Source organism: Nocardioides sp. cx-173, from assembly GCF_021117365.1.
GTDB lineage: Bacteria > Actinomycetota > Actinomycetes > Propionibacteriales > Nocardioidaceae > Nocardioides.
On sequence record NZ_CP088262.1, the window covers coordinates 2792501 to 2902414 of the forward strand.

The following is a 109914-nucleotide window of genomic DNA, read 5'->3' on the forward strand; positions in this document are numbered from 1 at the left end:
TACTCACCCGTTCGCCGCTCGTGTACCCCCGAAAGGGCCTTACCGCTCGACTTGCATGTGTTAAGCACGCCGCCAGCGTTCGTCCTGAGCCAGGATCAAACTCTCCGTAGAAAATTCAAACCCGACAAAAAACAAACCCTGACAAATAATTGCCAGAATCATTGATTGCCGAAAAAACAACCCAACACCCAAAAGATGAGGGGCATACAAACTAATTCATCGACTATGACACACTGTTGAGTTCTCAAGTATCAGACGCACACCTGACACGACCCGGTGAGGGCTAGCCTGGGGCTGCTGGTCATACTGTCTCCGCACACATCTGCTGCCGGGATCCGACTGCGACCTGAGCCGCACTCGTTCCACCCGTGAGAGTGTCCAGAGGATGGTCACCGGGGCCGGAAGCCCGACCTCTCGGTCTTGCTTCCCGCCGCACCTGGCGACATCCAGAACATTAGAGGACTCCTGCCGGGTTGCACAAATCGGGTGGGGGTGACCCGGGCCACAGATGGCGTTTCCGCAGGTCAGAGGGGGTGTGAGGGCTCTGGCGCGGTCAGGTCGCGGGTGTCGGCGACCGTTCGGCACCCGGCCAGCCGCATCGCCTCGAGCGTCTGGTCCCGCAACACAGCGTTCATCCGGACGACATCCGGCCGCCCGCCCACGAGCGCATAGAGCGGCAGCCGCCCGAGGAAGACCCCGTCGGCGCCCAGGGCCAGGGCGGTGACGACGTCCGCGCCAGAGCGCACTCCCCCGTCGACGTACACCTGTGCCCGGTGCCCGACGGCCGCGCGGACGCCGGCCAGCGCCGCGGCCGTGTCGGCGGCACGGTCGAGCTGGCGCCCGCCGTGGTTGGACACCCAGATCCCCTGGGCCCCCGCGTCCACACAGCGCTGGGCGTCGTCCCCGCGGAGCACGCCCTTGACCACGACCGGGAGACCAGTGCGCCGCGCGAGCCAGTCCAGGTCGTCGGGTCCGAGGTCCATCGCCTTCTCGGAGCCGGGCCTAGCGTCGTAGCCCGCGCCGAAGTTGACCCGGACCAGAGCCGGATCGACCACGTCCCAGACCGAGCGGTCCGCGATGTGCTTCGTCGCGACGACGGGGGTGTCCACCGTGAGCACGACCGCGGCGGCACCGGCCGCCACTGCACTGTCGAGCAGCGGTCCGGCCAGGGCCCGGTCGGCCGGCACGTAGGCCTGCAGCCACCACGTCACCCCGGTCGCGCCGATGTCGGCGAAGGGAGTGCCCGCGTTGCTGGAGACCACCATCAGGCCCCCCACCGCGGCCGTGGCTCGCGCGACGGCCAGCTCGCCGTCGGGGTGGACCGCGCGCTGCAGGGTCGTCGGGGCGACGCCCCAGGGCACGTCGAGCGGCGTGCCAAGCAGCTCGACCCCCAGTCGTACGTCGGTCACGTCGCGCAGGACGTGCGGGTACAGCGGGACCTCCGCCCACGAGCCGACGGCGCGGGCGGCGCTCCGCCCCTCACGCGCCCCCTGGGCGACGTACTCGAACACCGGCGGCGGCAGCCGCTCACTGGCCCGCCCCTCGAGAGAGGCCAGCCAGCGTGCGTCGTCGGCCGCCCGGGTCACCGCACCTCGACGCCGGCGAACTTCTTCTTGCCGCGCCGCAGGACCAGCCAGCCCTCGACCAGGTCCGCGGTGGTGGGCCGCGCCTCCGGGTCCTCGACCCGCTGGTTGTTGAGGTAGGCGCCGCCCTCGGTGATCGTGCGGCGCGCCTCGCCCTTGCTCTTCGCGAGCCCGGTCTCGACCAGCAGGTCGACGACCGACGGGAGCTCGCCACCGGCCGGCACCTCGATCGCGCCGGCCTCGCGCAGCGCCGCCCCGAGCGTGGCGCCGCTGAGCCCGGTCAGCTCACCGCCGCCGAAGAGCGCGGCCGCTGCCGCCTTGGCCTGCTCGGTCTCCTGGGCGCCGTGCACCAGCGTGGTGACCTCGTCGGCCAGCACGCGCTGGCCCTCACGCAGGAACGGCTTCTCGGCGTGCCGCGCCTCGAGCGCCTCGATCTCCTCGCGCGGCAGGAAGGTGAACACCCGCAGCAGCTCGCCGATCTTGGCGTCATCGGCGTTGAGCCAGAACTGGTGGAAGGCGTAGGGCGAGAGCATCTCCGGGTCCAGCCACAGCGCACCGCCGTCGGTCTTGCCGTACTTGGTCCCGTCGGCCTTCGTCATCAGCGGGGTCGCGATGGCGTGCACCTTCGTGCCCAGCGTGCGGCGGATGAGCTCCACGCCCGCGGTGAGGTTGCCCCACTGGTCGGACCCGCCGAACTGCAGCGTGACCCCGTGCTGGCGGTGCAGCTCGAGGTAGTCCATCGACTGCAGCAGCACGTAGCTGAACTCGGTGTAGCTGATGCCCGACTCCAGGCGGCTTCTCACCACGTCGCGCGCCAGCATCCGGTTGACCGGGAAGTGCTTGCCGATGTCGCGCAGGAAGTCGATCGTCGACAGCCCGGCGGTCCAGTCCAGGTTGTTGACCATCGTGGCGGCGTTCGCGCCCTCGAACGACAGGAACGGCTCGATCTGACCCCGCACGCGGCCCACCCAGTCCTGGACGGTCTCCGCGGTGTTCATGACCCTCTCCCCCGCCTCCTTGGGATCCCCGATCATCCCGGTGGCGCCGCCCACGAGGGCGTACGGCGTGTGCCCGGCCGCCTGCAGCCGCTTGGCCGTGAGGATCTGTACGAGATGACCCATGTGCAGGCTCGGCGCGGTGGGGTCGAAGCCGACGTAGAACCGCACGCTCCCCGCGCCGAGGGCCTCGCGCAGCGCGTCGAGGTCCGTCGAGTGGGCGATGAGGCCGCGCCACTCGAGGTCGTCGAGGAGGGTGGGGTCGAGGGTCACGATCGGCCTTTCGTCGTCGGGAGGGCCTCGGGGGCCTTTCCCCCAGCCTGCCGCATCGCCTTCCGCACCGCCCAGCGGGTTACTGACTACCCTTGCGGTCGGGAGGAGGACGTGTGATCGCAGGAAGGTACTCACTCGACCGCGAAATCGGGCGAGGCGGCATGGGCGCGGTGTGGCTCGGACGCGATGAGGTCCTCGGTCGACCCGTCGCGCTCAAACGCATCGGGATGATGCCCGGCGGCAGCAGCCCCGACCTCCTTCGCGCCGAGCGGGAGGCCAGGCTGGCGGCCCGGCTCAACCACCCGCACGTGGTCGCGGTGTTCGACCTCGTGGACGAGGGCGACGCCCAATGGCTGGTGATGGAGTACGTCGAGGGGCGCACCCTCGCCGAGCTCGTCCGCGCCGAGGGCCCCCTTCCCGTCGACCGGGCCGCGCAGATCGTGGTGCAGGCCGCGGAGGCGCTGGCCGCCGCCCACACCGCGGGGATCGTCCACCGCGACGTCAAGCCGTCCAACATCCTGGTGACACCCGAGGGGCAGGTGAAGCTGTCCGACTTCGGCATCGCCCGCGCCGAGGCCGACGCGTCGCTCACCCAGACCGGGCTGGTCACCGGCTCGCCCGCCTACATCTCCCCCGAGGTCGCGTCCGGGCGGCAGGCCACCGACCTCAGCGACGTGTGGTCGCTGGGCGCCACGCTCTACCACGCCCTCGCGGGGCGACCGCCGTACGACATCGGCGACAACGTGATCGGCGGCCTCTACCGGATCGTCCACGAGGACCCGCCGCGCCTGAGCAACGCCGGCTGGCTCACCCCGCTGCTGGAGTCGAGCATGACCGTGGATCCGCAGGGGCGCTGGTCGATGCAGCAGGTCGTGGAGTTCCTGCGCGCGGGACCGACCGCGACCGCGCCCCGGCCGGTCGGCCGGCGTCGCGCCCTCGCTACCGACGGCCCACCGGACGTGGCGCCGTCGACCCAGGTCATGTCGGCCGTCCTCCCCCGCCCGACCGACGACGCCGGGACCCGACCGGCACGCCGCCAGCGCCGGATGCTGCCGGCCGTGGCCGCAGTGGCGGTGCTGGTCCTGGCGACGGTCATCGCGCTCCTGGCCGGGCTCAACCGCGGTGACGACCCGCCCGCCGACCGGGGCACCGCCGGCGATACCCCGTCGACCACGAGCGAGCCGCCCCAGAAGCAGGTCACCGCCGCAGGGATGGAGGAGTTCGGCCGCAGCTATCCGGCCATCGCGAGCTCCGACCCGGGGGCCGGCTTCGAGCTGCTCACGCCCGACTACCAGGCCAGGAGCGACCAGTACGAGGAGGTCTGGAGCGGGATCCAGGATCCCCAGGTCGACGACGTCCGCGCCGACCCGAAGCAGATGACGGTCACCTACACCTACCGCTACGAGCGCAACGGGAACCCGATCACCGAGGAGGTGACGCTCACCTTGGTGGGCACCGACGGCGAGTACAAGATCGCCGACGCCACCTCGCGGAGGCTCTGAGTGGACCCCGAGCTCTACCGCGACATCGTCGAGACCTCCCCCGACGGCATCTGGGTGTTCGACCTGGACGGGCGCACGATCTACGCCAACGCCGCGCTGGCCACGCTGTACGGCGTCACGCGCCGGGAGTTCATGCAGATGAGCGTGGCCGACACGCTGGACGACGAGGGTCGCCGGCACTTCGCCGACCACCTCGCGGCACTGCGGCGCGGAGAGCTCAACGACGGACCGGTCGAGGGCCGGTTCCTCGCCAAGGACGGCTCGCGCCCCTGGATCGAGGTGCTGGAGAGCGGGCTCTACGGCCCTGGCGGCGAGCTGACCGCCGTACTGCACCGGGTCTCGGACGTGAGCGAGCGCCGGCACGCGCTCGAGGAGCTCAGGTCGAGCCGCGTCCGGCTCGACGAGGCACACCGCATCGCCCGGATCGGCAGCTGGGAGTGGGACTACGACCGCTCCCAGATCACCGGGTCGACCGGCCTGGAGGAGATCTACGGGTGGACGCCCGAGGAGGAGCCGCGTGACTTCGAGGAGTTCCTCGAGCGGGTGCACGAGGAGGACCGGCCCCAGGTGATGGAGGCCGTCGCCTCGGCGGGCGACACCGACAGCTTCGTCTGGGTGGCGAGGGTCCAGGGGCCCGACCGGTGGGTGTGGACCCGTGGCCGCGGGCTCGTCCGCCGCGACGCCGACGGCAAGGCCATCGGCCTGTCCGGCACGCACCAGGACATCACCGAGGTCAAGGAGGCGGAGCTGGCGCTCGTCGACCAGGTGAACCAGAACGCCCTGATGCAGGCCGTCGCCAGCGCCGCGAACGAGGCGCACACGCTGCACGACGTGCTGGTCCAGGCCAAGGACCTGGTGCTGCTGCACGACGACTGGCGTCGCGGGCGGGCCTTCCGGGTCATCGACGACGGGGCCGGGATCGAGCCGATCCACCTCAGCGAGGCCGACCGTCTGGAGGACCTGGAGACCCCCGAGGACACCGCCCTGGAGCTCGCGCTCGCCACCGAGGCGATGCACCGCCGCGCGACCGTGTGGAGCGAGGACCGGCTGACGATCGCGTTCACCGTCGCGCACGCCGGCACCCTGCACGCGGTCCTGACGATCATGTCCGACCCGCCGCTCTACCGCCACGACATGATCCAGCAGATGGTGGAGGCGGTCGCCGTCCAGATCGCCCGCGTGTCCGAGCGGGAGGAGGCCCAGCGCGTGGTCGCCGACGCACGGGACGCGGCGATGGCGGCTTCTCGTCAGAAGTCGGAGTTCCTGGCCACGATGAGCCACGAGATCCGCACCCCCCTCAACGGCGTCATCGGGCTCAGCGACCTGCTGCGGCGTACCCGCCTGGACGAGGAGCAGCAGCGCCTGGCGGCCGGTGTGCACGTGGCCAGCCGCGCCCTGCTGAGCGTGATCAACGACGTGCTCGACTTCTCCAAGATCGAGGCCGGCCGGCTGGAGCTCGAGCAGGTCGACTTCGAGGTGCGCCCGCTGCTGGAGCAGGTGGAGAGCGTGCTCGGCGACTCCGCCGCCAGCAAGGGGATCCTGGTCGACGTCCGGTGCGATCCCTCGGTGCCGCTCTCGCTGTGCGGCGACCCGACCCGGCTGGCCCAGGTGCTCGCGAACCTGCTCTCCAACGCGGTGAAGTTCACCGACGCCGGCTCGGTCACGGCGCTCGCCACCGCCCGCATCCAAGGCGACCGCACGGAGCTGTGCGTCGAGGTGCGCGACACCGGCATCGGCGTCGCCCCGGCGACGGTGCCCGCCCTGTTCGCGCCGTTCACCCAGGCCGACTCCTCGACGACGCGGCTCTACGGCGGCACCGGTCTCGGCCTGGCGATCTCGAAGGAGATCGTCGAGGCCTTCGGCGGCCACATCTCCTACGCTCCCAACCTGCCGCGGGGCAGTGTCTTCACCTTCACGGCCTGGCTCAGCAACGTGCTCCGGGGCACGCCGGAGACGAGCACGCCGGTGGGCGAGCCGGCGCCGGCCGTCGCCAGCCCCCATGGCCGGCGGATCCTGGTGGTCGAGGACAACCTGGTCAACCAGATGGTCGCGGCCGGCCTGCTGGAGGCATTGGGCTATGCGGTCGAGGTCGCCGGGGACGGCGTCGCGGCGCTCGAGGTGCTCGCCGATCAGGACTTCGACGCGGTGCTGATGGACGTGCAGATGCCGAAGCTGGACGGGTACGCCGCCACGCGGGCCCTGCGCGCCCGCGAGGGCGAGCGCCGTACTCCCGTCATCGCGATGACCGCCGCCGCGATCGACGGCGAGCGCGAGCGCTGCCTGGAGGCCGGCATGGACGACTTCCTCACCAAGCCGGTCGACCCGGCCGCTCTCGGCCGGACCCTGACGCGCTGGACGGGCGCGCTGCCACCGGGCGGCCGCGCCGTGGGTGATGATGAGCCTGTGCTGCCTCCCACCTCTCCCATCGACGGGCTCGACGTCGAACGGCTCGACATGCTGCGCGACCTCGACGTCGGCAACACCGACTACCTGGACCGAGCGATCAGCAACTTCACCGCCAGGTCGGCCGCCGCGGTCGAGACCATCCGCGGCCACATCCTCGAGGGCGACGCCGACCTCATGCGGCAAGCGGCGCACAAGCTGGCCGGCAGCGCGCTGAACCTCGGCGTAGAGCGCTCGGCGGCCGCCGCGCGGCAGCTCGAGTGGCTGGGTGACTCGGGCACCACCGACGGCGCGCTCGACCTCGTGCCCGCCCTCGAGCGAGCGCTCGAGGAGGGCCGGGCCCTGCTGCGCGCCTACCAGGACAGCTACGGCGGTCCCGGCGCTCATCCGGTCTAGGGTGTCCGCAGCCGGCCCGCACCGGGGGCTCGGGACACGAGGCTCAGGAGATCGTCATGAAGGGCTTGATCGGCATCATCGTCATCGTCTGGCTGGTCATCGGCGCGGCCGCCGCGTTCCAGCGCGGCTACTTCGGCGACGACCGCGACGTCAACTGCAAGACGTTCGGGGACACCGCCCTCACCGTGGTCGCGGGCCCGCTCAACTACATGGGCGTCAACCCGAAGGTCGACTGCAAGACCCCGCAGCCCTCGAAGTAGGGCTCAGGATCCGGCCGGTGGGCCCGGGCGCAGAGGCACTGCCTCGCCCCGTCGCACCGGCCGGATCTGAGTCGGCAGGCCGCGGGTCCGGCAGGCGTCGAGGAAGTCCGGGAGCGGCGAGCGGAAGACCGTGTAGTCGTCGTGGTGGACGGGGACCGTCACCGCGGGCGCGAGCAGCTCGACCAGGTCGGCGCCCTGCTCGCCGTCCATCGTGACCAGGAGCCCCAGCACCCGGGTGCCACCGAGGTGCACGACGGCGGCATCGATCGGACCGGTGCGGTCGGTGACGTCCCTCAGCCACGGGCGGAAGAGCGTGTCCCCCGTGATGTAGACGCGAAACGGCGGGCCGCCGCCCTGGTCGAGCTCGAGCACCGTCCCCATGACCGGGGGCAGGATCCGGCTGGCGACGGCCGGCGCATGCGTGCCCGGGACCGAGGTCACGCGGAGCCGCCACCCGACCTCCTGGAGCTCGACGGTCTCCCAGGTGCTCATCCCGTGCGCGCCCGCGAAGCCCCACGTGCCCAGGCGGCGGCCGGCCTCGGGCGTCGTGAGGATCGGCAGGTCCCGGTCGAGCTCGCGGCGCGCGATGCGGTCGAAGTGGTCGCCGTGCAGGTGTGAGAGCAGGACCGCGTCCAGGTGGGGCAGCTGGGCCGGCTGCAGCGACGGCTCGGTGAGCCGCTTGGAGAACAGGCCCTTGCCGAGGTAGGCCCGCTGTCCTCGATGCAGGAAGTTCGGGTCGGTCAGCAGCGTGAACGGACCCAGCCGCAGCACGGTCGTGGCCGTCCCGACGAACTCCAACGAGAGCGGCGTCTCGTCCGACATGGTGGCTCCTCCTCGGCAGGGGCTGCTGGGTGCCCCTCCCGCGGCACCGGCAAACCCGGCATGGGGCGCCGGAGCCCGGGTACAGGACGGACATGGCGGGTCGAGTGCGGGTCGGCATCTCCGGTTGGACCTACCCCGGCTGGCGCGGCGACTTCTACCCGCGTGGCCTGGTGCAGCGCCGGGAGCTGGAGTACGCCGCCGCGCAGATGAGCTCCATCGAGATCAACGGGTCGTTCTACTCGCTGCAGCGCCCGACGTCGTACGCCGCCTGGCGCGACCAGACGCCGGACGACTTCGTGTTCGCCGTCAAGGGCGGGCGCTACATCACGCACATGAAGAAGCTGCGCGACGTCGAGGCGCCCCTCGCCAACTTCTTCGCCTCCGGCGTGCTCGCGCTGGGGCCCAAGCTCGGCCCGCTGCTGTGGCAACTGCCGGAGAACCTGCCGTTCGACGCCGAGCGACTCGCGGGGTTCTTCGCGCAGCTCCCGAGGACCACGATTGAGGCGGCGGCGCTGGCCGCGGCCCACGACGACAAGGTGCCCGAGGACCGCGCGCTGACGACGGTCGACGCCGACCGGCCGCTGCGCCACGCGCTGGAGTTCCGCAGCGCGACGTACTGCACCCCCGAGGCGTTCGCGCTGATGCGCGAGCACGACGTGGCCTGCGTGGTCGCGGACACCGCCGGCCGCTGGCCGCACGCCGAGGAGCGCACCAGCGACCACCGCTACGTCCGCCTGCACGGCGACACCGAGCTCTACGCCAGCGGCTACAGCGACGAGGCCCTCGACGCCTGGGCCGCGAAGTGCCGTCGCTGGGCGGGCGAGGGCGAGGACGTGTACGTCTACTTCGACAACGACGCGAAGGGACACGCCCCGCACGACGCGGTGCGCCTGATCGAGCGGGTGACGTAGGTCAGAGCGCGCGCAGCCACTCCAGCACCAGGCGGCGCGTGCGCGGGGCCGACCGCTCGAGCGGCAGGGCACTGCCCGCGCCGGGAAGGACGCGGGTGGTCACCTTCTCGCTCGAGGTGAACCTCGCCGCCGCCTGCGCGGCCTGGTTGCGCACCCGGGCGTCGCGGCTGCCCGACAGCAGCAGCACCGGCGCCTCGACGCGGCCCGCGGTGAGCGCCGAGGAGAGCACCACGGAGGCCAGGCTCGTGACGTCGCCGCACGGCGTCGGGTTCCGCCGGCGTACGGCGGTCTGCTGCACGGCGGCGGGGGCGCTGGTGAACAGCAGCGCGCGGTACTGCGCCGCTGTGGCGCCGTACGGCGCGTAGCCGCTCCCCTGCAGGCACGCCGCCCTCTGCTGCTCGGCCTGGCGCAGCGCGAGGTCGGAGAGGTTGGTGCCGGACCACGACATCAGGACCAGCCCGTCGGTGTCGTCGAAGCGCGCGGCCTCCAGCTGGGCGATCGCGCCGCCGACACCGTGCGCCTGGACGACCACGTGGCTCGCGTGCGGGCTGGTGACGCGGCCCTGGGTGAACTCGTAGCGACCCGAGCGCAGGTGCTGCACCACCTGATGGAGCATGTGGGCCTGGGCGTCCAGGCACGTGGCCCTGCCGTTGGGCAGCGGGCTGCCGTCGTACCCGAGCCGGTCGAGCACCAGGGAGGTCTCCCCCTGGCGGGCCAGCTGCGTCGCGTAGTCGTAGCGGGGGTGGCGGCGCAGGTTCCAGAACCAGCCGCCGGTGCCGGCGTCGTGCACCAGCACGTTGACCCGCAGCGGGCCGCCGCGGCCGAGCACGTCGCGCTCCGGACCGACGAGGCGACCGCGCACCCGGTACATCTCCTGGTCGCTCGGGCAGCGCAGCAGCGCCTCGCTGGTGTTCGCCACCTCGAACACGACCTCGCGCGCGATCACCCGCGGCGCCCGCTCCGCCGTCGCCGAGGCCGGCTCCGCGGACGCCGGCACGGCGAGAGCGGCCCCGACCAACGCCAGCAGAGCTACGGACAGGACTGCGGGCAGGAGCCGGTGACCGAGACGCATCTGTTGAACGTACGTCAACAAGGCGCCAGCGTGACAGACCGTCGGTATGTGACACACCCCTCGCCGAGGAGTGCCCGTGCCGCGTTGACTCCCGGCGCCGGCGAGGAAACAGTGTCGGCGATGACGTGGACATGGGGCATCGCCACGGCGGCCGAGCGCGCCGCCGTCTTCGACTTCCCCCAGGTCCTGCTGCTGGTGGCGGGCGCGGTCGGCTCGCTGATCTTCCTCGTCCTGTGGTGGCGCGCCCAGGACGACGAGCCCGACGACCGGTGACCTCGCGGGCGGCGATCGCCTCTTTACGGCCCGCACAACCTGATGGAGACTCGCCTGACCGGCCTCACCGGGGGGACGGTGGTCCTCGGAAGCGAGACAGACATGCAACGACGACTCGGGTCGCTCCTGGCCCTGCTGATCACCCTGAGCGGGCTCACCGCCGTCACGATCATCGCAGCCGCGCCGGCGCACGCGATCTGCGACCACGACCGCACCTACTTCACGACGCCCGACAAGGGCCGCCGGGTCTGGATCCCCACCAACGACTTCTCCGTCTGGAAGAAGGGCGGCTCCATCACCCGCTCGGAGTCGGGGACCAAGTCGACGGCCAGGACCAAGGGCAGGAGCCACAGCATCAGCGTCTCCGGCGAGGTCGGGGCGCAGGTGGGTCCGCTCAGCGCCGGCGTCACGACCACGTACGACGAGACCCACTCGACCTCGACGACCAACGAGTCGAGCATCACCAAGGGCTGGGACTACCACTTCAAGATCCCCGGTGACGGCCTCTACCGCGCCCGCCTCTACAAGCTCGGGTGGATCTACAAGTACAAGCGGGTCGACACCTACCTGGGCGGCTGCAAGCCGAAGAAGACCCGCCTGTACGGAGCCGCCCCGGTCAAGAAGAACACCAACAGCGTCTACTACTGGGCGCGCGAGAAGAAGGCCAACGCGGGCAAGTACCGCTACGACAGCCTCTGAGTGCCCGGCGACGGACACGCATGGTAGGGCGGGTGGGGCTCGAACCCACGACCCAAGGATTATGAGAGAACGCGCCAGGTCCGGATGGGTCCGCGAGGGTCCACCCCGGATCACGCCGTGATGAGCGGCTCCGGCCTACCGTTGAGCGGGATTCGCTCAATTCGCCTCCGACCAGGGCGTACGCGCTCGACCGGTCCTGATCGGAGGCAAGTAGCGCGGGCGTAGCGCGGTCGCCCCGAATCGACTGCCGTGATCGAACCGTGATCGTTGACGGACTGCGTTGGCCCGTCGAGTGTCGTATCGTCGTTCTCGACCGCGAGCCTTCTGGCTCACACGTCGACGCAAGGGATCAAGGAAGCGTCGGCGAGGTTTCCAACCAGGTGGCTGAGCCCGCCCGTTGTCGTCAGTGGTTGCTGGCGGTCCTAGGACAACGAGCGCAAGGCACTCATCCGACAAATGTCGGGCGGGTGCCTTCTCGTCATTTCGGCACTCCCCCGGCGCGACCGAGGGGAGAGCCCTATGACCACCAAAAAGTCACCCACCACACCTCACCGGCTGCTGTACAGCCGCGCAGAGACCGCCGAACTGCTCGGAGTTCCGGTGCGACTCCTGAAGCGCTGGCAGCTCGCCGGGAAGCTCCGCGCTACAAAGCCCGGAGGCGTCAAGGGCCAAGTGTTCTTCACCCGCGCCGAGATCGAACGCTTCCTCAAGGACTTCACGTCCTGACTTCTGCATCAATGGCCCGCGCTCTCTTCGCAGAGTCGTCCTGGCAGTGACTGGCGTTTCGTAGTTACCGAAGCGAGGCCGGAAAGGGGCCTCGCTAACCGATGGGAGTCGAGATGGCACGTCCACAGATCGGAGTGGCTCGCAAGTTCGTCCTGCCAATGGACCTGCTGGTCGAGCTGAGGCTGCTCGCCGCGTACCGGGGTGAGCCGATGGCCGAAACCGTCCGAGTCGCGCTCGCTGAGTTCGTGGCTCGTAGCAAGAAGGCGAGGCGAGCCGCGTGACCCGTGCTCGCTTCGTCAGCAATCAAGACCTCGCCCGGATGCAGGCGAGCTACGCCCACCTTCAAGGAGCAGAAGTGAGTCAGCAGCCGAACACCGGCGTCGGGATCAACCGGCGCGTACGTGACAACAGTGGGGCGAAGTCGCGCGCCGCAGGCCTTCGCGAAAAGGTCAATGAAGCCATTGACCTTGCTGAACAGGCGATCCGCCGCGAGCAGCAACTAGCAGACGGCCAGCGAGCTGCCCGCAATCAGGATGTGCGCCGCGCTAGTGCACTCACCAACCCGAGGGCGGTGCGGTGATGAAGCCGGATTCTCTGGGGGCGGCGCTCACCCCAACTCTGGCCGATTTCGTCAGATGGCTCGAGAACCAGCCAGGGCTCAGCGACAACCAACGCCGTGCCGCCGAGCGGACGCGCGACGCCTACCGTCGCAGCCTGATCGACAAGATGAGGAGGGTCTACGAGGACGGCGCCTCGCACAACGAGCGCGAGCAAGAGACCGCTGATCGAGTCCTCGACAAGCTGTCTGACCTCATGGACGACGCCATCGAGCGCAACAGGCGGGGCGAGATCGATGGCAACGAGCTGCTCGCGATCACAGCCGAAGTCGAACGGGACGCGCGTCGCGCCGAGGCCATGAGCGAGGCCGCCCAAGCGGTCGAGGCCCGCGGCTGGGATGAGGTCTCACTGTCCCCTGAGCAGTGGCAGCTCCAGGCGCTGAACAGGTTCCCCGCCCTCAAGCAGCGGCTGCCTCGCATCACCGATGCAGTACTCGAAGGCCGCGAGAACCCGAAGTTCTGACGTGCTGCGGGGCCGGTGGAACGTGCCGACCGGCCCCGCCTGAGTTCAGAGGAGGAACTCAATGAACCCGATTCTAGATCGACCCCAGGGCGGGCCGCTGGCGCCAAGGCTCGACATCATCCGCTGGGTCGAGCCGCTGCCCGACAGCCTCGGTGAGCCGCCCCTGTCGTCATGGCTGGTGGACGTCGCTCTCGGCGGCAAGCGCCGCAAGCCCGTCCACGTCGTGCGTCGTCTGCTGCGGCAGCAAGCGCCCACCTTCGACGCAGACCCAGACCGTGCACTAGCCGAAGCCATTATGCGCCCCTGGGCGGTGCACGGACTCGAGATACGTCCGCCCGCAGCAATGACGCGCCGGTGGTCGAAGTCGAGCGAACCGGACTCATATGTCTGGTTCCGCGACCAGTGGCACTTCCGCTACGGCCACACCGTCGTTGAGTCCGGTCTGCACGGAGACCGTCGGCTCCCCCAGAGGCCGAAGGGTTTCCGCTGATGGCCGGCCGCAAAGTGCGTCAGTACGTCTACACAGATCTCGCCGGGAAGCCCAAGCTACGCAAGCTCCGCATGGCGCCCAAGGCGTTCTGCATGGAGTCGTGGGTCGCGGGGGAACACGAGTTCTGGGCTCGGGGCATCCGACCGGAACAAGAGGCATTCGCGGACAAGGCGATGTACCACCTACCTGAGTTGGTGTGGGCGCTCCGCGCTGATGAACTGGTCTGGTGGTCTGAAGGCGAGAAGGACGCCGACGCCCTCCGTGGGGTAGGGGCGGTAGCGACGACCCACTGGCAAGGTGCGCTCCATGCAACCCGCGATCAGGCTAGGTGGTTCGTTCAGGGGCATGGGCCGATCCGGCTAGCAGTCGACGTCGACAAGTCGGGTGCGGGCGCCGCGTGCGCTATCGAGCGCAAACGCCTCCTGCTGTATGTCGGCGTAGAGCGCTCTCGCATCCAGATCGTCGCCCCTCCCCGCCCCCACAAGGATGCCGCTGAGGCAGTCGAGGCGGGTCGCCCGCTGACGGCATTCCGTAAGCCGAACGAGAGCGCGATGACCAAACTCGCAGCCGACTACACGACCACTCGCCGCAAGCATCGCGAGTCCAGCGACTGGCTCGCCTCATGAGCACGCCGAAGCGAAAGCCCAGGCCCAGCGGTGCGGTACTCGATGATGTCGAGGCGGCGCTGAGGATGTATGTGATCCTGCCGAACGAGAACGCATACGTGACCGTCGTCCTGTGGATCGCAGCCACCCATGGCATCCGTTCGTGGGAGTACGCGCCACGTCTCTGCGTCATCTCCCCGGAGAAGCGCTGCGGCAAGACACGGCTACTCGACGTGATCGAGCACCTGTGCCACAAGCCGATGGCGACCGTGAATGCGAGCGTCGCCGCCGTCACTCGGTCACTCGATATGAAGGCACCGCCGACTCTGCTGGTGGACGAGGCAGACAGCATCTTCGGGACCAAGCGAGCCGCAGAGAACCACGAGGACCTGCGTGGCATCCTCAACGCCGGTCACCAGCGCGGCAAGTACGTCATGCGCTGGGACGTCACGACGCACTCGCTAGAGAAGCTCTCATCGTTTGCGATGGTGGCGCTCGCCTCGATCAAGGACCTCCCCGACACGATCATGGACCGGGGCCCGGTGATCCGGATGCGGCGTCGGGCGAACGGCGAGGCCGTGGCTCCGTTCCGCGGCCGCCGCGACGGCACATACGTTCTGCTGCCGCTCGCTAAGCGCCTGTCGACGTGGGTCGCCGCGCAGAAGTTCCCGGACGAGGTGCCAGGGATGCCGGTGGAGGACCGAGCCGCAGACAACTGGGAGCCCCTGATCGCTGTGGCCGACGCCGCTGGGGGCGACTGGCCAGAGCGCGCTCGTCTCGCGGCGAAGGTCATGACGGAGACGGAGGCCGGTGTGGCTCAGGAGTCGTTCGGCCTAGAGCTGCTGCGGGATATCGAGAAGGTCTGGCCGACGAAGGCGAAGGCAACCCACACGACCGACCTCCTGTCTGCGCTGCATGGCCTCGATGAAAGCCCCTGGGGCAACTACCACGGCTCCCCGCTCACGGCCCACGAACTGGGCCGCCTGCTGAAGCCGTACGGGGTGAAGTCGTTCGACGTGAAGCTGGCAGGCACTAACAAGAAGGGCTATCGACTGGTCGGGCGACCGGATCCGAAGTCGAAGGTGCTGGAGGGCGGACTGGCTGACGCGTGGAAGCGCTACCTCCCGGACGCCGAAGGTAGCGGAGGGGTAGCGGACGAATGAGCGGCGTCCGCTACCTCCCGAGACCGCCTCCGACCAGGGGAAACAGCGTCGAGGTAGCGGAGGTAGCCCCGGTAGCGCTTAGGGCGCGTAGAGGTGGTCTTCCCCTTCCTCTATCGAGCTTTCCTCGAAGCACATATCTGACATTGCAGAGAGGTAGGGGTTCGGGCGACCAGCGCACGCGCCTAGTCCGCTACCTCCGCTACCAGCGCTACCTCGGGGCTGTAACGCCTGGTCAGACGGCCTATTCGCGGGTAGCGCTCGGCCTCAGAGCCTCCGCTACCCAAGCGCTACCTCAACGAGAGAAGGAGAGTTCGTTATGCCCAAGAAGGTGAAGACACAGACCGAGACCGCAGCCGAAGTAGCGGTGTCGAAGAAGCAGGCGAAGGGACGAGCAAGGACCAACAGACCCAAGGACGCCGACAAGAGCAAGGCCGGGAAGGCGTCTGCCGCTGCACGTAAGGCGAAACGGGAGAAGGGCGAGCCGATCGCGAGGCCGTGTAGTGCGCGCCGCACGAACGGAGAACCATGCAAGAACTCCGCGATTCGTGGCGGAACCGTGTGCGCTCGACACGGCGGCTCAGCTCCACAGGTCCGTGCCGCTGCCAACCGCAGGCTCGTGGAGATGGTGCTGCCTGCGATGAAGGAGCTCCACATCATCCTCACCAAGCCGGACACCGCCGACGCCGACAAACTCAAGGCCATCAGCATGGTGCTGAATCGAAGTGGATACTCCGAGCGGCAGCAGATCGACATCGGCCTGCGCGAGCCGACGCCCTGGGACGACCTGGAGACCTCCGCCTTTACGACGATCCTGCGCGGTCGCGAGAACGTCATCGACGAGTCCCCCACCCCACAACTCAGCGATGCCCAGCGGGAGGCCCTGGCTTCTGGGGGTGGGGATGAGGAGGACGAGGAAGCACTCGCAGCCTTCCTCGCGCACCGCGAGCGAACAAAGGCCCGCGAGGCTGAGACGCGGCTCACGAACGACGGGCACGACGTCGTCACCGGTGAGGTAGTCGACGGCCCACCACCGGACTCCGACCTGTTCGGCTACCCGAAGACTCGCGCCCAGCGGCTAGCGGAGTCCGGTCAGCCGACCGAGCACGACCCAGACGGCCACCGCTCCGACGAGGAGTGGTTCGAGGACTACGAACGCCGGGTCCGCGAGGCCGTCGAGGACCGGGACTAGGCGCGATGCACGCCCCATGCACGGCCCTCTCGCGTGCCGGGAGCCCGTCGCCGGGGCTAGGACGCCTCCGAGGCTGCGTACGGGCTGCAGATCGGCGCTCGATCCGGAGGGTTACGGCGGCTACTGACCGTCTCCCGCCGTAACCCGCCGACTGGCGTAGCGTCACGTCGTGTAGTTGAGCAATCAACTACCTGACCGAGGAGCCGAAATAAACGAGAGCTACCCCCTGGGATCAACGATGAAGTTCACGCCGGATGAGGGAGCGGAAGTTGCCTTCTCCCCCGCCCCCATCAGCAAGGCCGACGCTCGACAGATCGGCCTCGCGTTCTGCGAGGCGAGCGAGCCCGAGCGTGAGGCGCTGCTGGCGGACCTCGGACCGCTGATGGTCCGGCGCAGCCTGCTCGTGTTCAGCAACCTGGCTGCTCGGATGGGCGAGCCCGACGCAGCCGCGTACGCACGGGACCTCCGCAGCGGCATCACGGCGCTCCGCGTCTACAAGACCGAGGCCGCGTCGTGAAGGTCGTCGGCTACGTGCGGCTGTCGAAGGGCTCGGCTAACGGCCACTCTCTCGACGGCCAGCGCGAGAGCATCCAGCAGTGGGCCAAGGCGAACGGCCACGACCTCGTGACGGTGGTGGCCGAGGTCGCGAGCGCCAAGACCCCTCACAAACTCGCTGGTCGGCGCCTCGCTATCGCCGCGATCAAAGCGGGCATGGCTGAGGGTCTGGTCGTGCGGGACCTCGACCGGGTGACGCGCTCGATCATTGACGGCGCAGACCTCCTGGAGGACGCCAAGCTGAATGGCTGGCGGCTGCTCGGTGCTGTCGATGGTCTCGACACCGGAGACCCGGAGCAGGAGTTCAGCACCAACATCAAGATCGCCGTCGCTCAGGAGGAGCGCCGGAAGATTGCACGACGCACTCGCGACGGACTCGCTACCGCTCGCCGCAACGGTCAGCGGCTCGGCAAGCCCAAGCAGATCGACCCGGACCTAGAGGCCCGCATCGTGCGTCTGGCTCGGAAGGGCAGCAGCGGCTACAAGATCGCCCAGAGGCTCACGGCAGAAGGCGTCCCGACACCCCAGGGCAAGACGACGTGGAGCCCTTCGGTCGTGCGGGACGTGATCGCCCGCAACACGAAGGTCGCCTCATGAAGACGGGGAACAACCCTGGGTCACCAGCGGAGTACGTGATTCTTGCGGGGAGTTCCAAGGACGGCCAACCGCACGGCGGCAGCGACGACCGACCGCCCGAGATGGCGAACCGCCGCGTCCAGATCGCCAAGACCAACCACCCGGCCACGGACCGCTGGCTCGTCCTGACGACCGTCCGCATCGCGCCCTCCCCTCTGTATCGGGTGGGGGTCGTGGACGGGCTCAACCGCCCCGTCAGCCCAGCCAGCGACTACCCGACTCTGCGGCGCGCTCACAACGCCGCCAACAAGCTCCACGAACAACTCACCAAGGAGAACTGATGAGCACGCAGCCCCGCGCCTGGGTCCGCGAGAACCACCGCAGCAAGACCGAGAAGCGCCACCCCAGCAAGAAGCGGTGGGAGGTCGTGTACCTCGACCCGACCACACGCAAGCGCAGGACCAAGGGCGGGTTCCGTACCAAGCAGGCAGCGCAGGAGTGGGCAGACGAGTTCACGTCAACAGCGCGCCACGGGCAATGGGTGGACCCGGACCTCGGAGGGGTGACGTTCGCAAAGCTCGCTGGCGAATGGCTAGCAGCGCAGCACTTCGACCGGCGCCACACCGCGAACGGCTACCGACGCATCATCACGGGGAACAACGACCTGACGCGGACGTTCGGGGACGCGCCCATCTCGTCGATCACGCACGAATCCGTGAGCCGCTTCATCAAGGAGACCGCGCTCACCAAGGCACCGCAGACGGTCCGCCACCAGTTCTACGTGCTGCGGATGGTGCTGGACTTCGCCGTGTACAACCGACGCCTCACCCTCAACCCGGCTCGGACAATCGACCCGAAGCGACTCCCACGCAACAAGAAGATGCACGTTCACGAGGAACAGCGCTACCCGCTCACGCTCGCGGAGACCGAGCGCATCATCGAGGAGAGTCCCGGGGAGTGGTGGGGTTTGAGGGCTGGCGGCGAGGCGTGAAGACGTAGACGGCCATCGGCGGGATCTTCGGTGTGTATCGACCAAGAGACACATTGAAGGAGAGCCACCGATGGCCTTGCCACAGTCTGCCCTGTCCGAACTCCTCGAGGCGTTCCGTGCCGGTGATGGCGCCGATCTGGTCCGCGACTCGGTCCGGGTCGCGCTTCAGGAGTTGATTGAGCTCGAAGCCGCCGAACGGATCGGTGCCGCACCGTATGAGCGCACCGATGGCCGCGTCACTGAGCGCAACGGCCACCGGCCGCGGATGCTGACCACCAAGGCCGGCGACGTCGAGCTGCGGATCCCGAAGCTGCGCAAGGGGTCGTTCTTCCCGATCATCCTCGAGCCCCGCCGCCGCATCGACCAAGCGTTGTACGCGGTGGTGATGGAGGCCTACGTCCACGGCATCAGCACCCGCAGCGTCGACGACCTGGTCGAAGCGATGGGCGGGGCCGGGATCAGCAAGTCCGAGGTCTCGCGGATCTGCGCCGGCCTGGACGAGACCGTCGGCGCGTTCCGCACCCGGACTCTGGATCACGTCGAGTTCCCCTACATCTACCTGGATGCGACCTACCTCCACGTCCGCAACGCCCCGGGCAAGGGCGGCCAGGTCGTGTCGATGGCCGTCATCGTCGCCACTGGCGTCACCGCGACCGGCGAGCGAGAGATCCTCGGCCTGGACGTCGGTGACAGCGAGGACGAGATCTTCTGGCGCAGCTTCCTGCTCAGCCTCAAGCAACGCGGCCTGGCCGGGGTGCGGCTGGTGATCAGCGACCAGCACTCCGGCCTGGTCAAGGCGTTGAAGCGGGCCTTCCAGGGTGTCGCGCACCAGAGGTGTCGGGTCCACTTCGCCCGCAACCTGCTCGCGCACGTGCCCAAGGGCCAGGCCGAGCTGGTGGCGACTGCGTTCCGGATGATCTTTGCCCAACCCACCGCCGAGGACGTCCACGCGGCGTGGGACAAGACCCGCGACGAGCTCGCCGCCCGGTTTCCCAAGCTCGGGCCCCTGATGGACGACGCGAAGGCCGAGGTGCTCGCGTTCACTGCGTTCCCGCGCGAGCACTGGCGCAAGATCTGGTCCACCAACCCCCTCGAGCGGGTCAACAAGGAGATCAAGCGCCGCTCCCGGGTCGTGGGCATCTTCCCCAACGCCGCCGCGGTCATCCGCCTTGTCGGGGCGGTGCTGATCGACATGCACGACGAGTGGATCGCCGGCGACCGCCGCTACCTGTCCGAGGGGTCTATGGCCAAGCTCTACGACACCAGCGATACTGACTCCGTCGCCGCCATCGAGAGCAGCGACGTGTAGGCACTGAGGATCACCTCAAAGCCCACCACCCCGCGGGGCTCTGTCCATCATCGCGGCGATGCCTGAGCCGTACGACATGTTCACGAGGCTCGTCGCCTACACCGGCATGCGCCCCGAGGAAGCGACTGGCCTGACGCTCGCGGACGTCGACACGGACGAAGGCACCATCCACGTCCGCGCGGTCATGGTCGAGACGGGCGAGGGCCTGTTCCGGGAGGAGTTCACGAAGTCGGACAAGAGTCGACGCCTGATTGACCTCGACAGCACGACCCTGGCTTACCTGACCCGCTACCTCGCCGCTCACCGCAAGCGCGCCCTCGCGTGGTTCGCGGAGCACCCCGAGCATGTTCATCCGGGTGACGCGCTGCCCCTCTTCGTCGGGTGTGGGGTGGGAGGACGGACACACCTTCCGCCCGTGGAGCGTCTCGAGTTCTCCAAGCCGATGCGGTACTCAGCGTTCAACAAGCGCCACTGGTCGAAGGCCCTTAAATCGGCTGCTGTCCCGCGCATCCGGTTCTACGACCTGAGGCACGCGGACGTGAGTCGTCAAGTTGACCGCATCGGCCAGGACGGCGCTTTCACACTCAAAGAGATTCAGGAGCGCTACGGCCACAGCAGCGCCGTCATGACGCTCGACCGCTACGCCCATAGCGGCAAGCCCGACCGCGCTGCTCGTCGCAGGGCTCTGGACGCAATGTTCGTCCCCAAGGGCACCAACGTCACCCCGATCGCTAGCAAGCGCAGAAGTTAGCCGCACCCGAGGAGGAATCTCTTCCATCCTTCAAGCGCGTTTGGCGTGAGCACGCTGAGCGATCTTCCGTGCGCCGGTCGCGTTCATTCGCCAGCTCGCGAACTGCACACTGATCCCGAACCGGCGCGCAACCTCTTCGTCGCCCACCTTGTTGTAGGCGAGCCGCCGGGCAGCTTCTGTCGGTAGGAGCAGCTCGCCGCTCAACTCGGCGGCTTCGTCCTCGTGCTCCTTGTTCATCACGCGACACTTGCCCGAGTCAGTGAGGGTCGCCGAGAACGGATGCTCCAGCACCACGTGCGAAATCTCGTGGCTTGCGGTGGAGACACGTCGCTCAGGCAAGTGTGTGTCGTTCTCAACGATGACCGTGCTTCCGTCACTGCAGGGAATCAACGCTCCCGAGAAGACCTCAGGGCGATCGACGGTGAAGTGGTGCATGGCGTCGGCATCGCATGCCAACTCCGACAAGGGGATGACATCTATCCCGTATAACTCGGCTAGTTCATAGGGGTCGAAACGCTCGTGCGGCGAGACATCGACCTCCCGGCGAAGCTCCGCTGCGAGCCTCTTGAGCTGCGACTTGTTCACTCACGCTCTCCTCGCTTGGCGGACGCGCGGCGAAGTGTCGCCTGGATGACCTCGTTTAGGTACTCGATGTCGTCCTCATCGAGGTCTTTCCGCGCACGGAGCAGGGGCGCCAGCTCCGCCATGAGTTCCGGCTTGTTCTGTGGATCCTCGTCTACAAGGAACCTCTCAGCCGGCATGCCGAGCCAAGTCACCAACGTCATGAAGCCCTCCGCGTCCGGCTTGTACCCATTTCGCAAACGGGACAGCAGGGATGGCGTTACGCCAATCTCGGTGGCGAGCTGTCGCCACGACAGCCCTCTCTTGATCCGTGTCTGGTCGAGCGCGTCTCTCAGCGCGCGCTCGTCGATCTTCGTCTTCGCCATAGGTCGCTCCGGGCAGTCGAGGGGTGGGCAGACTCGCCGAGTGTGTCACTTTCGGACCAGTGGTTGCATGTCGACGCGCAGGTTTGATACTTTCGACACAGTGATCCGATATCGGCTCACCCAACTGAAGGAGATGACATGTCGACTGCGCTCGGCACCACGGCCCGCACGGGTCAGACCTGCCCGGAGAGCGGCGTATGGGAGGTCGTAGGTACCCCCTCGACCACCGCACCGATCGCCAAGGGCAACACCATGCCGCCGTACAACGGCAAGGCCGTCACCTGGAAGCTCATCCAGAAGGCCTGACGCAACGGCAGCCCGATCGCGATCATCATGCAGAGAGGAGGTGATGGCGATGCCAAAGAAGAGCAGTAGCAGTAGCGGCAAGCGCGGCCGCAGTGCAGCCACAGGGCGGTTCGTGAAGCAGTCCACGGTCAAGAGCAGCCCGAAGACGACGGTCAACGAGAGCACCAAGAAGGGTCGCTGACGAGCGACAAGCATCGAGCCCCGCTCGTTCCGAAGTGGTTGTAACACCTCGGCAGGAGTGGGGCTCATTGCTATCTAAGCACTTTCAGGAAGCTGAGTCACTAGCCGGGCGCGTCACGAGGTGAAGTGAGTTCTGGATAGGCTCGCCTGCCGAGGGGCGGTAGCTCAGTTGGTTAGAGCAGACGACTCATAATCGTCCAGGCGCGGGTTCAAGTCCCGCCCGCCCCACCAGAAAACCGAGTGAATGGCTGACTCTCCTGGCAGGATGACTGCATGACTCAGGATGAGGACCCGTGGGCGGCGCCGCCTCAGAAGCACCAGGTCTTCTTCATCTCGCCCATCGGTGAGGACGGTTCTGAGGCACGCAAGGCGGCGGATCAAACATTGCGCCACCTGGTGCGCAAGGCTCTCCCTGAGGCGCAGTACACGGTGGAGCGTGCAGACGAAGACAAGCATCCTGGAGCCATCACCCCTCGCATCCTGGGCAAGATCATTGACGCCGACGTGGTCTTGGCAGACCTCAGCGGCTTCAATCCGAACGTGTTCTACGAGCTTGCGGTTGCTCACGGACACCACAAGCCTGTGGTCCACATGCAGCGATCCGATGAACGGCCAGCCTTCGACGTCAAGGACATGCGGATTGTCCGCTACCAGCTATCAGACCCCGACAAGCTAGAAGCAGCAGTCACGGAACTTCGTGGACAGACCTCGCTGGCACTGAGCAGCAGCGACGTGATCGAAACGCCGCTCACCGCGACCGGGAAGTTTCAAGCTCTTGATCAGAGCGCCGACCCACAGGCAGAAGTTGCCGAACGGCTGGCAGCGATCGAACAGCGCTTGACTCCCCAGCGTTCTGCCCCGGCCTCTCGGGTTCGCTCGGTCGACGACACGTTTGCCGTGGCGCGGTGGGTAGAGGCCCAACTGAAGGAGAAGGCCTTCACCCGAGAAGACATCGCAACCTTGAAGTCTGCGGACACGAGCGCGTGGTTCGACGACTGGGTGGATGGCTTGGTGGAGCGTTTCGCGACCGAGGAAAGCGATCCTTGGAAATCGCCGGCCCCGAGTGCTGGCGCTCCTGCTGGGACCGACCCGTGGGACGCTCCCGGCGTGGGAACCGAAGAACCGCCCTTCTAGAGCTGGAAGAGGGCGGGAATAGACGATCTCGCCACGAAGGGCCGTCAACAAGCGGGAGGTCCGGTTCCGGGCCATGCACGGGCGCGGAGCGGGGTCCCGAGGGTCCCCCGAGAGCGCCCGGCCCGGTCGCGGTGCGTTCGACCTCCACGAGTCGGCAGACGTCGTCGTGACCCGCTCGTGAACCGAGGTGAACCGAGGTGGGCCTCGCCGATTGGAGTAGCGCGGGAGTAGCGCGCTAGGCCCGAAGCCTGCCGATCTACGCCTGCAAACGGGTCAGGGAGCGACGATTATGAGTCCTCTGCTCTAACCGACTGAGCTACCGCCCCTCGGTGGGCGAGCCTAGCGGCGTCCCCGCGGCACCGGACGCTCAGCCGCCTTGCACCAGCCGGTCCCCCAGCTCGGAGCGCAGGTAGAGCACCGCTCGACCGTGTCGCGCCGAGGTGAGGAGGCCCGCGGCGCGCAGGGCGCGCAGGTGCTGGTTGACCGCGCTCGTGGTGACGCCGAGCCGCACCCCCAGTTCGGTGGAGGAGACCGGGGAGTCCAGCACCATGAGCAGCTGCGTGCGAGCGGTTCCGAGCACCTCGGCGAGCGCCGGCGGTCCCGCCACACGGGCATCGGGCAGCCAGAGGGTGCCGACGCCGCGGGCGGCGTACATGACCTGGGGCGGCTGCTCGGCCGTGATCGGCGTGGACCCGCCTCGCGAGAAGATGGAGGGCACCAGCGTGAGCCCCGCGCCCGTCCGGCGGTAGCCGCCTGGCCCGCTCGTCGAGACCTGGACCACGTTGTCGACCAGACGCACCCGCGCGCTGAGGTCGTCGAACATCGCCGCCAGCCCACGCTGCGCGATGACCCGTCCCCGATGGGCGACGTCCCCCTCGAGGACGGTCCTCATCCGCGGCCACCAGGGCTCGAAGCAGCTGTCCCAGAAGTCCCGCACCGCTCGCACCACGCGGGCAAGCACGCGGTCGATCCGTCCGGCCAGGACCGGAGGCAACGGGTCGTGGACCTCGAGCAGCTTGGCGCGCACCAGCCGACCGGGAAGCGCGGAGACCCTGGCCAGCTCGTCGTCGAAGCGGGTGAGCGGGGAGCTGGGCAGCGGGTGCAGGAAGTCCGGCGTCCACAGCCGATCGTTGGTCAGGGCGGTCAGCACCTCGGTGTCGAGTCCGCTCCGGACCGACTCGGTCATCCGCAGCCATGGCAGGTGCTGCGGATAGCGCCCCGGGTCCCGGAAGACCCTCAGTCCCAGCCCGAGCTCGTTGAGCGGTGAGATCGCGAAGCGGACGGCGCCGAGGTCCAGGCCCTCCAACTCGTACTCGATCATGTAGCCATACGCTACATCGGTGGCGCCGCACCTCGCCGACGTGGGACAACAGGGCACGTGCTGAAGCGGACCCTCCTGCCCGATGACTCGGTCGCCCGCGCCCTGTCCCTGGCGACGATGGCAGCCTCCCTCTCCACGGGGCTCTTCTACAGCGTCAGCGCGCTCTACTTCACCACCGTCATCGGGCTCTCGGCCACCACCGTGGGGGCTGGCCTGACGATCGCGGGGGCCGCCGGGGTGGCGGGGTCGTACGGCGGGGGCCGGCTCGCCGACCGGTTCGGTCCCGATCGGGTGCAGCAGGTCGCGACCGTCGTGCAGGCCCTGGCCATCCTCGCCTACGCCGCAGCCGACAGCGCCCTCTCGTTCGTGCTCGTCGCCTGCGCGGCCGTCGCGTCCCGCGCGGTGCAGGGCACGGCGAAGCAGACCTTGCTCGCGCGCTGGTTCACAGGTCCCGACCGGGTCCAGGTCCGCGCCCGGCTCCGGGTCGTGACCAACGTCTTCATCGGCCTCGGCACCGCGCTCGCCGCGGTCGCGCTGCTGGTCGGCACCGCCACGGCGTACCGCACCACCCTGGTCGTGGTGGGCGCGGGCACGCTGCTCGCGGCCGTGCCGCTCGGCGGTCTGCGGGGCCGGGTGGCCGGGCTCGCCGCAGCGCTGCGCCCGGTCCGGGGTCGGCACGCCGCCCCGGACCTTCCACGCGGCCGCTCCCCGCTCAGGGACCGCACCTACCTCGCGACGACCGCGCTCACCTCGGTGATGGCGATGCAGTTCGGCCTCCAGAACGTCGGCGTCCCGCTCTGGGTCGCCCACCACACCGAGGCGCCGGACGTCATGGTCTCGGTGCTGCTCCTGCTCAACACCGTGCTGGTGGCGCTGCTGCAGGTGCGTGCCTCGCGCGGCACGCACGAGGTCGCCACCGCCGGACGCGCCGTACGCCGCGCAGGGCTCCTCCTGGCGCTGGCCTGCCTGCTACTGGCCGCCTCCGGCACGGTCGGGGTCGTGGCGGCCGTCGTCCTGCTGCTCGTCGCCGAGGTGACCAGCACGATGGCCGAGATCCTCTCCGAGGCAGGCACCTGGGGATTGGCCTTCGAGCTGGCCGACCCGCTCAGCGCCGGCGCCTACCAGGGGGTGAGCCAGATGGGCTACTCGGTGGCTGGCATGGTCGCACCGCTGGTCATCACCGTCACCGCGATCGACCGCGGCACGCCGGGGTGGCTGTTCCTCGGGTCGGTGTTCGTCACCGCCGGCGTGCTCGTCGCCCTGGTCGCGGCGCGCGCGTCCCGAGCGACGTTCGTCGCGCCCCCCGCGGGGGCGACCGCCGGGGCCTCAGCGCTCAGGTGAGGACGACGATCTTTCCTCCGGCGGTGTCGGACTCCATGACCCGATGCGCCTCCTGGATGTCGTCGATGCCGAAGACCCGCCCGATCGGGACGGCGACCTCACCGGCCGCGACGGCGTCCAGGAAGTCCTGCAGCACGGCCTCGGGGAGGTCGGTGGCGTCGCCGGTGTAGCCGGTCAGGCGCACGCCGCTCGGGATGTCCCCGGTCGGGTAGAAGTCGTGCAGGAGCCACTGGTTCGAGAGCATCCCCGACACACACACGGTGCCGTGCACGCGGGTGGCGCGCAGGCAGTCGAGGACGGTGGGCGTGCCGACGAGGTCGAGGGCGGCGTCCACGCCGCCCGGGACGATCGCCCGCACCTCCTCGGCCAGCGGTCCCTCGTCGACCAGCACGTGGTCGGCCCCGAGCTCGCGCAGCCGCTCGGCGCTCGCCGGGTTGCGGGTCGTCGACACGACCGAGAGCCCCCACCGCTTGGCGAGCACGGTCGCCGCCATGCCGACGCTCGAGGTGCCGCCGCGCACCAACAGCGTCTGCCCGGGCTGCACGTCGAGGCCCACGGTCAGGGACCCGTACGCCGTCTGCAGCATCTCGGGCACGGCACCGAGGGTCGACCACGGCAGGTCGCTCGCGAACGGGACCGCCTGACGCACCGGCACGCAGGTGTACTCGGCGTAGCCGCCGTCGTACTGCCGGCCCATCCCGCCCATCATCACGGCCACCTGCCGGCCCTCCGCCAGCTCGCCACCGGGGCAGCTCACGACCTCGCCGGTCGCCTCGATGCCCAGGACCCGGGGGAAGGTGACACCTTCGGCCAAGCCCAGGCGGGTGTGCAGCTCGGATCGGTTGAGGCCGAACGCGCGCACGCGCACCAGCACCCAGCCGGGCGCCGGCACGGGCACCGGCAGCTCATGCAGCCGCAGCCCCTCGACCGGGCCCGGCGCGTCCAGCACGACCGCCTTCATGCGCCGACCTCCTCGGACTGGAGGGCGCGCAGGATCCGGTCGAGCTCGGCCAGATCCGCCGCCGGCAACCGCGCGCCCAGGCGCCGGCCCAGCTCGGCGCCGAGATCCGGGACCACGTCGCCGAGGAGCCGCCGTCCGGCCGCGGTCACCTCCAGGAGCGACGAGCGCCGGTCCTGCGGGTCGACGGTGCGCACCACGTGACCGGCTGCGACCAGCCGGTCCACCGCCTTGCTCGCTCCCCCGACGCTGATGTGCAGGGCGGACACGATGTCCTGCACCCGGCAGCCGTCGGTCTCCGCCACCACCTGCAGCACCGTCACGTGCGTGAGAGCGACGCCATGTCGCCGACGCACCCGCTGGTCCACCCCGTTCCACAGCTGCGTCTGCACCCGCACCAGCCGGGTGAACGTCGCGTACAGCCTCAGGTCGTCGCTCTCGCTCATGACGACCTCAAGCGTCGGCACCCGAGATACATTCCCTGGAATCTAAATCGCCGGCTGCCTGTTCGCCCGCGGGAGCGCCGGCCCCTCGGTGGTCGAGGTGCGAGGAGCGCCAGCGACGAGCCTCGAGACCCCCTGGTCGGCAACCATCCACGCGTGGTCGGGTTTCGAGGCTCGCTGCGCTCGCACCTCAACCACCGAAGCCGGCCGCTGCGCTCGGACCTCAGCCGCCGGAGCTGGCGCTGACGGTCTCGTCCTCGGGGTGGTAGGCGCAGGCGTCCTCGGTGTCCTCGTCCGGCTTGTCGGCCTTCGGCGGCGTGGGCCCGCCGGGCTTGGGCTTCGGGTGCAGCGCGCGCTGGACGGTCTCGTGCAGGTAGTCGTAGTCGGGGTCGCCGGAGAAGAACTTCTCCGAGCTCTTGAACACCACCGACTTCACCTTCGCCTCCTTGACCTCGAGCGCGAGCTCAACGAACGCGGGCGCGATGTCCAGCGGGATGTCGGTGTAGACGACCTCCTTGCCGGCCTTCGCGAGGTCGAGGTAGCGGGTGAGCAGGGTGACGGGGTCGGCCGCCTCGACGATCGCGTCGACCATGCAGCGCTGCCGCTCCATCCGCTCGTAGTCGTCGGAGCCCCAGCGCCCGCGGGCGAACCACAGCGCGTGGTACCCGTCGAGGTGCTGGTCCGGGCCGGGCTCGAGGTAGCCGATGGGCGGGATCCCGGCGTCGGTGTTGCCCTCGATCGCGACCGGCTCGTTGATGTTGACCGTCACCCCGCCCATGGCGTCGACGACCTGCTTGAAGCCGGACAGGTTGGCGAGCAGGTAGTAGTCCACCCGCACGCCGAGGCTCCCCGCGACCGCCTGCTTGATCGCGTCGGCGCCCTCGTTGTCGCTCTTGCCGAGGACGCCTGGGTGACGCTCAGGGATCTGCCCGTAGACGGCGTTGAGCATATAGAAGCCCGCCTCGGACTCCGCGGTCCCGACGCCGTAGCCGTCCGGGTAGAGGTCGTGCAGGGGGCTGGACTCGGGGAACTGCGCGTACATCATGTTGCGCGGCAGGCTGAACATCACCGTCTTGCCGGTGCGGGTGTCCATGCTGACGAGGATCACGGTGTCGGTGCGGACGCCGGTGCGGCCCTCGCCGGCGTCGCCGCCCAGGAGCAGCACGTTGACCCGGCGGCGACCACCCCACGGGTCCTTCTCGCTGACGCCGCCAGGGCGCGTCGCGCTGGCGTTGCCGTCGAAGACCGTCTTGACCAGGTCCGCCTGCGCCAAGGCGTAGCGCGACGCCATCGCGCCCGGGACCAGCACCGCGAGGCAGAGCAGCCCTACGGCGGTGTTGCCGACCGCGGTGTGCCAGCGCGGCCGCGTGCGCGGGCGCACCAGCCGGTAGGACGTCAGCACCACGAAGACCCACACCAGGACGCCTGCGGCCAGCAGGGCCGCGGCCAGCTTCAGCCGGGTCGGGTCGAACGCGAGGTCGATGGAGGTGCGGACGTCGCGGCCGAAGTACCACGCGACGCCGCCCAGCAGCGCGAGCCAGATGCCCAGCACGACGGCGCCCAGCGCCCTCCGGCCGGCGTAGAGGTAGCCAGAGCCTGGGAAGACGGCGCCCAGCAGCGTGAGCCCCAGGGTCCCCGGCAGCCCCGCCGTACGCCGCCGGCGCGGCCGCAGTGCCCGCGACCCGCCCTCGCGACGGCGGCGTCGCCACAGCGGCGGCCGGGCCGCGCGCTTGGCGCGTCGGACCCCACGGCGAGCGCCGGTGGCGGCCTGGTCAGACATGTCGACCCCGTCGAGGAAGTGGTGTGAGGCGGCGCTCGCCACGAGCCGAGCGCACCGAAAATACCATCGCGAGGTGCCCCGCACGGGTCTACACGGGCGCTCGCCGCTGGCATGCTCGACCTATGAGCACTCCCCCGCCGCCCCTGGAGCCCGTCGACGAGACGTGGGACCGCGCGCTGTGCGTGGTTGCCCACCCCGACGACCTGGAGTTCGGGAGTGCCGCCGCCGTCGCTCGCTGGACCGGCCAGGGCAAGACGGTCGGCTACTGCATGGTCACCAGCGGCGAGGCCGGGATCGACGGCCTCGAGCCCCGTGAGTGTCGCCGGGTCCGCGAGGCCGAGCAGATCTCCTCTGCGGCGCTCGTCGGCGTGCCCGAGGTGACCTTCCTCGGGCTGCCCGACGGCGTCCTCGAGTACGGCGTGGGCCTGCGGGAGGCCATCGCCCTGGAGGTCCGGCGCTTCCGCCCCGACATCGTCGTCACCGGCAACTTCCGCGAGACCTGGGGTGGGCGCAACCTCAACCAGGCCGACCACATCGCCGTCGGACGGGCGGTGGTGGACGCCGTGCGCGACGCCGGCAACCGCTGGGTCTTCCCCGACCAGCTGACCGCTGGGCTCGAGCCCTGGGGCGGGGTGCGCGAGGTCTGGGCCGCCGGCTCGCCACAGAGCACGCACGGCGTCGACACCACCGACACCTTCGACGCCGGTGTCGCGTCGCTGGAGGCGCACGCCGCCTACATCGACGGGCTCGGCTGGGAGCACTTCGACCCCCGCGAGTTCCTGGAGGGCTTCGCCCGCCAGGCCGGTCAGCGGATGGGCGTGGCCCTCGCGGCGTCGTTCGAGGTGTTCCCGATGGGGTTCGGCGAGTAGCGGTCAGCCGAGCCGCCCGGTGAGCAGGGCGTGCCGGTCGGCGCTGGCCTCGTCGAGGCCCACGATGCGCGCGGTCTTGCCCTTGCGCTCGTACTTGGTCGTGATCGCGTCCAGCGTGGCGACGGTGGAGGCGTCCCAGATGTGGGCGCCGCTCAGGTCGATCACCACGTCCTCGGGGTCCTCGGCGTACTCGAACTGTGTGTAGAGGTCGTTGCTGGACGCGAAGAACAGGGCCCCGGTGACCCGGTAGACCGCGCGGGTGGTGCCGTCCGCCAGGACCCCCAGCTCGCGGTGGGTCTCGGTCACGTGGGCCACCCGGCGCGCGAAGAGCGTCATCGCGACCAGCACGCCGGCGATCACCCCGATCGCGAGGTTCTGCGTGACGACCACGACCACCACGGTGGCCACCATGACCGTCGTCTCCGAGCGCGGCATCCGGCGCAGCGTCGAGGGACGGACGCTGTGCCAGTCGAAGGTCCCGACCGAGACCATGATCATCACCGCGACCAGGGCGCCCATGGGGATGATCGCCACCACGTCGCCGAAGCCGACCACGAGGACGAGCAGGAAGACGCCCGCGAGGAAGGTGGAGATCCGGGTGCGGGCCCCCGAGACCTTCACGTTGATCATCGTCTGGCCGATCATCGCGCAGCCGCCCATGCCGCCGAAGCAGCCGGTGACGAGGTTGGCCACGCCCTGCCCCCACGCCTCGCGGGTCTTGTCCGAGTGGGTGTCGGTGACGTCGTCGACCAGCTTAGCCGTCAGCAGCGACTCCAGCAGCCCGACCAGCGCCATGCCCACGGCGTACGGCGCGATGATGCGCACGGTGTCCAGCGTGAGGGGGACGTCGGGAAGGAACAGGGCCGGCAGGCTGTCCGGCAGCTCCCCCTCGTCCCCGACGTCGGGCACCGACACGGCGGCCAGCACCGTGAAGCCGGTGAGGACCACGATCGCCACGAGCGGGGCGGGGACCACGGCGGTGACGCGCGGCAGCCCCACGATGATCGCCAGACCCACGGCGATCATCGGGTAGACCAGGAGCGGCACGTCGACCACGTGCGGCACCTGCGCGAGGAGGACCAGGATCGCCAGGGAGTTGACGAAGCCGACCATCACCGAGCGCGGGATGAACCGCATCAGCCTCGCGACCCCGGCGAGGCCGAGCGCGACCTGGATCGCGCCGCCGAGCAGCACGGTGGCGATGAGGTAGTCGTAGCCGTGGTCACGCATCACCGGCGCCACCACCAGCGCGACCGCGCCCGTGGCGGCCGAGATCATTGCGGGGCGGCCGCCGAGGAAGGCGATCGTCACGGCCATCGTGAACGAGGCGAACAGCCCGACCCGCGGGTCGACCCCCGCGATGATCGAGAACGAGATCGCCTCGGGGATGAGCGCCAGTGCGACCACCAGCCCGGCGAGGACCTCGGTGCGCAGCAGCCGCGGCGACCGGAGGGCGCTGCGGACGGTGACGGGTGTGCTCACGGGTGCCTTCGACGGTCGGTACGACGCGAAGCGGCCCGGCCGGCGAGCGCTGCTCGCGGGCCGGGCCGTCTCTCTGCGCTCCCCCGGTTGGACTCGAACCAACGACATCCTGATTAACAGTCAAGCGCTCTGCCAGCTGAGCTACAGGGGATCGCGCCGTCCGGCGATGGACAGCGCGGCAACTTTAGCAAGGGCGGCGACGGGGTCGAAATCGGGATCGGCACAGCGCCCTGCGGCGGCGATCAGCCGAGGTGGACCTCGTCCGCGGCATCGGCCAGCGCTCGCTCGGACACCTCGCGGACCAGGGGGTCGTCGGGGTCGATACCGGCGTCGTACTCCAGGAGCCACGCGATCTCGCCACGGGAGTGCGGCGCCCGGCGCGCGATGACGCGCACGCCCTTGCGTCCGCGCACGGCGACGTGGCGCTGGAGCACGATGCTGGCTGTGACCCGCTCGCGCACGAGCTCCAGCAGGCGCCCCGGCTCGTCGAGGACGACCCGGTGGGTGGGCCGCTCCTGGCCCCAGGTCCCCACCTCGCTCACCCGAAGCACCGAGGTGTCGCGGTCCCACTCGGCGGCCTCGACGTCCTCCCACGGGATGCGGCGCTCCCCCAGGTAGAGCGCTTGACGGGTGCCGCCGACGGTCTGGCCGTCGGCGCCGACGGCCCAGGCGAGGAGCCGCTCCCCCGGCTCGACCGCCAGGTCGGGGGGCGATCCCCGCAGCCTCGATAGCCGCAGCCTCATTCGGTCCCCGCCATCCGGTCGCGCAGGTGGCGCCGGTGCTGCTCGAGGGCGGCGAGCTCGCCGAACATCTTGTTGTACTCGGCCGGGTGCTCCACCGGGTTGGTGCGCTGCAGGCGCGACTTGACCGCCGCGATGCGCCGCTGCGCGGTGAGCTCGAGCAGCTTGAAGACGTAGGAGCCGACGTAGGCCGCGTCCGGCTCGCGCATCAGCGGCTCCACGCCCAACGCGCTGATCGCCGACGAGACCGCCGGGTCCTGAGCCGAGTCGCGCAGCTTGGTCGACCAGCCGGGGTCGGCGGAGCCGGCGGCGAGACCCCCGGCCGCCTCGACCAGCTCCCACACCCCGCGGTAGGTCGGGTGGGTGAAGTCGTTGGGCCCGATGTCGGCGGTGGAGCGCCCGATCGCCATCGGGTGTTGAATCACCAGCTTGAGCGTCTCCCGCTCGATCGAGAAGCGCGGGTCGCGCAGATCGGGTACGGCGGGCCGGCTCGGCGCCTCGGGGGCGGGCTCGGCCTGGCCCCCGCGCGACACCGGGGCCGGCCGCTCGTCGCGCCGGGCGGGGCGGTTGGCCGCGCGGCGTACCTCGGTGCGGGCCTCGTCGACGTCGATGCCGATCATCCCGGCGATCTCGCGGGCGAACGCGTCGACCTTGGACTTGTCGCGGATGGCGGAGACCAGACGGGCGCTCTCGCGCAGCGCGTCGACGCGGCCGTCGGCGCGGTCGAGGTCGTACTTGCTCACGACGTTGCTGAGCACGAAGCGGTACAGCGGCACCCGGCGGGCGACCAGCTCGCGCACCGCCGCGTCGCCCTTCTTGATCCGCAGGTCGCAGGGGTCGAGACCATCCGGCTCGACGGCGACGTAGGTCTGGGAGACGAAGTTCTGGTCGCCGGCGAAGGTCTTGAGGGCGGCGTTCTGGCCGGCCTGGTCGCCGTCGAAGGTGAAGATCACCTCGCCGCGGAACTCCTCGTGGTCGTGCAGGAAGCGCCGCAGCACCCGGGTGTGCTCCTCCCCGAAGGCGGTGCCGCAGGAGGCGACCGCCGTGCCGACGCCGGCGAGGTGGCAGGCCATCACGTCGGTGTAGCCCTCGACCACGACCGCCTGCGAGGACCGCGCGATCTCGCGGCGCGCGAGGTCGATGCCGTAGAGGACCTGGCTCTTCTTGTAGAGCGGGGTCTCGGGGGTGTTGAGGTACTTGGCGTCGATCTTGTCGTCGTCGAGGATGCGGCGCGCGCCGAAGCCGATGGTGTCGCCGGTGGCGTCGCGGATCGGCCACAGCAGCCGCCCGCGGAACCGGTCGTACGCCGACCGCCCGATCGCCACCAGGCCGACCAGCGTCATCTCCTCCTGGCTGAAGCCGCGCCCGCGCAGGTGCCGCAGCAGCGCCTCGCCGTCGCTCGGCGCCCAGCCCATGCCGAACCGCTCCGCGACCTCCTGGTCGAACCCGCGCTCCACCAGGAACTGTCGCCCCGGCGCCGCGTCGGGAAGCGCGAGCTGCTCGGCGTAGAACTCCTGGGCGACCTTGTTGGCCTCGACCAGCCGCGCTCGCGGCGGGCCCTTCGGCCGCTGGTCGCGCTCGTCGCCGTCCTCGCGGCGCAGCTGGACGCCGACCTTGTCGGCCAGCCGCTCCACCGCCTCCCCGAACGAGAGGCCGTCGATCTTCATCAGGAAGGTGATGACGTCACCGCCCTCCTGGCAGCCGAAGCAGTGGAAGAACCCCCGCGACGGCGTGACGTGGAAGGACGGGGACTTCTCGTCGTGGAAGGGGCACAGGCCCTTCATCGAGCCGCCGCCGGCGTTGCGCAGGGTGACGTAGGAGGAGACCACGTCGTCGATGCGAGCCTTCTCGCGCACCTCTGCGATGTCGTCCTCGCGGATCCGGCCTGCCACGTGGTGATCCTAGTCGGGAGTCAGTACGAGCCGGACATGACGTTGCACAGGTCCTCGCCGGCGGCGAAGCGGCGCAGCTGGTCGCGGACCAGGCGGTGGACTCGCGGGTGCATGGCGCTGGTGACCCCGCCCACGTGGGGCGAGACGAGCAGGCCGGGGGCGTCCCACAGGGGGCTCTCGGCGGGCAGGGGCTCGGTGTCGACGACGTCCAGGGCGGCGGTGATCCGTCCGGTGTGGAGGGCGGCGACGAGGTCGTCGGTGCGGACGACGGCGCCGCGGGCCACGTTGACCAGCAGGGCGCCGTCCTTCAGGCGAGCCAGGAAGTCGGCGTCGACCAGGCCGCGGGTCTCCTCGGTGAGCGGCACGATGAGGATCACGACGTCGGCGTCCGGCAGCAGCGTGGGCAGGTCCGCGAGCGCGTGCACGCCCTCGCGGGCGGTGCGCGCCACCCGCGACACGGTGACCTCGAACGGCAGCAGTCGCCTCTCGATCGCCTGGCCGATAGCGCCGTGGCCGACCAGGAGGACGTGCTTGTCCGCGAGCGAGGGGCGCCACCCAGTCGTCCACTCGTGCCGGTCCTGGCTCCGTACGAAGTCGGGGATGCCGCGCAGCGACGCCAGGACCAGCGCCAAGGTGAGCTCGGCGGTCGAGGCGTCGTGGATGCCCCGACCGCTGCACAGGGTGACGCCGGCGGGGACCCTCGCGCGGACGTGGTCGACGCCGGCCGAGAGGGTCTGGATCACCCGCAGCGAGGTCATCTGCTCCAGGACGTCGGTCACCGAGGAGTCCATGCGGTACGGCGTGACGTAGAACGACACGTCGCCGACGGAGTCCGGCACCGAGACGGTCGGATCCACCACCTCGTAGCGCAGCCCCGCGGGCGGGTCGCCGAGCAGCTCGGGCTCGAACGGCAGCCACACGAGAGGGTCTGTCATGGGCGTCTCCTGAGTCGGGCGTGCCAGGCCACGGCGCTGGCGTCGGTGAGCGAGGCGACCTGGTCGACGACCACCCGCAGGCGAGCGGCGTCGTCGGGCGCGGCGGCCCAGTCGTCGGCGAACGGCCGGTCCAGCTCGCCGGGGGCGCGGTGGGCGAGGATGGCCACCAGCTCCATCATCAGCTCCCGCTCCAGCGCCATCGCGGCCAGCCGGTCGGGGGCACTCATGACGTAGTGGGCGGCGACGCCCTTGAGCACCGCCATCTCCAGCCTGGTCTCCTCGGGGACGACCAGCGAGCCCTCGTAGCGCACCAGCGGGCCGTCCCCGGCCGCGAGCGTCGCGTGCTGCACCGCGCCGCAGAAGCGGCCGATGAGGTCGCTGGTGAGGTTCTTCAGCGCCGCCAGGCTGCGCCGGCTGCCGTCGTACGGCGTCGTGGGCCAGCTGCCCTGCGTGCGCAGCCCGGCCAGCACCTGGTCGAGGGTGGCGTCGTCGGCGGCCGGGAGGTACCACGCGCGGACGGTGTCCCACACGGCCGGCAGCTCCATCGCCGTGAGGTCGATGCGCCCCGCGACGATGCCGTCCTCGACGTCGTGGACGGAGTAGGCGACGTCGTCGGCCAGATCCATCACCTGCGCCTCGACGCAGCGGCCCTCGCCGGCCCCCGCGCGCAGCCAGGCGAACACCTCCGCGTCGTCGGCGTAGACCCCGAACTTCGCCGGGTCCGGCCCGCCGCCGCGGGGCCAGGGGTACTTGGTGCAGGCGTCGAGGGTCGCCCGCGTCAGGTTGAGCCCGACCGAGCGGCCCTCGGCGTCGAAGGTCTTGGACTCCAGTCGGGTCAGGATGCGCAGGGTCTGCGCGTTGCCCTCGAAGCCGCCGCAGGCGGCGCTCAGGTCGTCGAGCACCCGCTCGCCGTTGTGGCCGAACGGCGGGTGCCCGAGGTCGTGGGCCAGCGCCGCCGTCTCGGCGAGGTCCGGCGCGCTGCCCAGCGCCCGGGACAGGTCGCGGGCGACCTGGGCCACCTCGAGGCTGTGGGTGAGCCGGTTGCGGGTGAAGTCGTCGCTCTGCGGCCCGACCACCTGCGTCTTGGCCGCCAGGCGCCGCGAGGCGGCGGCGTGGACCACGCGCGCCCGGTCCCGCTCGAACGGCGTGCGCACGGGCGCGTCCACCCGCTTGGGCGGCTCCTCGACGACCCGCTCGCGGGCGCGGTCGTCGTACAGGTCGAGGGCATCCATCGCCGCGACCCTAGTCCGCCGCGCCGACGCAGCGGCGCGCGGGCTCAGGCGCTGCTGCCCGGCTCCAGGCGGCTGCCGGCGTCGAGCGTCACGCCCGCGCCGACGGTGGAGCCGCGACCGACCAGGGTCACCACGTCGGAGTCCTCGGTGCCGGCCACGTCCGGCTCCCCCACGCGTGCGTCCGGCCCGATCTCGCAGAAGGTGTCGACGATCGACCAGTGCACCCGGGCTCCGCGGCGCACGACGGTGTCGCGGAAGACGACGCTGTCGTGGACCTCGGCTCCCGCCTCCACGACGACTCCGGGCCCGAGCACGCTGCGGCGTACGACGCCGGCGACCTCGGCGCCCGGGCTGACCAGGCTGTCCGCCACGTCGGCGCCCTGGAGGAAGCGGGCCGGGGCCCGCTGCGGCTGCCGGGTCAGGATCGGCCAGTCCGCGTGGCCCAGGACGTCGCGGTCGTCGGTCAGGAAGTCCTGGTGGGCCCGCAGGTAGAGGTGGGGCTGTCCGAGGTCGCGCCAGTACCCGTCCAGCGGGTGCGCGTAGGTGCGGCCGCGCTCGACCAGGCGGGGCAGCAGGTGGTCGCCGAAGTCCTCCAGGCCGGTGTCACCCGCCTCGCTCTCCCCGCCCAGCTCGCGGTGCAGCTCCTCGAGCACCTCGACCAGGACGGCCGGGTCGTAGACGAACACCTCCGTCGCGATGGTGCCGGTCGTCGGCTCCTCCGGCTTGTAGTCGAAGCCGGTCACCAGACCGTCGCCATCGGTCTCGACGGTCGCGTGGTTGCCGGCCTCCTCGACCGGGACCTCGGTCGTCACGACGGTGCACTCCGCGCCCGAGCTCCGGTGCGCTTCGATGGCGTCGGTGTAGTCCAGCCGGTAGACGTGGTCGGCGCTCATCACCAGGAGCGCGTCCGGCGCGTACGACGCGATCTGGTCGCGGATGCGGAACAGCTCGTCGGCGTTGCCCTTGGCGAAGCCCTCCTCGTCGAGGCTGCCGGTGCCCTCCTCGGGCATCAGCAGCCGCAGCCCGCCGCGGGAGCGGTCCAGGTCCCACGGCCGTCCGTTGGCCACCTGTTCCTCCAGCGTCCCGCCCTGGAACTGCACCGAGAGCCACACCTCGTCGACCCCGCTGTGGGTGAGGTTCGACAACGGCAGGTCGACGAGCTGGAAGACGCCCAGGAACGGCAGCGCGGGCTTGGCCCGCTCGCGGGTGAGGACGTCCATCCGGCCGCCGGCGCCGCCGGCCTGGATGATGGCGAGCACGCGGTCACGAGGCATGCCGCAGTCTGGCACGGGGGTGGTGGCGGGGTGTGGTCGGCGGCAGGGTTATCAGCAGATGCTGATAAACCTGACGTTCTGGGCACGAATAACGACCCAGAACGTCAGGGAAAGCCCCAGAAGCTCTGGCCGACGCGACCCAAACCGACCGCGGCAGGCTCAGTACTTGCCGAAGTTCTGCGTGTAGTACGGGCGGCCGTCGGCGTCCCAGGCCACGCCGATGCCCAGGTGGGTGTAGTCGCCGAGCAGGTTCTCGCGGTGCCCGGGACTGGCGATCCAGGCGTCGACGACCTCGCCGAGCGGGTAGCCGTAGGCGATGTTCTCGCCGGCCCGGGTCCAGCCGGACGGGTACTGCCCGGCGTAGTCGGGGTTGTGCTCGAACACGCCGGTGCGCGCCATACGCGCCGACCACCGCTGGGCCACGTCGTGCAGCGCGGCCATGGCCTTCAGGGCGGGCTTGCCCTGCGAGGCCCGGAACGCGTTGGTGTCGCGCAGAACGATGGCGCGGACCTCGCGGACCTGCGCCGTGGCGGCGGGCCGGGCGCCCCGGACCAGGACGACCCGGGAGGTCGCCGGCCGCAGCCGAGGAGTCTTCAGGACCCGCACCCGGAAGCGGTTGGCCCCGAGCCGCACCTGGGGAGCGAACGCGTAGGTGCGGTTGGGCCGGACCCGGCTCCGCTTGACCAGCACCCATCGCTCGCCCGCCTTGCGCTGCAGCACCACCGCCGCCCGAGCGGACGCGCCGCTCACCCGGCCGCTGAGGCGGACGCTCTTCGAGACCGGCACCTGCGCGGCCGCGGCGCGCAGCGTGACGGTGGTCGGCCCTGGCGCGGCCGAGGCCGGTGAGGCGACCAGAGCCGGTCCCAGTCCCACCCCGACGAGCAGGAGCAGCGTGAGGAGCGGGCGGGCGAGCAGGTGGTCACGAGGCATGCCGCAGTCTGGCACGGGTCGGGGGTGGGGTGCGGGTGGGCGGCAGGGTTATCAGCAGATGCTGAAAAACCTGTCGTTCTGGGCACGAACAACGGCCCAGAACGTCAGGAGAACACCCAGAACCTCCGGCCCAAAGCCGACGGCGGAGGCGGCCGCGGGAACCTCGGTCGGGTGCTGGCGCGTCTGACGAGCACAGGGCAGTGGCAGTACCCGAGGCGAGGGCGGTGGCGTGGATCAGGACGGCAGGGACGCCGAGTTCAGCGAGTACGTCGCCGCCCGCTGGGGCCGCCTCGTGCGGGCCGCCGTACTCCTCGGCTGCTCCCCCACCGAGGCCGAGGACGTCGTCCAGACGACCCTGACCAAGTGCCTGGTGAGCTGGGCGAAGGTGCGCAGGGCCGACGACCGCGACGCCTACGTCCATCGGGTGCTCATCAACACCTTCACCTCCGGGCGTCGGCGCCGTTGGACACGGGAGCGGCCCGTGGCCACGCTGCCCGAGGCGGACCACACCGACCACACCGGCGCCGCCGACGACACCACGACGTACGACGACGCCGACGCGATCGCGCGCTCCCTCGAGCGGCTGACGCCGGAGCAGCGGACGGCGGTCGTGCTCCGCTACTACTCCCATCTCACCGAGCGGCAGATGGCCGCGGCGCTCGGCATCGCCCCCGGGACCGTGAAGTCCCGACTGTCACGGGCGCTGAAGATCCTGGCCGCCGACCCCACCCTCTCCGACCTGCGAGGTGCCCGATGACCGACCAGGACCTGTCCGAGCTGCTGGAGCGCGCTGCGCAGCGCGTCGCCGTGGGCGGCGCCCCGTTGCCCCAGATGCTGGTTGACGGCGGACGGCTGCGCAGGCGGCGCGCGATGCTGCGCTCCCTCGTGGCCGCGGTGGCGGTCGTGGCCGTGGCCGGCGGCACCGCGCTGGCGAGCGCCGGCGACCCGGCGCCGTCCAAGGGCACCGACCCACTGCCGGCGGCCGATGTGCCGGCCGGGACCCGGCTCGTCGGCGTCGGTCATGCCGCCATCGCGGTGCCGGAGACGTGGTCGGTCAACGCGACCCGGTGCGGGGTGGCGACCGAGCCCACCGTGGTCATCGACGTCACGGTCGTCGAGACCTGTGCCTGGCTCGGCCCGCGGGTGTTCGACAACGTCTCGGTGGACCACGCGGGGACGCGGAGCCTGAGCGAGCCGCTCCAGGAGGCGGAGGTCGACGGCGTCGCGGTCCAGCGCGGTACGACGACCTGCGAGCCCACCGGCAACGGACTGCGCCGGTGCGTCGGTGGGGTCTTCGTGCCCTCGTCGAACGCGTTCTTCGAGGCGGAGGCCGCCTCGCGGGAGCGCGTCGACGAGATCCTCTCCTGGGTCCGCGTCGTCCCTGACCTGGTGGCGGTGCCGGGCTTCGAGTCCGTCAACCTGGACCACCAGGACGACGACTCGGCGGCGCACTACCGCGCCGACCTGGAGCGGGCCGGGCTCGAGGTGGAGGTCGTCACCCAGCGCCAGCCCGGCGGCAAGCCCGGGTACGTGCTCGGGGTGCGCCCCGCGCCCGGCGCGATGCTCGAGCCGGGCGGAGTCGTCACCGTGACCGAGGTCGCCGAGCCGCGCGGTCCGGCCGACGAGGTGCGCGTGGAGGTCAACTCGGTCGGTCCGGGCGACCGCATGGACTACCGCGGCCGCACCGACGCGCAGATCCGCGCCGGCACGACCATCCGCCTGCCCGTGGGGGCGAGGATCTGGGCCTACGGCGACGGCCGGCGGATCGGCACGCTCGCGGGCGCGGTGACGGGCTCTGCGCTGGCGCTGGACGACTGGCAGGAAGGGCCGAACTACGGCCGCTCGTGGAAGGCGGTCGCCCCGGGCCGCAGCACGCTCACCCTCACCATCACCGCCGACGGTCGATCGGTCACCATCGGCACCGTCACCGTGCAGGTCGGCTGAGCCGCGTCGCGGTCAGTACGTCGTGACGTGCACGTGGTCGTAGTGGTTGGCCGTGCTCGAGCCGCGGTCGGACATCGCCCGCCAGCCCTCGCCGGAGCGCTCCACGGACCAGATCCGCTGCGAGTAGATCAGGTAGCTGACGCCGAGCTCGGCGTAGTGCTCGCGCACGAACTCCGCGACCTGGTAGCCGAGGTCCCCGGACACCATGATGTCGACGGCGATGCCCTGGCCGTGCTCCCCGTCGCTGCGGAAGGTCCCGTAGGTCGTGATCGAGGGGAACGCCGCGCACACGGCGGCGTGCACCTGCTTGACGTTCTCACTGACGCCGCTGGGCACCGAGGTGCCGTTGGTGCAGTCGCCGCCGAGGGCGAAGGGCTCCTCGTTCGTGAGGTAGCCGGTGGTCACCCAGCGCGACTTGCCCGCGACGACGATCTCGTCGCGGCCGTAGAGCGTGCGCCCCGTCACGAGCACCTTCTCCCCAGCCTCGATCTCGCCGACCTGACGCGCCTTCGCGGTGGGGTCGGTCCACAGGTTCAGGGTGCTGGCGATCCACAGACGGTCGTCCGCCTCGGCAATGGCGCGGCGGGTCGACTCCGAGGACATCGTGACCTCGCTCTTCGACATCATGCTGGTGAGCTCGCCGCGGCCGGCACCACGGCTCACCGTCTTCTCCCGCTTGGCGGGGGCGGAGGCCGACGCGGAGGCCGGCGTGGACGTGGAGGGGGAGGCGGAGGCGGACGCGGCGGCGGTGAGGTCGTCGGTGCTACTCGGCTCGCCGGTGAGGACCCCGAGGGTCACCGCGCTGGCGGTCGCCAGGACGGCGAGCGGGCCGGCGATGACGGCGGCGCGGGGCATACGGCGGGCATGGGTCTCCCGCTTGTGGCGATGATCTGCCACAGCGCTGAATCCTTCGCTGTTGCTGACAGGGACTGTGCCCTGCCGCACGAGGCGGCCGGGCACGAGTCCCGACTAAAGCACAGTGCGCGGGGCCTGTCCCAATTCCGTGCCAGTTTTCCGCAGGTGTTCCGAGTCACCCGCCGGTGGTCTCGGAGGCGTCCTCGCGCAGCAGGCAGTCGGTGCCGTCGGCGTCGTCGAGCCAGCCCTCGGGCAATGCGACCCGGCTGCGGGGCGATCCCTGGCGCCCGCGCGGGGTGCCGAGGGCGTCGCGCGGGAACGGCTCGTGCGGGTCGAGTACGGCGAGCAGCCGGTCGAGGTCGTCGAGCGTCTCCACCATCGCCAGCGAGCGGCGCAGGTCCCCGCCGGCCGCGAAGCCCTTGAGGTACCAGGAGACGTGCTTGCGGAACTCCTTGCAGCCACGCTCCTCGCCCATGTGCCGGGACAGCAGGTCCGCATGGCGGCGCATCATCGCGGCGACCTCGCCGAGGGTGGGCAGGGTGGCGACGCTCTCGCCGGCGAAGGCGGCCGCGAGGTCGCGAAACAGCCAGGGCCGGCCCAGGCAGCCGCGCCCGACCACGACGCCCGCGACGCCGGTCTCCTCCACCATGCGCACCGCGTCGGCGGCCTCCCAGATGTCGCCGTTGCCGAGCACCGGGATGTCGACGTGCTCGACGAGCCGCGCGATGGCCTCCCAGTCGGCCTGCCCGGAGTAGGACTGCGCCACCGTCCGTCCGTGCAGGGCGATCGCGGCCACCCCGGACTCCTGTGCGATCCGGCCGGCGTCGAGGTAGGTCAGGTGGTCGTCGTCGATGCCCTTGCGGGTCTTCATGGTGACCGGGACGCCGTACGGCGAGGCGGCGGCCACCGCGTGCTCCAGGATCTGGCCGAGCAGCCCGCGCTTCCACGGTAGGGCCCCGCCGCCGCCCTTGCGGGTCACCTTGGGGACGGGGCAGCCGAAGTTGAGGTCGATGTGCGCGACGCCGTACTCGCCGCACAGGATCTCGGCGGCCTTGCCGACGTAGACCGGGTCGGTGCCGTAGAGCTGGACCGAGCGGGTGGTCTCGAGCTCGTCGAACACCAGCATCTTCAGCGTCGTCTCGTCGCGCTCGACCAGCCCCCGCGAGGTGATCATCTCGCAGACGAACAGGCCGGGGGCCCCCTGCGCGCGCATCTGGTCCAGGCACAGGCGGCGGTAGGCCGCGTTGGTGATGCCCGCCATCGGCGCGAGCACCACGGGCGTCTCGACGTGAAGCGACCCGAGGGTCAGCGAGGACGGCAGAGCGGTCATGGCGCCATTGTCCCGTCCGGTCGCACCGCGGCCCAAACCCACCTGCTCAGGCGCCGCCCTTGCCCTTGCCCTTCTTGGGCTTGGGCTTGGGCTTGGTGATCTTGTTGATCTTGCCGGTCCAGGTGATCGGGTTGAACTCCTGCGAGGGCCGGAACGCCACCGCCTTGAGCCTGGTCTTCGCCGGCGCCAGGAACACCAGGCACGCCTGGTGGGTGGCGCCGGGGCGGAACCGGCGCGGGAACGGCAGGCTCGGGCAGGGCTTGAAGCTGCCCTCGAACGTCGAGGCCTCGATCAGCCGGTTGCCCGAGTCGACGCCGTAGAGCGGGACCGCGCGGCCCCCGAGGTCGGACGCCCCGACGTTGGTCACCGTGGCGTAGACGAAGTAGGGGGTGGTCGAGCCGACCTGGTCGGAGAGCCGCCAGCCGGAGAACGACTCCTGGAACGTGGTCCTGACGATCCGCCTGACGGTCACGTCGAGCGCGCCCACGATGCCCTGGCGCGGGCGGTAGGCGACGACGGCCTGCTCCCCCAGCCTGAGCCTGCTGCCCGGCTCGGTCAGCTCGACGCCGTCGGGCACCGACAGGTACGGCTCCTCGGTGGGTGTCGGCGTGGGCGACGCCGCCTGGCTGGTGCTCTCCCCCGACCCGTCCGGGTCGTCGCCGGAGTCGCCCGAATCCTCCGAGCAGCCCACGAGGACGGCGCACATCAGCACCAGACTGCTGATCAGGACTACGGGGCGCACCATCCCTTCATTGTGCACCCCTGCGACTCAGCAGCCGAGGAAGCGCTCCGCGAAGTAGCCCGAGATGCGGTCGAGGCCGATGCGCTCCTGCTCCATGGTGTCGCGCGAGCGCACCGTGACCGCATCGTCCTCGAGGGTGTCGAAGTCGACGGTCACGCAGTACGGCGTACCGATCTCGTCCTGGCGGCGGTAGCGCTTGCCGATCGCGCCGGCGTCGTCGAAGTCGACGTTCCAGAAGCGCCGCAGCTCGGCGGCCAGGTCACGCGCCTTGGGCGAGAGGTCGGCGTTGCGGCTCAACGGGAGCACCGCCACCTTGACCGGGGCCAGGCGGGGGTCGAGGCGCAGCACGGCCCGGGTGTCGACGCCGCCCTTGGTGTTGGGCGCCTCGTCGACGTCGTAGGCGTCGATCAGGAACGCCATCAGCGAGCGGGTCAGGCCGGCGGCCGGCTCGATGACGTACGGCACGTAGCGCTCGCCGCTGGCCTGGTCGAAGTACGACAGGTCCTTGCCGGAGAACTTGCTGTGCTGGGTCAGGTCGTAGTCGGTGCGGTTGGCGATGCCCTCGAGCTCCTCGAAGCCGCGCTGGGAGAAGCCGAAGTTGTACTCGATGTCGACGGTCCGCTTGGCGTAGTGACTGAGCTTCTCCTTCGGGTGCTCGAAGTGGCGCAGGTTGTCGGGGTCGATGCCGAGGTCGATGTACCAGGCGGTGCGCTGGTCGATCCAGTACTGGTGCAGCTCCTCGTCCTCACCGGGCTTGACGAAGTACTCCATCTCCATCTGCTCGAACTCGCGGGTGCGGAAGATGAAGTTGCCCGGGGTGATCTCGTTGCGGAAGGACTTGCCGATCTGGGCGATCCCGAACGGCGGCTTCTGCCGGCTCGTGGTCACCACGTTGGCGAAGTTGAGGAAGATGCCCTGCGCGGTCTCGGGACGCAGGTAGTGCAGCCCGGACTCGTCCTCGATCACGCCGAGGTAGGTCTTGAGCATCATGTTGAAGGGCCGGGGCTCGGTCCACGCGCCGCGGGTGCCGCAGTTGGGGCAGGCCAGCTCCTTGAGGTCGACGGAGTCCGGGTCGTCGATGCCCTTCTTGGCGGCGTAGTCCTCCTGCATGTGGTCGGCGCGGAAGCGCTTGTGGCAGGACTGGCACTCGGTCAGCGGGTCGCTGAAGGTGCCGATGTGGCCCGAGGCCTCCCAGGTGCGGGTCGGCAGGATCACGCTGGAGTCGAGGCCCACCACGTCCTGGCGGGCGGTCACCATCGCCTTCCACCACTGGCGCTTGATGTTCTCCTTCAGCTCCACGCCGAGCGGGCCGTAGTCCCAGGCGGACTTGGTGCCGCCGTAGATGTCCCCGCACGGGTAGACGAACCCGCGCCGCTTGCAAAGGGAGACGACCTGGTCGAGTGCGGTTGCCGGCTTCTGTGCCACGTAGGTGCTCCTGCTCGATGGGCCGACTGGCTGCCGGTCCCGGAACGGCTCAGCCTAACGACCGGGTGGACTCGACATTGAGCACGGTCCCCGGCTCGACCACCTCGTAGGCGCTGGGCTCGTCCACCGCCCTGCTCAGCAGCGGCACGGCGCCGAGCTTCACGTCGTAGGACGACAGCGCCCGGCGATAGGCGCCCACGTGCTCCCAGCGCGTGGTCAGCACCCACAGCGTGGGGTCGTCGAGGTTGCGGCCGATCGTGCCGCCGACATACCCCGGCCGCTGCGCGAGCAGCCCGTGCGCGGCCTCCAGCTCGGCCCGGAACGCGTCGCGCTCCCCCGCGTCCACCCGGAACCTGCTCACCACCAGCATGCGCCGAGCCTAGCCCAGAGTTGACAACCGTTCTCACCCGGTCTGAGAATGATTCTCATGCGTAGGCGTCTCCTCCTTCCCCTCGTCTGCCTTCCGCTCGTGCTGACCGGATGCTCCGCCCTGGCCGACGACACCCAAGGCGTGCAGGTGGCGACGGCGTTCTACCCGCTGCAGTACGTCGCTGAGCGGGTCGCCGGCGAGCACGCGAGCGTCGAGAACCTCACCCAGGTAGGCAAGGAGCCGCACGACCTGGAGCTCACGATCCAGGAGACCGCACTGATCGCGCAGGCCGACCTGGTGGTCCACCAGGGCGGGTTCCAGCCGTCGGTCGACGACGGGGTCGCTCAGAACGCCACCGGGGAGGTGCTCGACGTCACCGACGTGGTCGAGCTGGTGCCGTTCGACGACGGGCACCACGAGGCGCACGAGGATGAGCACGGACACGAGGGTCACGACCACGGCGACCTCGACCCGCACTTCTGGCTGGACCCGCTGCGCCTGGCGGACGTGGGCGACGCGGTCGCGGACGAGCTCGCGGGCATCGACCCCGAGCACGCCGACGACTACCGCTCGCGCGCGCGGGAGCTCCGCGCCGATCTGGAGGCGCTCGACCGGGAGTACGCCGAGGCGCTGGCGAGCTGCGCGCGTGACACCATCGTGGTCTCGCACGACGCCTTCGGCTACCTGGGCAAGTACGGGCTGCACCTGGAGCCGGTCGCCGGTCTCTCCCCCGAGGCCGAGCCGACGGTGGCCGACCTGGCTGAGCTGCAAGAGCTGATCGAGGAGGAGGGGATCACGACCGTGTTCTCCGAGACCCTCGCCAGCCCTCGCTTCACGGGCCCACTCGCCGAGGACCTCGGCATCACCACGGCCGTGCTCGACCCGCTCGAGGGTCTCACCAGCGAGAGCGCGGACGACGACTACCTGTCGATCATGCGGGACAACCTCGCCGCCCTCGAGGAGGCCAACGAATGTCGATGACAGCGCCCGTACCCCCGATCGAGCTCACCGACGGCGCCGTGGCGATCGGCGGCCGGCCGATCCTGCGCGGCATCGACCTCCGGGTCGAGGCCGGGCAGTTCCTGGCCCTGCTCGGCGCCAACGGCTCCGGCAAGTCCACGCTGGTGCGCGCGCTGACCGGCCTGAGCCCGCTCGCCCACGGCCGGCTGCGCCTGTTCGGCACCGACCTCCACGACTTCCACGAGTGGCGCCGCGTCGGCTTCGTCCCGCAGCGCGCGGGCGCGACGTCCGGCGTGCCCGCCTCGGTCTGGGAGGTGGTCGCCTCCGGCCGCCTCAACCACCGCCGCCTGCTGCGCCCGCTCTCGCGCGCCGACCGTGCGGCGATCGACGACGCCCTCGAGGTGGTGGGGCTCAGCGACCGGCGGCGCGACGGTGTCGGCCAGCTCTCGGGCGGGCAGCAGCAGCGCACGCTGATCGCGCGGGCGCTGGCCAGCGAGCCGGAGCTGATCTTCCTCGACGAGCCGACGGCCGGCGTCGACGTCCCCAACCAGCTGGCCCTGGCGGAGGCCCTGGGTGAGCTCAAGGCTCGCGGCGCCACCATCGTGCTGGTCACCCACGAGCTGGGCCCCCTGGCGCCACTGGTCGACCGGGCCGTGGTGATGCGCGACGGCCGCATCGCCTATGACGGCGCGCCGCTCACCGACCACGAGGTGCACGACCCCTGGCTCGCCGAGCCGCACACCGACCACCATCACCACCACGCGCACGCGGAGCGCCACGACCACACGCCCCACGTCGCCTCTCCCCTGGAGGGCACGCCATGAGCCCGGCCGAGCTGTTCTCGCTCCCGTTCATGCAGCGCGCGCTGCTCGCGGCGGTGTTCACGGGGCTCGCGGCCCCGGCGGTCGGCACCTACCTGGTCCAGCGCCGCCTCGCGCTCATGGGCGACGGGATCGGCCACGTCGCCGTCACCGGCGTCGCGATCGGGCTGCTGACCGGCACCTCCCCGACGTGGACCGCGGTCGTGGTGGCGGTCCTGGGCGCCATCCTGATCGAGGTGATCCGCGAGCGGGGCCACACCAACGGCGACGTCGCGCTCGCCCTCCTCTTCTACGGCGGTCTGGCCGGCGGAGTGCTGGTGACCGGACTCGCCGGCCAGTCGGCCGCGGGGCTGCAGCAGTACCTGTTCGGCTCGATCACCACGATCTCGCCGGGCGACGTGCTGGTCACGATCGGGTTGGCCGCCCTGGTGGTGGTCGTCTGCGTCGGGCTGGCTCCGCAGCTGTTCGCGGTGTCGCAGGACCAGGAGTTCGCGCGCGTCGCCGGGCTCAACGTCCGGCTCTACAACGTGATGGTGGCGGTGCTGGCCGCCGTCAGCGTGACCGTGGCCATGCGCACCGTCGGCCTGCTGCTGGTCTCGGCACTGATGGTGATCCCCGTGGCGACCTCCCAGCAGCTGACCCGCTCCTTTCGCACCACGCTCGGCACGGCGATGCTCCTGGGGACGCTGGCCTCGGTCGGCGGGCTGGTCATCGCGGCCTTCGCCTCCTACCGCGCCACGGTCGCGCCCGGCCCCACGATCGTGCTGCTCTCGCTCGCCGGCTTCGTCGTCACCTGGCCGATCGGCCTGTGGCTGCGCCGCCGGGCGCGCCTCAAGGAGCCGTTCCCGGGCCTGGACCCGATCGAGCACGAGGTCACCGACGAGCACCCGCACGACCACGGCCCCGACTGCGGCCACGCCGCCGTCCCCCACGGCGATCACGTCGACTACGTCCACGACGGCCACCGGCACGCACCCCACGGAAGGCACTATGACGAGCACTGACCCGGCGCCGACCTTGCGGCCCACCAAGCAGCGGCTCGCGGTCGCCGCGGCGATGGCCTCGTTCGAGGATTTCCGCTCCGCCCAGGAGATCCACGAGCTGCTCGGACGTCGGGGCGAGCCGGTCGGCCTGGCCACCGTCTACCGCACGCTGCAGCGGATGGTGGAGGCCGGCGAGGTCGACCTGCTCCGCACCGAGGACGGCGAGGCGATCTACCGCCGGTGCTCCGATGCACACCACCACCACCTGGTCTGCCGCGGCTGCGGGGCCACCGTCGAGGTCGAGGGACCGGCGGTGGAGCGCTGGACCCGAGCGATCGCCGACGAGCACGGCTTCGCCGACGTCAGCCACACCCTGGAGATCTTCGGCACCTGCGCGTCGTGCCGCTAGCCGCCCACTAGGCGAGGGGCAGCCGCACCCGGAAGGTGCTGCCGCGGCCGATCTCGCTGTCGACGTCGATGCGGCCACCGTGGCCCTCGACGATGCTGCGGGCGATGCTGAGCCCCAGTCCCACGCCCTGGATCGACTGCTCCTCGGCGTGCTGCGACCGGAAGAAGCGCGTGAAGAGGCGATCCCGGTCGGCGGCGTCGATGCCGACGCCGGTGTCGGTGACGGCGATCTCGACCCGGTTGACGTCGGTGCCGAGGTCGACGGTGACCCGGCCTCCCGGCTCGGTGTACTTGATCGCGTTGGACAGCAGGTTGTCGAGGACCTGGGCGATCCGCTGCGGGTCCACTCTGAGCAGCAGCCGCTGCGGTGTCCGCAGGCCGAGGGTGACGCCGCGGTCGCGGGCGTGGGGCTCGGCGGCCTGGACGGCCTGCCGGACGATCTGCACCAGGTCGCACTCGACCCGCCGGAAGTACACCGCTTCGTCGTCGATCTGGCCGGTGTGCAGCAGGTCCTCGACGAGGCGCTGCAGCCGCTCGGTGTTGCGGACCACGACCTCGAGCTGGGAGCGGACCTGCGGGTCGAGGTCGGCACGCTCGAGCAGCAGCATCGCGTACCCGTGGATGGAGGTGAGCGGCGTGCGCAACTCGTGCGAGACCGAGCTGAGGAACTCGTCCTTGACCGCCAGCGCGCGCATGAGCTCCGTGACGTCGGTGTAGGCGAGCGCCGCACCCGCGAGGTCGCCCGACGCGTCGCGGACCGCCCGCGCCGAGACCGACAGCGCTCTGCGCGACACCGGGTCGTCGCCCACCCAGATCCGGACGTCGTCGAACTCCTCCCCCATGGCGGCGAGCGTCGAGGGCATGTCCTGGGTGGCGACGTCCGTGCTCCCGTCGGCGTCGTAGACGAGGCCGAGCTGCCCGGCCATCCCGGCGTGCCCCTCGGGGTAGGCCAGCCGCATGAAGTCTCCGTGCCTGCGGTTGTAGGCCTGGTAGGTGCCCGCCGCGTCCAACAGCACCAACCCCACGTCGACGCTGTCGAGGATGGCCGCGGAGATCCGCCGTTCGTGCTGCAGCCGGCTGACCGCCACGGCCATCGCCATCGCGGCCACGACCGCGACCAGGAGCGAGAGGACCATGCGGGAGACGTTGGGACCGTCGAGGCCGAAGTAGAGGAAGTTCGGGACCCCGACGAGCAGGACTGCCGCCACCGCCGTGACCACGACGCCGCGGCGCCCGTAGTAGCGGCCGAGGTAGAGCCCCGGCAGCACCATGAGCACGGCCGAGCCGCCGCCCTGCGCGTCGAGCCGGAACAGCCCGATGACCAGCAGGTCGGCGACCGCCAGGACCGCAGGGCTCGCCGCGGGCAGCCGGTCCCACGGCAGCACGAACGCCGCCAGCGTCACCACCACCAGCAGGCCGGCGCCGACCCGGGGCCAGGGGCCGCTGTCGATGTCTCCGAGGAAGCGCAGTGCCAGGTCGACGGCGAACAGCAGGGCGCACAGCGATTGGAACACCGCCGGTCGGGCGACGGGGTCGGGTGCTGTGGACGGGCTCGTCAGGTCCCCCCGACCCGTCCCGATCTCGCGCACTGCCATGCGCGGCTCCCTCCGCTCGGCCTCTGGCACACCCTGGCAGAGAGTCGCCACCACCAGCCAGCACGACGTGCGCGCGCCGGGCCGAGCCCGACGGGCTAGGAGGTGAAGTTCGGCTCGGCGCCGCCGTAGCGGCGGTCCCGCCCGGCGTAGATCTCGATCGCCTGCCACAGGGAGCGGCGGTCGACGTCGGGCCAGAGGATGTCGGTGAAGACCAGCTCGCTGTAGGCCGCCTGCCACAGCATGAAGTTGGACAGCCGCTGCTCCCCCGACGTGCGCCAGACCAGGTCGGCGTCGGACTGCTCGGGCACGTAGAGGTGGCGAGCAAAGGTCCGCTCGTCGACCTTGTCGGCGTTGAGCCGCCCGGCCGCCACCTCCTGGGCGATCCGGCGGGCGGTGTCGGCGAGCTCCGCACGGCCGCCGTAGTTGACGCACATCGTGAGCGTCAGCACGTCGTTGTCCTTCGTGAGCTCCTCGGCGACCTGCAGCTCGCGGATCACCGACTTCCACAGCCGCGGCGCCCGGCCGGCCCACCGCACACGGACGCCGAGCTCGTGCATCTCGTCGCGCCGCCGCCGGATCACGTCGCGGTTGAAGCCCATGAGGAACTTGACCTCGTCGGGCGAGCGCGACCAGTTCTCGGTCGAGAAGGCGTAGGCCGAGACCGCCTTCACGCCGATCTCGATCGCCCCCTCGACCACGTCGAAGAGCGAGCTCTCGCCCTGCTCGTGGCCCTTCGTGCGCGGCAGCCCGCGCTCCTTGGCCCACCGGCCGTTGCCGTCCATGACGATCGCCACATGTGCCGGGATCAGGTCCTTGGGGATCGCGGGTGGCCGCGCGCCCGACGGGTGCGGGGTCGGCTTGCGGACGGCTCGCTTCACGGGGCGACGCTATCGCTCGACGTGCTCCAGCGAGCGCAGGCCTCGTTCGAGGTGCCACTGCAAGAACGCCGACACCAGGCCGCTGGCCTCGCGAAGCTGCCGGGCGTCCGCCGCCTCGACGACCGGCCAGTCCCCGGTGAGCAGGGCGCTCATCGTCGCGATCACCTGGGGCGAGGGGTTGGCCGAGCCCGGCAGCCGGCAGGTCGTGCACAGCATCCCGCCCATCGACGGGTTGAACCACTTGTGCGGGCCCTCGAGCCCGCAGTGGGCGCACGCGTCGAACGACGGCGCGTAGCCGGCCACCGCGAGCGAGCGGAGCAGGTAGGAGTCGAGGATCTGTCCCGGCCGGTGCTCGCCGGCCGCCATCGCCCGCAGGCCGCCCACCAGCAGCAGGAACTGCTGCAGCGAGGGCTGCTTCTCCTCCGAGACCAGCCGCTCGGCGGTCTCGAGCATGGCGGTGCCCGCGGTGTAGCGCTCGTAGTCGGCGCCTAGACCCGAGGAGAACGCGGACTTGGTCTCGGCCTGGGTGATCGTGTCGAGGTTGCGCCCCTCGGCGAGCTGCAGGTCGACGTGGGTGAACGGCTCCAGCCGGGAGCCGAACCGCGACGTCGTGCGGCGTACCCCCTTGGCGACGGCGCGCACGCGCCCGTTGCTGCGGGTCAGCAGGGTGATGATGCGGTCGGCCTCCCCCAGCTTGTGGGTGCGCAGGACGATCGCCTCGTCGCGGTAGAGAGGCACCCGCCCATTCTGCCTGCTAGGTGGCCGTGCGGCGGCCGCGACGCGGCGCCTTCCAGCAGCGGAGTGCGAACGTCGCCGCCTCGGCGTTGAGCCGCTCCGGCCGCAGCCGCCACTCCAGGATGCTCTCGGCCCGGACGAACGTGGCCTCCGGCAGCTCCTCGGCCAGCATCGCGGCGTCGGCCGCGGGGTGGATCGGGTCGGCCGGATGCCCCACCACCAGGGCCGGCACCCGGATCCCGCGCCGCTGCCGCGACGGCGGGGCGATCCGCCCGAAGAACAGCCCGTGCACCACCGCCGCCAGGGCGTCGGCCCGCTGGTCCAGGGTGTCCAGGACGATGCCGGCCCAGAACGGCACGATCCCCCGCGGGACCGGCCGGGTCAGCCGCCGTACGGCGGTAATCGTGAACGGCAGGAACCGCGCGGAGAACAGCACCGGCCCGAACGCCAGGATCCCGGCCTCGAGCGCGTTGTCCAGGACGGGCATCTCGCAGATCAGGCCGCGCACGCGGTCGGGGGCGATCACCGCGACCTCGAGCGAGACGTTGGCGCCCAGCGAGGTCCCGCCGATGACGGCCTGCGGCGCCCCGAGGTGGTCGAGCAGCGCCACGACCTGCTCGGCGAAGGCGGTCGTCGAGTAGACGAGCGGGTCGGCCGGGCGGTCGGAGCGGCCGTGGCCGAGCAGGTCGAGGGTGACCACGTGCAGGCCCTCGGCGGCCAGCGCCCGGGCCAGCGGCTGCTGCATGCGGCGCGGCATCAGCTGGCCGTGCAGCAGCACCACCCAGGCGTCGCCGGCGCCGTACTCGGTGTACTCCAGCCGGTCCCGGCCCTGGTCACCGTCGATGAAGAGCTGGCCGATGCGTTCGGAGACGAGCATGCCCGCAGGCTAAGGCATGTCCGGGCCGCGGCCCGGGTACCGCGAAGCATGAGCACTCACGGACAGGATCGACCGATCGATCTCGGCGGCACGCCCGCCGGCGAGAACCTCAACCCGGCCGACGTCGAGGAGCGCCTCGACGTCTCCCCGGAGGAGCAGGTCAACCGCGCGGAGCGGCGCGGCGAGGACGACCTGGACCTGCGCGACGAGGAGTAGCGCTAGGCGTACCCGGCTAGGACGGGGTGAGCTTCTCGGGCAGCAGCTTGTGGGTCCCGTCGCACCACGGCTTGCGCGCGGACTTATCGCACCGGCACAGCGCGGTCACCCGGCGCGTGGTCTCGTGCAGCTCGCCCGTGGAGTCCTGGATGACGTGCTTGCCCCGCAGCAGCATCGGGCCGCCGGGGCAGAGCACGACGTCGGCGTGCTCGTAGCTCGGCACGTCGCTCACGTCACGACCCCCCACCGGGTGAGCAGGAGCTCGGCGAGCCGGTCCTCCAGGTCCAGGCAGGCGAACGCGCCGAAGTAGACGTCGTCGCGCAGCTCCGGCTCGACGGCCAGGAGCTCGCCGCAGATGGCGCGCACCGCGAGCTGCTCGTGCACCGCGTCGGCCTCGACGTGCTCGTCGTAGTAGTCGATCATCTCGCGGGTCAAGCCCAGCCGGTCGAGCCCCTGGGCCATCTGGCGCGAGGGCAGCGAGCTGGTCGCCTCGAAGGCCGCGAGGTGCCCCAGCGCGGCGCCGCGCAGGCGGCGGTGCAGGCCGAGCAGCGACATCGCGTTGTTCTGCTCGAGGACCTCCACCGGCACGTCGTCGACGTAGGCGCCGTACTCGGAGCGCAGGCCGATGGCCTCCATCCCGCGCACGAACAGGTGCGAGTGCAGGCGGTTGGGGTCGCCGGAGCCGTACTCGTCGTACTGCAGCTCCATCAGCGCCGCCTTGGGTGCGGTCGGCAGCCGGGGCACGACGAAGGCCGTGGGGTCGGCCTCCTTGAGGTGGTAGACCGAGCGCAGGCGGAAGAGGTCCAGGACCTGCTGCTCGTCGGCCTCGGTCTGCACGAAGCGTGCGAGCGAGCGGCCGTCGTGCCCGCCGATGAAGGCGAAGAAGTCGTCGGCGAAGTCGTCGCGAGGCTCGTGCGGGCTCGTGTAGGACTCCCAGCGCGACCGCAGCCGGGCCTCGAGGTCCACCTCGAGCCCACGCCGTACGGCGAGCAGGTCGGGGTCCCACTCCGCGGTCTCGTCGACGTCGTCGAAGCCGCGGTAGGCGAGCTCGTACAGGGCCCACAGCGTGATGGCGGCGTCCTCGGGCCCGTCGGCCTCCGGGTGCGTCCGGGCCACGGGCTCGGCGGGGATGGCGCGCATCGACTCGAACACCGCCGCGCTCAGCGGACCGCGCGGCTTGGGAAGCATCATGCCCGCTCAGTACCCGCCCGGGAGGGGCCCGAAAACCCACGAACACATGGCGTCCGCCACCCCTCGGGGTGATTTCACCCAAGCACCCCTTGGGGTGGACGAGGGCTCGGCGCAGCCGACCTAGCGTCGCAAGGGATGAGGAACGAGCCTCATCTCGGGAAGGAGGCGCCTGATGCCAGCTGCACCCACCACCCGGCGCGGACCCCGGCGCCTCGACGGCGACCGTGGGCTCACCAGGGCCGAGCGCAGCGAGCGCACCGCGGCGCTGCTGGCGGCCGCCGCCGAGTCCACCGACCCCGTCGAGACCCGTGCTCTGCTCGACGAGGTGATCGTGATCAACCGCGGGGTCGCTGAGTCCGTGGCCTCGCGCTACTACGACCGCGGTGTCGACCGGGAGGACCTGCGGCAGGTCGCCTATGAGGGGCTGACCAAGGCCGTACGCCGCTTCGACCCCCACACCCGCAACGACCTGCTCACCTTCGCGGTCCCCACCATCCGCGGCGAGCTGCTGCGCTACTTCCGCGACCGGGGCTGGACCGTCCGACCGCCACGGCGCGTCCAGGAGCTCCAGTGGCGCGTCAACCAGGCCATCGAGTCGCTCGAGGGCGAGCTCGGCCGCACGCCGACGTCCCGCGAGATCGTGGAGCGGCTCGACATCACCGAGGAGGAGTACCGCGAGGCGCTCGAGGCCTTCGGCTCCTTCCAGCCCGCCTCGCTGGACCAGCCCGTCACCGCCGACTCCGCGACCAGCATCGGCGACCTGCTGCCGGCCACCGACCGCGAGATCAGCGCGAGCGAGGCCCGCCTCACCCTGGCGCCCGTCGTACGCCGACTGTCCGAGCGCGACCGGCGCGTCCTGCACCTGCGCTTCTTCGACGACCTCACCCAGGAGGAGATCGGCCGGGACCTCGGCGTGACCCAGATGCAGGTCTCCCGCCTGCTCAGCCGGATCCTCGGCACCCTGCGTCACGAGATCGGAGACGAGCTCTCCCCGCCCGCACGCCGCGCGAGCGCCTGAGCCGGCCGGGGTGGCCTGCATGACGGCCACCGACCTGGGCACCGGAGCGCCATGACCGACCTGCGCGCGCTCGTGCTGTCCTGCACGCTCAAGCCGTCGCCCACCGAGTCCAGCGCCACGCTGCTCGGCACCCAGGTCCTCGACGCGCTCGACTCGTTCGGGGTCACCGGCGAGGTGGTCCGGGTCGTCGACCACCGGGTCCGGTTCGGGGTCACGACCGACGAGGGCGAGGGCGACGAGTGGCCGGCCCTGCGGCAGAAGATGCTCGACGCCGACATCCTCGTGATGGCCACGCCGATCTGGCTGGGCCAGCCGTCGTCGGTCTGCAAGATGGTCCTCGAGCGGCTCGACGCCGAGCTGGGCGAGACCGACGAGCTCGGCCGGATGCTGACCTTCGGCAAGGTCGCCTTGGTCGCCGTGGTCGGCAACGAGGACGGCGCCCATCACGTGGTCGCCGAGCTGCTGCAGGCGCTCAACGACACCGGGTTCAGCATCCCGGCCAACGGCAGCACCTACTGGGTCGGCGAGGCCATGCAGGCCACGGACTACCAGGACCTGGACCCCAGCCCGGAGAAGACCCGCACGACGACCAAGACCGCCGCCGCCAACGCCACCCACCTGGCTCGGCTGCTGAAGAGCGAGGAGTACCCCGCGACATGAAGATCGGCTACTTCCTCTCCTGCGAGGAGTACACCCCCGCCGAGCTGGTCGAGCAGGCGGTCGCCGCCGAACGCGCCGGCTTTGAGGCCCTGTGGATCAGCGACCACTTCCACCCCTGGAACGACGAGCAGGGCCAGAGTCCGTTCGTCTGGAGCGTCATCGGCGCCCTGTCGCAGGCGTGCTCGCTGCCCGTCACGACCGCGGTCACCTGCCCTACCGTGCGCCTCCACCCCGCGGTGATCGCCCAGGCCGCGGCCACCGCGTCGGTGATGCTCGACGGGCGGTTCGTGCTCGGCGTCGGCACCGGCGAGGCCCTCAACGAGCACGTGCTCGGCGACGCCTGGCCGTCGTACGACGTGCGCATGGAGATGCTCGAGGAGGCGGTGGGGCTCATCCGGCGCCTGTGGGAGGGGGACTTCGTGACCACGCGCGGCACCCACTACGAGGTCAGCAACGCGCGGATCTACACGCGCCCCGCCAGCCCTCCGCCCATCTACGTCAGCGGCTTCGGCCCCAAGGCGGTCGACGACCTGTCCCGGTTCGCCGACGGCTTCATGTCCACCACGCCCGACGCGGAGATGGTGCGCCGCTTCAAGGACGCGACCGGCGGCAAGCCGGCGCAGGCCGGCTGCAAGGTCGCCTGGGCCGAGACCGAGGACGAGGGCATCGACCACGCCCACCGCCTGTGGGCCAACTCCGGACTGCCCGGCGAGCTCTCCCAGGTGCTGCCCTCGGTGCGCCACTTCGAGCAGGCGTCCACTCTGGTCACCCGAGAGGCGACGGCCGAGAGCGTGGTCGCCGGTCCCGACCTGGAGCCGCACCTCGCCCAGCTGCGCGAGTATCGCGACGCCGGCTTCGACGAGGTCTACGTCGCCAACATGGGACCCCACTTCCGCGACATGATCGAGGCCTACGGCCGCGACGTCCTTCCCACCCTGAGGAGCGATGGATGAGCACCAACGAGCGCACGGTCCACGCCACGCCGGAGCAGGTCTGGGAGGTCCTCAGCGACGGCTGGCTGTACCCGCTGTGGGTCGTGGGGGCCTCGCGCATGCGCGACGTCGACGACACCTGGCCCGAGGTGGGGGCGCGACTGCACCACTCGGTCGGCGCGTGGCCCGCGCTCATCGACGACGACACCGAGGTCGAGGAGTGCCGGCCGCTGCGGATGCTGCGTCTGCGCGCCCGCGCCTGGCCCACCGGCGAGGCCGACGTGACGCTGCACCTCGAGCCCGTCGGCGCCGAGACCCGCATCGTGATGGAGGAGAACGCCGTCAGCGGGCCCGCCATGCTCATCCCCAAGCCCCTGCAGGACCCGCTGCTGGCCTGGCGCAACGTCGAGTCGCTGCGCCGCCTCGCCTACCTGTGCGAGCGCCGGGCCGCCCGATGAGGCGACCGTGAGCCGGCACGACGCGGTCGTCGTCGGCGCCGGGCCCAACGGGCTGGTCGCCGCCAACCGGCTGATCGACGCCGGCTGGTCGGTGCTGGTCCTCGAGGCACAGCCGACCGTCGGCGGCGCCGTCCGCAGCGACCGCGAGCTCGACTCCGACTTCGTGCACGACACCTTCAGCGCCTTCTACCCGCTGGCGGCCGCATCGAGCGGCATCAAATCGTTCCGGCTGGAGGAGCACGGCCTGCGATGGCGGCACGCTCCGGCCGTCCTCGGCCACCCGACCCCCGACGGGCAGTGGGCGGTGCTGCACCGCGATCGCCAGGTGACGGCTGCGCTCATGGACGAGCAGCACGCAGGGGACGGCCGGCTGTGGCTGGACCTCTGCGAGAGCTGGGACCGCATCGGCGGCCCGCTCATCGACGGACTGCTCACGCCGTTCCCCCCGGTGCGGGCCGGGGTCTCGATGCTGACCCGGCTGCGGGCGGCCGGTGGTCTGGAGCTGGTCCGGACCCTGCTCACCCCCGCGGCCGACCTGCGCCACCGCTTCGGTGGCGCCGCTCCCGGGCTGCTGCTCGCGGGCAACGCCGGCCACGCGGACCTGCCCCTGGACGGCTCAGGCTCCGGGGTCTTCGGGATCCTGATGACGATGCTCGGCCAGACCGTGGGCTTCCCGGTGCCCGAGGGTGGCGCCGGGCGGCTCACCGAGGCACTCGCGCGTCGGCTCGAGTCCAAGGGCGGCGAGATCCGGTGCGATGCGGAGGTGGAGCGGGTCGTCGTCGAGCACGGTCGCGCGGTCGCGGCGCTCACCACCGACGGGCGCCGTCACGACGCCGGGCGCGCGGTGGTCGCCGACGTGATCGCGTCGCGCCTGTTCGGCGGCCTGGTGCCCGAGGTCGACCTCCCCGAGCGGGTGAGCCGCGGGATGCGCAACTTCCAGCTGGACCCGGGCACGGTCAAGGTCGACTGGGCGCTCGACGGGCCGGTCCCGTGGGCTAGCGCCCCGCCGTACGCGCCCGGCACCTTCCACGTGGGCGACTCGGTCCCGCAGATGAACGAGGCCACCGGCCAGGTCGCGGCGGGCGTGCTGCCGGCGGCACCCTTCCTGCTGGCGGGCCAGATGACCACCGCGGACCCCACCCGCTCCCCCGTCGGCACCGAGTCGATGTGGGCCTACACGCACGTGCCCCAGCCGGGCCGCATGGTGCGCGACGCCGGCGAGGAGGTGCGTGGCGCGTGGGACGCCTCGGACCTGGAGCGCTTCGCGGACCGGATCCAGGCCCGCATCGAGCGGCTCGCCCCCGGCTTCGGGGTGCGGATCCGCGCCCGACGGGTGTTGGGGCCGCACGAGCTGGAGCGCCGCAACGCCAACCTGGTGGGCGGCGCCATCAACGGCGGCACCTCGCAGCTGCACCAGGAGCTCTTCCTACGTCCCGTGCCCGGCCTGCGTGGACGACCCGAGACCGGCATCGCCGGGCTCTACCTCGGCTCGGCCTCCGCCCACCCCGGCGGCGGCGTGCACGGCGCCCCCGGCATGAACGCCGCCCGCGCCGCCCTCCTTCACCACCGCCTGCGCCGCCTGCGCCGCTGACCCCCGCGGTGGTTGAGGTGTGAGCGAAGCGAGCCTCGAAACCCCCGCAGCGGCGGCGCTGCATCATTTGGGCTGGCCCGGGGACCGGAGCCCATGGCACTCGTCTCCCTGTGGCAGGACCGGCACCCCGCGCACGACCTCGAGCAGCAGCCCGTGGAGGGGCACGCGGACGTGGTGGTGGTCGGCGGGGGCATCACCGGTCTCACGACGGCCCTGCTGCTGGGGCGTGCCGGACGGTCGGTGACGCTCCTCGAGGCGGAGTACGTCGGGCACGGCACCACCGGCCGCTCGACCGCCAAGGTCAGCCTCCTCCAGGGGACCCAGCTCTCGCAGATCGCCCAGCGGCACGCCGCCGACGTCGTGCGCGACTACGTCGTCGCCAACACCGAGGCGCAGGCGTGGGTGGCCCGCTTCTGCGACGACCACCAGGTCGACGTACAGCGCCGCCCGGCCTACACCTACGCCCACGGCAGCCGCGGCCGGACCGCCGCAATGCGTGAGCTCACCCTGGCCCGGCGAGCAGGCCTCGACGCCACCTGGCAGGACGAGCTCGACCTCCCCTTCCCCACCGCCGGGGCAGTGCGCCTGGACGACCAGCTGCAGCTGGACCCGATGGAGCTGCTGCACGCCCTGGCCGAGCAGGCGACGGCACACGGGGTCCGGATCGTGGAGGGTGCGCGGGTGCTCAAGGTCCGCTCGGAGGACCGGGTCCGGGTCGAGACCGAGTCCGGCACGATGGTCGCCGACCGCCTCGTCGTGGCGACCAACATGCCGATCCTGGACCGCGGCGGGTTCTTCGCGCGCGCCCACCCGGCGCGCTCCTACGGCATCGCGTTCGCCACCGACCAGCCGCGCGTCGACGGCATGTACCTCTCCGCGGACGCGCCGTCGCGCTCGCTGCGCGACGTCCCCACCGCGGAGGGCTCGCTGCTGCTCGTCGGCGGCGCGGGGCACACCACCGGCCGGGGTGCCCCCGAGTCCACCCGCTTGGACTCGCTGCGCCGGTGGACCGCCGAGCACTATCCCGGCGCCCGGGAGACCCACGCCTGGTCGGCGCAGGACTACGTGCCGGCGCACGCGCTGCCCTACGTCGGCCCGCTGGTCCCCCGTCAGGAGCGCATCCTGGTCGCCGGCGGCTACTCCAAGTGGGGCATGACCAACGGCGTCGCGGCCGCGCTGGCCCTCGCCGCCGAGATCCTCGGCGGGCACATGGAGTGGGCGCGGGTGATGCGCACGTGGAGCCGCCACGAGGTCTCCGGGGCGCCGGAGCACCTGCGGATCAACGGCGAGGTCGGCTTCGAGATGGCCCGGGGCTGGCTGCGCCCGCTGCGCCCGGCGAGCGAGACCCCCGAGGAGGGCACGGGCCGGGTCCGCTACGACCACCTAGGCGTCCCCACCGCCGAGGCGACCGTGGACGGTCGCCCGGCCCGGCTGTCGGCGGTCTGCACCCACCTGGGCGGCATCGTGCGCTTCAACGACGCCGAGCGCAGCTGGGACTGCCCCCTGCACGGCTCCCGCTTCGGCCCGGACGGCGAGGTCGTCGAGGGACCCGCGGTCTGCGGGCTCCGTCGGGCCTAGCTGCTGCGGACCCCCACCCCGCTGACCCGTCAGAAAGTTTCTGACGGGTCAGCGGTCAGAGGGTGGTGGCGCCGCGGTTGACCGCGCTCACGACCGCCTTCAGCGAGGCGGTCACGATGTTGGCGTCCACACCGACGCCCCAGAGGATCTGGTCGCCGACCGCGCACTCGACGTACGCCGCCGCCATGGCGTCGCCGCCCGAGGAGAGCGCATGCTCGTGGTAGTCGAGCACCCGGACGTCGAAGCCGCCGCCGAGCCCGGTGCGGGGCAGCTCGTTGATCGCGTTGACGAACGCCGCGATCGGTCCGTTGCCGGACCCCTCCAGGGTGCGGACCTCGCCGTCGACGTAGACGTTGACGCTCAGCGCGTCCTTCTCGCCCTCGGCGGAGCTGGTGTGCACCGAGTTGAGCCGCAGCGGCGCCTCGCGGTCGAGGTACTCGCTGCGGAACACGCCCCAGATCTCGTCGGGAGACACCTCGCCGCCCTCGGCGTCGGTGCGCTGCTGGATCACCCGGCTGAACTCGATCTGGGCACGTCGCGGCAGGTCGAGCTTGTGCTCGGCCTTGAGGATGTAGGCCACCCCGCCCTTGCCGGACTGGCTGTTGACCCGGATGACCGCCTCGTAGCTGCGGCCCACGTCCTTGGGGTCGATCGGCAGGTACGGCACGGCCCACGGCTGCTCGTCGACGCCCACGCCCGCGGCGGCCGCGTCGCGCTCCATGGCCTCGAAGCCCTTCTTGATGGCGTCCTGGTGGGATCCGGAGAAGGCGGTGTAGACCAGGTCGCCGCCGTAGGGGTGGCGCTCGGCGACCGGCAGCTGGTTGCAGTACTCCACGGTGCGGCGGATCTCGTCGATGTCGGAGAAGTCGATCTGCGGGTCGACGCCCTGGCTGAACAGGTTGAGCCCGAGCGTGACCAGGCACACATTGCCGGTGCGCTCGCCGTTGCCGAACAGGCAGCCCTCGATGCGGTCGGCGCCGGCGAGGTAGCCCAGCTCCGCCGCGGCGACGGCCGTGCCGCGGTCGTTGTGCGGGTGCAGGGACAGGACGACGTGCTCGCGGTGGGCGAGGTGGCGGTTCATCCACTCGATGGAGTCGGCGTAGACATTGGGCGTGGCCATCTCGACGGTCGCCGGCAGGTTGATGATCACCGGCTTGTCGGCCGTGGGCTCGAAGACCTCCAGCACCTCGTTGCAGACGCGTACGGCGAACTCCAGCTCGGTGCCCGTGTAGGACTCGGGGCTGTACTCGTAGAAGACCTGCGTCTCCGGGATCGTCTCCTCGTATTTCCGGCACAGCCGGGCGCCCTGGACGGCGATGTCGGTGATGCCGTCCATGTCCAGCCCGAACACCACGCGCCGCTGCAGCGTGGAGGTGGAGTTGTAGAGGTGGACGATGGCCTGCTTCGCCCCGGCGATGGCCTCGTAGGTGCGCCCGATGAGCTCCTCGCGCGCCTGGGTGAGGACCTGGATCACGACGTCGTCGGGGATCAGGTCCTCTTCGATGAGCTGGCGGACGAAGTCGAAGTCGGTCTGGCTCGCGCTGGGGAAGCCGACCTCGATCTCCTTGTAGCCCATGGCCACCAGGAGCTCGAACATCGTCTTCTTGCGCGCCGGCGACATCGGGTCGATCAGCGCCTGGTTGCCGTCTCGCAGGTCGACCGCGCACCAGCGCGGCGCCTGGGTGATGGCCCGGTCCGGCCAGGTGCGGTCGGCGACCGCGACGGGGGTGAACGGCTCGTAGCGCCCGAACGGCATGGGGCTGGGCTGCTGGGGGTTGCGGTGCTGGGTGTCGGTCATGGTTCCTCGCGGGTCTGGTGCCGATGTCGGCCGGTCGCACGCCTCACTCCGCAGCGAGGGGGTCCGGCTCTGGCTCAGACCTCGCTGCGGCAGCGAAGGAGAAGCTGGCGCATCGTCATGACGCGAGGACTGTACCGCAACCGCTGCCTCCCCCGATCGGGTGGAAGCGATAAGAGGGTGGTTTGACGGCGTCGCAGCGCGGGCAGGAAGGGAGCACCTACATCTTGGGAGGATGCACGTGACCCCACTCGACTGGCCCCTCGTCCTGACCCTCGCCGTCGCCGTCGCCGTTCTGGTCGGGGTCGTCGGCGGCTACCTGTCGGCGCGTCTCGCCGTCATCGGCTCGGAGCGGCGGCTCAACCGGACGGCGATGAGCCTGCCGGCCGCGGTCGCGACGGACGTCCCGGCCGATGTCTGACGGCGACTGGATGGTGGCGGCGGTCCTCCTGGTCGGCGTACCGCTCGCCGTGTGGGCAGGCGTCTCGATGCTGCGCCGCCGTCCCTGAGATGGCGACGGAGCAGTTGGCGGGCCGCTGCATGCCTGCTGGGCCTTGGGGCACCGGCCGGTCATGACGGGGCGGCAGCGTATGGACTTCAGCCAACTCACGATCGAGTACGACGATCGTGTGCTGACCCCGCGACCCTGGACGGCGATGCAGTCGCAGTGGGCGGCCGAGCTGATCCCCGACGCCCCCGTGGGTCGGGTACTCGAGCTGTGCGCCGGCGCCGGTCACATCGGGCTCCTGGCCGTGTGGCTGGCCAACCGCCCGCTCGTCTGTGTGGACCTCAACCCGGCGGCCTGCGAGCTGACCCAGGTCAACGCCTCCATGGCCGGCCTGGCCGACGATGTCGAGGTGCACTGCGGCGACCTCGCCGAGGTCGTGCCGTCAGAGCAGTTCGGCGTCGTGATCGCCGACCCGCCCTGGGTGCCCGCGGCCGAGACCCAGCGCTTCCCCGAGGACCCGCTCCTGGCCATCGATGGTGGCGAGGACGGCCTGAGCGTGGCTCGGCTCTGCCTCGCGGTCGCGGCCGAGCGGGTCGCCGACGGAGGGCACGTGCTGATCCAGCTCGGCTCCTCGGACCAGGCGCAGCGCCTGTCCGCGGAGGGATGCGCTGACAGCCTGCGGCTGGTCGAGATCCGCGACGGAGAGCGAGGAGTCGTCGCCAGGTTCGACCGCGTCGCCTAGACCGACCACCGCCCTCACCCCTGTGGGTGGGCCCCTCAGGGAGCCCTCACCCTCGGGGGTGTGTCGGGCAGCAAGCACACGGGGTCACTCTCGTAAAGACACGACATCGAGGGAGTTCATGACGATCACGGCATTGGGGCGCACGGTCCCGAGAGAGTTCCGAAGCCAGGAGACGGCTCGGCTCTTCGCGACCTTCCCTGACCTCGACGAGCGGGAGCGGGAGGCGGTGATCGAGCAGATCGTCGTCCTCAACATCCAGGTGGCGCACGCCATCGCGCGGCGCTACCAGAACCGCGGCGTGCCGGTCGAGGACCTCGAGCAGGTCGCCTGCCTGGCCCTGGTGCGGGCCGCCCAGCGCTTCGACCACACGATGGACCGGGACTTCCTCTCCTACGCCGTGCCGACCATGACCGGCGAGGTGAAGCGCTACTTCCGCGACCACGGCTGGACCATCCGTCCGCCGCGCCGAATCCAGGAGATCCAGTCGCGGGTGATCGCCGAGCACAAGCAGGGCACCGTCGACGGCCGGCCGCCGACGCCCCGTGAGATCGCGGAGCGTCTCGACCTCGACATCGACGACGTCACCGAGGCGCTGAGTGCGGCCGTCTGCTTCCAGCCGATCTCGATCGACCAGGCGGTCGAGGCCGACAGCATGGAGTCGCTCTCGGACTTCCTGACGGTCGACGACTCGGGCGCGCAGGACGCAGCCGAGGCGCGCGCGCTCCTCGCGCCAGTCCTCAAGCACCTCTCGCGCGACGAGGTGCGGCTGCTCGCGATGACCTACGCGCAGGGCATGACCCAGCAGCAGATCGGTGAGGCCATCGGCGTCACGCAGATGACGATCTCGCGCCGGCTGACCCGGCTCATCGCCCGGCTACGCACCGAGCTCGGCGTCGACCTGCAAGCCGTGGCCTGACCGGCTACGGCGGTTGCTGCCCGGCCAGCCCGGGACCCTCGGCCCCGCGGCGCCGGTCGATCCGGGCCAGGACCGGCTTGGCGGTGACGCCGTGCACGAGCACCGACAGCACGATGGTGAAGCCCACCGTCGACCACAGCCAGCGCAGCTCGTCGAACTCCGCCTCCCCCGCGGCGTAGGCCAGATAGTACAGCGAGCCGACCCCGCGTACCCCGAAGAACGCGACCGCCACCCGGTCGCCCCTGTCCAGGCCACCGGGGCGGTCCTTCGAGCGCAGCCGCAGCGAGAGCGACGCCAGCCCCGCGAGCGGACGGATCACGAAGATCACCGCCACCCCCACAAGCACCCCGGCCCAGGTGAGCTCGCTGAGCAGCCCTCGGGTCGTCGCGATCCCGAGGAACAGCAGCACGGCGAGCGTGAACAGGCGCTCGAGCCGCTCCACGACCTCGTGCATGGCGCGGTGGTAGTCGTGGTGGCGCTCGGAGGCGCGCATGGCCATCGCGCAGGTGAAGACCGCGAGGAAGCCGTAGCCGCCGACCAGCTCCGCGGCGCCGTACGACGCCAGCAGCGCCGCGAGCGCCAGCAGCGGCTCCCCCTGCTCGGCGAGCCGGAGTGAGGGACGAGACGAGCGGAAGGCCACCTTGCCGAGCAGCCAGCCGGCGCCCACGCCGACCGCCACGCCGAGGGTGACCTTGCCGACGAGGTACCAGCCGACCCACTCTCCGAACTCCGCCAGGCCGAAGCCACCGGCCGCGAGCAGGATCGCCAGGTAGACGAACGGGAACGCCAGCCCGTCGTTGAGCCCCGCCTCCGACGTCAGCGCGAAGCGGACCTCGTCCAGGCGCTCCACCGTGTCGCTGTCCTCCTCGGCCAGGCCCTGCTCGAGCTCCTCGAGGTCGTCGGCCAGCATCGGTCCGCCCACCTGCACGTCCGAGGCCAGCACCGGGTCGGTCGGCGCCAGCGCCGCCCCGAGGAGCAGCGCCGCGGCTGGAGCAAGACCGGCTGCCCACCAGCCGAGCACCGCGATGGCGCCGATCGTGATCGGCATGGCGATCGCGAGCAGGCGCCAGGTCGGGGACCAGTGGCCCCAGGTGCGCAGCTCACGCGGGCGCAGTGGCCGGTCCAGGGCAAGCCCGACGCCCATCAGCGCCACCAGGACGGTGAGCTCGGTGACGTGCAGGATGACCAGCTCGTCGTCCACCGGATCCAGGGCGAACTCGCCGGAGAGCGGGAAGAGCCCGATCACCAGCCCAATGCCCACCAGGACCATCGGAGCGGAGATGGCGAGCGAGCGCAGCGCCTGCGGGAGAACGACGGCCAGCAGCAGGCACAGGCCCGCGACGAGGTAGGTCAGGGCGTCCGTCATCGGGGGCTCACCCTACGGACTCTCCCACTCAGTCGTCGTCGGCCGGGACCTCCGGTGCGAAGCCGTGCTGCATCGCCCACACCACCGCGTGCGACCTCCGCGTCACGCCCATCTTGCGGTAGGCGGTGCGGATGTAGGTCTTGACGGAGTTGATGCTCAGGAAGACGGTCTCGGCGATCTCCTGGTTGGAGAGGCCCTGGACGATCAGGGCGACGATCTCGGACTCTCGTGCGGACAGGTCGGTCGTGGACGTCGAGGGAACCTCCGTGCCCTCCGGCGCCGGGCCGCTCTCGGTGCTGCTCACACTCCAACCCTGTCAGCACCGGGCCGGTCCTCGATAGCAGGTGGGCTCACCCGTTCGGGTGGAAATGGCCTCCGCCTCAGGCGATCACCGCGTCGATCGTCTTCTTGAGCGCGCTCGGCTGCGTCGGGGAGCGGGGCGCCTTCTTCTTCGCCTCGATCATGTCCGCGCCCATCTCCTGCAGCACCTTGCGTCCGAGGCCCTCGCGGACCTTCGGGAACCACTCGTCCTCCTCCTCCTCGATGTGGTGGCGCACGTTCTCGATGAGGACGGTGGTCTTGGCGGTGAACCGCTCGGCGTCCGGCTTCATCGCGGCGAGCTCCATCACCAGCACGTCGGCGACGTGGTGCTCCTCGTAGGACTCCAGGACGTCGTCCTCGACCTCGGGCAGGAGCTCACGGACGCGCGGGTACATGATCTCGTTCTCGATGTAGGTGTGCACGGTGAGCAGCTCGATCATCTTCTGGACGAGTCGGCCCTTCTCGGCGTGAGCCTGCTCCCCCGCCTTCTCGAAGGCGGCGAAGGTCCGCAGGATCTCCTTGTGGTCGTTCTTGAGCAGGACGATGGCGTCGGTCGACATGGCGGTTCCTCACGGAGTCGGGCGGGTGGCGCCCCCAGGTACCCGGGGACGGACGGGGTCATGCCGCCGCGGCGGGGCAGCCCGGGGCGCAGGCAATGGCACAGTGGGCCCATGAAGACGCGACTGTCGTGCCCGTGCGGCACCACCATCACCGGCGCCGACGAGGACGAGCTCGTCGAGCGGACCCAGGCCCACCTCGCCGAGGCGCACCCGGGCCGCGAGTACGAGCGCGACATGATCCTGTTCATGGCGACCTGACGGCGCCATGGCGCGACTGCTGGTCGTCCACCACTCCCCGACGGACACGGTCCGGTCGCTGACCGACGCCGTGCTCGCCGGCGCCCACGACGACGCGATCGAGGGCGTCGAGGTCGTGGTCCGCGGGGCTCTCGAGGCGCGCGCCGACGACGTGCTCGCGGCCGACGGGTACCTGCTGGGAACGCCGGCCAACTTCGGGTACATGTCGGGCGCGCTCAAGCACTTCTTCGACCGCATCTTCCTCGAGGCCGGTGGGGCGCTCGGCGACCACGGGTCGGCCGCGTCGGCCGGCGGCGGGCGGCGGCCCTACGGGCTCTGGGTGCACGGGCGCTACGACACGACCGGCGCCGTGCGCTCGGTGACCTCGATCGTCGGGGCCCTGCCCTGGGTCAGGTCCGCGGAGGTGCTGGAGGTGATCGGCGAGGTCGGCGAGGCGGAGCGCGCGGCGGCGTACGAGCTCGGCGGGACGCTTGCGGCGCTGATCGCCACCTGATGCGCGGCGCCCCGCAGGTAGGATCGGAGGTCCGCCGCCGTCGTCCGGGAAGGGGCCCCGCGTTGTCGTACCGTCCGCGTCGCCTCGCGCCCCTAGCGACGCTGGGGGTGCTCGTCGCGCTGCTGCTGAGCGCCTGCGGCGAGGCCGCTCAGGGCGGTGACACCGACCCCGACCAGGTCGACTCCGTCGAGGTGCCCGAGCTCGGCGCCTGCCGGGTGCTGAGCCCCGAGGACGTGGCGCAGGCCAGCAACGCGACCCGGACCGTCGACTGCACCGAGCGCCACACCGCCCAGACCTACGCCGTCGGTGAGCTGCCGGAGGAGTTCGAGGACGTGGCGCGCGATGACCCGTCGCTCGGCGAGTTCGCCTACCGCACGTGTTCGGCGAAGTTCCTGAAGTTCCTGGGCGCCGACGAGAGCATGGTGATGCGCACGGTCGTCAACTGGGCCTGGTTCCGGCCCTCGGAGAAGGCGTGGGAGGACGGCGCGCGGTGGTACCGCTGCGACGTGGTGGGCGGCGGCGAGCAGAGCGATCGCTTCGTCACCCTGCCCACGACCGCCGAGGGACTGCTTCTCGGGCGGCCCCAGGACCGCTGGATGGTCTGTGTCGCCGGGCAGTCCGTCACCGGCTCCCCGCGGACCCCGTGCAACGAGCCGCACGACTGGCGCGCGGTGAGCGCGATCAAGCTCGGCGAGCCCGAGGAGCCCTACCCCGGCGACCGGGTGGTTGAGGTGAAGACCCGCGACTTCTGCTCCACCGCCGTCGGCGCCTGGCTCAACTACCCCGTGAACTACGACTTCGCCTACACCTGGTTCCACGAGGCCGAGTGGGAGGCGGGCAACCGACGCTCGGTCTGCTGGGCGAAGACCCCCGACTGATGCGCCGTGCCCTGAGCTCCGCCGTCGTCGCCCTGCTGCTCGCGCTGAGCGCGGGGTGCAGCGGCGACGAGACCGATCCCGGCGCCGACCCGACGCCGACCCCCAAGGCGACGGCGACCGCCGTACCCGGTCCGGCCCAGGGTGCCTGCTACCAGATGACGTTCGAGGCGGCCCTGGCCGCGACCAGCCAGGCCCAGAAGGTCGCGTGCTCCGAGGAGCACACCGCGATGACCTACCTCGTCGGCCGTCTGGACACGCTCGTCGACGGCCACCTGCTCGCCGTCGACTCCGACCGGGTGCTGGCCGACATCGCCGCGACCTGCCAGCGCCGCCTGGGCGGGCTGGTGGGCGGCACCCGCGACGACGTACGGCTCAGCATGCTGCGCCCCGTGTGGTTCACCCCCACGCTGGCCCAGGCCGACGCTGGCGCTTCCTGGTACCGCTGCGACGTGATCGCCGTCGCCGGGCAGGACCGGCTCGCGCCGCTGACGGGCCGGCTCGCGGGGGTGCTGGACACCCCGCAGGGCCGCAACCGGTGGGGCATGTGCGGCACCGCGCAGCCCGACTCCCCCGACTTCGAGCGGGTGCTGTGCTCGGCCCCGCACTCCTGGCGCGCGATCCGCATCGTCGACCTCGGCTCCGGCCGCTACCCGGGCGCGGCGGTCGTGCGCGAGCGTGGCCAGGCTCCGTGCGAGGACGCCGGACGCGAGGTCGCCGACGACGCGCTCAACTACCAGTGGGGCTACGAGTGGCCCACCCGCGAGCAGTGGCAGGCCGGCCAGACCTACGGCCGCTGCTGGGCTCCGGACTGAACCTGCCGGCATGGCCGTGGTGCCCGCGGGTACCGGAACGGCATGGATCGCCGCCGAATTCTTGTCATCTGGGGTGTCGTCGTCTTCATCGTGGTGGGTGCCATCCTGCTGTTCATCGGGCTGCGCGAGGGTGAGGACACCGACTACGGCGACCAGCCCGGCGGCATCTCCCAGATAGGCGTCGTGCCATGACCGACCGGGACCCGACCGCGTCCGCCGAGGCCGATCCGGACGACGGGAAGGTCGACTCCCCCACGGACATCAGCAAGCACTCGTGGCTCTACGTGGTGCGCAAGACCGTGCGTGAGTTCACCGACGACGAGTGCACCGACCTCGCGGCGGCGCTGACCTACTACTCCGTGCTGGCGCTGTTCCCGGCCGTCGTCGCCCTCACCTCGGTGCTGGGCCTGGTCGACCAGGGACCCAAGGCCGTCCAGACCGTGCTCGACATCGTCGGCGACCTGGGTGGGGCCTCCGTGGTTGACAGCGTGCGGGACCCGCTGCTCGAGCTGAGCCGGTCGCAGGGCGCCGGACTGGCGCTCGTCCTCGGCCTCGCCGGCGCCCTGTGGTCGGCCAGCGGGTACGTCGTCGCCTTCGGGCGCGCCATGAACCGGATCTACGAGATGCCCGAGGGCCGCCCGGTGTGGAAGCTGCGTCCGGCGATGCTGCTGCTCACCGTCGTCCTGGTGATCCTGGTCGCCCTCGTGCTGTTGGCCCTCATCATGACCGGTCCGGTCGCCCAGGCCGTCGGCGACGCGATCGGGCTGGGCTCCACCGTCGTGACGATCTGGAACATCGCCAAGTGGCCCGTCCTGCTCGTGGTCGTCGTACTGATCGTGGCGCTGCTCTACTACGCCACGCCCAACGTCAAGCAGCCGAAGTTCCGCTGGGTCAGCGTGGGCGCCGTGCTCGCGATCGTCACCTGGATCATCCTGTCGGCCGCCTTCGGCTTCTACGTCGCCAACTTCTCGTCCTACGACAAGACCTACGGCACGCTGGGCGGCGTCATCGCGTTCCTGCTGTGGCTGTGGCTGACCAACCTGGCGCTGCTGTTCGGCGCCGAGCTCGACGCCGAGCTGGAGCGCGGCCGCGAGCTGCAGTCGGGCATCGCCGCCGAGGAGGAGATCCAGCTGCCGCCGCGCGACACCCGCAACATCGAGAAGTCCCGCAAGAAGGAGCTCGAGGACATCCGCCGCGGGCGCGCACTGCGGGTCCGGCACGGACGGCGCCACGGGGACCACTGAGTCGCCGCGGCGCCGCCCGCACCGCCAGTCGGTGGCCGTCAGTTGTTGGCGGGCGCCTTGGAGATCGCCTCGACCAGCTGGGCGGTCTGGTCGTCGGAGAGGTTCTTCGCGATGTCGGCCTGGCTGAGCACCCCGACCAGGTCGTGACCGTCGATGACCGGCAGACGGCGTACGCCGTGCTCGGTCATCGTGCGCAGCGCCTCCTCGACCGAGTCGTCGGCCCCGATCGTGACCGGCTTCTCCCCGCCGTACCCCTGCACGGAGATGGCGCTGGGGTCGGCGCCGTCGGCCACGCAGCGGACGACGATGTCACGGTCGGTGATCATCCCCTGCAGCCGGTCGTCGTCGCCGCAGATCGGCAGCGCCCCGACGTCGAGGTCGCGCATCTTCCTCGCGGCGTCGACGAGGGTGTCGCTGGTGCGGGCGCAGTCGGCGCTGCCCGACATGATGTCGCGTGCGGTGGTCATGGGTTCTCCTTTCCTCCGCCGGGCACCGTTGCCCGGGTGGCGCCGCCGGTACCCCGTGCCGGGAGCCGTATGCCGGCGCATGGGGCCGCGGGCCCGGGGCACCGGTCGCCATGCGCATCGTCATCACCGGCGCCTCCGGGAACATCGGCTCCGCACTGCTCCGCGCCCTCTCCGGGCAAGGCCACGACCTCGTCGGCGTCGTACGGCGTCCCGTCGGCCGACCCGCCGGCACGGACCCGGTCACGTGGGTGCGGGCGGACCTCACCGAGGACTGCGCTCCTCTGCTGAGGCAGACCTTCCGCGGCGCCGACGCGGTCGTCCACCTGGCCTGGGGCTTCCAGCCCTCGCACGACCTCGACTACCTCGAGCGGCTCGGAGTCGGCGGCACCCGTCAGGTCGCCGAGGCCGCCGCGGCGGCCGGCGTCCCGCATCTCGTGCACCTGTCGTCGGTCGGCGCCTACTCCCCGCGCAGCGGCCCGGACCCGGTGCGGGAGAGCTACCCGACCGAGGGGATCCCCGGCTCGCCGTACAGCGCGCACAAGGTCGCGGCCGAGCGCCTGCTGGACCGCGTCGAGGCCGAGCACCCCGACCTCGTCGTGGCGCGGATGCGGCCCGGCATCGTGGGGCAGCGCAGCGCGGGCAGCGCGCTGCTGCGCTACGGGCTGCCGGCCCTCGTGCCGTCGTTCGCGCTGCGCGCCGTGCCGGTCCTCCCGCTCGACCGCGCGCTGTCGATCCCCATGGTGCACGCCGACGACGTGGCCGACGCCCTGGTGCGCGTGCTGTCGTCGACGGCAGGCGGCGCGTTCAACCTGGCGGCGCCCACCGCGATCACGGTGGAGCACCTCTGCCGCGCGCTGGGCGCGCGTCACGTGCAGGTGCCGGCCTCCGTCGTACGGCGCGCGGCCGCACTGTCGTGGCACGCCCGGCTGCAGCCGGTCGACCCGGGCTGGATCGACCTGGCCTACCACGTCCCCCTGCTGGACCCGACCCGCGCGCGCGACGTCCTCGGCTGGGAGCCGCGGACCGACGCGCCCGCGGTGCTCGAGGAGGTCATCGCCGGGATGCGCGAGCGCGCCTCCGACACGACTGCGCCGCTGCGTCCGCGCACGGTGGCGCGGTCGCTGCGGCGCAGCCTGCGGGTCGGTCCGGTCGCGCGCCGCCCCGAGCCGTGACCGGTCAGGGCGTGAAGACCACCTTGATCATCCCGTCCTCCTTGGCCCTGAACTTGGCGTAGGCCTCCGGTGCGTCGCTCAGCGGCAGTCGGTGCGTCGCGAAGCTCTCGGTGCCGAGCGGGTCGCTGTCGTCGACGAGCAGCGGCATGATGTCGTCGGTCCAGCGCCGGACGTTGGCCTGTCCCATGCGCAGCTGGAGCTGCTTGTCGAACATCTGGAACAGCGGCATCGGGTCGGCCGCGCCGCCGTAGACGCCGGACAGCGAGACCGTCCCGCCACGCCGCACGGCGTCGATCGCGCTGTGCAGGGCGGCCAGCCGGTCGAACCCGGCCTTCAGCATGAGCGGCTCAGCGAGCTTGTCGGGCAGCAGGCCGACGGCCTTGATCAGCTTCTCCGCCACCGGGTTGCCGTGGGCCTCCATGCCGACGGCGTCGATCACCGAGTCGGCTCCTCGCCCGTCGGTCCGGTCGCGTACCTCGGTCCCCAGGTCGTCGACCGCGTCGATGTCGATCGTCTCCGCCCCCAGCGCCGCCACGCGAGCCAGCCGCTCGGGGACGCGGTCGGCCACGATGACCCGCTTGCCCTCGCGCAGCGCGATGCGCGTCGCCATGTCGCCGATGGGGCCCGCGCCCAGCACCAGCAGCGTGCCGCCGTCGGGCACGTCGGCGTACCGCACGCCCTGCCAGGCGGTGGGCAGCACGTCGGAGAGGTAGACGAAGCGGTCGTCCGAGGGACCCTCCGGCACCTTCACCGGCAGGAAGTCGGCGAACTGCACCCGGAGGAACTCCGCCTGGCCGCCCGGCACCTGGCCGTAGAGCTTGCTGTAGCCGAGCAGGCTCGCACCCGTGCCGTGCTCGCGGTTCTGCGTGGTCTCGCACTGGCTGTGCAGCCCCCGCGAGCAGGTCCAGCACGAGCCGCAGCTGACGTTGAAGGGCACCACGACCCGGTCGCCGACCTTGAGGTCGCGCACGTCCGGTCCTACCTCCTCGACGATGCCCATGGGCTCGTGCCCCACGACGTCGCCCGGCGTCATGAACGGCGCCAGCGGCTCGTAGAGGTGCAGGTCGGACCCGCACAGGCCGGTCGTGGTCACGCGAATCACCGCGTCGGTCGGGTCGACGATCTGCGGGTCGGGAACGTCCTCTACCCGCATGTCCCTCGGGCCCTGCCACGTCACTGCCTTCATCAACTTCTCCTCGTTCGGTGTTTGCGGACGGGTCCTGCCGGTACCCGACAGACGGCCCTCCATGCCCACGACCGGGGTCCGGACACGCCTTCGGCCCCGCGGGTGGCGGGGTGTGGGGCGGTCAGGTTCGCCGGTGTCCGGGCGGTGGCGGGAGTGGTTCGGTGCCGGTGTGGTCGCGGCGGTAGGCGTGTCCGTGGGGTGAGTGCCACAGGTAGCTGCCACGGTCCAGGACGTCATAGGTCCAGCGGCCGTGGGTCTTCAGGCGGTGGTGCCCGCGACACAGTGGTGCGGAGTTGTAGGAGCAGGTCGGTCCGCCCTTGTTGTAGGGGGTGACGTGGTCGTGGTCGCAGCGTTCGGCGGGTCGGGTGCACCAGGGGAACACGCAGTGGTGATCGACGAGGTCGTCCTGCTCGACGAGGCGGTCGGGGTGCTCGTAGCCGGCGACGTGAATGTGCTCGGCGAGGTTCCGCACGGGCTTGACGTTGATGACTGTGGTGCCGGGTGCCCCACACCACTCGCGGATGGTCTCGAGCAGCACCGGCTTGCGCCCTGCCCGCCCGACGAGCGCGTTCGGGTCCCCGAACACCCCAGCCTCATGCACGTGCAGGTCGATGACCCGGGTGATCTTGATGCTCTTCTCGGTGGTTGAGGTGCGAGCGAAGCGCTCGTCCTGAGGTGCGAGCTCGCGAGCCTCGAAGGGAGCCTCGAAACCACCCTCACCGTCCTGATCACCCAAGGACAGCGTGTCCTGCCCGCGCGCGAGGTCACCGGCGGCCTGGGCGCGTCGCACATCCAGTGACTCGGTGGAGCCGGCGGCCTTGCGGTCTGCGGCGAGCCGGCTGATCGCGGCATCGAGGTCGAGGGCGTCCTGCGCATCCAAAGTCCCGGATACCTCGATGGTGCCCTCGAGGGACATGTCGTCCTTGTGCACGTCGAGCTTGCGCCCGTCCGCGGCTTGGCGGCGTAGCTTCTCGGCCTGCTCGGGGTCGAACCGTGCGATCGCGGTGGTGATCTGTCGTTCGACCTCGGCGTAGGAGACCTTGTGCGCGCAGTAGCCCACCCGGGCGTCGACGAACGCCGCGCCGGCCAGGGGTAGGCACCTGGTGTGCTCGGCGATCCACCGGGCTTTCCAGAACCCGAGCTGACCGGCCTCGACGCGGGCCCAGATCCGTGGGAGGCGGTACTTGATCTCGAGGGCGGCGCCGACGTACCGCTTGGCGGAGTCGGTCGACATGCCCAGGGCGGCGCCGAGCTCCATGACCGCGAACTCGCTGACCATGGGTGCCCCGGGCCCGGCCAGCGGGATGCCGTGGTCACCGAACGCGGCGTCGTCCTCGTCGTCGGTGGCGTGGATCTCGCACCAGTCCAGCGCCGCGTGCAGCCGCTCCAGCTCGACCGCGACCGCGGTCGCGGTGGTGGCGCGCATGACCTGCAGGAGGTCGGCGGGGGTGCTGGGCATAGGACTACTCAAGCACCCGCCACCGACAGTCGAGGGCCCGAGAATCCCCTTTGCCCACAGGGCTCTGAGAACTTTCTCAACCCGTCGGTGGTCGAGGTGTGAAGGCGTGCAAAGCCCCTTCGGTGGTCGAGGTGCGAAGGCGTGCAACGCCTGAGCCTCGAGACCCCCGCCACCGACGCCGTACCCCCGGGCTGCTTCCCGACTCACCGGGTCTCGAGGCTCGTCCCTTCGAGGCTCGCTGCGCTCGCACCTCAGGACAAGCGCTGACGCTCCTCACACCTCGACCACCGAAAGGCCTCGGTGGTCGAGGTATGAAGGCGCCCTGGCGCCTGAGCCTCGAGACCCCCGCGGCCCGACCGCCGTACCCCGGGCTGCTTCCCGGCCCACTCGGTCTCGAGGCTCGTCCCTTCGAGGCTCGCTGCGCTCGCACCTCAGGACAAGCGCTGACGCTCCTCGCACCTCGACCACCGAGCTGGCGCCGGTCAGGTGGGGAGGAGGTAGGAGCGGGCCTCGGGGACCTCGCGGAGGTAGAGGTCGGCGGTGGCGGCGCGGTGCAGGAGGTCGGGGACGGGTGAGTGCCCGATCAGGTCCTCGTCGAAGCCGTGGAGGTGGGCCCAGGCCTTGCGGTGGAGGGCGAGCGAGAACCGCGGCCACAGCCGCGGGTCCCCCTCGCCGGTTCCCTCGCCCGCTCCCTCGACGTGGTCGTCGAGGCGGCAGAGGTCGTAGCCGGCGTCGGGGGGCGGCCCCAGACGGGACGCCGGACCGGTCCACAGATGGGCCGGGTCCTGGCACGCGGCGCGCTCGTAGGCCGCCACCAGCTCCTCACCGGGAACGCAGGCCAGGTCGAGGAACACCAGCACATCCGCACCGGCGGCCAGCGCGACACCCCCGCCCGCGTTCATCGCGGCGGCGTACGGGACGCCCTCGGGGGCCGGCGACAGCGGGACGACGCGCGAGGCGACGCCGCGCGGCGGTTGCCAGCTGATCAGGTCGGCGGCGTCGACCGCGACGACGACGTGCTGGTCGGGGGGCCTTCTGCAGATGCTCAGCGCCTTGTGGTGCAGCTCCAGGCCGGGATGATCCCCGGCCGCCACCGTCACCACCGCCACGTTCCCGGACATGACCGCCTCCTTCGTCACTCTTCTCTAGGAGTGATGTACCCACCCCAAGGGGTGGCTTAGACCACCCCCAGGGGTGGTTGCCCCCGCTCACCGCCGGGCGCCGTGTGCAAGCGAGGGCCCTGGTGCAATACGTTGGCCATGAGGTTGACGCCGCACCTCGGGGGTCAGGGGCTCGCTGCTCCTGGACAATCGACTAACCCCAGAGATCTGTGCAATGACCGTGGGACCTGGTCCCGTGCGGGTCGCGCTCGTCAACGACTACGAGCTGGTCCTGCTTGGGCTGCAGTCGATGCTGACGCCGTACGCCGGCCGCGTGGTGCTGGTCGACACCTTCGCCCGCGCGGAGGGGCCGGACCTCGACCCCGGCGCACTGCACCTCCACACCGGAGCCAAGGTCGTGCTCTACAGCTGGCACACCAGCCCGCACCTCGTGGAGGCCGCGCTCGCCCAAGGAGTCGACGGGTACGTCTCCAAGGGGGCACCGGCCGAGGAGCTGGTCACGGCCCTCGAGCGGATCGCGGCCGGGGAACAGGTGGTTCCCGCTCCCGGGCCGCACCTCGGGGCCGACGGCAGCGGCACCTGGCCGGGGCAGGAGGAGCTGACGGCTCGCGAGGCCGAGGTCGTCGCGCTCATCGCGCAGGGCCTCGCCAACCGCGAGATCGCCGGACGGGTCTTCCTGAGCATCAACTCGATCAAGAGCCACATCCGCTCGGCCTACCGCAAGATGGGCGTGTCCCGCCGCTCCCAGGCGGTCGTGTGGGCGCTGCAGCACGGGTTCGCACCCGCGCCGAGGCGACCGGTCAGCGCCGACCAAGAATGACCAACGCCTCCGCGAGCTGGGTGGGGCTGATGCCGGCACCGCGCGCCGCGGTGCGGATCCGGTCGCGCGCCGTCGTGGCGTCGACGCGCTGCAGTGCGGCGACCACCGAGGCCGACTGATTGAGCAGCGACTCGGCCTCCAGCAGCTGCGGTGCCGCCTCGGCCAGCTGCCGGGTGCTGAAGGAGAGGTCGGCGTTGGTCACGAGTCGGTGTGCCGAGGTCTCGAACACCGCGGCCAGGCGCTCGTGGCGCCCGTCGAAGGCGTCCGCCGTCGAGCCGTACAGGTTGACCGTGCCCTCGATGGCCCCGGACCGCACCAGCGGCAGGGTCAACGTGGAGGCGATGCCGGTGGCCGCGGCGGCGCGTGCGAACAGCGCCCAGCTCTGCTCGTCGATCGCGCCCTCGACCCGGTAGCCCACGACCGCCCCCAGCTCGACGGACTGCACGCACGGCCCGCCGTCCAGGAACTGCACGGCGTCGAGGAACGCCACCTGCAGGGCGGAGGCCACGAAGGTGAAGGTCACGCCGTACTCGCGGGAGGAGACGCTCATCCCCACGCAGCGCGGGGCGACCGCCTCCACCTGGCGGCTCAGGTTGCCCAGGACCTCCAGCATCTCGCCCTGGGCGACGAAGGGCCCGAGCTCCTCGATCGCCCTGACGGTCTCGGGAATGGGTTCCACCGGCACAGCTCCCACGCGCGAACAGACTGACAGTGAGCCGAAGGTACCCCCGGGCTGCCGCCCTCATGCAGCCCGATGCGGCCCCAGGTGCTCTCCTACGGCGTGCGTGGGCAGAGTTCAGAACCCGAGCTTGCGCAGCTGGCGCGGGTCGCGCTGCCAGTCCTTGGCGATCTTGATGTGCAGATCGAGGTAGACCGGGGTGCCGAAGAGCGCCTCGATCTGCAGCCGCGCCGCCTTGCCGACGTCGCGCAGCCGGGCGCCCTTGTGGCCGATCATGATCCCCTTCTGGGAGTCCCGCTCGACGTAGAGGTTGGCATGGATGTCCAGCAGCGGCTTGTCGGCGTCGCGTCCCTCGCGCAGCCCCATCTCCTCGACGACGACGGCGATGGAGTGCGGCAGCTCGTCGCGCACGCCCTCGAGGGCGGCCTCGCGGATCAGCTCGGCGACGATCGCCTCCTCGGGGGCGTCGCTGAGGTCGCCGTCGGGATAGAGCTGCGGGCCCACCGGGAGCAGCCCGACCAGCAGGTCGGCAAGCAGGCCGACCTGGTCGCCGGCCTGGGCGGAGACCGGGACGATCTCGGCCCACTCGACGCCGGTCTCCGCGCCGAGCCGCTGGATGTCGAGCAGGTGCTCGCCGATCTGTTCGGCGGTGGCCAGGTCGGTCTTGGTGGCGATGGCGACCTTGATGGTGCGCTTGACCTTGGCCATCTCCCGGACGATGAACCGGTCACCGGGCCCGATCTTCTCGTTGGCGGGCAGACAGACCGCGACCACGTCGACCTCGCCGAGCGTGGTCTTCACCAGGTCGTTGAGCCGCTCGCCCAGCAGGGTGCGGGGGCGGTGCAGCCCGGGGGTGTCGACCAGGATGAGCTGGGCGTCGGGACGGTGCACGATGCCGCGTACGACGGTCCGCGTCGTCTGCGGCTTGGAGCTGGTGATGACGACCTTGCTGCCCACCAGCGCGTTCGTCAGCGTCGACTTGCCCGCGTTGGGCCGGCCGACGAACGACACGAACCCACTGCGGTGCTCGCTCTGCTCGGTCTCGTGGTGCTGCTCAGCCATCGCTCGCCTCGTCGTAGTCGGCCCAGATCTGCTCGTCGGTTCTGCCGGCGGCCTTGCCGGCGCGCCAGATGGGCCCCGGGTCGACCGCCCGCGGCTGCCGTGCGGCGACACCGCGCCAGTAGCCCATGACGTCGTAGGCCGTCGCGGGCATCCGGCGCTCGCGCATCAGGTGCTTGCGGATGGCGCGCATCTGGGCGGACTCGCCCGCCATCCAGAAGTAGCCCTCGCCCGGCGGCCACTCGAGGCTCTCGACCACGGAGGCCAGCCGGCTCTCGCCATCGTGAGGCGCGTCGAGCCAGTGCACCGAGGCCGCCGCCGGCAGGTAGTCGCCGAGGTCGTCGGGCACCTCGGCCCACACGGCGGCCGGCACCGACACCGACTCCAGGATCCGCGCCATCGCCGGCATCGCCGTCAGGTCGCCCACCAGGATCAGCCAGGAGGCGTCCGGCGGCATGGCGAAGCCGCCCTTGGGCTCGGTCAGCGTCACGGTCTCGCCCACGCACTCCCCAGCCGCCCACTCGGTCACCAGGCCCGTGGCGTGGAGCACCACGTCGAGGGTGAGCTCGGAGCCGTCCCACGCGCGCACGGTGTAGTAGCGGCTCTGGAACTGGCCGGGGACGACCAGCCCGACCCACTCGTCGGGGATGCCGGTGGAGACGAACCCGGCCAGACCCGGCCCACCGAGGACCAGGCGGACCAGGTGCTCCGAGAGCGGGGTGCGGCGCAGCACCTGCGCGTCGTACGTCCTGGCCCGGGTGCTCACCCGGCCAGGCTAGTCACCAAGTGGGGCGGAGGGGGAATCCGTCGGAGCCGTCGTCGGCCGTGCGGACAGCGAGCACCTGGTGGAGCTGGATCTCGTTCCACTCGAACCCGAGCCGCGAGCTCGCGATGTAGAGGCCCCACACGCGCGCCGTGCCGATGCCGACCTCCGCGACGCAGGCGTCCCAGTTGTCGACCAGGTTGCGGTTCCAGTCGCGCAGCGTCATGGCGTAGTGCTTGCGGAGGTTCTCCGAGTGCATCACCTCCAGGCCGGCGTCCTGGGCCTCCTTGATGATCGTGCCGGAGCCGATCAGCTCGCCGTCGGGGAAGACGTAGCGGTCGATGAAGGCGCCGGTCTCCTCGCGGCGGTTGTGGTGGCGCGTGATCGAGTGGTTGAGCAGCCGGCCCTCCGGCTTGAGCCGGTCGCGCAGGAAGCGGAAGTACGACGGGTAGTTGCGCACCCCGATGTGCTCGGTGAGCCCGATCGAGCTGACCGCGTCGAAGCCGCTCTCGAGGACGTCGCGGTAGTCGAGGTGACGCACCTCGGCGAGGTCACCCAGGCCCTCGCGGTCGATCTCCTCCTTGGCCCAGTCGGCCTGCTGGCGCGACAGGGTCACACCCAGCGCCTTCACTCCGTACTCCTTCGCCGCGTGGCGGACCATCCCGCCCCAGCCGCAGCCGACGTCCAGCAGCCGCTGCCCGGGCCGGAGGTCGAGCTTGCGGGCGACCAGGTCGAACTTCTCGTACTGCGCCTCCTCGAGCGTCGAGCCGAGCTCGGGGTAGACCGCGCAGGTGTAGGCCATCGAGGGGCCGAGCACGTGCCGGTAGAAGGCGTTGGAGACGTCGTAGTGGTGGGAGATCACCTCGGCGTCGCGGCCCATCGAGTGCCGCAGACCCTCGACCGCGCGGCGCCAGCGCGGCAGGTGCTCCTGCTGCGGCGGGGCCGGCGGCTTGAGGTGGGAGACGCCCACGCCGCGCACCAACGAGAAGATCTCCCCGGGCGAGACCTTGCGGAACTTGGTGCGGTCCTTGAGCCGGGTCATGAGCTCGTAGGGGTTGCCCTCGTGGACGCCGTGCACCACGAGGTCCCCCGCGACGTAGGCGCGGGCCATGCCCAGGTCGCCCGGTGCCGTCAGCAGGTACGACAGGCCCCGCTCGTTGACCAGCTCCAGGGTGATGCCGGTGTCCTCGGGGCCGGTGGCGCTGCCGTCGTACGCGGTGAAGCGGACGGGCATGCCGTCGCGCAGCAGGCCCGCAATCGTGTCCGCGATCGGGATGGTCGTCATCGTTTCCTCACTGCCTTGTCATAGAGGGTCGTCAGTCGGTCGTCCGGGTCGTAGCGGCGCTTCACTGCGGCGAGGTTGGCGCCGTCGTAGAGGCGGTCGAAGGTCTCCTGGTCGTAGAAGGCCTCGCTGTAGAGGGACTTGTGGCCGCCGAGGTCGTGGACCTTGGCCTCGATCGCGCGGTTGAGCGGGCCGCCGGGCGCCTCGGGCCCGACGTGGACGGTGCCCCAGAAGCCGACGTTGACGTAGGTCTCTCCCGGCTCCAGGGGGTAGGTGCGCCAGGGTCGCTTCGCCACCAGCGGGCACAGCCACACGGGGCGCATCCCGATCTCCGCGTCGAACCACTCCAGGAACTCCGGCAGCCGCGCCACGGGCACCTCGACGTCCTGGATGACCCGCTCGCGCATCGGGCGGCCGGCGCGCCGGTCGAGCCGGTCGGCGATGCCGAAGCGCCGGTCCAGGCCCAGCAGTCGGTGGTAGACGTCGGAGCGCCGCAGCCGCCGGGGCCAGACCCGCCGCAGCAGCGGGTGCTGGGCCCCGAAGGCGCCCGAGCACCAGAACCAGTCGGTGTCCCAGCGCCACAGGTAGTCGTACATCGTCAGCAGGTCGCTCTCGCGCTGCTGCACCGAGCGGAAGTAGATCTGCTGGCCCGCGTAGTCGCTCGGGGTCGCGCCGCCCGTGGTCTCGGTCCAGCGGGCGAGGGTGAGGTAGAGCTCGCCGGGCTCGAACGCCGTGCCGTCCAGGCCGTCGACGCGCGCGCCGGCGTACTCCCCCGTCTCCACGATCTCGGCGACCGTCTTGGCGAGCAGGGCCGCGTCGTCGAAGCGCACGTGGCGCAGCGCGACGTACGTCGGCACCGCCTCGAGCTCGATCTGGAGGCGCGTGGCGTAGCCCAGAGAGCCGTAGGAGTTGGGGAACGCGTCGAACAGCTCGTCCCCTGGCCGGCAGGTGACGACCTCGCCGGCCCCGGTGAGGACGTCCATGTCGAGCACTGACTCGTGCGGGAGGCCGTTGCGGAAGCTGGTGGACTCGATGCCGAGCCCCGTCACCGCGCCGCCCAGGGTGATGGTGCGCAGCTGCGGCACGACGTAGGGGATCAGGCCGTGCGGCAAGGTGGCGTCGACGAGGTCCTCGTAGGTGCACATCCCCTGGACCTGGGCCGTGCGGGTGTCCGGGTCGACCTCGATCACCCCGGTCAGGCCGGAGACGTCGAGCCCGGGGGCCGTGGTGGCCTGCCGCGGGCGGAACAGGTTGGACGTCTGCTTCGCCAGCCGCACCGGCTGACCGGGCGGGATCGCGGCAGCCGACTCCACGAGCCGGCGCACCGCCCGCTCGTGACGCTCCCAGGTGCTCCCTGAAGTCACCCCCGCAGGTTACTCCGGTCACGCTCCCCGGGGCCGGAACGTCTCGCCCGCCGGGCCCGGCTCAGGTCAGGGTCGTGGCGAGGACGTTGCCGCGCACGTCGCCGCGGTGGACGACGACGCCCGGCCCGCCGAACTCGCGGAGGGCGGCCAGGTCGAGGTCGGCCAGATCCTCGGCGTCGCCGAGCACCACCGCTGCCTCGAGCCCCTTCGAGCCCGACGCGACGGCCATCGCGACGCACACCTGGACCGCCGACAGCTCGAGCGAGGGCAGGGCCACCGACGCGGCGGCGTACGTGCGGCCGTCGGCGTCGCGGACCGCGGCGCCCTCGGCGGCGCCGATGCGCGCGCGCGTCGCGCGGGCGAGGGTGACGAGTTTGGCGTCTTCGACGCTCAGGTCACTCATGGGCGGTCTCCAGCTCGTGGGCGGTGGTGGGGTCGGGCTCGACCCGGTGGATGAGCACGGTGCCGATCTTGTTCCGTCGACCGGCGGCGTCCTCCGCCACGAAGCGCAGGCCGTGGGCCTCGACGGTCGAGCCGGGGATCGGCACCCGGCCGAGGTGCTTGGCCATCAGGCCGCCGACGCTGTCGACGTCCTCCTCCTCGACGTCGAAGCCGAAGAGCTCGTCGAGGTCGTCCACCGGGTAGCGCGAAGAGACCCGCACCGTGCCCTCGGACAGGGTCTCCACCTCGATCTCGTCGTCGTCGTACTCGTCGGTGATCTCGCCGACGATCTCCTCGAGCAGGTCCTCGATCGTGATCAGGCCGGCCGTGCCGCCGTACTCGTCGACGACGACAGCGATGTGCTGGCGCCGAGCCTGCATCTCGCGCAGCAGCGCGTCGACCGGCTTGGACTCCGGCACCCAGTGGACCGGGCGCATGACCTCCTCGATGCGCTGGGTGAACTCCACCTCCGGCGCCTCGAAGTCGCGGCGCACGATGTCCTTGAGGTAGGCGAACCCCCGGATGTCGTCGAGGTTCTCGCCGATGACGGGCACCCGCGAGAAGCCGCTGCGCAGGAAGAGCGACAGCGTCTGACGCAGGTTCTTGTAGTGCTCGATGTAGACCACGTCGTTGCGCGGGACCATGACCTCACGGACCGAGGTGTCGCCGAGCTCGAACACCGAGTGGATCATCTTGCGCTCACCGGACTGGATGAGCGCCGATGCCTCGGCCATGTCGACCATCTCGCGCAGCTCGGTCTCCGAGGAGAACGGTCCCTCGCGGAAGCCGCGCCCGGGGGTGATCGCGTTGCCGATGAGGATCAGCAGCCGCGGCAGCGGCCCCAGCACGGTGGTGAAGACCCTCAACGCCCCGGCCGACAGCAGCGCGACGGCTTCGGAGTGCTGGCGACCGAGCGTGCGCGGCGCGACGCCGATCGCGACGAAGGAGACCAGCCCCATCACCGCCACGGTGGTCAGGACGCTGGCCAGCCAGGAGCCGTCGACCAGGTCGTCGATCTGGAGGGTGACCAGCACGATCGCCGAGATCTCGCACAGCAGGCGCAGCAGCAGCGCGGTGTTGAGGTAGCGCGGGGCGTCCTCCAGGATCCCCACGAGGGCGCGCGCGCCCGGGCGCTGCTCGGCGAGCAGCTCGGTGGCTCGCGCCTTGGAGAACGACGCCAGCGCCGCGTCGGCGGCCGTGAAGAGGCCGGCCAGGAGGACGAGGACCGCTGCTGTGACCAGCAGCCAGATATCGCCCGAGGTCACTGGTCCCGCCAGCGGCCGAGCAGCGTGTCCTGGAGACCGAACATCTCGGCGTGCTCCTCCGGCTCCGCGTGGTCGTAGCCGAGCAGATGCAAGATGCCGTGGACGGTCAGCAGCTCGATCTCGGCGTCGGTGCCGTGGCCGGCCTCGGCGCCCTGTCGCTCGGCGATGGCCGGGCACAGCATGAGGTCGCCGAGCACGCCCTCCTCGGGCTCCTCGGTGACCAGGCCGGGACGCAGCTCGTCCATGGGGAAGGCGAGCACGTCGGTCGGCCCCTCCTTGCCCATCCAGCGCTCGTTGAGCTCGGCGATCGTGTCCTCGTCGACGGCCTTGATGCACAGCTCTGCCAGCGGATGCACCCGCATCTGGTCCATGACGAACCGCGAGAGCTGCGCCAGCCGCTTGACGTCCAGGGTGTGGCCGGACTCGTTGAGGACCTCGATGCTCATCGGGGACCCGACTGGAGCCCGCCCTGGGCGTCGAACTCGTCGTAGGCGGCGACGATCTTGCCGACCAGGCGGTGGCGTACGACGTCGTGGCTGGTGAGCGTGTTGAACGAGATGTCCTCGACGTCGTCGAGGATGCCCTGGATCACCCGCAGGCCGGAGCGCATCCCACCGGGCAGGTCGGTCTGGGTGACGTCGCCGGTGACCACGACCTTGGACCCGAAGCCCAACCGGGTCAGGAACATCTTCATCTGCTCGGGCGTGGTGTTCTGCGCCTCGTCGAGGATGATGAAGGAGTCGTTGAGCGTGCGCCCCCGCATGAACGCCAGCGGCGCGACCTCGATCGTCCCGGAGGCGAGCAGCTTGGGGATCGTCTCGGGGTCGACCATGTCGTGCAGGGCGTCGTAGAGCGGCCGCAGGTAGGGGTCGATCTTCTCGCTGAGCGTGCCGGGCAGGTAGCCGAGGTTCTCGCCGGCCTCCACGGCGGGACGCGTCAGGATGATCCGGTTGACGTTCTTGGACTGCAGCGCCTGCACGGCCTTGGCCATCGCCAGGTAGGTCTTGCCGGTGCCGGCCGGGCCGATGCCGAAGGTGATCGTGTGCTTGTCGATGGCGTCGACGTAGCGCTTCTGGTTGAGCGTCTTCGGGCGGATCGAGCGGCCGCGGTTGCTGAGGATGTTGAGGCTCAGCACGTCGGCGGGGCGCTCCGTGGTCTCGGCGCGCAGCATCGACAGCGCTCGTTCCACGGTCTCGTTGGTCACGCCCTGGCCGGTGCGGATGATCGTCACCAGCTCGTCGAGCAGCCGCTCGGCCAGCGCGACCTCGCCGGGGTCGCCGATCATCGTGATCCGGTTGCCGCGGACGTGCACGTCGGCCGAGAAGGAGCGCTCGATCAGCGCGAGGTGCTCGTCCCCGGGGCCGAGCAGGCTGACCATGTTGATGCTGTTGGGGACGACGACGGTGTGGCGCGTCTGGGCGGCGTCCCTGGTCTGGTTCCGGTCGGTGCTGCTGTCAGTCATGGGTGCCCTGGGCGGGCGGCCTTTCGGTCGGGGGCGGAGCGACCTCCATGCTACGGGAGCGTGGTGCGTCGGCCCACCGGGTTGATCGACGTACCGTGGAGCCATGCAGGAGCCCGACGAGCTCGACGAGGACTGGGCTGACGGCTGGGCCGGGGACGACGACACCCCGCCGTACTGGTTCTCCGGGCAGCACCTGCCCCCGCACGCCCGGGCGATGGGGCTGACCCACCACGTCCCCGACGGCGCGCTGCTCGACTTCGCCGGCTCCCTGGACGCCAGCAAGCGGCGCCACCGCATCACCGCCTGGGCCCTGCTCGTGGTCTTCGGGCTGCCGGTCCTCTTCGCGCTGCTCCGCGTCGTCGACGCCGTGCTGCCGGGCTGAGGGCGCCGTGGAGCTCGAGTTCGACGGGCGGGTGTGGGAGTGGCGCGGGCCGGCGCCGTACCACTTCGTGAGCGTGCCCGAGGACGAGTGCGAGGAGATCGCGCTGACCGCGTCGGCCGTCACCTACGGCTGGGGCATGATCCCGGTCGCCGTGGCGATCGGCGAGACCCGCTGGACGACCTCGCTGTGGCCCAAGGACGGCGGCTACGTCGTACCCCTCAAGGACGCCGTCCGCCGCGCCGAGGCCATCACCCTGGACGACATCGTGTCCGTCCGCCTCACCATCGACGTCTGAGCGCCCCTCCCGCCGCTGACCCGTCAGAAACTTTCTGACGGGTCAGCGGGGATTCCGTGCAGTTGGTGACGGGTCACTCGTCGTCGAAGGCCACGGAGAGCATGCCGAGGCACATCTCGTCGGTGGTGCCCTCGCCCCAGACGACGTAGTGGTCCTCGCGCTGGGTCTCGAACGCCGGCAGCCGGTCGCGCAGCCACTGGACGTGGCGGCAGGTGACCTTGACCGTGTCGAAGGCGTCGAGGTGGACCGGCTCGATCGAGCGGGAGCCCTGGTCGTCGAAGTTCCACGGCCGGATGTCCATGACCGTGCGGGCGTCCGGGGTGCCGGGGTCGGTCTCGATGGTGATGCGGCGGCCGAGCAGGTGCATGTGGCCGGCCACGGCGTGGATGGTCATCCCGCGGCCCAGCGTGCGGGTGCACTCGGTGACCTCGGAGGGCACGACGTCGGTGCCACAGAGGAAGTGCAGGCCCTGCGCGAGGGCGCCGCCTGCGGAGCCGAAGCGGTCGCGGGCGTCGGCGAGCGCCGCGTCGCGGTCGCACAGCGGCGAGGCGTCGTGGCCGGGCCGGCACGGCATCTCGACGGGCGCCGGCAGCAGGAAGGTGTGCAGCGGCGTGATCCCCGGGTCGTGCGCGCGCACCCGGATCTGGGTGGAGCTCATGTCGGGGCTGGCGCCGGCCAGCAGGTTGTAGTGGACCTGCATGACGACCCGGGACCCGCGGGGCAGTTCGACGCCGTGGCCGCGTTTGACCATGGCCTCCTCGCCGCCCGGCGCCCAGGCGCCGAGCCAGGGGGCGTCCTCGGGGTTCTGGAACTCCCCGTCCAGGCCGGTCCCGCCGAAGCAGGTCCAGCCCAGGCCCTCGGTCTCGGCGTCCCTCTCCTCGGCCGCCGCGACCTGGTCGGGCGGCACGCGGAACAGGATCACGTGGTGCACCACGTCGGGGTTGCCGGGGACGACGTTGGTGCCGGTGAGGTAGCTGTCGCGGGCGAGCCGCGGGTCCAGCAGGAAGCAGCGGTAGTCGTCGGTGCCGGTGCCGGTCGGCGCGGACGGGGTGTAGGTCTCGGGCATCGTCATGGTGACCCGCCGCTCGCCGGCACGCAGCGGCTTGAGCTTCGCGGGGGCCGCCGGGGCATGGTGCGCCGGCGGCGGAGCGTCGCTGGCCGCCGTCGGCGCGGGCTCTCCGGCCACCTCGGGGGCCGGGTCGTCGGCGCCGGAGCAGGCCGACAGCACCAGCGCGAGCAGGCCCGCGGCGACCAGGCTCGTCCGCCGGTGGCTCATCCGGGTGGCCAGCTCATCGGCCGTCCGGCCAGCACGTGCAGGTGCGCGTGGAACACGCTCTGACCGGCACCGGCGCCGGTGTTGAACACCAGCCGGTAGTCGTCGTGGCCCTCCGCGGCCGCGACGGCTGCCGCCGTACGCACCAGCTCGGCGGAGGCCTCGGGGTCGCCGGCGGCGAGCTCGGCGGCGTTGGCGTAGTGGTCGCGCGGCACCACCAGCACATGGGTGGGCGCCTGGCCGTTGATGTCGCGGAACGCGACCGTGCGCTCGGTCGCGTGCACGATCTCGGCGGGGATCTCCCCTGCGACGATCTTGCAGAACAGGCAGTCGTCCACGACCCGCCACCTCTCTCCGGCTTCTGGGTCCCATGCTCGCACGGAAGGTGCCCCTGCAGGTGGGGGAACCGGACCCAGCCCGGGCGAGGTTTCCGCCGGAGACCGACACGCGCCCGATCATCGTGTAATCACCGGCCGTCGCCGACAGGATGGACGCATGACTGCACCTCGGAGCCGTTTCCTCGCTCTCTCGCTCGCCGGCCTGGTCGGCAGCATCGTCCTCGCCGGCTGCGGCGACGATCCCGAGCCCACCGCCAGCGACCCGGGCGGGTCGGACAGCTCCAGTGCGGCCGGCTCGCCGACGCCGGAGCCGAGCACGGAGCCGAGCACGGAGCCCGAGCCGTCCGAGACCGAGTCCAGCTCGACCGAGACCGTCACCGTGCCGGTGTACTTCAGCGGCGACACCCCGCAGGGCCCGAGACTCTTCCGGGAGTTCCGCAAGGTCGCGGCCAACAACCCGCTGGCCGAGGCGGCCGCGCTGATGACGGCAGGCGACGCGCAGGACCCCGACTACGGCACCCTCTTCCCGGCGGGCGGCTTCGCCTCCGTCTCCTACGGCGACGGCGGCTTCGTCGTCGAGCTCGCCGACGACACCTACACCACGGCCCCCGGCGGCATGACTCAGCAGGCGGCCCGGCTCGCCGCCCAGCAGCTGATCTACACGCTGCAGGGCGTGCAGCAGAAGCGCGACCCCGTGACCGTCGAGCTCGACGGCCGGCCCACGACGCTCTTCGGCATCGACACCGCCGGCGGTCTCACCGAGGCCCCGCAGATCGACGTACTGGGCCTGGTCAGCGTCACCTCCCCCGAGGAGGGCGCCACCGTGAGCGGGAAGTTCACCGCGAGCGGCGTGGCCAGCTCCTTCGAGGCCACCGTGCCCTGGCGGATCCGGCAGGGCGAGAAGGTCGTGCTCGAGGGCTTCGCCACCGCCGAGGGCTGGATGGACAAGCTCTACCCGTGGCAGAGCGAGGTCGACGTCTCCGGGCTGGCGCCGGGTGAGTACACGTTCGAGGCGAGCACCGACGACCCCTCGGGCGGCGAGGGCTCCGGTCCCACCGTCGACACGAAGACCATCACGGTGAAGTGAGGCCGGGCGCTGGGCCGGGCTGGGGGTCCGCACCTTCCACGTCCGGCACTTCGCCCGGTCAGCCGGGTATCCATCCCCAGCGCGGCGTACGCGCCAGCAGCGCAGCGCAAGCGGCGACGCCGGCGGTGGAGGTGCGGAGGACCTCGGCGCCGAGGCGGACGCTGACGGCTCCGGCCTGGACGAAGGCGGCGACCTCGTCGTCACTGAGGCCGCCCTCGGGGCCGACGACGACCAGCACCGTGCCGGAGGTCGGGACCTCCAGTCCGGCGAGGGGGACGGCCGCCTCCTCGTGAAGCACGACGGCCAGGTCGACCTCGGCCACGAGCGCCACGACGTCGGCGGTGGTGGCCAGCTCCGACACCACGGGGTGCCAGGCGCGGCGGGACTGCTTGGCCGCCTCGCGCGCCGTGGCTCGCCAGCGGGACAGGGACTTGGCGGCGCGCTCGCCCTTCCAGATCGCGACGCTGCGCGAGGCCGCCCAGGGGACGACGCGGTCGACGCCGACCTCGGTCAGGACCTCGACCGCCAGCTCGCCGCGATCGCCCTTCGGCAGCGCCTGGACCACCACGAGCGAGGGGCTGGGCTCCGGCAGGTCCTGGACCGTCTCCGCCGTCACCGACAGCAGCCGCTTGCCGGTCTCGGCCACGCTCCCGGCCACCGAGCGGCCCCGGCCGTCGGTGACGACGACCCGCTCCCCCACCCGGGTACGGCGCACGGCGACGGCGTGGTGCGCCTCGTCGCCCACGACGGTGACCGTGGCACCGGCCGTCACCCCGTCCAGGGACGGGACCAGGTGGACCGGCAGCGACATGTCAGTGGATGAAGGCGTCGCGCAGCCGGCCGAAGACCGACCGCTGGGCCTCCGCGGGCACCTGACCGGTCGGCGACTCCTCGCCGCGGATCGCGGCGAGCTCGCGCAGCAGCTCCTCCTGGCGGGCGTCGAGGCGCTGCGGAGTCTCCACCAGGACCGTCACGACCAGGTCGCCCCGTCCGCCCCGTAGGCCCGGGACGCCACGCGCGCGCAGCACCTGCTGGGTGCCCGACTGCGTGCCGGCGCCGATCTCGAGGTCGAAGGAGGTCTCCACGCCGGAGTCGGCGCCCTGCTCGAGGTCGGCCTCCAGGGTCGGCAGGGTCAGCGAGGTGCCGAGCGCGGCGGCGGTCATGGGCACCGAGACCGTGCAGTGCAGGTCGTTGCCGTGGCGGGTGAAGGTCTCGTGCTCGGCGACGTGGATCTCGACGTACAGGTCGCCGGCAGGTCCACCGCCGGGGCCGACCTCCCCCTGCTCGCTGAGCTGGACCCGGGTGCCGTTGTCGACCCCCGCGGGGATCTTGACGGTCAGGGTGCGCCGCGAGCGGACCCGGCCGTCGCCGGAGCAGGAGCGGCACGGGTCGGAGATGATCTGGCCGAAGCCGCGGCACGCCGCGCAGGGCCGCAGCGTGCGGATCTCGCCCAGGAACGAGCGCTGCACGTGGGCCACCTCACCGGCGCCCCGGCAGGTCTCGCAGGTCACGGGGTGCGAGCCCGGAGCGGCGCCCTCGCCGTGGCAGGCGTCGCACAGCACCGCGGTGTCGACCTTGAGCTCGCGGGTGACGCCGAACGCCGCCTCGGCCAGCGTGACCTCCAGCCGGATCAGGGCGTCCTGGCCGCGGCGCACGCGCGAGCGGGGACCGCGCCCCTGCCCGGCCCCGGGCTGGCCGCCGAAGAAGGCGTCCATGATGTCGGTGAACGAGAACCCCGCCCCCTGCCCGAAGCCGGCCTGCCCGCCGCCGAAGGGGTCGCCGCCGCGGTCGTAGGCCGACCGCTTCTGGGCGTCCGAGAGCAGCTCGTAGGCCAGCGAGATCTCCTTGAAGCGCTCCTGGGCCTCCGGGTCGGGGTTGACGTCGGGGTGGTACTGCCGCGCGAGGCGCCGGTAGGCCTTCTTGATGGCGTCGCCGTCCGCGTCACGGGCGACACCGAGAAGCTCGTACAGGTCCTTGCTCAACGTGGTGATCCTTAATCTGGTGCTGGGATGGTAGGGAGCGGCGTGCGCTCAGTCCTCGTCGAGGATGCGTGAGACGTAGCGGGCGACGGCCCGGACGGCGGTCATCGTGCCGGGGTAGTCCATGCGGGTGGGACCGACCACGCCGAGCGTGGCGAGGGCGTCGTCGGCCGGGCCGTAGCCGGTGGCGACGACGCTCGTGGAGGCGAGCTGCTCGAAGGGGCCCTCCGCGCCGATGCGGACGGTCACCATGCCGCCGCTGGTGGCCTCACCGAGCAGCTTGAGCAGCACGACATGCTCCTCGAGCGCCTCGAGCAGCGGCCGGACTGCGGAGTCGAAGCTGTCGCCGTAGCGGGCGAGGTTGGCGGTGCCGCCGACGGCGATCCGCTCGTCGGAGCGGTGGTCGCTCATGGCCTCCGCGAGGGCCTCGGTGACCGGACCGACGTACCCGGCGAGGTCGGGGGTGGGCGGCTCGGCGGCCAGGGCCCGCAGTGCCGTGACGGCGTCGGCGATGATCTCGCCGGAGGCGGCGGCATTGACGCGCTTACGGAGGTCGGCCAGCACCTCGTCGCTCAGGTCGGCGCCCAGCTCGACGAGCCGTTGCTCGACCCGCCCGGTGCTGAGGATGAGTACGGCGAGCAGTCGCCGCGGGGCGAGCGCCACCAGCTCGACATGGCGCACTGTCGAGCGGGAGAGCGTGGGGTACTGGACGACCGCCACCTGTCGGGTCAGCTGCGAGAGCACCCGCACCGAGCGCTGGACGACGTCGTCGAGGTCGACCGCCCCGTCGAGGAAGGTGGAGACCGCGCGTCGCTCCGCTGCGCTCATCGGCTTGACCGTCGTCAGCCGGTCGACGAACAGCCGGTAGCCCTTGTCCGTGGGCACGCGGCCGGCACTGGTGTGCGGCTGAGTGATGTAGCCCTCGTCCTCCAGCACGGCCATGTCGTTGCGGACCGTGGCCGGCGAGACGCCGAGGCCGTGCCGCTCCACGAGCGCCTTGGAGCCGACCGGCTCCTCGGTGGCGACGTAGTCCTCGACGATCGCGCGGAGCACGGCCAACCTGCGCTCTTCCTGCATGTCGCCTCCCCACCCGTCTGGCACTCCGTTGATCCGAGTGCCAATCCTACCCATCCGGGGAACTGCGGACACATTCCGTTGAGTGGACCGGGGGTGCCGCCGGCCGGGAAAGTTGCTTAGGGTTGCCTTACCTCACTTCAGGAGCGCGCAATGACCATGGACACATCGCACCTCGCCGCCCTCGACCAGCCCGCCCGCCTGGCCGCCGCCGCCCGCAGCGTCCTCGCCTGCCCGTCGGCGGTGAGCCTCGTCGTCGACGGCGTCCAGGATCCGGTGGCGGGCACCACCGACCTCGGCATGCAGGACCTGGACGGCACCCCGGCGTTCTCCGTCGTCCCCGGCACCGTGCTCTCCCAGGCCGCCCGGCGTGGCTCCAGCGCCCTGCTCACCGTCGAGAGCGGCCTCGGCCCCCTCGGGTCCGCCGACCGCGATGCGACGCTCACGCTCACGGGCACGCTGCACAACCACGGCCGCGAGGACTGCGACTGCTGCGGCGAGGTCCGCGACGTCGTCACCCTGTCGGTCGGCTCCGCGCTGCTGGTCAGGGCCGGGCGCCAGTCCGAGGAGCGGTTCCGGGTATCGCTGCCCGACTTCCGCTCCTCCGCCCACCGGCTCAACCGCGGCTACCTCCAGCGCTGCGTGGAGCACGCCAACCGGTGCCACCAGCAGGAGCTGAGACGCGCCGTCGCCGGCACCAGTGGCACCCCCCTGTCCCAGGTCGTCGGCGTCTCGCTCTCCGACCTGCGCCCCGACGGCGTCGGCGTCCACTGGGTCGACCCCGACGGCGCGCACACCCGCACGCTGTCCTTCTCCCGCGCCGCGACCACGACCGAGGAGCTGGGCGACCTGCTGCGCGAGGAGCTGCGCGCCTAGGGTGGCGGCGTGCCCTTTCTCGAGGTAGCCGACCGCGTCTGGGTCGCCCGCTACGACTGGTTCGACGTCAACGTCACGCTCGTACGCGGCTCGGGGGGCCTGCTGCTCGTCGACACCCACGCGTCGACCCGGGCCGCCGCGGGCGTCGTCGACGACGTCCGGGCGCTCGGGGTGGGCGAGGTCACGGGGGTGATCAACACCCACGAGCACTTCGACCACACCTTCGGAAACCACGAGGTCCGCCGCGCGTACGGCGCCGTCCCGATCCACGCCCACGAGACAGCCGCGGAGCGGACCATCCTGGCCGGCGAGCGCGCCCAGGACCGCTACCGTGAGGACCTCGACGACCCGCATCGCGACGAGGTCCTGGCCACCGAGATCGTGCCGGCCGACCACACCTTCTCCTCCGCGGTGGTGCTCGACCTCGGCGACCGGGTGGTCGAGCTCGTCCATCCCGGCCGCGGCCACACCGCGGGCGACCTGGTGGTGCGGGTGCCGGACTGCGACGTCCTCCTCGCCGGCGACCTCGTCGAGGAGTCGGCCCCGCCCGCGTACGGCGACGACTGCTACCCGCTCGAGTGGCCCTGGACCCTCGACATCCTGCTCGGCCTGACCACCTCGGCGAGCGTGGTCGTGCCCGGCCACGGCGCCGTGGTGGACCGGGAGTTCCTGGAGGTCCAGCGCAACCAGGTCGGCCTGGTCGCCCAGAGCATCCGCGACCTGGCCGGGCGCGGAGTCCGTGCCGAGGACGCACTGGAGGCGGCCGAGGAGTGGCCCTTCCCCCGCGCCGCGCTCACGCTCGCCGTACGCCGGGGATATGCCCAGCTGACCCGGGGCGAACGGCGTTTGCCGCTCGCGTGACGCGGGTTACGTTCGGAGCATGAGCCACTCCGAGAACGAACCCGACGACGGGCCCCAGCCCGGCGTCTCCGACGACAAGCTCCCCGAGGACCTGCAGCCCGGCGAGGACAACCCGCTCGCCGAGGGCCTCGGCGACAACGAGACCGTCGACGACCTGCTCGACGGCGGCAAGGACGCCGAGCAGCTCGACGAGACCGGCTCCTCGCAGTCGGACACGTCACAGGACGACTGACACCGGCGCGGCACCCAGCCGCGGGCGGGCCATCCCCTCTAGCGTCGGAGGGTGAGCGACCGATACGGCACCGACGTCCTGTCCGGCGACTGGCGCAAGCCGAAGCGCGGGCGCGCTGTCGAGGCACCCGCCGACCTCGGCACGGTGGTCGAGGAGGTCACCACCGACTGGGTCGGCGAGATCGTGGCGGTCGACCGGGACCTGCACACCCTCACCCTGGAGGACCGGCGCGGCCGGCGGCGTACCTTCCCGCTCGGCCCCGGCTTCCTGCTGGAGGGCAAGCCGGTGATCCTCACGGCCCCCGTACGCCTCAGCGCCCCGGCGGCCCCCACCCGCACCGCCTCCGGCTCCATCGCGGTCCACGGCGCCAAGGCCCGGGTGGCGCGCGCCAGCCGGATCTTCGTCGAGGGCCGCCACGACGCCGAGCTCGTCGAGAAGGTCTGGGGCGACGACCTGCGCCTGGAGGGCGTGGTCGTCGAGTACCTTGAGGGCGTCGACGACCTGGTCTCGCACCTGCGCGCCTTCGGACCGGGCCCCGAGCGCCGCGTGGGCGTGCTCGTCGACCACCTGGTCCCCGGCTCCAAGGAGAGCCGGATCGCCGCGGAGGTCGCCGCCTCCCCCGTCGGCCGGCACGTCCTGGTGGTGGGCCACCCCTTCGTCGACGTGTGGCAGGCCGTCAAGCCCGACCGCATCGGCGTGGCCGCCTGGCCGGTGATCCCGCGCGACGTCGAGTGGAAGAAGGGCGTGTGCCGCCACTTCGGCTGGCCGGCCGCCGAGCAGGCCGACATCGCCCGCGCCTGGAAGCACATCCTGTCGCGGGTGCACTCCTACGACGACCTGGAGCCCGCCCTCCTCGGCCGCGTCGAGGAGCTCATCGACTTCGTCGCCAGCTCCGACTGAGCCCGCGAAGGCGGAGCTGACCGGCGGCGAAGGGACGGGGCCTCAGCGCAGCATCAGCCCGTTGGCGTCCTTGCTGTCCTGGACGAGCATCAGGATGCCGTCGATGACCGGCCACAGGCAGCCGATGCCGCACGTGATGATCGAGACCACGAGCTGGGCGATTCCGACGCCGTTGTCGCCGATGTAGAAGCGGCCGACGCCGAACGGCACCAGGATCTGCAGGAGTCCGGCGACGAGCTTCTGCTTGTCGGAGTAGGGGATCCCGGTGCCCGGGTGCACGCCGTACGGCGCCCCCGGCACCCCCATCGGGGCCATGGGATAGCCGGGGTACGGCGGCTGCTGTCCGTAGGGCGGCTGCTGCGGCTGCCCGTACGGCGGAGGCGGCGGCGTGCCCTCAGGGCCACGGCCCTGCGGCCGGTTCGGGTCGTAGGGGTCGTACGGGTTCGCGGGGCCCTGAGTCATGCGGCCACCCTAGGGCAGCAGGTCGCGGACGACGGCGTCCGCCAGCAACCGGCCGCGCCGGGTGAGCACGAGCCGGCCGACGCCGGGCTCGAGCAGCCCGTCGGCCACCAGGCGCGGCACGGCCACCCGCCCCGGCCCGTCCAGCACGCCGGGGTCCAGGCCGTCGCGCAGCCGCAGCTCGAGCAGGACCCGCTCCACGCGCCTGCTCTCGTCGTCGAGCACCTCGCGCGCGTGCGCCGGGCTCAGCCCCGAGGCCAGCCGGTCGGCGTACGCCACGGGGTGCTTGACGTTCCACCAGCGCACGCCGCCGACGTGCGAGTGGGCGCCCGGACCGACGCCCCACCACTCACCGTCGGTCCAGTAGCCGAGGTTGTGCCGGCAGCGCGCGGCGTCGTCGCGGGCCCAGTTGGACACCTCGTACCAGCCGAGCCCCGCCGCGGTCAGCCGGTCGTCGGCCAGGTCGTACTTGTCGGCGAGGTCGTCCTCGTCGGGCATCGGCAGCTCGCCGCGGCGCACCCGGCGGGCCAGGGCCGTGCCGTCCTCGACGATGAGCGAGTACGCCGACACGTGGTCGGGCTCGCACGCCAGCGCCTCGTCGAGGCTGCGCCGCCAGTCGGCCAGCGACTCCCCCGGCGTGCCGTAGATGAGGTCCAGGCTGACCTGCTCGAAGCCGGCGGCGCGCGCCCACGCCACGACGTCCGGCACCCGCGCCGGGTCGTGGGTGCGGTCGAGGACGGCCAGGACGTGGGGCACGGCCGACTGCATGCCGAACGAGATCCGGGTGAAGCCGCGCTCGCGCAGCTCGGCCAGCGACTCCGCGGTGACGCTGTCGGGGTTGGCCTCGGTGGTCACCTCGGCGCCGGGCGCCAGGCCGAACTCCTCGTCGATCGCGTCCAGCACCGCGCCGAGGTCAGCGGGGCGGAGCAGCGTCGGGGTGCCGCCGCCCACGAAGACGGTGTCGACCGGCGCGTCCGCGGCGCCGAGGATGCGGCGGGCCTGCCGTACCTCCGCCACCGCCGAGGTGGCGTACGTCGCCCGGGAGGCGCCGGGCCCCAGCTCGTCGGCGGTGTAGGTGTTGAAGTCGCAGTAGCCGCATCGGACCCGGCAGAACGGCACGTGCACGTAGAAGCCGAACGGATGCTCGCCCAGGCCGCTCAGCGCCTCCTGCGGCAGGGCGCCGTCCGGCGGCACCGGGTCACCGGGAGGAAGGGCGGACGGCACCGGGCCATCTTCCCACCCGGGCGGTGACCCGGTGCCGGCCGGATCAGCTGTAGAACGATGCGATGCGCTCGGAGTTGTGGTCTTCGACCACGTTGCGCTTGACCTTCAGCGACGGGGTCAGCTCGCCGGACTCGATGCTCAGGTCGTGGTCGAGGATCTCCCACTTCTTGACGGTCTCCCAGCGGTTGAGGCGGCTGTTGAGCTCCTCCACGTAGCCGGCCACCATCTCGTGCGCCTTCTCCGAGGACACGACCTCCGAGTACGGCTTGCCGGCCAGGCCGTTCTCGGCGGCCCAGCCCTCCATGGCGTCGGGGTCGAGGGTGACCAGGGCGACGACGTAGTTGCGGTCGTTGCCGAAGACCATGAACTGGCTGACGTAGGGGCAGATCGCCTTGAACTTCGACTCGATGGCCGACGGGGCGATGTACTTGCCTCCGGAGGTCTTGAAGAGGTCCTTGATCCGGCCGGTGATCGTGAGGAAGCCGTCCTCGTCGAGGCTGCCCTTGTCGCCGGTGCGGAGCCAGCCGTCCTCGGTGAGCGTGCCCGCGGTCTCCTGCGGCAGGTTGTGGTAGCCGTCCATGACGTGCGGGCCGCGGAGCAGCACCTCGTCGCCCTCGCCGATGCGCACCTCGCTGCCGGGCAGCGCGCGACCGACGGTGCCGATCTTGTTGTCGTCGGGGTGGTTGACCGTCGCGCCGGCGGAGTTCTCGGTCATGCCGTAGCCCTCGAGGATGACGATGCCGGCGGCGTTGAACCACTCGGCGATCTCCTGGTTGAGGGCTGCGGAGCCGGAGATGAAGAACCGCACGCGGCCTCCGAACCGCTCGCGCACCTTGCTGAAGACGACCTTGTCGAACAGCCCGTGCTGGAGCCGGAGCACCGGCGGGACGGACTTGCCCTCGCGCACGAGCCGGTCGCGCTTGAGCCCGGCCTCGAACGCCTTGTGGAAGATCTTCTCCTTGATGCCGCCCTCGGCCGCCTGCATCGTCTGGATCCGGCTGTAGGCCTTCTCGAAGATGCGCGGGGCCGCCCCCATGAACGTCGGCTTCACGATGCCGCAGTTCTCGACGATCTTGTCCACGCGGCCGTCGATGGCCGAGGCGAACCCGCACGCGAGCTGGGCCGACAGCAGCACCTTGCCGAACGAGTGCGCCATCGGCAGCCACAGGAACTGCAGGTCGGACTCGTCGAGGATGTGCTGGACCTTGATCGCGCACCCCTCGTAGACCCACGACTCGTGCTTGAGCCGCACCCCCTTGGGCCGGCCGGTCGTGCCGGAGGTGTAGATGAGGGTCGCGAGCTGGCCGGGGGCGATGCTCTTGGCGGTCGTCTCAATCGCGTCGGGGTGCTCGGCGAGGTAGGCGTCGCCCAGTTGGGCGAGCGCGTCCATCGTGATGACCCAGTCGCCGTCGGCCGTGCCGTCGAAGGTCACGACCTTGCCGAGGTGGGGCAGCTCGTTCTTGTGCGCCGTCAGCTTGGCCAGCTGCTCGTCGTCCTCCGCGAAGACCACGCGGCACTCGGCGTCGCCGAGGATGTAGGCGGTGTCCTCGTCGTTGGTGGTCGGGTAGACGGTGGTCGTCGCGCCGGCGGCACACATCACCGCCAGGTCGGCCAGGATCCACTCGTAGCGGGTGTTGGCCGCGATGCCGACGCGCTGCTCCGGCTCGAGGCCCAGCGAGAGCAGCCCGGCCGCGAGCCGGCGTACGAGCTCGCCGGACTCCTTCCAGGTGACCGACTTCCACTCCTCGCCCACGGGGTAGCGGAAGGCCTCGGCGTCGGGGCTGGCGGATACTCGGTCGAGGAACTGCACCGCCACGTTCTGAGGAAGGTTGTCGACGAAGGTCGTGTCGTGGTTGACGGGCATGCCACTCCTGGGTGAAGCCGAGACGGGTAGGTTTCGGAGTAACCTAGATCACTTTCACTACCGACTGGTAGCGGGTCTCGGCCGCGTCGCTGGAATCTGTCGGTCTCGGGCCTGCGTGGTCGCGGCTACTGCTCCGGATCACCCTCTCGTATGGGCGACGTAGGCGTCGGCCTTGCGCCGAGCGTGGTCCACCAGCCCGTCGACCCGCAGCAGCTCCGGCAGCAGCGTCGCGTCGGTGTAGAGCGCGCGGAACATGGTCGAGACCGTCACCCCGTGCGCGGGCTCGTGGACGACGGTGACCGGGTCGCCGGCCTGCGCGACGCCGGGCACCACGACGCGCAGGTAGGGCCCGGGGCGGCCGACGGCCGCGAAGCGCCGGACCCAGGCAGTGTTGTCATAGCCCGAGCGGCCCATCCACGTCTTGAAGTCGTTGCAGGGGTTGCGGACCGTGGTGACCTCGAGGACCGCCTCGCCGACGCGCCAGCGCTCGCCGATCTGAGCATCGTTGACGTCGATGCCCACCGTGGTGAGGTTCTCCCCGAACTGCCCGTCGCGGATCTCCTGGCCGAGCTCGGCGGCCCACAGGTCGAGGTCCTCGCGGGCGAACGCGTAGACCGCCTTCTCCAGTCCGCCGTGGTGCCGCGTGTCCGAGACCTGGTCCCCGGCCGGGCCGTAGCGGCCGATCTCGACCGGGCCGGCGACGGGCTGCTTGTCGATCGAGGTCCGCCCGATCCCCGCCCAGGCGGCCTCCCGGGGCCGACCGACGTTCAGGGAGCGGAGCAGAGCCATGCCCCCATTGTCCCCTCCACGAGACTGCTCGCCACCGCTCGGGCGGGTGAACGCTCTTACTGGGTGTGTCCCTATTGGCGATATCAGTGACCGGATCCGCCGATGAGCGGTTGTTGGTCAGACGTGCCGGGTGGGCAGAAGCGGGTCGAGTGCGTAGATGAGTGAGGTGACGTAGGTGGGCGGGGTGTGGCTGTCGGTAGCGCTCTCCAGTTCGCCGACTTCGAGCCCGACTACTTCGGATTCAGCCAGCACCTCAGCGGTGGCGCGGAGGTCAGCAAGGGTCATGCCGTCTGCGACGAGGTAGTCGGTGGGAACGGTTCCGGCGTCGAGGACGTCGCAGTCGATGTGTACGTAGACGGGTCGCCCGGCGACGATGCGGCGTAGGTCCTCGGCCATGGAGGGTCCGACCTTGACCAGGGGCACAGTTCCGGCGTCGATGAGAGCCTGTTCGGCGGGGTCAAGGTCGCGCGCTCCGACCAGCACCGCGTTGTCGGCGTTGAGGCCGCTTCCAAGTCCGGAGTCCCAGTACCCGAGCGGGCCGCTGTAGGCGAGTCCACCGAGGTAGCCGGTTGTGGTGTTGTCCGGGGTGTTGAGGTCGGCGTGCGCGTCGAACCAGACCACGACGGCGTCGGGGCGGTGCTTGGCCACGACGGGCAGCGTGGCGAGCGCGACCGCGCAGCGGCTGGAGGCTGTGATGGGGGTGAGTCCGGCTTGGAACGCTTGGTCCAGTGTGGTGGCCATTGCCTTGAGCGTGGGTGTGGCGGCTGCGAGCTCTTCCTGCCAACCGACCGACAGCGCACGTTCAGGCTCGCCCACGACCGTTGCTTCCAACCCAAGGCGGTTCGAGAAGGCGTTGGCGAGTTCGCGGGACCCGACCATGGCGAGGTCGTTGTGGTCTCCTGCGCGTCCGGCGAAGTGGGTGACTGCGACCTGTGGCTGGCTAGTGGGGGTAGTTGCTGAGGACTTGGCGCGGGGCGGCATGACGGTGAGGACTCCTTTGCGAGCTTTGTGTCTTGCTGGCACCGTCGACGCTAGAAGTGGGCGATGTGGGACCGCAACCGCCAGCCTGTCCACATTGTGCTCGGCGTCACCGCAGTCTGTCGTGGCGGAGTAAGCTGATTGCGTGCTTGATGACTTGGACCACCGCCTGATCGCGCGTTTGCGTGCGAACAGCCGGACGCCGGTGGCAGTCCTGTCGCGGGAACTGGGCGTCAACCGCTCCACCGTCACACATCGCATCGACCGGCTCGTCGACTCCGGCGTCATCGAGGGCTTCACGCTGCGCCTAAGCAACGACGTGGACCGAGACGCCGTCCGAGGCGTCACCACAGTCGTCACCGCGCCCAACGAGGGACAGAACGTGATCCGTGAGATCCGTGGCTACCCAGAGGTCGAGCGGCTCCACTCGACTACCGGCGCGTGGGACCTCGTAGTGCAACTCCGCTGCCGCAGCCTCTCCGAGTTCGACCTCGTTCTCGAACGCATCCGCACCCTCCCCGGCGTCCGAGACACCCAGACCAGCCTGCTCTTCAACTCCCTCACAACGGCTTAAAGGGCACAGCCGGAGGAGCGCGGCATGGCTGGCGTCCTGCTGCCCTCCGGTCACCGAATACAGAGTCTCGGGCACGCCCAACGAGTCTCTAACGTCCGGATCTGCCGCGATGAGTGCGGTCCTCATGAGCGCTCAGGCAGCGAGGTCAACTGGCAGCGAGGTCAACTGGCAGCCGGCGTGCTCGTTCTCGGGAGAGCTGGCGCAGTGTCGTGGCGATGCAGGCCACCTGGAGCCAGCATGTCGCCGAGGTAGTCGTATTCTCGAACGACTTCGCCAACCGGCGGGAGCGCCCCAGGCGCCCGTGGGCAACCTCAACGCGCCAGGCGTGCCGAATGGGGCGGAAGACCGGCTGTCGTCCCACCCGACCCGGCGGACCTCGAGATCGTGCTGCCGACCGAGGTCCCGCGCGGCGGCCGCAGTGACCCCGCGGTCCACCAAGACGAGCTCGAGCCGGCCGGCGACGCCCTGCTGGGTCAGGTGCTCCAACACAGGTCGCTGGCCCGGTTCTCGTGGGCGAGGCGGGAACCACTAGCGCGGCCGCCGGAAGGTCGGTGATGTCGACGGCCACGACACGCTTGGCTCCCTTGGTGCGGCCATAGGGGCCGCCTCGGTCGTGGAACGTGAACCCGCCGTTCGAGGCACCGCGGGCTAGGTGGGTGTCGATGACGACCATCGAGGGCGTCTGCTCCGCCCTGACAGAGCCCCGCGGGGTGGTGGGCTTTGAGGTGATCCTCAGTGCCTACACGTCGCTGCTCTCGATGGCGGCGACGGAGTCAGTATCGCTGGTGTCGTAGAGCTTGGCCATAGACCCCTCGGACAGGTAGCGGCGGTCGCCGGCGATCCACTCGTCGTGCATGTCGATCAGCACCGCCCCGACAAGGCGGATGACCGCGGCGGCGTTGGGGAAGATGCCCACGACCCGGGAGCGGCGCTTGATCTCCTTGTTGACCCGCTCGAGGGGGTTGGTGGACCAGATCTTGCGCCAGTGCTCGCGCGGGAACGCAGTGAACGCGAGCACCTCGGCCTTCGCGTCGTCCATCAGGGGCCCGAGCTTGGGAAACCGGGCGGCGAGCTCGTCGCGGGTCTTGTCCCACGCCGCGTGGACGTCCTCGGCGGTGGGTTGGGCAAAGATCATCCGGAACGCAGTCGCCACCAGCTCGGCCTGGCCCTTGGGCACGTGCGCGAGCAGGTTGCGGGCGAAGTGGACCCGACACCTCTGGTGCGCGACACCCTGGAAGGCCCGCTTCAACGCCTTGACCAGGCCGGAGTGCTGGTCCCTGATCACCAGCCGCACCCCGGCCAGGCCGCGTTGCTTGAGGCTGAGCAGGAAGCTGCGCCAGAAGATCTCGTCCTCGCTGTCACCGACGTCCAGGCCGAGGATCTCTCGCTCGCCGGTCGCGGTGACGCCAGTGGCGACGATGACGGCCATCGACACGACCTGGCCGCCCTTGCCCGGGGCGTTGCGGACGTGGAGGTAGGTCGCATCCAGGTAGATGTAGGGGAACTCGACGTGATCCAGAGTCCGGGTGCGGAACGCGCCGACGGTCTCGTCCAGGCCGGCGCAGATCCGCGAGACCTCGGACTTGCTGATCCCGGCCCCGCCCATCGCTTCGACCAGGTCGTCGACGCTGCGGGTGCTGATGCCGTGGACGTAGGCCTCCATCACCACCGCGTACAACGCTTGGTCGATGCGGCGGCGGGGCTCGAGGATGATCGGGAAGAACGACCCCTTGCGCAGCTTCGGGATCCGCAGCTCGACGTCGCCGGCCTTGGTGGTCAGCATCCGCGGCCGGTGGCCGTTGCGCTCAGTGACGCGGCCATCGGTGCGCTCATACGGTGCGGCACCGATCCGTTCGGCGGCTTCGAGCTCAATCAACTCCTGAAGCGCGACCCGGACCGAGTCGCGGACCAGATCGGCGCCATCACCGGCACGGAACGCCTCGAGGAGTTCGGACAGGGCAGACTGTGGCAAGGCCATCGGTGGCTCTCCTTCAATGTGTCTCTTGGTCGATACACACCGAAGATCCCGCCGATGGCCGTCTACGTCTTCACGCCTCGCCGCCAGCCCTCAAACCCCACCACTCCCCGGGACTCTCCTTCCGCCCTTCCGTCATGTCGGCGCGCGGCGGCGTGCAGCACCGTCAGGGCCTGCGCCCGGGTGCCGTTGCGTGACTATCGGCGGAGCTGGGACCAGACACGGGTCCAGGGTCCGAACGACTCCGGTAGGTAGCGCCACTGGCAACCGGTCTGAGCGATGGACAGCATCGCGTCCAGCACGCTCCGCAGGTCATCGGCGTGCCTGCGGCCCCGCTTACCCGGCGCGTTGAAGACATGCTCAAGCAGGTCCCACTGCTCATCGGTCAGGTCACTGGGGTACGGCATGCGCCGCACGGTGCCTGTGCAGCCCGCCAAGCCAATAGGGACACACCCAGTTAGTCCTGCACGGCCTTGGCGATGGCCACGCAGGCGGTCAGCCAGGCGCGGTCAGGGGCCTCGGGTCGCTCCTCCAACGCCCACAGCACCTGGTGCAGCGTCCGTACGACGACCCAGTCGCGGGCGCGATCCTCGTCGAGCTCCGCGGCGTCGACCGTGGCGTGGAAGCGGCGCCGCACTCCCTCGCGGACCCCGCCTGCGAGCTCGTCGAAGCGGTTCCACAGCAGGGGCGCCACCTCGTAGTGCGGGTCGCCGCTCACCGGCTTGGGGTCGATCACCAGCCACGGCTCGCGGTCGGCGGCGAGCACGTTGCCGTAGTGCAGGTCCCCGTGGATCACGGTGCCGTCGCTGGCGGGGTCCGCGACGAAGGCGCGACCGAGCGACACCGCCTGCCCCACCAGCCGGTGCGGCACCGGAGCGTCGCGGGGCAGGGTGGCGAGGCGCTCGGTCCAGCGACCGACGTACGACGTGAGGGTGCGCAGCTGCGGCGGCGCGGGGATGTGGAGCCGTCGGTAGAGGCCCCCGACCACCTCGCAGGCCTCGACGTCCCAGACGTCGGTGAGGTCGCTGGGGTGCAACCGCTCCAGCAGCAGCGCGAAGCGGCGGGGGTCGGCCCGCAGCAGGCGGACCGCCCCCTCCCCGTGCCAGTGCTGGAGCACCAGCGCCTCGTGCTCGGCCTCCTCGTGGGGCCAGCCCACCTTGAGCACGGCCGGCGCTCCCGCGAACGTCCGCACCGGCAGCACGAGCGCGCACCGACCGTGAGCGGGCTCCCCGTCGGGTGACAGTGACCACTCGTCGAGGAGGTCGCCGACCAGACGCGGCAGCGCCTCGACAAAGCCGGCCCACGACGGGCTCAGCCGGGCCCGCGCGGCCAGGGCCGCGGGCACCTCCACCGTCACCATGCTCCCGATCGTGCCATCCGGCCGGCCAGGGGCGAGGGCGGACACCCGTCCGCGATGTGGACGCAGCGCGTCGCCCGATGTGACAACGCGCGGGATGCCGCGTTGACTGGGTACTAGTCCGAATTGACTACGTGCTGTAGTCCGTTCGAGTCACGCAAGCTCCTGATGCGGATCGGGGGGCCGGGGCCCATGCCCGCGGCCCGTCGGGGGTCTGCGGCTTGAGTCCTGGGGGGGATTCCACCGTGCCTGTACGAACGATCGACCGACTGCCGTGGTTACGCAGCATGCGACCACTGCTCACTCTCGTCGACCCCGTGGCCGTCGCGCTCGCCGCGCTGGTCGCGCGCGAGCATGTCAGTCCGATGGCGGTCGTGGCCGCCGCGGTCGCCGCCACCGTCGTCAGCCGGGCCGGTGACCTGCACCGCTCTCGGCTGGTGCTGTCGGTGCTGGAGGAGCTGCCACGGCTGGCACTGGCCAGTCTGGTCGCGACCGTCACCCTGCTGGCCGTGACGCCGCTCGGCGGGCTCGCAGGACGACCGGCCTGGGCGCCCACGGCACTCTTCGCCGGCTGCGTGTTCGGCTTCCTCGTCCTGCTCCGAGGCGTCGTCTACACGGTGACGCACGTGGCCCGGCGCAGCGGGCGTACCGCCCACCCGGTGATCATCGTGGGCGCCGGGGTGGTGGGACAGCGCCTGGCCGAGGCCTTCTTGTCGCGACGCGAGTACGGCCTGACCCCGGTCGGCATGATCGACTGCGGACCCGACCTGCGGGCGCGGGACCTGCCGGTCCCGCTCCTGGGCGGGGTCGGCTCCCTCGGCCACGCGATGGCCGACCTCGGCGTGAACGACGTGGTCTTCGCCTTCCCGGGGCCGCCCGACGGGGAGACGGTCGATGCCGTGCGCCACGCCGTGCAGAGCGACCACCAGGTGTTCGTCGTCCCGCGCTTCTTCGAGATGATGGGCGTGGACCACCACCGCACAGAGCTGATCCGCGACGTCGCGGTCATGCGGCTGCGGCGCAGCGGGCGCCGAGCCCACACCCTGCTCCTCAAGCGGGCGCTCGACCTCACCGTCGCCTCCGTGGCGCTGGTGCTGCTGGCGCCCGCCATGGCCGTCCTCGCCCTCGCCGTCCGGCTCGAGACCGGGCCCGGGGTGATCTTCCGGCAGACCCGGATCGGCCTGCGCGGGCGCAGCTTCACGCTGTTCAAGTTCCGCTCCCTGCGCCCAGCGACGCACGAGGAGGCGGCCACCACCTGGTCGATCGACCACGATGCGCGGCTCGGGCCCGTGGGCCGGTTCATCCGGCGTACCAGCCTGGACGAGCTGCCGCAGCTGGTCAACGTGTGGCGCGGTGACATGAGCCTGGTCGGCCCGCGGCCCGAGCGGCCCCACTTCGTGCGTGAGTTCTCCCGGTCGCAGGAGCGCTACGAGGACCGGCACCGGGTGCCCACCGGCATGACCGGGTGGGCCCAGGTCAACGACCTGCGCGGCGACACCTCGATCAGCGACCGGGTCCGCTTCGACAACTACTACATCGAGAACTGGTCGCTGTGGGGCGACATCAAGATCATCGTCCGCACCGTTCGCGCCGTCATTCGGCCTCAGTCGTCGCCGCCGAGGATGATCGCCCTCACCGCACCGGAGGAGCGGCAGCGAGCCGCATAGTCACCTCGGCCACGGTCCGCGCGGAGGCGGCGGCGTCGTGGCGGGCCTCGACGTGGGCCCGGCCGGCGCGGCCCTCGGCGTCCGCGCGCTCCGGGTCCAGGAGCCGCGTCACCACCGCGTCGGCCAGCGCCAGCGGGCTCCCGGTCGCGACGACGGCGCCGGCCGCGCACGGGACGCTGTCGGCCACGCCGGTGACGTCGGTGGCCACGACGCTGCGGGCGCTCGCCATCGCCTCCAACGGGACCAGGGCCATGCCCTCCCAGCGCGAGGGCACCGCCACCACGTCCGCGGCGGCCAGCCAGAGCGGTACGTCGGCCCGGGCACCCACCAGGTCCACCCCGTCGCCGGGCTGGACCGAGTCCTCGAGGCGGCGCCGGTCCGGGCCGTCGCCGACCAGCACCAGCCGCGCGTCGGGGACCCGGGCGCGGACGGCGGACCAGGCCGCTAGCAGGTCCGCCTGGCCCTTCTGGGGCGCCAGGCGCCCCACGCACACCACGGTCGGCGCGTCGGGCAGGCGCAGGGCCGCCCGGGCGGCCGCTCGGGCCCGGGTGCCGCCGGCGCGGTGGCCGGCCAGGTCGACGCCGTTGGGCACCACGGTCGTCGGCGCGCTCACCCCGTGCGCGAGGCCGAGCCGGCGCTCGCTCTCGCTCACACAGACCAGCTCGCTCGTCCACCTGACGGCCTGCCGCTCCCACAGGAGCGAGGCCGTCCGCAGGGCGCCGGTGGCGGCCAGGAAGGACCAGGCGTGCGGCTGGAAGAGGGTCGGGCGCCGCCCGCGGACCGTGAGCCGGCCGGCGAGCCCGGCCTTCGCGCTGTGCAGGTGCACCGCGTGCGGGCGGTCGCGAGCCACCACCCGCGACAGCGTCGCGACCTCGCGCGCCAGGCCCGGCCCCGGAGCGCGAGCGGCGTACCAGGTCTCGACCCGCACGCCCAGCGCCGCCGCCTCCTCCCCCAGCCAGCCCGTGCCCGGACAGGCGAGGGTGACGTCCCAGCCCCGCTCCACCTGCTCGCGCAGGTAGCCGACGAGCACCCGCGCCACGCCCTCCGTCGTGGGCGCCGACACGTGCAGGACGCGGAGGGCCGGGGCGGTCAGGCCGCGACCCGCTCGCCGCGACGGGTGACCAGGACGGTGCCCAGCAGGCGCACGCCCGCCGTGCGCACCCGACCCACGTGGGTGCGCAGCTGAGCGGTCGACACGCTGCCCTCGGGGACCGCGAGCAGCATCGAGCCGCCACGACCCATCACCCGGGCGTCGTCGCCCACGTCGAGGGGCGGCGCGAGCACGACGACGACGTCGAAGCGGGCAGCCATCGCGTCCATGGCCTCGGAGAAGCGGGTCTCGACGAGGACGTCGGTGGGCTCACCGCCCCAGCTTCCGGAGGGCAGGACGGTGAGGTTCTGGACGGGGCCGGGGCTGAGCGCGGAGTCGAGCTCGCCGCCGGTGAGGACCTCGTACAGGCCCGTGGTCTCGGGTCCGCCGACGATCGGCTTGCCGTGGCGCTCCCCCATCCGGCCGTCGACCATGAGGACCCGCCGTCCGGCGTTGGCGAGAGAGATCGCCAGATTCGCACCCAGCCACACGTTGACGTCGGCGGTCGTCACCCCGGTCACGACGATCCGGTGCACCGGCTCCGTGCTGGCCTCGGCCTCGAGGGCGATGCGCAGCTGCCGGAAGACGGCGGCGGCGCTCGTCCCGGGGTAGAGCGCCGGCAGGGTCGTGGGGTCGCGCGGCGCGGCGACCCGGGCGAGTACCGGGGCGGACGCGGCCGCCTCGACGCTCGGGACCCCGGTGACCGTCGTGGCACGCCGGTCGCGCACGAGCGCCGCGGAGACCGCCAGCACCAGCGCCAGCAGCGCACCGACCCCGATGCCGAGCAGCAGGTTCGGGCTCGAGTAGGTCAAGGGCACCTGCGCGGGGTTGCTGGTGGTGAAGAGGAACGCCCCGTTGCTCGGGTCGTGCAGCGGCAGGACCTCGGCCACGAGGTTCGCGATCCGGGCGGCGGTCTCGGGGTCCCCGTCCTCGACGGTGACCTGCACCAGGATCGTCCCCTCGACCCAGGCGCCGCTGATCTCGCGCCGGAGCTGGTCGAGCGTGCGGGGGGCGTCCAGCCGGGTCTGCACCTCCTCGAGCACCGCGCGCGAGTTGGCGACCTCACCGAGGGTGCCGCGCAGGTCGTCGAGGTCCTCGCTGCTGGTCGTGGTGTCCGGCGCAGCGGTGGCCGCCACCGTGGCCGTGGAGGTGTAGGACTTGGGCGCCACCATGAGCCCGGCCGTCACCGCCGCCGCCGTCGCCACGAGCACGAGGACCACGAGCACCTTCTGGCGCCACAGGGCGCCTGCCACGTCACGCAGCTCCACTGGTCATCCCCGCTCGTGCCCGTAGCTCCGCAGCCGGAACGGCCGCTCTTCCCCCCGTGCCAGACACCCGCGCACTGGTCCAGACCATCGCTCTTCCTCAGCCTACGTGACGAGACGGACGGCGGGTGCCGAACGTCAGATAGAGATCGCGGTACGCCGCCACCATCGCGGTCGACGTGAAGCGCCGCTCCCCGACGGCCCGTGCGGCGACCCGCATCGCGTCGCGCCGGGCCGGGTCGCGCAGCACCCTGGCCAGCCCGCCCGCCAGCTCGTCCGCCGATCCGGGGGCCACGAGCTCGACGGCGGCGGGGTCGAGGATGCGCAGGCCGCCCACGGCCGAGGCGACGACCGGCACGCCGGCCGAGAACGCCTCCAGCACGCTGACCGGCAGACCCTCGCGGTCGCTGGCGAGCACGAGGGCGTCGCTGGCGGCGAGCAGCTCGGCGACGTCGCGGCGGTCGCCGAGCAGCACGACGCGGTCGCCCAGACCGTCGGCCCGCACCCGGCGCTCGAGCGAGCCGCGCTCGGGGCCGTCGCCGGCCAGGAGGAGGAGGGCATCGCCGGGAAGCTCCGCCCACGCGTCGAGCAGCAGGTCGTGCCGCTTGGGCGGGGCCAGCCTGGCCAGGCACAGGACGACCTCGCGGTCCGGCGCGAGCCCCAGCCGGCGGCGGGCCGCCGCCCGATCCGCGGCCGGGAGGACGGGGGCGGCGTTCTCGACGACCCGCAGCCGGCTCTCGTCGAGCCCGGCCGCCCGCAGCCGGTCGAGCACGTCCGCCGAGACCGCCACCACGACGTCCGCGCAGCGGCGCAGCAGCCGGGCCGCCGGTGCGTAGTCGGCGTCGGCCAGGCCGTGCACGGTGCACACGAGGCGCGGCCGGGGGCGCAGCCCGGACGTGCCAAGGCTCGCGGCCAGCGCGGCACGCACGTTGTGCGCGTGCACGACGTCGACCGGCCGCCGGCGTACCTCCCGGCGAATCGTCAGCACCGCCCGGAGCAGCGACACCGGCGACGCGGACCGCAGCGGCACCTGCAGCGTCGCGATGCCGTCCTCGGCCAGCCGGTCGGCGCGCCAGCCGCCGTTGCTCGCGACCGTGACCAGGTCGCCTGCGACCGTGAGCTGCCGGGCGAGCGTGTCGACCATGGTCTCGGCCCCGCCCGAGCCGAGCTCGGCCACGACGATCAGCGTGCGCATGTCCGGGCCCTCGCGTAGCTCTCGAGCAGGCCGTCGACGCAGTGGTCCAGCGTGTAGCCGTCGAGGACGCGCGACCGAGCCGCGGCGCCCATGCGGGCCCGGGCGCCGGGATCCCCGGCGAGCGCACTCAGCCCGGCGGCCAGCCCCGCCACGTCCCCGACCTCGCACAGCAGCCCGTCCACGCCGTCGCGCAGCACCTCCGGCACGCCGCCGACGGCCGTGGCCACGGCCGGCAGCCCGCACGCCATCGCCTGCAGCAGCGCGAGCGGGCAGTTCTCGGCCGCCGAGGTCAGCGCGAACAGGTCCGCGCGGGCGAGGACCGGAGCGGGGTCGGCCACCCGCCCTAGCAGCGAGACCCGGTCGACGAGGCCCGCATCCGCGACCCGGCGCCGGACCTGAGGCAGCAGCGGCCCGTCACCGGCGACCAGGACCCGCAGGTCGGGGACCCGCTGCGCCGCGTCGAGCAGGACGTCGACCCGCTTGACCTCGGCCAGCACCCCGAGCCACAGCACCGTCGGCGGCCGGGGGCGGGTGGTCGTGGTCGTCGCAGGCGGTGCGAAGCGCAGCGGGTCCACACCGTTGGCCACCACGTCCACGCGCGTGGGGTCCAGCCGCACCTGGTCGACGGCGAAGCCGGCCACAGCGGCGCTCGGCACCACGACCCGGGCCCCGCTCCAGCGCGTCACCGCGCGCTCGCCGTGCAGGTAGTACCAGCTGTCCCGGCGTCGTCGGGGGGCGGCGAGGGCGTTGCCGGGCACCAGATCCGAGAGGCCGTCAGCCACGCCGTGCAGGGTGTAGACCAGCCCGGCACCGCCCAGGCCGCGCCCCACGAGGCGCCCCAGCCAGCCGGCCCGCCGGTCCTGCAGATGCACGATGTCGGGCCGCAGCGCCGCGAGCCGACGGGCGACACGGGCGCCGCCGGCGAGGTCCCGCTTGGTGGTCATCTCGAGCGGGTGGCAGGTGACCCCGGCGGCGCGGGCTCGCGCCGTCCCCGCGGACTCCGGACCGACCAGGTGGCTCTCGTGACCGCGCCCGGCCAGTGCGACGGCGACGTCGACGGCGTGGTCGACCGGTCCCCCGGTCGATTGGGTCAGCAGCTGGACGAGGCGCATGTCAGGCTCCTCGCCCACGGGCCGGTGCGAGGCCCGCGCCGAGCGCGGCGAGCAGCCACAGCGGCAGGAAGTACTGCTCGGTGACGAACGCCGCCGCAGCGGCCGTTCCGAGCAGCCCCACGCACACCGCGGCCCCGAGCGTGTCGCCGGTACGCCCCCAGCGCGACCTCGCGCCGGCGTACGCCGCGACGAGGATCGCGAGGAACGCGGCGAGGCCAACGAGCCCGGTCTCGCTCGAGATCTCCAGGTAGGTGTTGTGGGCGACGCTGAGGTGGTGGTTGATGTCGCGCGGCAGGGAGTCGGCGTAGTCGCGGTGCTGCAGGCTGAACGAGCCCGGGCCGAGACCCAGCACGGGGCTCTCGAGCGTCATGGCGGAGGCCGACTGCCACAGGTCGAGGCGCTCGGAGATGTTCTGGCCGGCGACGTGGCCCTTCTGGTCCAGGCTGGTGTCCACCAGCTGCGGGAACGCGGCGAGCACGACCAGGAGCCCGGCCCCGAGCAGGGCCGCGAACCCGAGGGCCAGCCGCAGCCGCACGAGCCCCATCAGCAGTGCGGCGAGAAGCATCACCGCGACGCCCACCAGGGCACCGCGCGACAGGGTGCCCAGGAGCGCCAGGAGCACCAGCCCCGCGGCGAGGTCGTAGGTCCACGCGCGACGCGCGGTGCGGCGCAGCGCGAACGCCAGCGGGAGGGCCGCGAGCAGGAAGAAGGCGAGGTCGTTGGGGTCCTCGATCGGACCG

119 protein-coding genes, 2 tRNA genes and 1 rRNA gene (2 of these 122 only partly in view) are annotated in these 109914 nt (G+C 71.4%); 57 read left to right on the top strand and 65 right to left on the bottom strand.

The genetic code is table 11. The annotated features are described in order from the left end of the window. The 3 genes from LQ940_RS13495 to tyrS form a co-directional block, all read right to left on the bottom strand. Positions 1-111, bottom strand: a 16S ribosomal RNA gene (locus tag LQ940_RS13495); it reaches 1422 nt to the left of the window's first position. A 413-nt stretch (positions 112-524) separates the two neighbouring features. Beyond that, entirely contained in the window at positions 525-1586 is a 1062-nt protein-coding gene (locus tag LQ940_RS13500) for an alpha-hydroxy acid oxidase (protein ID WP_231245197.1), read from the bottom strand. Beyond that, on the bottom strand, positions 1583-2851 hold the full coding sequence (tyrS, locus tag LQ940_RS13505) for a tyrosine--tRNA ligase (protein WP_231245196.1): 1269 nt from the start codon (positions 2849-2851) through the stop codon (positions 1583-1585). Before tyrS ends, LQ940_RS13500 begins: the two co-directional genes overlap by 4 nt. A 113-nt stretch (positions 2852-2964) precedes the next feature. Between tyrS and LQ940_RS13510 the strand changes: the two genes are divergently transcribed. The 3 genes from LQ940_RS13510 to LQ940_RS13520 are packed head-to-tail and all read left to right on the top strand — an operon-like array spanning position 2965 to position 7412. After that, the gene (locus LQ940_RS13510) at positions 2965-4353 is read left to right on the top strand and encodes a serine/threonine-protein kinase (protein ID WP_269217212.1); all 1389 of its coding nucleotides are present in this window, start codon (positions 2965-2967) and stop codon (positions 4351-4353) included. Further along, positions 4354-7152: an ATP-binding protein gene (locus LQ940_RS13515; protein ID WP_231245194.1), complete on the top strand. Its 2799-nt coding sequence runs from the start codon at positions 4354-4356 to the stop codon at positions 7150-7152. A 56-nt stretch (positions 7153-7208) separates the two neighbouring features. Next, positions 7209-7412: a hypothetical protein gene (locus tag LQ940_RS13520; RefSeq protein ID WP_231245193.1), complete on the top strand. Its 204-nt coding sequence runs from the start codon at positions 7209-7211 to the stop codon at positions 7410-7412. A gap of 3 nt (positions 7413-7415) precedes the next feature. Here the strand turns inward: LQ940_RS13520 and LQ940_RS13525 are convergent, their stop codons facing one another. Continuing rightward, a complete protein-coding gene (locus LQ940_RS13525; protein ID WP_231245192.1) occupies positions 7416-8234 on the bottom strand; it encodes an MBL fold metallo-hydrolase in 819 nt (272 codons plus the stop codon). Positions 8235-8326: 92 nt separating this feature from the next. Between LQ940_RS13525 and LQ940_RS13530 the strand changes: the two genes are divergently transcribed. Continuing rightward, positions 8327-9145, top strand: coding sequence for a DUF72 domain-containing protein (locus LQ940_RS13530; RefSeq protein ID WP_231245191.1), 819 nt, complete (start codon positions 8327-8329; stop codon positions 9143-9145). A gap of 1 nt (position 9146) precedes the next feature. Here the strand turns inward: LQ940_RS13530 and LQ940_RS13535 are convergent, their stop codons facing one another. Next, positions 9147-10217, bottom strand: a complete 1071-nt coding sequence (locus LQ940_RS13535) for an alpha/beta hydrolase (protein WP_231245190.1) — start codon at positions 10215-10217, stop codon at positions 9147-9149. Positions 10218-10337: 120 nt separating this feature from the next. Between LQ940_RS13535 and LQ940_RS13540 the strand changes: the two genes are divergently transcribed. The 15 genes from LQ940_RS13540 (at position 10338) to LQ940_RS13610 (ending at position 20624) form a co-directional block, all read left to right on the top strand. After that, positions 10338-10490 (top strand): hypothetical protein, encoded by a 153-nt coding sequence (locus LQ940_RS13540; protein WP_231245189.1) that lies wholly within the window; start codon positions 10338-10340, stop codon positions 10488-10490. A 102-nt stretch (positions 10491-10592) separates the two neighbouring features. After that, on the top strand, positions 10593-11189 hold the full coding sequence (locus LQ940_RS13545; protein WP_231245188.1) for a hypothetical protein: 597 nt from the start codon (positions 10593-10595) through the stop codon (positions 11187-11189). Positions 11190-11708: 519 nt separating this feature from the next. Beyond that, entirely contained in the window at positions 11709-11915 is a 207-nt protein-coding gene (locus LQ940_RS13550) for a helix-turn-helix domain-containing protein (protein WP_231245187.1), read from the top strand. Positions 11916-12192: 277 nt separating this feature from the next. Then, entirely contained in the window at positions 12193-12495 is a 303-nt protein-coding gene (locus LQ940_RS13555) for a hypothetical protein (protein WP_231245186.1), read from the top strand. Further along, positions 12492-12995: a hypothetical protein gene (locus LQ940_RS13560; RefSeq protein WP_231245185.1), complete on the top strand. Its 504-nt coding sequence runs from the start codon at positions 12492-12494 to the stop codon at positions 12993-12995. The genes LQ940_RS13555 and LQ940_RS13560 overlap by 4 nt, the downstream gene beginning before the upstream one ends. A gap of 61 nt (positions 12996-13056) precedes the next feature. Further along, entirely contained in the window at positions 13057-13485 is a 429-nt protein-coding gene (locus LQ940_RS13565) for a hypothetical protein (protein WP_231245184.1), read from the top strand. Then, entirely contained in the window at positions 13485-14111 is a 627-nt protein-coding gene (locus LQ940_RS13570) for a hypothetical protein (protein WP_231245183.1), read from the top strand. The genes LQ940_RS13565 and LQ940_RS13570 overlap by 1 nt, the downstream gene beginning before the upstream one ends. After that, positions 14108-15253: a DUF3631 domain-containing protein gene (locus LQ940_RS13575; RefSeq protein ID WP_231245182.1), complete on the top strand. Its 1146-nt coding sequence runs from the start codon at positions 14108-14110 to the stop codon at positions 15251-15253. The genes LQ940_RS13570 and LQ940_RS13575 overlap by 4 nt, the downstream gene beginning before the upstream one ends. A 316-nt stretch (positions 15254-15569) precedes the next feature. Next, positions 15570-16442 carry a hypothetical protein gene (locus tag LQ940_RS13580; RefSeq protein WP_231245181.1) on the top strand — a complete coding sequence of 291 codons (873 nt, stop codon included), beginning with the start codon at positions 15570-15572 and terminating at the stop codon, positions 16440-16442. A gap of 238 nt (positions 16443-16680) precedes the next feature. Further along, positions 16681-16959 carry a hypothetical protein gene (locus LQ940_RS13585; protein WP_231245180.1) on the top strand — a complete coding sequence of 93 codons (279 nt, stop codon included), beginning with the start codon at positions 16681-16683 and terminating at the stop codon, positions 16957-16959. Further along, positions 16956-17594, top strand: coding sequence for a recombinase family protein (locus LQ940_RS13590; RefSeq protein ID WP_231245179.1), 639 nt, complete (start codon positions 16956-16958; stop codon positions 17592-17594). The genes LQ940_RS13585 and LQ940_RS13590 overlap by 4 nt, the downstream gene beginning before the upstream one ends. After that, positions 17591-17914, top strand: coding sequence for a hypothetical protein (locus tag LQ940_RS13595; protein WP_231245178.1), 324 nt, complete (start codon positions 17591-17593; stop codon positions 17912-17914). Before LQ940_RS13590 ends, LQ940_RS13595 begins: the two co-directional genes overlap by 4 nt. After that, on the top strand, positions 17914-18564 hold the full coding sequence (locus LQ940_RS13600; RefSeq protein ID WP_231245177.1) for a phage integrase central domain-containing protein: 651 nt from the start codon (positions 17914-17916) through the stop codon (positions 18562-18564). Before LQ940_RS13595 ends, LQ940_RS13600 begins: the two co-directional genes overlap by 1 nt. A gap of 70 nt (positions 18565-18634) precedes the next feature. Continuing rightward, positions 18635-19873 (top strand): IS256 family transposase, encoded by a 1239-nt coding sequence (locus tag LQ940_RS13605; RefSeq protein ID WP_231245225.1) that lies wholly within the window; start codon positions 18635-18637, stop codon positions 19871-19873. Between the two features lie 58 nt (positions 19874-19931). Beyond that, on the top strand, positions 19932-20624 hold the full coding sequence (locus LQ940_RS13610) for a site-specific integrase (RefSeq protein WP_231244958.1): 693 nt from the start codon (positions 19932-19934) through the stop codon (positions 20622-20624). 30 nt (positions 20625-20654) lie between these two features. Here the strand turns inward: LQ940_RS13610 and LQ940_RS13615 are convergent, their stop codons facing one another. After that, the gene (locus LQ940_RS13615; protein WP_231244957.1) at positions 20655-21209 is read right to left on the bottom strand and encodes an ImmA/IrrE family metallo-endopeptidase; all 555 of its coding nucleotides are present in this window, start codon (positions 21207-21209) and stop codon (positions 20655-20657) included. Further along, positions 21206-21571, bottom strand: a complete 366-nt coding sequence (locus tag LQ940_RS13620) for a helix-turn-helix domain-containing protein (protein WP_231244956.1) — start codon at positions 21569-21571, stop codon at positions 21206-21208. Before LQ940_RS13620 ends, LQ940_RS13615 begins: the two co-directional genes overlap by 4 nt. 138 nt (positions 21572-21709) lie before the next feature. Here LQ940_RS13620 and LQ940_RS13625 point away from each other — a divergent pair, with 138 nt between their 5' ends. The 3 genes from LQ940_RS13625 to LQ940_RS13635 all read left to right on the top strand — a co-directional run bounded on the left by LQ940_RS13625 (position 21710) and on the right by LQ940_RS13635 (position 23191). Further along, entirely contained in the window at positions 21710-21877 is a 168-nt protein-coding gene (locus tag LQ940_RS13625; protein WP_231244955.1) for a hypothetical protein, read from the top strand. Between the two features lie 334 nt (positions 21878-22211). Beyond that, positions 22212-22288 (top strand) — tRNA-Ile (locus LQ940_RS13630). Between the two features lie 42 nt (positions 22289-22330). Next, positions 22331-23191, top strand: a complete 861-nt coding sequence (locus tag LQ940_RS13635) for a nucleoside 2-deoxyribosyltransferase (RefSeq protein WP_231244954.1) — start codon at positions 22331-22333, stop codon at positions 23189-23191. A 367-nt stretch (positions 23192-23558) separates the two neighbouring features. Here LQ940_RS13635 and LQ940_RS13640 read toward each other — a convergent pair whose 3' ends face one another. Continuing rightward, positions 23559-24512 carry an ArsR/SmtB family transcription factor gene (locus LQ940_RS13640; protein ID WP_231244953.1) on the bottom strand — a complete coding sequence of 318 codons (954 nt, stop codon included), beginning with the start codon at positions 24510-24512 and terminating at the stop codon, positions 23559-23561. 57 nt (positions 24513-24569) lie between these two features. On the opposite strand from LQ940_RS13640, the gene LQ940_RS13645 reads away from it, so the two are divergent. Next, positions 24570-25853 (top strand): MFS transporter, encoded by a 1284-nt coding sequence (locus tag LQ940_RS13645; protein ID WP_231244952.1) that lies wholly within the window; start codon positions 24570-24572, stop codon positions 25851-25853. Here LQ940_RS13645 and LQ940_RS13650 read toward each other — a convergent pair. From LQ940_RS13650 to LQ940_RS13660, 3 genes are all read right to left on the bottom strand, one after another. Beyond that, complete coding sequence (locus LQ940_RS13650; protein WP_231244951.1) at positions 25846-26814, bottom strand: zinc-binding alcohol dehydrogenase family protein; 969 nt, start codon at positions 26812-26814, stop codon at positions 25846-25848. The two genes, LQ940_RS13645 and LQ940_RS13650, sit on opposite strands and share 8 nt — an antisense overlap. Then, the gene (locus LQ940_RS13655) at positions 26811-27257 is read right to left on the bottom strand and encodes a MarR family winged helix-turn-helix transcriptional regulator (protein ID WP_231244950.1); all 447 of its coding nucleotides are present in this window, start codon (positions 27255-27257) and stop codon (positions 26811-26813) included. Before LQ940_RS13655 ends, LQ940_RS13650 begins: the two co-directional genes overlap by 4 nt. A 220-nt stretch (positions 27258-27477) precedes the next feature. Then, complete coding sequence (locus LQ940_RS13660; protein ID WP_231244949.1) at positions 27478-29034, bottom strand: LCP family protein; 1557 nt, start codon at positions 29032-29034, stop codon at positions 27478-27480. 122 nt (positions 29035-29156) lie between these two features. Here LQ940_RS13660 and LQ940_RS13665 point away from each other — a divergent pair, with 122 nt between their 5' ends. Then, positions 29157-29903: a PIG-L deacetylase family protein gene (locus tag LQ940_RS13665; RefSeq protein WP_231244948.1), complete on the top strand. Its 747-nt coding sequence runs from the start codon at positions 29157-29159 to the stop codon at positions 29901-29903. A gap of 3 nt (positions 29904-29906) precedes the next feature. On the opposite strand, the gene LQ940_RS13670 is transcribed toward LQ940_RS13665, so the two are convergent. From LQ940_RS13670 to LQ940_RS13705, 8 genes are all read right to left on the bottom strand, one after another. Beyond that, a complete protein-coding gene (locus LQ940_RS13670) occupies positions 29907-31385 on the bottom strand; it encodes a SulP family inorganic anion transporter (protein ID WP_231244947.1) in 1479 nt (492 codons plus the stop codon). A 78-nt stretch (positions 31386-31463) separates the two neighbouring features. After that, positions 31464-31536, bottom strand: a tRNA-Asn gene (locus tag LQ940_RS13675). A gap of 91 nt (positions 31537-31627) precedes the next feature. Further along, on the bottom strand, positions 31628-32128 hold the full coding sequence (locus tag LQ940_RS13680; RefSeq protein ID WP_231244946.1) for a hypothetical protein: 501 nt from the start codon (positions 32126-32128) through the stop codon (positions 31628-31630). After that, the gene (gene dnaG / locus LQ940_RS13685; protein WP_231244945.1) at positions 32125-34017 is read right to left on the bottom strand and encodes a DNA primase; all 1893 of its coding nucleotides are present in this window, start codon (positions 34015-34017) and stop codon (positions 32125-32127) included. The genes LQ940_RS13680 and dnaG overlap by 4 nt, the downstream gene beginning before the upstream one ends. Positions 34018-34037: 20 nt before the next feature. Next, positions 34038-34952 (bottom strand): 2-hydroxyacid dehydrogenase, encoded by a 915-nt coding sequence (locus LQ940_RS13690; protein WP_231244944.1) that lies wholly within the window; start codon positions 34950-34952, stop codon positions 34038-34040. Next, a complete protein-coding gene (locus LQ940_RS13695; protein WP_231244943.1) occupies positions 34949-36184 on the bottom strand; it encodes a deoxyguanosinetriphosphate triphosphohydrolase in 1236 nt (411 codons plus the stop codon). The genes LQ940_RS13690 and LQ940_RS13695 overlap by 4 nt, the downstream gene beginning before the upstream one ends. Positions 36185-36228: 44 nt before the next feature. Then, positions 36229-37458: a glucose-1-phosphate adenylyltransferase family protein gene (locus LQ940_RS13700; protein ID WP_231244942.1), complete on the bottom strand. Its 1230-nt coding sequence runs from the start codon at positions 37456-37458 to the stop codon at positions 36229-36231. A 159-nt stretch (positions 37459-37617) separates the two neighbouring features. Then, positions 37618-38388 carry a CAP domain-containing protein gene (locus tag LQ940_RS13705; RefSeq protein WP_231244941.1) on the bottom strand — a complete coding sequence of 257 codons (771 nt, stop codon included), beginning with the start codon at positions 38386-38388 and terminating at the stop codon, positions 37618-37620. 229 nt (positions 38389-38617) lie between these two features. Between LQ940_RS13705 and LQ940_RS13710 the strand changes: the two genes are divergently transcribed. Next, complete coding sequence (locus LQ940_RS13710) at positions 38618-39145, top strand: SigE family RNA polymerase sigma factor (RefSeq protein WP_231244940.1); 528 nt, start codon at positions 38618-38620, stop codon at positions 39143-39145. Next, positions 39142-40332 carry a PASTA domain-containing protein gene (locus LQ940_RS13715; RefSeq protein WP_231244939.1) on the top strand — a complete coding sequence of 397 codons (1191 nt, stop codon included), beginning with the start codon at positions 39142-39144 and terminating at the stop codon, positions 40330-40332. Before LQ940_RS13710 ends, LQ940_RS13715 begins: the two co-directional genes overlap by 4 nt. 12 nt (positions 40333-40344) lie before the next feature. On the opposite strand, the gene LQ940_RS13720 is transcribed toward LQ940_RS13715, so the two are convergent. The 5 genes from LQ940_RS13720 to LQ940_RS13740 all read right to left on the bottom strand — a co-directional run bounded on the left by LQ940_RS13720 (position 40345) and on the right by LQ940_RS13740 (position 45054). Beyond that, complete coding sequence (locus tag LQ940_RS13720) at positions 40345-41229, bottom strand: mucin-2 protein (RefSeq protein ID WP_231244938.1); 885 nt, start codon at positions 41227-41229, stop codon at positions 40345-40347. Between the two features lie 133 nt (positions 41230-41362). Next, the gene (gene dusB / locus LQ940_RS13725; RefSeq protein ID WP_231244937.1) at positions 41363-42517 is read right to left on the bottom strand and encodes a tRNA dihydrouridine synthase DusB; all 1155 of its coding nucleotides are present in this window, start codon (positions 42515-42517) and stop codon (positions 41363-41365) included. Positions 42518-42563: 46 nt separating this feature from the next. Next, on the bottom strand, positions 42564-43262 hold the full coding sequence (locus LQ940_RS13730) for a hypothetical protein (RefSeq protein WP_231244936.1): 699 nt from the start codon (positions 43260-43262) through the stop codon (positions 42564-42566). A gap of 24 nt (positions 43263-43286) precedes the next feature. Further along, on the bottom strand, positions 43287-44684 hold the full coding sequence (locus LQ940_RS13735; protein ID WP_231244935.1) for a glycine--tRNA ligase: 1398 nt from the start codon (positions 44682-44684) through the stop codon (positions 43287-43289). 49 nt (positions 44685-44733) lie between these two features. Beyond that, the gene (locus tag LQ940_RS13740; RefSeq protein ID WP_231244934.1) at positions 44734-45054 is read right to left on the bottom strand and encodes an antibiotic biosynthesis monooxygenase family protein; all 321 of its coding nucleotides are present in this window, start codon (positions 45052-45054) and stop codon (positions 44734-44736) included. A gap of 57 nt (positions 45055-45111) precedes the next feature. On the opposite strand from LQ940_RS13740, the gene LQ940_RS13745 reads away from it, so the two are divergent. The 4 genes from LQ940_RS13745 to LQ940_RS13760 are packed head-to-tail and all read left to right on the top strand — an operon-like array spanning position 45112 to position 48227. Further along, positions 45112-46035 carry a metal ABC transporter substrate-binding protein gene (locus LQ940_RS13745; RefSeq protein WP_231244933.1) on the top strand — a complete coding sequence of 308 codons (924 nt, stop codon included), beginning with the start codon at positions 45112-45114 and terminating at the stop codon, positions 46033-46035. Continuing rightward, positions 46032-46838: a metal ABC transporter ATP-binding protein gene (locus LQ940_RS13750; RefSeq protein WP_231244932.1), complete on the top strand. Its 807-nt coding sequence runs from the start codon at positions 46032-46034 to the stop codon at positions 46836-46838. The genes LQ940_RS13745 and LQ940_RS13750 overlap by 4 nt, the downstream gene beginning before the upstream one ends. After that, on the top strand, positions 46835-47839 hold the full coding sequence (locus tag LQ940_RS13755; protein WP_231244931.1) for a metal ABC transporter permease: 1005 nt from the start codon (positions 46835-46837) through the stop codon (positions 47837-47839). Before LQ940_RS13750 ends, LQ940_RS13755 begins: the two co-directional genes overlap by 4 nt. Next, positions 47826-48227 carry a Fur family transcriptional regulator gene (locus LQ940_RS13760; RefSeq protein WP_231244930.1) on the top strand — a complete coding sequence of 134 codons (402 nt, stop codon included), beginning with the start codon at positions 47826-47828 and terminating at the stop codon, positions 48225-48227. Before LQ940_RS13755 ends, LQ940_RS13760 begins: the two co-directional genes overlap by 14 nt. A gap of 7 nt (positions 48228-48234) precedes the next feature. Here LQ940_RS13760 and LQ940_RS13765 read toward each other — a convergent pair whose 3' ends face one another. The 4 genes from LQ940_RS13765 to LQ940_RS13780 form a co-directional block, all read right to left on the bottom strand. Beyond that, positions 48235-49821: a sensor histidine kinase gene (locus tag LQ940_RS13765; RefSeq protein ID WP_231244929.1), complete on the bottom strand. Its 1587-nt coding sequence runs from the start codon at positions 49819-49821 to the stop codon at positions 48235-48237. Positions 49822-49916: 95 nt separating this feature from the next. Further along, positions 49917-50699 carry an isoprenyl transferase gene (locus LQ940_RS13770; protein WP_231244928.1) on the bottom strand — a complete coding sequence of 261 codons (783 nt, stop codon included), beginning with the start codon at positions 50697-50699 and terminating at the stop codon, positions 49917-49919. Positions 50700-50708: 9 nt separating this feature from the next. Continuing rightward, the gene (gene recO / locus LQ940_RS13775; RefSeq protein ID WP_231244927.1) at positions 50709-51437 is read right to left on the bottom strand and encodes a DNA repair protein RecO; all 729 of its coding nucleotides are present in this window, start codon (positions 51435-51437) and stop codon (positions 50709-50711) included. 16 nt (positions 51438-51453) lie between these two features. Further along, positions 51454-52311 (bottom strand): alpha/beta fold hydrolase, encoded by an 858-nt coding sequence (locus LQ940_RS13780; RefSeq protein WP_231244926.1) that lies wholly within the window; start codon positions 52309-52311, stop codon positions 51454-51456. 48 nt (positions 52312-52359) lie between these two features. On the opposite strand from LQ940_RS13780, the gene LQ940_RS13785 reads away from it, so the two are divergent. Next, positions 52360-52527, top strand: a complete 168-nt coding sequence (locus LQ940_RS13785; protein WP_231244925.1) for a hypothetical protein — start codon at positions 52360-52362, stop codon at positions 52525-52527. Between the two features lie 16 nt (positions 52528-52543). Here LQ940_RS13785 and LQ940_RS13790 read toward each other — a convergent pair whose 3' ends face one another. Beyond that, complete coding sequence (locus LQ940_RS13790) at positions 52544-52759, bottom strand: CDGSH iron-sulfur domain-containing protein (RefSeq protein ID WP_231244924.1); 216 nt, start codon at positions 52757-52759, stop codon at positions 52544-52546. Next, positions 52756-53718: an iron-containing redox enzyme family protein gene (locus LQ940_RS13795; protein WP_231244923.1), complete on the bottom strand. Its 963-nt coding sequence runs from the start codon at positions 53716-53718 to the stop codon at positions 52756-52758. The genes LQ940_RS13790 and LQ940_RS13795 overlap by 4 nt, the downstream gene beginning before the upstream one ends. A 172-nt stretch (positions 53719-53890) precedes the next feature. Between LQ940_RS13795 and LQ940_RS13800 the strand changes: the two genes are divergently transcribed. From LQ940_RS13800 to LQ940_RS13825, 6 genes are all read left to right on the top strand, one after another. After that, on the top strand, positions 53891-54736 hold the full coding sequence (locus tag LQ940_RS13800) for a sigma-70 family RNA polymerase sigma factor (RefSeq protein ID WP_231244922.1): 846 nt from the start codon (positions 53891-53893) through the stop codon (positions 54734-54736). Between the two features lie 51 nt (positions 54737-54787). Further along, positions 54788-55396, top strand: coding sequence for a flavodoxin family protein (locus tag LQ940_RS13805; protein WP_231244921.1), 609 nt, complete (start codon positions 54788-54790; stop codon positions 55394-55396). Further along, on the top strand, positions 55393-56349 hold the full coding sequence (locus LQ940_RS13810; protein WP_231244920.1) for a TIGR03557 family F420-dependent LLM class oxidoreductase: 957 nt from the start codon (positions 55393-55395) through the stop codon (positions 56347-56349). Before LQ940_RS13805 ends, LQ940_RS13810 begins: the two co-directional genes overlap by 4 nt. Next, complete coding sequence (locus LQ940_RS13815) at positions 56346-56786, top strand: SRPBCC family protein (protein ID WP_231244919.1); 441 nt, start codon at positions 56346-56348, stop codon at positions 56784-56786. Before LQ940_RS13810 ends, LQ940_RS13815 begins: the two co-directional genes overlap by 4 nt. Before the next feature lie 7 nt (positions 56787-56793). After that, positions 56794-58377: a phytoene desaturase family protein gene (locus LQ940_RS13820; RefSeq protein WP_231244918.1), complete on the top strand. Its 1584-nt coding sequence runs from the start codon at positions 56794-56796 to the stop codon at positions 58375-58377. 93 nt (positions 58378-58470) lie between these two features. Beyond that, positions 58471-59955, top strand: coding sequence for an FAD-dependent oxidoreductase (locus tag LQ940_RS13825; protein ID WP_231244917.1), 1485 nt, complete (start codon positions 58471-58473; stop codon positions 59953-59955). A gap of 55 nt (positions 59956-60010) precedes the next feature. Here the strand turns inward: LQ940_RS13825 and leuA are convergent, their stop codons facing one another. After that, entirely contained in the window at positions 60011-61753 is a 1743-nt protein-coding gene (leuA, locus tag LQ940_RS13830) for a 2-isopropylmalate synthase (RefSeq protein ID WP_231244916.1), read from the bottom strand. Positions 61754-61991: 238 nt separating this feature from the next. Here leuA and LQ940_RS13835 point away from each other — a divergent pair, with 238 nt between their 5' ends. From LQ940_RS13835 to LQ940_RS13845, 3 genes are all read left to right on the top strand, one after another. Next, positions 61992-62171, top strand: coding sequence for a hypothetical protein (locus LQ940_RS13835; protein WP_231244915.1), 180 nt, complete (start codon positions 61992-61994; stop codon positions 62169-62171). A 169-nt stretch (positions 62172-62340) separates the two neighbouring features. Then, entirely contained in the window at positions 62341-62940 is a 600-nt protein-coding gene (locus tag LQ940_RS13840) for a methyltransferase (RefSeq protein WP_231244914.1), read from the top strand. 118 nt (positions 62941-63058) lie between these two features. Then, positions 63059-63856 (top strand): sigma-70 family RNA polymerase sigma factor, encoded by a 798-nt coding sequence (locus tag LQ940_RS13845; protein ID WP_231244913.1) that lies wholly within the window; start codon positions 63059-63061, stop codon positions 63854-63856. A gap of 4 nt (positions 63857-63860) precedes the next feature. Here the strand turns inward: LQ940_RS13845 and LQ940_RS13850 are convergent, their stop codons facing one another. From LQ940_RS13850 to LQ940_RS13860, 3 genes are all read right to left on the bottom strand, one after another. Then, complete coding sequence (locus tag LQ940_RS13850) at positions 63861-65222, bottom strand: cation:proton antiporter (protein ID WP_231244912.1); 1362 nt, start codon at positions 65220-65222, stop codon at positions 63861-63863. Between the two features lie 28 nt (positions 65223-65250). Next, positions 65251-65526 carry a response regulator transcription factor gene (locus tag LQ940_RS13855; RefSeq protein WP_231244911.1) on the bottom strand — a complete coding sequence of 92 codons (276 nt, stop codon included), beginning with the start codon at positions 65524-65526 and terminating at the stop codon, positions 65251-65253. A 76-nt stretch (positions 65527-65602) separates the two neighbouring features. After that, positions 65603-66103 (bottom strand): hemerythrin domain-containing protein, encoded by a 501-nt coding sequence (locus LQ940_RS13860; RefSeq protein WP_231244910.1) that lies wholly within the window; start codon positions 66101-66103, stop codon positions 65603-65605. A gap of 111 nt (positions 66104-66214) precedes the next feature. Here LQ940_RS13860 and LQ940_RS13865 point away from each other — a divergent pair, with 111 nt between their 5' ends. From LQ940_RS13865 to LQ940_RS13890, 6 genes are all read left to right on the top strand, one after another. Further along, positions 66215-66361, top strand: a complete 147-nt coding sequence (locus LQ940_RS13865; RefSeq protein WP_231244909.1) for a DUF1059 domain-containing protein — start codon at positions 66215-66217, stop codon at positions 66359-66361. 7 nt (positions 66362-66368) lie between these two features. Next, positions 66369-66854 carry a flavodoxin family protein gene (locus LQ940_RS13870; protein WP_231244908.1) on the top strand — a complete coding sequence of 162 codons (486 nt, stop codon included), beginning with the start codon at positions 66369-66371 and terminating at the stop codon, positions 66852-66854. Positions 66855-66916: 62 nt separating this feature from the next. Beyond that, positions 66917-67732, top strand: a complete 816-nt coding sequence (locus LQ940_RS13875; protein ID WP_231244907.1) for a septum formation family protein — start codon at positions 66917-66919, stop codon at positions 67730-67732. Then, positions 67732-68544, top strand: coding sequence for a septum formation family protein (locus LQ940_RS13880; RefSeq protein WP_231244906.1), 813 nt, complete (start codon positions 67732-67734; stop codon positions 68542-68544). The genes LQ940_RS13875 and LQ940_RS13880 overlap by 1 nt, the downstream gene beginning before the upstream one ends. Positions 68545-68586: 42 nt before the next feature. Continuing rightward, a complete protein-coding gene (locus LQ940_RS13885; protein WP_231244905.1) occupies positions 68587-68736 on the top strand; it encodes a hypothetical protein in 150 nt (49 codons plus the stop codon). Then, complete coding sequence (locus LQ940_RS13890; protein ID WP_231244904.1) at positions 68733-69788, top strand: YihY/virulence factor BrkB family protein; 1056 nt, start codon at positions 68733-68735, stop codon at positions 69786-69788. Before LQ940_RS13885 ends, LQ940_RS13890 begins: the two co-directional genes overlap by 4 nt. A 38-nt stretch (positions 69789-69826) precedes the next feature. On the opposite strand, the gene LQ940_RS13895 is transcribed toward LQ940_RS13890, so the two are convergent. Next, on the bottom strand, positions 69827-70255 hold the full coding sequence (locus LQ940_RS13895) for a CBS domain-containing protein (protein WP_231244903.1): 429 nt from the start codon (positions 70253-70255) through the stop codon (positions 69827-69829). Between the two features lie 110 nt (positions 70256-70365). On the opposite strand from LQ940_RS13895, the gene LQ940_RS13900 reads away from it, so the two are divergent. Beyond that, positions 70366-71427, top strand: a complete 1062-nt coding sequence (locus LQ940_RS13900) for an NAD-dependent epimerase/dehydratase family protein (RefSeq protein ID WP_231244902.1) — start codon at positions 70366-70368, stop codon at positions 71425-71427. Between the two features lie 4 nt (positions 71428-71431). On the opposite strand, the gene LQ940_RS13905 is transcribed toward LQ940_RS13900, so the two are convergent. From LQ940_RS13905 to LQ940_RS13915, 3 genes are all read right to left on the bottom strand, one after another. Beyond that, positions 71432-72613: a zinc-dependent alcohol dehydrogenase gene (locus LQ940_RS13905; protein ID WP_231244901.1), complete on the bottom strand. Its 1182-nt coding sequence runs from the start codon at positions 72611-72613 to the stop codon at positions 71432-71434. A 121-nt stretch (positions 72614-72734) separates the two neighbouring features. Beyond that, a complete protein-coding gene (locus LQ940_RS13910; protein ID WP_231244900.1) occupies positions 72735-74072 on the bottom strand; it encodes an HNH endonuclease signature motif containing protein in 1338 nt (445 codons plus the stop codon). 482 nt (positions 74073-74554) lie between these two features. Further along, on the bottom strand, positions 74555-75193 hold the full coding sequence (locus LQ940_RS13915; protein WP_231244899.1) for a hypothetical protein: 639 nt from the start codon (positions 75191-75193) through the stop codon (positions 74555-74557). 214 nt (positions 75194-75407) lie between these two features. On the opposite strand from LQ940_RS13915, the gene LQ940_RS13920 reads away from it, so the two are divergent. Beyond that, a complete protein-coding gene (locus tag LQ940_RS13920; RefSeq protein ID WP_231244898.1) occupies positions 75408-76013 on the top strand; it encodes a response regulator transcription factor in 606 nt (201 codons plus the stop codon). On the opposite strand, the gene LQ940_RS13925 is transcribed toward LQ940_RS13920, so the two are convergent. The 9 genes from LQ940_RS13925 to LQ940_RS13965 all read right to left on the bottom strand — a co-directional run bounded on the left by LQ940_RS13925 (position 75994) and on the right by LQ940_RS13965 (position 84328). After that, the gene (locus LQ940_RS13925) at positions 75994-76692 is read right to left on the bottom strand and encodes a hypothetical protein (RefSeq protein WP_231244897.1); all 699 of its coding nucleotides are present in this window, start codon (positions 76690-76692) and stop codon (positions 75994-75996) included. The genes LQ940_RS13920 and LQ940_RS13925 overlap by 20 nt on opposite strands. Positions 76693-76809: 117 nt before the next feature. Beyond that, positions 76810-77754 carry a GTPase Era gene (gene era / locus LQ940_RS13930; protein ID WP_231244896.1) on the bottom strand — a complete coding sequence of 315 codons (945 nt, stop codon included), beginning with the start codon at positions 77752-77754 and terminating at the stop codon, positions 76810-76812. Further along, entirely contained in the window at positions 77747-78517 is a 771-nt protein-coding gene (locus LQ940_RS13935; RefSeq protein WP_231244895.1) for a siderophore-interacting protein, read from the bottom strand. Before LQ940_RS13935 ends, era begins: the two co-directional genes overlap by 8 nt. Before the next feature lie 13 nt (positions 78518-78530). Then, positions 78531-79799 (bottom strand): SAM-dependent methyltransferase, encoded by a 1269-nt coding sequence (locus LQ940_RS13940; RefSeq protein ID WP_231244894.1) that lies wholly within the window; start codon positions 79797-79799, stop codon positions 78531-78533. Continuing rightward, a complete protein-coding gene (locus tag LQ940_RS13945) occupies positions 79796-81160 on the bottom strand; it encodes an FAD-binding oxidoreductase (RefSeq protein ID WP_231244893.1) in 1365 nt (454 codons plus the stop codon). Before LQ940_RS13945 ends, LQ940_RS13940 begins: the two co-directional genes overlap by 4 nt. A gap of 61 nt (positions 81161-81221) precedes the next feature. Next, positions 81222-81563, bottom strand: coding sequence for a cytidine deaminase (locus LQ940_RS13950; protein WP_231244892.1), 342 nt, complete (start codon positions 81561-81563; stop codon positions 81222-81224). Continuing rightward, positions 81556-82866, bottom strand: coding sequence for a hemolysin family protein (locus LQ940_RS13955; protein ID WP_231244891.1), 1311 nt, complete (start codon positions 82864-82866; stop codon positions 81556-81558). Before LQ940_RS13955 ends, LQ940_RS13950 begins: the two co-directional genes overlap by 8 nt. Then, entirely contained in the window at positions 82863-83312 is a 450-nt protein-coding gene (gene ybeY, locus LQ940_RS13960) for an rRNA maturation RNase YbeY (protein ID WP_231244890.1), read from the bottom strand. Before ybeY ends, LQ940_RS13955 begins: the two co-directional genes overlap by 4 nt. Next, positions 83309-84328, bottom strand: coding sequence for a PhoH family protein (locus LQ940_RS13965; RefSeq protein WP_231244889.1), 1020 nt, complete (start codon positions 84326-84328; stop codon positions 83309-83311). Before LQ940_RS13965 ends, ybeY begins: the two co-directional genes overlap by 4 nt. Before the next feature lie 103 nt (positions 84329-84431). Here LQ940_RS13965 and LQ940_RS13970 point away from each other — a divergent pair, with 103 nt between their 5' ends. Beyond that, entirely contained in the window at positions 84432-84710 is a 279-nt protein-coding gene (locus tag LQ940_RS13970; RefSeq protein WP_231244888.1) for a hypothetical protein, read from the top strand. A gap of 7 nt (positions 84711-84717) precedes the next feature. Further along, a complete protein-coding gene (locus tag LQ940_RS13975) occupies positions 84718-85005 on the top strand; it encodes a DUF1905 domain-containing protein (RefSeq protein WP_231244887.1) in 288 nt (95 codons plus the stop codon). Between the two features lie 73 nt (positions 85006-85078). On the opposite strand, the gene LQ940_RS13980 is transcribed toward LQ940_RS13975, so the two are convergent. Both LQ940_RS13980 and LQ940_RS13985 read right to left on the bottom strand, forming a co-directional pair. Next, the gene (locus LQ940_RS13980; RefSeq protein ID WP_231244886.1) at positions 85079-86281 is read right to left on the bottom strand and encodes a hypothetical protein; all 1203 of its coding nucleotides are present in this window, start codon (positions 86279-86281) and stop codon (positions 85079-85081) included. Continuing rightward, entirely contained in the window at positions 86278-86616 is a 339-nt protein-coding gene (locus LQ940_RS13985) for a histidine triad nucleotide-binding protein (RefSeq protein WP_231244885.1), read from the bottom strand. The genes LQ940_RS13980 and LQ940_RS13985 overlap by 4 nt, the downstream gene beginning before the upstream one ends. 157 nt (positions 86617-86773) lie before the next feature. Here LQ940_RS13985 and LQ940_RS13990 point away from each other — a divergent pair, with 157 nt between their 5' ends. Continuing rightward, positions 86774-87703: a Gmad2 immunoglobulin-like domain-containing protein gene (locus tag LQ940_RS13990; protein WP_231244884.1), complete on the top strand. Its 930-nt coding sequence runs from the start codon at positions 86774-86776 to the stop codon at positions 87701-87703. 58 nt (positions 87704-87761) lie between these two features. Here LQ940_RS13990 and LQ940_RS13995 read toward each other — a convergent pair whose 3' ends face one another. From LQ940_RS13995 to hrcA, 3 genes are read right to left on the bottom strand one after another with little or no spacing between them, the layout of a single operon-like run. Further along, positions 87762-88514: a 16S rRNA (uracil(1498)-N(3))-methyltransferase gene (locus LQ940_RS13995; RefSeq protein ID WP_231244883.1), complete on the bottom strand. Its 753-nt coding sequence runs from the start codon at positions 88512-88514 to the stop codon at positions 87762-87764. A 1-nt stretch (position 88515) separates the two neighbouring features. Next, positions 88516-89685 carry a molecular chaperone DnaJ gene (gene dnaJ / locus LQ940_RS14000; protein WP_231244882.1) on the bottom strand — a complete coding sequence of 390 codons (1170 nt, stop codon included), beginning with the start codon at positions 89683-89685 and terminating at the stop codon, positions 88516-88518. 48 nt (positions 89686-89733) lie between these two features. After that, entirely contained in the window at positions 89734-90759 is a 1026-nt protein-coding gene (gene hrcA / locus LQ940_RS14005; RefSeq protein ID WP_231244881.1) for a heat-inducible transcriptional repressor HrcA, read from the bottom strand. 150 nt (positions 90760-90909) lie between these two features. On the opposite strand from hrcA, the gene LQ940_RS14010 reads away from it, so the two are divergent. The 4 genes from LQ940_RS14010 to LQ940_RS14025 are packed head-to-tail and all read left to right on the top strand — an operon-like array spanning position 90910 to position 93625. After that, a complete protein-coding gene (locus tag LQ940_RS14010; RefSeq protein WP_231244880.1) occupies positions 90910-91632 on the top strand; it encodes a hypothetical protein in 723 nt (240 codons plus the stop codon). 9 nt (positions 91633-91641) lie between these two features. Then, a complete protein-coding gene (locus LQ940_RS14015) occupies positions 91642-92493 on the top strand; it encodes an MBL fold metallo-hydrolase (protein ID WP_231244879.1) in 852 nt (283 codons plus the stop codon). Positions 92494-92512: 19 nt separating this feature from the next. Next, entirely contained in the window at positions 92513-92725 is a 213-nt protein-coding gene (locus LQ940_RS14020; protein WP_231244878.1) for a hypothetical protein, read from the top strand. Positions 92726-92776: 51 nt separating this feature from the next. Next, complete coding sequence (locus tag LQ940_RS14025) at positions 92777-93625, top strand: DUF3097 domain-containing protein (protein ID WP_231244877.1); 849 nt, start codon at positions 92777-92779, stop codon at positions 93623-93625. A gap of 42 nt (positions 93626-93667) precedes the next feature. Here LQ940_RS14025 and LQ940_RS14030 read toward each other — a convergent pair whose 3' ends face one another. From LQ940_RS14030 to LQ940_RS14050, 5 genes are all read right to left on the bottom strand, one after another. After that, a complete protein-coding gene (locus LQ940_RS14030; RefSeq protein ID WP_231244876.1) occupies positions 93668-94087 on the bottom strand; it encodes a TM2 domain-containing protein in 420 nt (139 codons plus the stop codon). A 9-nt stretch (positions 94088-94096) separates the two neighbouring features. Continuing rightward, positions 94097-95308: a radical SAM family heme chaperone HemW gene (gene hemW / locus LQ940_RS14035; RefSeq protein WP_231244875.1), complete on the bottom strand. Its 1212-nt coding sequence runs from the start codon at positions 95306-95308 to the stop codon at positions 94097-94099. Between the two features lie 43 nt (positions 95309-95351). Next, the gene (locus LQ940_RS14040) at positions 95352-97172 is read right to left on the bottom strand and encodes an AMP-dependent synthetase/ligase (RefSeq protein ID WP_231244874.1); all 1821 of its coding nucleotides are present in this window, start codon (positions 97170-97172) and stop codon (positions 95352-95354) included. A gap of 138 nt (positions 97173-97310) precedes the next feature. After that, a complete protein-coding gene (locus LQ940_RS14045; protein ID WP_231244873.1) occupies positions 97311-97961 on the bottom strand; it encodes an MOSC domain-containing protein in 651 nt (216 codons plus the stop codon). Between the two features lie 117 nt (positions 97962-98078). After that, on the bottom strand, positions 98079-98840 hold the full coding sequence (locus LQ940_RS14050) for an arginase family protein (protein ID WP_231244872.1): 762 nt from the start codon (positions 98838-98840) through the stop codon (positions 98079-98081). A gap of 244 nt (positions 98841-99084) precedes the next feature. Here LQ940_RS14050 and LQ940_RS14055 point away from each other — a divergent pair, with 244 nt between their 5' ends. Next, a complete protein-coding gene (locus LQ940_RS14055) occupies positions 99085-99513 on the top strand; it encodes an Lrp/AsnC family transcriptional regulator (protein ID WP_231244871.1) in 429 nt (142 codons plus the stop codon). Positions 99514-100252: 739 nt separating this feature from the next. On the opposite strand, the gene LQ940_RS14060 is transcribed toward LQ940_RS14055, so the two are convergent. From LQ940_RS14060 to LQ940_RS14065, 3 genes are all read right to left on the bottom strand, one after another. Further along, positions 100253-101491 carry an IS256 family transposase gene (locus LQ940_RS14060; RefSeq protein ID WP_231365031.1) on the bottom strand — a complete coding sequence of 413 codons (1239 nt, stop codon included), beginning with the start codon at positions 101489-101491 and terminating at the stop codon, positions 100253-100255. A gap of 194 nt (positions 101492-101685) precedes the next feature. Next, positions 101686-101895, bottom strand: coding sequence for a transposase (locus tag LQ940_RS21880; RefSeq protein WP_374229536.1), 210 nt, complete (start codon positions 101893-101895; stop codon positions 101686-101688). Positions 101896-101945: 50 nt separating this feature from the next. Then, on the bottom strand, positions 101946-102848 hold the full coding sequence (locus tag LQ940_RS14065) for an aminoglycoside phosphotransferase family protein (RefSeq protein WP_231243999.1): 903 nt from the start codon (positions 102846-102848) through the stop codon (positions 101946-101948). 284 nt (positions 102849-103132) lie between these two features. On the opposite strand from LQ940_RS14065, the gene LQ940_RS14070 reads away from it, so the two are divergent. Further along, positions 103133-104512 (top strand): sugar transferase, encoded by a 1380-nt coding sequence (locus LQ940_RS14070; protein ID WP_231243998.1) that lies wholly within the window; start codon positions 103133-103135, stop codon positions 104510-104512. Here the strand turns inward: LQ940_RS14070 and LQ940_RS14075 are convergent. The 5 genes from LQ940_RS14075 to LQ940_RS14095 form a co-directional block, all read right to left on the bottom strand. Then, entirely contained in the window at positions 104478-105575 is a 1098-nt protein-coding gene (locus LQ940_RS14075; RefSeq protein ID WP_231243997.1) for a glycosyltransferase, read from the bottom strand. The two genes, LQ940_RS14070 and LQ940_RS14075, sit on opposite strands and share 35 nt — an antisense overlap. Before the next feature lie 26 nt (positions 105576-105601). Next, complete coding sequence (locus LQ940_RS14080; RefSeq protein ID WP_231243996.1) at positions 105602-106870, bottom strand: Wzz/FepE/Etk N-terminal domain-containing protein; 1269 nt, start codon at positions 106868-106870, stop codon at positions 105602-105604. Between the two features lie 97 nt (positions 106871-106967). After that, positions 106968-108062 (bottom strand): glycosyltransferase, encoded by a 1095-nt coding sequence (locus LQ940_RS14085; RefSeq protein ID WP_231243995.1) that lies wholly within the window; start codon positions 108060-108062, stop codon positions 106968-106970. Beyond that, a complete protein-coding gene (locus LQ940_RS14090) occupies positions 108050-109174 on the bottom strand; it encodes a glycosyltransferase family 4 protein (RefSeq protein WP_231243994.1) in 1125 nt (374 codons plus the stop codon). Before LQ940_RS14090 ends, LQ940_RS14085 begins: the two co-directional genes overlap by 13 nt. A 1-nt stretch (position 109175) precedes the next feature. Beyond that, positions 109176-109914, bottom strand: the 3' portion of a protein-coding gene (locus LQ940_RS14095) for an O-antigen ligase family protein (protein WP_231243993.1). 566 nt of this gene lie beyond the right edge of the window; the window shows 739 of its 1305 coding nt (coding positions 567-1305); the start codon falls outside the window, past its right edge — the gene reads right to left on this strand; its stop codon occupies positions 109176-109178.

Coding starts and splice junctions, on each gene's coding strand:
- LQ940_RS14070 (WP_231243998.1), top strand. CDS start 103,133: ATGCGACCACTGCTCACTCTCGTCGACCCCGTGGCCGTCGCGCTCGCC.
- LQ940_RS13995 (WP_231244883.1), bottom strand. CDS start 88,514: ATGTCGCTGCCGGTCCACCTGGTCCCGTCCCTGGACGGGGTGACGGCC.
- LQ940_RS13570 (WP_231245183.1), top strand. CDS start 13,485: ATGGCCGGCCGCAAAGTGCGTCAGTACGTCTACACAGATCTCGCCGGG.
- LQ940_RS13840 (WP_231244914.1), top strand. CDS start 62,341: ATGGACTTCAGCCAACTCACGATCGAGTACGACGATCGTGTGCTGACC.
- LQ940_RS13900 (WP_231244902.1), top strand. CDS start 70,366: ATGCGCATCGTCATCACCGGCGCCTCCGGGAACATCGGCTCCGCACTG.
- LQ940_RS13605 (WP_231245225.1), top strand. CDS start 18,635: ATGGCCTTGCCACAGTCTGCCCTGTCCGAACTCCTCGAGGCGTTCCGT.
- LQ940_RS13895 (WP_231244903.1), bottom strand. CDS start 70,255: ATGACCACCGCACGCGACATCATGTCGGGCAGCGCCGACTGCGCCCGC.
- ybeY (WP_231244890.1), bottom strand. CDS start 83,312: ATGAGCATCGAGGTCCTCAACGAGTCCGGCCACACCCTGGACGTCAAG.
- LQ940_RS13950 (WP_231244892.1), bottom strand. CDS start 81,563: ATGAGTGACCTGAGCGTCGAAGACGCCAAACTCGTCACCCTCGCCCGC.
- LQ940_RS13845 (WP_231244913.1), top strand. CDS start 63,059: ATGACGATCACGGCATTGGGGCGCACGGTCCCGAGAGAGTTCCGAAGC.
- LQ940_RS21880 (WP_374229536.1), bottom strand. CDS start 101,895: ATGCCGTACCCCAGTGACCTGACCGATGAGCAGTGGGACCTGCTTGAG.
- LQ940_RS13660 (WP_231244949.1), bottom strand. CDS start 29,034: ATGTCTGACCAGGCCGCCACCGGCGCTCGCCGTGGGGTCCGACGCGCC.
- LQ940_RS13905 (WP_231244901.1), bottom strand. CDS start 72,613: ATGAAGGCAGTGACGTGGCAGGGCCCGAGGGACATGCGGGTAGAGGAC.
- LQ940_RS13860 (WP_231244910.1), bottom strand. CDS start 66,103: ATGTCGACCGACGCCATCGTCCTGCTCAAGAACGACCACAAGGAGATC.
- LQ940_RS14040 (WP_231244874.1), bottom strand. CDS start 97,172: ATGCCCGTCAACCACGACACGACCTTCGTCGACAACCTTCCTCAGAAC.
- LQ940_RS13650 (WP_231244951.1), bottom strand. CDS start 26,814: ATGAAGGCGGTCGTGCTGGACGCGCCGGGCCCGGTCGAGGGGCTGCGG.
- LQ940_RS13620 (WP_231244956.1), bottom strand. CDS start 21,571: ATGGCGAAGACGAAGATCGACGAGCGCGCGCTGAGAGACGCGCTCGAC.
- LQ940_RS13625 (WP_231244955.1), top strand. CDS start 21,710: ATGTCGACTGCGCTCGGCACCACGGCCCGCACGGGTCAGACCTGCCCG.
- LQ940_RS13940 (WP_231244894.1), bottom strand. CDS start 79,799: ATGACGACCATCCCGATCGCGGACACGATTGCGGGCCTGCTGCGCGAC.
- LQ940_RS13730 (WP_231244936.1), bottom strand. CDS start 43,262: ATGGTGCGCCCCGTAGTCCTGATCAGCAGTCTGGTGCTGATGTGCGCC.
- LQ940_RS13705 (WP_231244941.1), bottom strand. CDS start 38,388: ATGCCTCGTGACCACCTGCTCGCCCGCCCGCTCCTCACGCTGCTCCTG.
- LQ940_RS13780 (WP_231244926.1), bottom strand. CDS start 52,311: ATGCTCGTCTCCGAACGCATCGGCCAGCTCTTCATCGACGGTGACCAG.
- LQ940_RS14085 (WP_231243995.1), bottom strand. CDS start 108,062: ATGCGCACGCTGATCGTCGTGGCCGAGCTCGGCTCGGGCGGGGCCGAG.
- LQ940_RS14030 (WP_231244876.1), bottom strand. CDS start 94,087: ATGACTCAGGGCCCCGCGAACCCGTACGACCCCTACGACCCGAACCGG.
- LQ940_RS13525 (WP_231245192.1), bottom strand. CDS start 8,234: ATGTCGGACGAGACGCCGCTCTCGTTGGAGTTCGTCGGGACGGCCACG.
- LQ940_RS13760 (WP_231244930.1), top strand. CDS start 47,826: ATGACGAGCACTGACCCGGCGCCGACCTTGCGGCCCACCAAGCAGCGG.
- LQ940_RS13655 (WP_231244950.1), bottom strand. CDS start 27,257: ATGAGCGAGAGCGACGACCTGAGGCTGTACGCGACGTTCACCCGGCTG.
- hrcA (WP_231244881.1), bottom strand. CDS start 90,759: ATGCAGGAAGAGCGCAGGTTGGCCGTGCTCCGCGCGATCGTCGAGGAC.
- LQ940_RS13665 (WP_231244948.1), top strand. CDS start 29,157: ATGAGCACTCCCCCGCCGCCCCTGGAGCCCGTCGACGAGACGTGGGAC.
- LQ940_RS13550 (WP_231245187.1), top strand. CDS start 11,709: ATGACCACCAAAAAGTCACCCACCACACCTCACCGGCTGCTGTACAGC.
- LQ940_RS14045 (WP_231244873.1), bottom strand. CDS start 97,961: ATGGCTCTGCTCCGCTCCCTGAACGTCGGTCGGCCCCGGGAGGCCGCC.
- LQ940_RS13870 (WP_231244908.1), top strand. CDS start 66,369: ATGGCGCGACTGCTGGTCGTCCACCACTCCCCGACGGACACGGTCCGG.
- LQ940_RS13575 (WP_231245182.1), top strand. CDS start 14,108: ATGAGCACGCCGAAGCGAAAGCCCAGGCCCAGCGGTGCGGTACTCGAT.
- LQ940_RS13800 (WP_231244922.1), top strand. CDS start 53,891: ATGCCAGCTGCACCCACCACCCGGCGCGGACCCCGGCGCCTCGACGGC.
- LQ940_RS13565 (WP_231245184.1), top strand. CDS start 13,057: ATGAACCCGATTCTAGATCGACCCCAGGGCGGGCCGCTGGCGCCAAGG.
- LQ940_RS13640 (WP_231244953.1), bottom strand. CDS start 24,512: ATGATCGAGTACGAGTTGGAGGGCCTGGACCTCGGCGCCGTCCGCTTC.
- LQ940_RS13610 (WP_231244958.1), top strand. CDS start 19,932: ATGCCTGAGCCGTACGACATGTTCACGAGGCTCGTCGCCTACACCGGC.
- LQ940_RS13530 (WP_231245191.1), top strand. CDS start 8,327: ATGGCGGGTCGAGTGCGGGTCGGCATCTCCGGTTGGACCTACCCCGGC.
- LQ940_RS13680 (WP_231244946.1), bottom strand. CDS start 32,128: ATGAGGCTGCGGCTATCGAGGCTGCGGGGATCGCCCCCCGACCTGGCG.
- LQ940_RS13585 (WP_231245180.1), top strand. CDS start 16,681: ATGAAGTTCACGCCGGATGAGGGAGCGGAAGTTGCCTTCTCCCCCGCC.
- LQ940_RS13825 (WP_231244917.1), top strand. CDS start 58,471: ATGGCACTCGTCTCCCTGTGGCAGGACCGGCACCCCGCGCACGACCTC.
- LQ940_RS13595 (WP_231245178.1), top strand. CDS start 17,591: ATGAAGACGGGGAACAACCCTGGGTCACCAGCGGAGTACGTGATTCTT.
- LQ940_RS13815 (WP_231244919.1), top strand. CDS start 56,346: ATGAGCACCAACGAGCGCACGGTCCACGCCACGCCGGAGCAGGTCTGG.
- LQ940_RS13520 (WP_231245193.1), top strand. CDS start 7,209: ATGAAGGGCTTGATCGGCATCATCGTCATCGTCTGGCTGGTCATCGGC.
- LQ940_RS13700 (WP_231244942.1), bottom strand. CDS start 37,458: ATGCCTCGTGACCGCGTGCTCGCCATCATCCAGGCCGGCGGCGCCGGC.
- dusB (WP_231244937.1), bottom strand. CDS start 42,517: ATGACCGCTCTGCCGTCCTCGCTGACCCTCGGGTCGCTTCACGTCGAG.
- LQ940_RS13850 (WP_231244912.1), bottom strand. CDS start 65,222: ATGACGGACGCCCTGACCTACCTCGTCGCGGGCCTGTGCCTGCTGCTG.
- LQ940_RS14065 (WP_231243999.1), bottom strand. CDS start 102,848: ATGGTGACGGTGGAGGTGCCCGCGGCCCTGGCCGCGCGGGCCCGGCTG.
- LQ940_RS13580 (WP_231245181.1), top strand. CDS start 15,570: ATGCCCAAGAAGGTGAAGACACAGACCGAGACCGCAGCCGAAGTAGCG.
- LQ940_RS13695 (WP_231244943.1), bottom strand. CDS start 36,184: ATGGATGCCCTCGACCTGTACGACGACCGCGCCCGCGAGCGGGTCGTC.
- LQ940_RS14020 (WP_231244878.1), top strand. CDS start 92,513: ATGAGCCACTCCGAGAACGAACCCGACGACGGGCCCCAGCCCGGCGTC.
- LQ940_RS13805 (WP_231244921.1), top strand. CDS start 54,788: ATGACCGACCTGCGCGCGCTCGTGCTGTCCTGCACGCTCAAGCCGTCG.
- LQ940_RS13785 (WP_231244925.1), top strand. CDS start 52,360: ATGAGCACTCACGGACAGGATCGACCGATCGATCTCGGCGGCACGCCC.
- LQ940_RS13750 (WP_231244932.1), top strand. CDS start 46,032: ATGACAGCGCCCGTACCCCCGATCGAGCTCACCGACGGCGCCGTGGCG.
- LQ940_RS14050 (WP_231244872.1), bottom strand. CDS start 98,840: ATGGTCGGGTCCCGCGAACTCGCCAACGCCTTCTCGAACCGCCTTGGG.
- LQ940_RS13970 (WP_231244888.1), top strand. CDS start 84,432: ATGCAGGAGCCCGACGAGCTCGACGAGGACTGGGCTGACGGCTGGGCC.
- LQ940_RS14090 (WP_231243994.1), bottom strand. CDS start 109,174: ATGCGCCTCGTCCAGCTGCTGACCCAATCGACCGGGGGACCGGTCGAC.
- LQ940_RS14060 (WP_231365031.1), bottom strand. CDS start 101,491: ATGGCCTTGCCACAGTCTGCCCTGTCCGAACTCCTCGAGGCGTTCCGT.
- LQ940_RS13755 (WP_231244931.1), top strand. CDS start 46,835: ATGAGCCCGGCCGAGCTGTTCTCGCTCCCGTTCATGCAGCGCGCGCTG.
- LQ940_RS13740 (WP_231244934.1), bottom strand. CDS start 45,054: ATGCTGGTGGTGAGCAGGTTCCGGGTGGACGCGGGGGAGCGCGACGCG.
- LQ940_RS13745 (WP_231244933.1), top strand. CDS start 45,112: ATGCGTAGGCGTCTCCTCCTTCCCCTCGTCTGCCTTCCGCTCGTGCTG.
- LQ940_RS13715 (WP_231244939.1), top strand. CDS start 39,142: ATGACCGACCAGGACCTGTCCGAGCTGCTGGAGCGCGCTGCGCAGCGC.
- LQ940_RS13535 (WP_231245190.1), bottom strand. CDS start 10,217: ATGCGTCTCGGTCACCGGCTCCTGCCCGCAGTCCTGTCCGTAGCTCTG.
- LQ940_RS13540 (WP_231245189.1), top strand. CDS start 10,338: ATGACGTGGACATGGGGCATCGCCACGGCGGCCGAGCGCGCCGCCGTC.
- LQ940_RS13600 (WP_231245177.1), top strand. CDS start 17,914: ATGAGCACGCAGCCCCGCGCCTGGGTCCGCGAGAACCACCGCAGCAAG.
- LQ940_RS13915 (WP_231244899.1), bottom strand. CDS start 75,193: ATGTCCGGGAACGTGGCGGTGGTGACGGTGGCGGCCGGGGATCATCCC.
- LQ940_RS13635 (WP_231244954.1), top strand. CDS start 22,331: ATGACTCAGGATGAGGACCCGTGGGCGGCGCCGCCTCAGAAGCACCAG.
- LQ940_RS13690 (WP_231244944.1), bottom strand. CDS start 34,952: ATGACAGACCCTCTCGTGTGGCTGCCGTTCGAGCCCGAGCTGCTCGGC.
- LQ940_RS13795 (WP_231244923.1), bottom strand. CDS start 53,718: ATGATGCTTCCCAAGCCGCGCGGTCCGCTGAGCGCGGCGGTGTTCGAG.
- LQ940_RS13545 (WP_231245188.1), top strand. CDS start 10,593: ATGCAACGACGACTCGGGTCGCTCCTGGCCCTGCTGATCACCCTGAGC.
- LQ940_RS13890 (WP_231244904.1), top strand. CDS start 68,733: ATGACCGACCGGGACCCGACCGCGTCCGCCGAGGCCGATCCGGACGAC.
- LQ940_RS13980 (WP_231244886.1), bottom strand. CDS start 86,281: ATGAGCCACCGGCGGACGAGCCTGGTCGCCGCGGGCCTGCTCGCGCTG.
- era (WP_231244896.1), bottom strand. CDS start 77,754: ATGGCTGAGCAGCACCACGAGACCGAGCAGAGCGAGCACCGCAGTGGG.
- LQ940_RS13865 (WP_231244909.1), top strand. CDS start 66,215: ATGAAGACGCGACTGTCGTGCCCGTGCGGCACCACCATCACCGGCGCC.
- LQ940_RS14010 (WP_231244880.1), top strand. CDS start 90,910: ATGACCATGGACACATCGCACCTCGCCGCCCTCGACCAGCCCGCCCGC.
- LQ940_RS13885 (WP_231244905.1), top strand. CDS start 68,587: ATGGATCGCCGCCGAATTCTTGTCATCTGGGGTGTCGTCGTCTTCATC.
- LQ940_RS13910 (WP_231244900.1), bottom strand. CDS start 74,072: ATGCCCAGCACCCCCGCCGACCTCCTGCAGGTCATGCGCGCCACCACC.
- LQ940_RS13965 (WP_231244889.1), bottom strand. CDS start 84,328: ATGACTGACAGCAGCACCGACCGGAACCAGACCAGGGACGCCGCCCAG.
- LQ940_RS13765 (WP_231244929.1), bottom strand. CDS start 49,821: ATGGCAGTGCGCGAGATCGGGACGGGTCGGGGGGACCTGACGAGCCCG.
- LQ940_RS13810 (WP_231244920.1), top strand. CDS start 55,393: ATGAAGATCGGCTACTTCCTCTCCTGCGAGGAGTACACCCCCGCCGAG.
- leuA (WP_231244916.1), bottom strand. CDS start 61,753: ATGACCGACACCCAGCACCGCAACCCCCAGCAGCCCAGCCCCATGCCG.
- LQ940_RS13920 (WP_231244898.1), top strand. CDS start 75,408: ATGACCGTGGGACCTGGTCCCGTGCGGGTCGCGCTCGTCAACGACTAC.
- LQ940_RS13990 (WP_231244884.1), top strand. CDS start 86,774: ATGACTGCACCTCGGAGCCGTTTCCTCGCTCTCTCGCTCGCCGGCCTG.
- LQ940_RS13880 (WP_231244906.1), top strand. CDS start 67,732: ATGCGCCGTGCCCTGAGCTCCGCCGTCGTCGCCCTGCTGCTCGCGCTG.